Here is a 108,449-nt window from a genome sequence, read left to right on the forward strand (position 1 = left end):
GCGGGCTGGCCGCGCCGGGGCCAGCGCAGATAGAGGCCGGTGATGCAGAGCAGGATCGCCCAGCCCGCGACGACCTCCACCAGCCGGTTGCCCACCGGGCCGGTGAGTGCAAGGCTGTGCAAATCCTTGATGACCTTCATGAAGCCGCCGCCGCGCATCTGACCGAGTATCCGGCCATCGCGCGGATCGACGAAATGGACCGTTGGCGGGCCGCCCTCTACCCTAGTCATCACCCGCCAGCTTTCCGACATGGTGGCGGGACGAACGATTTGCGTTACCTGCGCGCCTGTCGTCCGCTCCACCACAGCGGCAAGGCGCGATGGCGGAAGCAACGCGCCAGACGGCGTCGTCGACATATGGACGGGATAGAGCGTCGCCTCTATCTCCGGCTTGTAGAGATAGAGCGCGCCCGTCACCGCCATGAGTGCCAGCACGGGCAGGACGATCAGGCCGGCATAGAAATGCCAGCGCCACATCGCCCGGTAGAAGCCTGTGTCATCCATCGTCCTGCCCCCCGGTTCAGAAGCGCGCGCGCACGCCGCCATAGATGGCGCGGCGTTCGAGCGGGTAGAAGGCGACGCTGCCTTCGTCCGCTGCCGTCGCCGCGTTGTCGGGCGTGTAGCGGACCAGCGCGCTGATGTCGCCGACTGCGCGCTTCTGCGTCAGGTTGCGCGCATCGAGGAACAGGGTGATGCCTTCGCGCAGTTGCGCCTGTGCGCCCAGATTGAGCAGGGCATAATTGCCGACCCGCTTGCTGTTGACATAGTCGACCCATGCCCCCTGCGGCAGCCATTCGACCGAGGGCGAGATGCTGAGCCTGTCGGTCCCCAATTTGAGTTCGGCGCGGTAGAAATGGCGCGGCACCACCGGCAGGCGATTGTCGCCATAGATGGCGTCGTTGCGGAAGCGGAAATCGCTATATTGATAGACCTGGCGGAGCGATGCCCAGGGGGTGAAAGCGAGTTCCAGACCCGCTTCGACGCCCTGATGGCGGGTCTTGTCCGCGTTGAAGGTGGCGGCGGGGATGACGCCGGGGACGACATTAAATTGCAGCATCTCACCCTTTATGTCGGCGCGGTAAAGGCTGACGTCCCAGGATGCGATGCCGATGCGGCCACGGGTGCCGATTTCCGCGGTCCACGCCTTTTGCGCGCCGACGGGCGTGAAGCCGGGCGCGCCGCCTGCGGGCGTTTGGCTGAGTTCGCTATAGCCGGGCAGTTCGACCGAGCGGTTATAATTGGCGTAGAATTGCAAGGCTTCGTCGGGCTTGTAGAGCAGGCCGATCTTGGGCGAAAAAGCGTCGAAGCTGGCGTCGCCGCTGCGTTGCGGGGCAAAGCGGTTGTCGATCCGCCGTTCGCCATGGGTGTAGAGCCCGCCCGCGATCAGCCACAGGCCGGGCGTGGGGGCGACGCGAACTTCGCCATAGCTGTTGATCGTCTGGGCGCGCTGCTGAACATTGGCGGTGGGCGCGCCGCGCTTGCCCGACAGGTTGATAAACTGACGCGCGGTCACCTTGCCGAAACGCGCCTGCGTGCCAAGCGTCAGTTCGACCGGCAGGCCGCCCAGATCGCCCGCCAGATCGAGGCTGGCGAAAGCGCCGCGATCTTCCGATTTCTGGTCGATCACCTGAAAGATGGGATGGTAGAGATCCTTGGCATTGAGGAACAGGCCGAAGGCCAGTTGGCCGCCGCCAAGCTGGATCGTGGTGCGGTTTTGCAGGCGGATCGAATCAATGTCGCGCGCCTGATCGCCAACGAAATTGCCCTTGGTCGGGTTGGTCAGCACCGATTTTTCGCTGAGCGAGCCGGACAATTTCTGGCGGATGGTCTGGGCGCTGGCGTAGAAGCGGGTTTCGATTGTCTCGCTGATCTTCACGCCGACATTGCCGTTGAAGCGATAGGATTTCCGCTTGCCATGATCGCGGTCGCCATCCGACCGATCGCTGGTGATCGCGGCGAAGGCATCGCCACGGTCATCGGCATAGCCATAGGCCGCCTTGGTACGGATCGTGTCGAAGCTGCCGCCATCGATGCGCAGTTCAACGCCCGGCGCGCTGCGTCCGGTCGGGGTGACGGCATTGATCGCGCCGCCCAGCGTCGATCCGCCCAGACGCAGCGCATTGCCGCCGCGATAGACCTCCAGATGCTGGAAGACCTGCGGGTCGAATTCCTGAAAGTCACCATTATCGTCGGCCAGGTTGATCGGAATGCCATCCTGCAACAGGGTCAGGCCGCGCATGTGGAAGCCGCGCGACAGGCCCGAACCACGGATAGAGATGCGAACCTCCTGCCCGAAGCGCGGCTGGGTATAGACGCCGGGCGAGAAGGTGAGCGCGTCGCGCAGGGAGACGGCCAGCTTATTCTCAAAATCGTCAGCGGCAACGACATCGACGCCGCCGGGTGTGCGCTCGACGCGGGCGGCGGCTTCCTGGGCAAGCGCGCTGGCGGTGACGATGATGCGGCTCTGGTCGGGGGCTTCGTCGGCGAAGGCAGCGGTAGTCGACAGGGCAAAGGCGATGGCGCACAGCGAAACGCTGCGCGTGGCGTGGGTGATACGCATGAATTTTAACCTATTGATAAAATGTAGTTTCCTGACTTTCTTGTCAGGATTGGGGCTGCGCAAATTGCATCCTCCCTACAAGGGGAGGTGGCTGGCCAGAGGCCGGACGGAGGGGTGTCAAGCTATCGAGAGGGTGACACCCCTCCGTCAGCACTTCGTGCTGCCACCTTCCCCTCAGGAGGAGGATGTCGTTAAGCGGTTGGCGGCCCGGATGAAGGCGGTGGGGGCGCGGCGAGGCGCGCGATCAGGCCCGTCTTGAGCGCGAAGGCGATCGGGCCATAGGCCAGTTGCCAGGCAGGCAGCGGCAGGTCTGCGAGCAGCAGCGGCGGCACGGCGGGCTGGACCGAAACGGCGAAGGCGCAGGGCATGTGCCCGGCCATGCCATCGTCGGGCGCATGATCGCCCTTGCCCGGTGCCAAGTCGCGATCGACCAGCACGTTGATTGCGCCCTGCCCGGTGCAGAGACTTATGATGACGCCCCGATCCGTGCGGACAGGCATGAAACCCGACGGCACGAACAACTGGACGGCCAGGACGAGCAGCGCCAATGCGGCAAGCAGGCCGCGCGCGGTGCTGGAATGTCTGATCGCCCCCGTCATGTGGGGGCCGCCATAATGACGAGGCGCTGCCTTGTCACTAGGGCAATAAGTCCATCGCGCGCTGCCCTGAACTCACCTTGACGTAAACGTAAAGCTGCGTTACATCATGCGTCATGGACAAGCGCAGCAGCATCGCCGGCATCGAGCTACCCGACCATCGGGACCAGCAGAGCTACAGCATTTCCGACCTTTCCGAAGAGTTTGGCGTCACGGCGCGCGCCTTGCGATTCTATGAGGATGAGGGGCTGATCGCGCCCGAACGGCAAGGTCTGGCCCGCATCTATTCGCGGCGCGACCGCGCGCGGCTGGCATGGATTTTGCGCGGCAAGCGGGTCGGTTTCAGCCTGACTGAAATTCGCGAGATGATCGACCTGTATGACGCCGATGAAGAACATGAAGAGCAGCGCCGCGTCACGGCCGCCAAATGTCAGGCGCGGATCGAACTGCTGACCCGGCAAAAGGACGATATTGACGCGGCCATTGCCGAACTGGCCAATTTCGTTGCGGCCATCGCCAAAGACTGACGCCCTCCCCTACCCGCCCTTTCCCGATAAGAAAAACGCCCGGAGACGATCATGCCCACTTATACCCCCCCCGTTCGCGACACACGGTTCGTACTGGATCATGTCGTCGGGCTGGAACGCTATGCCAACCTGCCCGGCTTTGAAAATGCGACGCCCGACCTGGTCGAGGCGATCCTGACTGAAGGCGGCAAGATTGCCGCGGAAGTGCTGTTCCCGTTGAACGCGGTGGGCGACAAGGAAGGATGCACCCGTCACCCCGACGGCAGCGTGACCACGCCGACGGGCTTCAAGGATGCGTTCGACCAGTTTGTCGCGGGGGGTTGGACTACGCTGCATTCGCCGGCCGAATTTGGCGGACAGGGCCTGCCGTCCGTACTGGCGACGGCGGTGGACGAATATGTGCTGTCGGCCAATCAGGCGTTTGAAATGTATCATGGCCTGACCGCCGGTGCGGTCGCGGCGCTGATTGCCAAGGGCAGCGATGAGTTGCAGCAGCGCTATATCCCCAAGATGGTGTCGGGCCAGTGGACCGGCACGATGAACCTGACCGAACCGCATTGCGGCACCGATCTGGGCCTGATCAAGACCAAGGCCGTGCCCAATGCCGATGGCAGCTATGCGATCACCGGGACCAAGATTTTCATTTCGGCGGGCGAGCATGACCTGTCGGAAAATATCATCCATCTGGTGCTGGCCAAGACGCCGGGCGCACCCGACAGCAGCAAGGGCATTTCGCTGTTCGTCGTTCCCAAGATCCTGCTGCATGACGACGGGTCGCTGGGCGAGCGCAACGCCGTGTCCTGCGGTTCGATCGAGCATAAGATGGGCATTCATGGCAACGCCACCTGCGTCATGAACTATGACGGGGCGACCGGATGGATGGTCGGCGAGGAGAATAAGGGGCTGGCCGCGATGTTCATCATGATGAACGCGGCGCGACTGGGCGTTGGCCTCCAGGGTCTGGCCCAGGGCGAAATCGCCTTGCAGAACGCGGTTCATTATGCCCGCGACCGGCGGCAGGGCCGCGCGCTGACCGGGCCGAAGGAACCGGAGGAAAAGGCCGATACGCTGTTCGTTCATCCCGATGTGCGCCGGATGTTGATGGAGGGCAAGGCCATCACCGAGGGGTTGCGCGCGCTGATCCTGTGGGGGGCTTTGCAGGTCGATCTGTCGCATTATGCCGCCACGGAAGAAGAGCGCCAGCAAGCCGACGATCTGATCGGTCTGCTGACCCCGGTCATCAAGGGCTATGGCACCGACAAGGGTTTCGATGTCGCGGTATCCAGCCAGCAGGTGTTCGGCGGCCATGGCTATATCTGGGAAAATGGCGTGGAGCAGTATGTCCGCGACGCGCGCATTGCCCAGATTTATGAAGGCACCAACGGCGTGCAGGCGATGGATCTGGTCGGCCGCAAACTGCCGATGAATGGTGGCCGCGCGTTGCAGGCATTGCTGAAGATCATCGCGACCGAAGTGGCCGATGCCAAGGCCGAACCCAAGCTCGCCGCCTTCGCCGAAGCGCTGGAAAAGGCGACCGGCCAGTTGCAGGCCGCGACCATGTGGCTGATGCAGAATGCGATGAAGAACCCCGACAATGCGGGCGCAGGCGCGCATCATTATATGCATATCCTGGGCATCGTCGCGACCGGCCTGATGTGGTTGCGCATGGCCAAGGCCGCGACCGGACTGCTGGCGGCGGGCGAAGGCGACGCGAAGTATCTGGAAGCCAAGCTGGTGACGGCGCGCTTCTTTGCCGAGCGGATCATGCCCGACGCGGGATCGCTGCGCCGCAAGATGGAAGGTGGTGCCGAAGCGCTGATGGCGCTGGACCCGGATATGTTCCTGGCGGCGTAACGCCAATGAAGGCGGGTCTGGCCACATGGGTGGCCAAGGCCCGCCACCCGCGATAGGCTGGCTCCTTTCAAGGGGGACGCCATCCATGACCATCACCGCCAGTCCGGCGCCTGCCCGCACGTTGGGACTTGCCGCCTGCATCGCGCTGGTGATGGGTAATATGATCGGGTCGGGCGTGTTCCTGCTGCCCGCCGCGCTCGCGCCCTTCGGCTGGGATGCGGTGGCAGGCTGGGGGTTTACGATCGCCGGGTCGCTGGTGCTGGCCTTCGTCATTGCGCGGCTGACGGTAGCGTTGCCGGGGACGAGCGCGTCGCAGATGATCGCGCGGGCCTATGGGCCGCTTGCCGGGTTTGCGATTGGCTGGATCTACTGGCTGTCGATCATCATCACCAATGTCACGATTGCGGTCGCGGCGACGGCCAATCTGTCCAGCGTCATGCCGCTGCTGGCGCGGCCCGGTATCGGGGCGATAATGTCGATCGGCTTGCTGTGGGCGATGACGGGCATCAACCTGATCGGCGCGCGGGCGGCGGGCATGACGCAGATCGCCACGACGGTCATCAAGCTGATCCCGATCGCGGTGGTGCTGGTCCTGCTGGTCATGACGGTGGGGAACGGCACGGCGCAGGTCGCGCCCTTCCCGGCGCAGGGGCTGACGGGCGCGGGGATTACCGCATCGGCGGCGCTGACGCTCTGGGCCTTGCTGGGGTTTGAATCGGCCAGCGTGGCGGCGGACAAGGTGCGTGATCCGGCGCGAACGATCCCGCGCGCAACATTGATCGGCACGGCGGTAACGGGGCTGATCTATCTGCTGGTCTGTTCAGGAATAGCGCTGACCCTGCCAGCGGCGGAGACGCAGACCGGATCGCCCTTTGGCGCCTTTGTCAGCCATTATTGGTCGCCCGGCCCGGCGCGCTTCATCGCCTTGTTCGTGGCGATCAGTTGCCTGGGGGCGCTCAATGGCTGGACGCTGCTGATGGGCGAGGTGCCGCTGGCGATGGCGCGGGCGGGCGAATTGCCGCGCTGGCTGGCAGGGACCAATGCCAGGGGAACGCCAGTGCGCGGGCTGATAGTGTCCACGCTGCTCGCCAGCCTGTTGCTGGTCGCCAATAGTTTGCAGGGGCTGGTGGCGCTGTTTACCGCCATGGCGCTGCTCGCGACATCAGCGACGCTGTGGCTCTATGTCGGCTGCGCGCTGGCGAGCATGCGGTTTCGGGTGGTGGTGCCAGCCGCGGTCTTGGGGCTGGGCTACGCGCTGTGGACGCTATGGGGCGCGGGGATTGTGGCGAGCGGGTCGAGCGTGCTGCTGATGGCGGCGGGGTTGCCCTTTTATTGGTGGGCGCGGCGAGAGCGTGCAGCCTGACGTGACGTACTCCCGCGAAGGCGGGAGTCCAGTTCAGAGGGCAGGACTGGGCTCCCGCCTTCGCGGGAGCACCATTATGCCAGCGATCAATCCCCCCACAAATCCTTGATCTTGCCGAAAAAGCCGGTGGACGCCGGGCATTCTTCGCCGGTTTCGGTTTCGCGGAAGGCTTCGAGCAGTTCCTTCTGCTTGGCCGTCAGCTTCGTGGGGGTTTCGACGTCGATCTGGACGACGAGATCGCCCTGCCCGCGTCCGTTGAGGACCGGCATGCCCGCGCCGCGCTGGCGGATCTGCTTGCCCGACTGAATGCCGACCGGGATCTTGATACTGTGGCGCACGCCATCCAGACCCGGCACTTCGATCGTACCGCCGAGCGCGGCCGTCGTGAAGCTGACCGGGCAGCGGCAGAAGAGCGTCGTGCCATCACGCTCGAACAGCGAGTGGCGCTTGACGTGGAGGAAGATGTAGAGGTCGCCCGCAGGAGCGCCACGCGCGCCCGCCTCGCCCTCACCCGACAGGCGGATGCGGGTGCCATCGTCCACGCCAGCGGGAACATTGACCGACAGCGTCTTGGGCTTGTCCACCCGGCCTTCGCCCCGGCAGGAGCGGCATGGGCTTTCAATGACCTTGCCCGCGCCATGGCAGGACGGGCAAGTGCGTTCGACCACGAAAAAGCCCTGCTGCGCGCGGACCTGACCATGGCCCTTGCAAGTCGGGCAGGTCTTGACGCTGGTTCCCGGTTCCGCGCCGGAGCCGTCGCAACTGTCGCAGACGGCCGAAACCTCGATCTGAATCTCGGTCTGCTTGCCATGATAGGCTTCGTCGAGGGTGATTTCGAGATCGTAGCGCAGGTCCGCGCCGCGCCGCTGCTGCTGACGACCGCCACCGCCAAAGCCGCCGCCCTGGCCGAAAATCGTCTCGAATATGTCGCCAAGGTCGGAAAAGCCGCCGGCACCGGCATGGAATCCGCCACCGCCGCCCTGTTGCTGCTGCTTGAAGGCCGCATGACCGAAACGATCATAGGCTGCGCGCTTTTGTGGGTCTTTCAGAACCTCATAGGCTTCCGACACGGCCTTGAACTTGGCTTCGCTGTCGGTGCATCCCCCGGTCTTGTCCGGGTGATATTTCATCGCCATTTTGCGATAGGCGCTTTTCAGCACGCTCGCGTCGGCGGTGCGCTCGACTTCGAGCAATTCATAATAGTCGATTTCGGTCGTCATTCGGACCCCCGCCCGGCTGTCCCGTCACCCCGCCTGGCGGCGGGGTGACGGGTATAGGGCTTCAGCTTCAAGCCTTGTTGTCGTCCACTTCGGAGAATTCGGCGTCGACGACATCGTCGTCCGCCTTGGGTGCTTCAGCGCCCGGCGCAGCAGCCGCAGCCTGCTCCTTCTCGTAAATGGCCTGACCCAGCTTCATCGCGACCGTGGCGAGTTCCTGCGCCTTGGCCTTCATGGCTTCCGCGTCGCCGCTTTCGATCGCAGACTTGGTGTCGGCAATGGCGGTTTCGATCTCGCCCTTCAGGCTCGCATCGACCTTGTCGCCATGTTCGGCCAGCTGCTGCTCGGTCGTGTGGACGAGGCTTTCGGCGTTGTTCTTGGCTTCGGCCGCTTCACGACGCTTCTTGTCCTCTTCGGCGAAGCGTTCGGCGTCCTTGACCATCTGGTCGATGTCGGAGTCCGACAGACCGCCCGAAGCCTGGATGCGGATCTGCTGTTCCTTGCCGGTGCCCTTGTCCTTGGCGGACACATTGACCAGACCGTTGGCGTCGATGTCGAACGTCACCTCGATCTGCGGCACGCCACGCGGCGCCGGGGGGATGCCGACGAGGTCGAACTGGCCGAGGATCTTGTTATCCGCTGCCATTTCGCGTTCGCCCTGGAACACGCGGATCGTCACCGCCTGCTGATTATCGTCGGCGGTCGAATAGACCTGCGACTTTTTCGCCGGGATGGTGGTGTTGCGGTCGATCATGCGGGTGAACACGCCACCCAGCGTTTCGATGCCAAGGCTGAGCGGTGTCACGTCAAGCAGCAGCACGTCCTTGACGTCGCCCTGCAACACGCCCGCCTGGATCGCCGCGCCCATGGCGACGACTTCGTCCGGGTTCACGCCGGTATGCGGTTCCTTGCCGAAAAATTCCTTCACGGCTTCGCGTACCTTGGGCATGCGGGTCATACCGCCGACCAAAACGACTTCGCTGATCTCGCTGGCCGAAACGCCTGCGTCGGCCATCGCCTTCTTGCAGGGTTCCATGGTCCGCTTGATGAGGTCGGCGACCAGACGCTCCAGATCGGCGCGGGTGATCGACTTCACCAGATGCTTGGGACCATTCTGGTCAGCGGTGATGAAGGGAAGGTTGACTTCGGTCGTCTGGGCCGAGGACAGCTCGATCTTGGCCTTTTCAGCCGCTTCCTTCAGACGCTGGAGCGCCAGCTTGTCCTTGGTAAGGTCAATGCCTTCGGACTTCTGGAAGTCGGCGGCCAGGAATTCGACCAGCTTGGCGTCGAAATCTTCGCCGCCCAGGAAAGTGTCGCCATTGGTCGACTTCACTTCGAACACGCCGTCGCCGATTTCCAGAATGGAAATGTCGAAGGTACCGCCGCCAAGGTCATAAACCGCGATCGTCTTGCCGTCCTGCTTGTCGAGACCATAAGCGAGCGCGGCCGCTGTCGGCTCGTTGATGATGCGCAGCACTTCCAGGCCCGCAATCTGGCCGGCATCCTTGGTCGCCTGACGCTGGGCGTCGTTAAAATAGGCAGGCACGGTGATGACCGCCTGGGTGACGGTTTCGCCCAGATAGGATTCGGCGGTTTCCTTCATCTTTTGCAGGATGAAGGCGCTGATCTGCGAGGGGCTGTAATCCTGGCCACCGGCCTTGACCCAGGCGTCGCCATTCGGACCCTTGGCAATCGAATAAGGGACGAGTTCCATGTCCTTCTTGGTCATGGGATCGTCGAAGCGGCGGCCGATCAGGCGCTTGACCGCGAAAATCGTGCTGTCGGGATTGGTGACCGCCTGGCGCTTGGCCGGCTGACCGATCAGGCGCTCGCCATCCTTGGCGAAGGCGACGATGGACGGCGTCGTGCGCGCGCCTTCCGCATTTTCGATTACCTTGGGCTTGCCACCGTCCATGACGGCGACGCAGCTGTTGGTGGTGCCAAGGTCGATACCGATAACTTTTGCCATTGTGTCCTCTTTGAACCCCAAATTCTATTCAGCGGTTGATGGCCCCATACCTCACGAAAGCGCCAAGGCAAGGCCGGTTTGCAAGGGCGATATAGGGGCGCTTTTGCTTGGCACAAGAAGCTGGGGCGATTACCTATGTACGCTGACCGGAAACGAGACAGTCAGGAATGAGTTGATGCGCGCTCCCTTTGCCCTTTTCGCCCTCTTGGCCCCGCTGGCATTAGCCGCGTGCGGCGACCCGGCGCTGACCTATATCGACCAGGCCTGGGTACGGTTGAGCCCCAACAAGGAAACGCCATCGGCCGGCTATTTCGTCGCGCATGGCGGCGATGCGGGCGGGCAGATACGCGGCGTGCTGACCGATTACGCGCTCAAGGTCGAGATGCATGAAAGCGTCGACAAGGACGGCATGATGACGATGGAGCGAATCGACAGTGTCGATATTCCGGCCAAGGGTGAGGTCGCTTTCGCCCCCGGCGGCAAGCATCTGATGCTGTGGGGCGTGAATGATACCGCGATCAGCCGGGGCAAGATGCAGTTGACCTTCCTGATGGCCAATGGCGACCGCTTGCTGGTCGATGCTGTGATCCGCAAGCCGGAGGCGGCGGGTGCAGGCGCAGCGGCAACCAAGCCTGGCGGCGAGCATGAGGGCCATTGAGCAGCCGTAGCCTGACCCCCGATGAAATTGCGCTGGCGCGGGGCGTGTTCGGCGCGGCGATCGATTATGGCCGGGTACGGGTGCATGCGCGCAAATGGTGGCCGTTCCAGCCCAAGGGCGTGACGATGGCGCCCGATGGCGACCTGTGGTTTCACCCGGAGGGCGGGCTGTTCTGCGCGGATTTCTGTGAAAGCCCGCTGCATATTCAGGGGCATTTCATCCATGAGATGACCCATGTGTGGCAGGCGCAGCGGTCGGGGAAGTGGTGGCTACCGCTGATGCGGCATCCCTTCTGCCGCTATGGCTATGCTATCGTGCCAGGCAAGCCGTTCGAGCGCTATGGCATCGAGCAGCAGGCGGAGATCGTGCGGCACACCTTTCTGCTGCGGCGCGGGGTGGCGGTGAAGGGGAAGCCGGGGCTGGAGGCGTATGAGGGGTTGCTGCCCTTTGGTTGAAGCGGTTACCCAAATCGGGTAATATGGCATCATGAGCAAATCCACATCCGTCGCGTTGAGCGACCATTTCCGCGCCTTTGCCGAGCGCAAGGTGGCAGAGGGCCGGTTCGGATCGACCAGCGAGGTCGTCCGCGCGGGCTTGCGACTGCTGGAAATGGAGGAAGAGAAACTGGAAGCCTTACGGGCGGCCCTGATCGAGGGCGAAAAGAGTGGCGTCCTGCATGACTTCGACATGCGTGAATGGATTGATCGCCGGTTTCCTGAGGCGTGACCGCTGCCGTCAGTTTTGCAGTTGCTGCCGAACGTGATCTGGCGGAAATCTCGACCTATACCCAAGCAGAGTGGGGCGCGGCGCAGGCCAAGGCTTATCTGCTGGCGATTGCCGATGCGATCGACCGGATCGCTGCCTATTCGGGCATTGGTAGCCCGATCGACGATGTTCGCGGCGGATACCGCAAGTTTCGCGTGGAAAGGCACAATATCTATTATCGCCAGCGCGGAACGGGGATCGAAATAGTCCGCATCCTGCATCAGCGCGCAGATCTTGCTGCCAAGCTGCAATAAAAAGGGCGGACCTTCCGGCCCGCCCCTTCTGATGTCACGACAACTGATGGCAGGATCAGTACACCCGTGCCTTGGGCTTCACATATTCCGCTTCGTCGGTCATCGTATAGTCGTGGACCGGACGGTAATCGAGCGTCACCTTGCCGCCCGAACCGCCCCAGCCTTCGAACCAGCTGATGGTGTGCTTCATCCAGTTTTCGTCGTCGCGGTTGGGGAAATCCTCATGCGCGTGGGCGCCGCGCGATTCCTTGCGGGCTTCGGCGCCTTCCATCGTGCAGATGGCCTGGCTCATGAGATTGTCGAGTTCGAGCGTTTCGACAAGGTCGGTGTTCCAGATCAGCGAGCGGTCGCTGACCTTGACGTCCTGAAGCCGCTTGTTAACCGCCTGCATCCGGGTGACGCCTTCGGACAGGAGTGCGCTGTCGCGGAACACGGCGGCGTGCTTCTGCATGGTGCGCTGCATGTCGAGGCGAATGTCCGCCGTCGGCGTGCCGCCCTTGGCATTGCGATAATGGTCGAGGCGACCGAGCGCGAGATCGGCGGCGTCCGAGGGCAACGGCTTGTGCGGCGCGTTGGGCTTCAGATTGTCCTTGAGGAACAGGCCGGTAGCGCGACCGAACACGACAAGGTCGATGAGCGAGTTGGAGCCGAGGCGATTCGCGCCATGGACCGACACGCAGGCCGCTTCGCCGACCGCGAACAGGCCAGGCACGACCACTTCGGGATCATCGCCCTTCTTGGTCACGACCTGGCCATGATAGTTACAGGGGATGCCGCCCATATTGTAATGGACGGTCGGGGTCACCGGCAGCGGCTGGCGGGTCAGGTCGACGCCAGCGAAAATCTTGCCGCTTTCGGTGATGCCGGGCAGCCGTTCGGCCAGCACCTTGGGATCGATATGGTCGAGGTGCAGGAAGATATGATCCTTATGCTCGCCAACGCCGCGCCCTTCGCGCATTTCCATTGCCATCGAGCGGGACACGACGTCGCGCGACGCCAGATCCTTGGCCGAGGGCGCATAGCGTTCCATGAAACGCTCGCCTTCGGAGTTGGTGAGATACCCGCCCTCGCCGCGCGCGCCTTCGGTGATCAGCACGCCTGCGCCGTAGATGCCGGTCGGGTGGAACTGCACGAATTCCAGATCCTGAAGCGGAAGCCCTGCGCGCAGCACCATGCCGCCGCCGTCGCCGGTGCAGCTATGCGCCGAGGTCGCGGAGAAATAGGCGCGGCCATAGCCGCCGGTCGCCAGCACGACCGCATGGCTGCGGAAACGATGGATCGAGCCATCTTCCATGCACAGCGCGATCACGCCGCGGCATTCGCCATTTTCCATGATCAGGTCGATGGCGAAATATTCGATGTAGAAGTCAGCGTCATATTTCAGCGATTGCTGATAGAGCGCGTGAAGCATGGCATGGCCGGTACGGTCAGCCGCCGCGCAGGTGCGCTGCACCGGCGGGCCGGCGCCCATATTCTGCATATGGCCGCCAAAGGGACGCTGGTAGATCGTCCCGTCGTCGTTCCGGCTGAACGGCACACCGGCATGTTCCAGTTCGATGACGGCGGCTGGCGCTTCGCGCACCATATATTCGATCGCGTCCTGATCGCCCAGCCAGTCGGACCCCTTGACGGTGTCGTACATGTGCCAGGTCCAGTGATCGGGCGAATTGTTGCCAAGGCTGGCGGCGATGCCGCCCTGCGCCGCAACGGTGTGGCTGCGGGTGGGGAACAGCTTGGTGATGCAGGCGGTCTTGAGGCCCGCTTCGGCGCTGCCCATGGTCGCGCGCAGGCCCGAACCGCCCGCGCCGACAACCACGGTGTCATACACATGGTCGATGATCTTATAGGCTTGCGTCATTATTCGACGACCCCCGTGAAGGCGATCTTGGCGATCGCAAAGACGCCCGCGGCCGCGCCGCCAAAGGCATAGAAATTGAGCAGCAGGATAGAGAAGAAGGCCAGTCCCTTGTCATGGACATAATCTTCCAGCATCACCTGCATCCCAAGGCGCAGGTGCCAGAAAATGCTGACGATCATCAGCATCATCGGCACCGCGACCAGCGGGTTGGCGATCCACAGCACGACGCTTTCATAGTCGAGGCCAGGCAGGGTCAGGAGGCTGAAGATCAGCCACAGCACCAGCAGCAGATTGCCGACGGCGGTGTAGCGCTGCGCCAGCCAGTGATGCGCGCCATGCCGCGCCGACCCAAGGCCACGGACGCGGCCGATACCAGTTCCGTTACCCATCAAAAGGCCTTTCCGAAAATATAGAGCCAGACAAGGGCGGTCACGAGCACCGAAGCGACCACCACCGCGATCGACCAGCTCTTGTTGGTGCGCAGTTCATAGCCCGCGCCCATATCCAGAACGAAATGGCGCAGCCCCGAAAAGAGATGCTGGAAAAAGGCCCAGGTAATGCCGATCATCACCAGATAGCCAAAGGGCGAGGTCGCGCATGTGATGAAGGTCGCATAGGCTTCCGGACCAATCGCGGCAGCCATCAGCCACCAGACGAGGCCCAGCGCGCCAACCGTCGCAAGGCCGTTGCCGGTCACGCGGTGCAGGATGGAAATGGCCATCGCGGGGCCCCATTTCCAGATCGTCAAATGCGGCGAGAGCGGCCGGCTGTTGGTTCGCGCCATGTCTACCCTTGTCCCTGAAATGTCCCTATAAGTGCGATCCCCTTAAGAGCGAACGCGCATGAGGGCAAGCGGTGCAAAGCATGGCTGCCCCAACGATCGTATCCCGCGATCATAAGAAGTGATTAACCAAAGCGCGCTAAGGTCGGCCTGCCAAATACCATTGCACCAACAGGGGCTGTCCCATCATGTCGTCCTTCGCCGCATCACCAGACAATAGCCGGAACGGCACCGTGAGCCCGGAATTGATCTCGAAAATCGACCCGAATGACAAATTTTCCAAGGGCGCACAGGAGATTGGCCTGCTGATCAAGGACAGCCTGGCGAGCGTGGGGGACGCCTTTTTCACGACCTATATGCAAAAGACCGGGCTGCGCGAGAAACTGAGTTCCGCAGCGATCAGTGCGATCGAGAGAGAAACGCACCGCTATGTCGAGCAGAAGTTATTGCACTTCAAGGATGCGCTCTGGGCCCAGTCCGCTGCGGATTGCGTGCGCAACGCCCGCAAACATGGCGTGTCGGTGCGGTCGGTGCTCACCGCCGTTGCCGCGGCGAACGAAAAGATCATCGCCCTGATATGGGAATATAGTCGCGATGACGCGGAGCGAAGCCAGCGCCTGACGCTCGTCATGCTCCACATCGCCATGATGGACGCAGGCTTCATGACCAATGTCCTGTCGAACGATCAGGCCGATGCGCAACGTGCCGAGCGGCAGCGTTTCGGTTCCTTGTTCGAACAGCGAATCGTCGGTGAAATCGACGGCGCGACCCGATTGGGCGAATCGCTGCGCGAACAGGCCAAGGATGCATCGGCTGCAACGCGCGGGATGCTGGGCAAGGCGTCGGAAGTCGCGGCGGCGGCCGAACAATCCGCCCTGGCGATGCGTGAAGCGGCCCGCACGTCGGCCGGGCTGATCCGCGCCATCGAGGACGCCCGTACCGAGGTTGAGGGGGCAGCCGGGGTTGCCAGGCGCGCCGCGAAACAATCGGGCGATGCGGTCACCATGTCCTCCACCCTGTCCGAGCATGCCAAATCGATCGAATCGATCCTGGGCCTGATCCGCGACATTGCCGGGCAGACCAATTTGCTGGCGCTCAACGCCACGATCGAGGCGGCGCGCGCAGGCGATGCCGGACGCGGCTTTGCCGTGGTCGCGCAGGAGGTCAAAAGCCTGGCCAACCAGACGGCGCGCGCGACGGACGAGATTGCGGGCAAGATTGCCGACATCCAGGCATCGACTCGCCTGTCGGTGGAAACCAACGAACGCATCCGCGACACGGTGGGCGAAGTGCAGGCCAGCGCCGAGCGCATCCGTCATGCGATGGACGCGCAGGCGCAGACCGTCACCATGATCACCGCCGCCGTCGATGAAACGGCGTTGGCCGCCGATTCGATGTCGACCACCATTTCGGCCATCCGGCAGGATACCGAGGTCGTCGCGTCGGAAATCGACCAGCTCGAACGCGGCTTCGTCAGCGTCGAAGGCAAGCTTGCCAGCCTGCGTCACGCATCATCCGATTTCGGTCGACAGGTCGCATAAGATCGGGCTGATGCCGGGCTGCAAATAGCGCCTTTCTGCGCTTCCAGTGCTCACGTGCTTTAAGCACGCTGCGCGCTGGTTCTCGAAAGTCACTATTTTCGCTCCGGCCTGAGCCCAATCTGGCAATTGTGAGGTTCTTCCCCTCCCCTTCTCGCTCGGCTAAAGGCGGCGGCATGACCGCTGCCCAAAGTCCTGCACAAAGCTGGAAAGTCACCCTGCCCTGCACCCGTATCGAAGCCGAGGCGCTGGACGGGGAAATTGCCGCCTTTGCCCTGATGGAGCGGCCGCCAGTGCTGATGACCAGCGAGGCGGCGCCAGACGATGACAATGCCTGGCAGCTCGACGCCTATTTCGAGGGCAAGCCCAGCGCCGCCGCGATCAAGTTGCTGCGGTCGATGGTTCCCAGCGCCGCCGGAACCAAACCGCTGGTCGAGGCGCTGCCGGACGAGGATTGGGTGACGTTGAGCCAGCAGGGGCTGGAAGCGGTCACTGCCGGACGCTTCCATGTCCGCAATCTTGCCAGCGATCCGGAACAGCCGGGCCAGGTCAATATTCTGATTGCGGCCAGCCGCGCCTTTGGCACTGGCCAGCACGAAACAACGGCCGGGTGCCTGACCATGCTGGACCGGATGCGCCAGGTGGGCATGCGATTCAACAATATGGCCGACATCGGCACAGGCACGGGCCTGCTCGCCTTTGCGGCGATGAACCTGTGGCCGCGCGCCCATGCGATCGCATCCGACATTGACCCGGTCGCGGTCGAAATCAGCGCGGAAAATGCCGCGACCAACGGCGTGCCGCTAGGGGCCGGGCCTGGACGACTGGCATTGGTGACCGCCGCCGGGGCCAATCATGCAGCGATTATCGGGCGGGCGCCCTATGATCTGTTGATCGCCAACATTTTGGCCGGACCGCTGATCGAACTGGCGCCGTCGCTCTGCGCACTGGTCGAGGATGGCGGCACGATCCTGCTGGCGGGCCTGCTCGACACGCAGGTCGATGCCGTGCTGGCCGCCTATCGCGCGCAGGGCATGCGCCTGGCTGAACGGACCGACCGGGGCGACTGGCCGACGCTGCGGTTGCGCAAGCGCCCCCGCATCGGATGGAAACGGCCCAAGCGCCTGAACCCCGCCGCGCGTGGCGAAGCGCCCGGCTTTGGCAGTATCTAAGAGGAGCCCCATGACCATTACCCGCAACAGCATCGTCCATGAAGGACCGGGCGGCCTGTTCGAAAGCATGGTCGTGACCGATAGCGCCGCCAGCGCGCCGCGACCCGGCGTGCTTCTCTTCCCCAATGTGCTGGGGACCAAGGAAGCCGATTTCGCCTATGCCGAAAAGGTCGCGGCGCTGGGCTATGCCGTGCTGGTCGCCGATGTTTATGGCCAGGGCAAGCGCACCACCCGCGCCGATCCCGATGCCGCGCGCTATATGGCGGAACTGAACGCCGACCGCGCTCTGCTGCGCGACCGCCTTTTGGCCTCCCATGCGCTGCTCAAGGGGCTGGACGCGGTGGACGCAGCCCGCACCGCCACGATCGGCTTCTGCTTTGGCGGCAAATGCGTGCTGGATCTGGCGCGCGCTGGTGCGGACATAGCAGGCGGGGTCAGCTTCCACGGCGTCTATGATGCGCCGCCCTTCCCCAATGCCGCCATCCGCGCGAAACTGCTGATTTGCCACGGCTGGGACGATCCGATCGCACCGCCTGAGGCGACCGTCGCGCTGGCGCAGGAACTCACGGCGGCAGGGTGCGACTGGCAACTCCATGCCTATGGCCGCACCGGCCATGCCTTTACCGACGAGAGCGTCAACATGCCTGAAAAGGGGTTGGCGTACAGCCCCGATGCGGACCGGCGCAGTTTCCGCGCGATGGTGGATTTTCTGGGTGAACTGTTCGGATAGGGTATTGAACGGCGCGAGTGACTAGCCGCTTTCACCGCGTCGGAATCCGCCGCGCGCTGGCAAGATGATGGGCGTGGGTGATGGCGACGGCGAGCGCGTCCGCGGCGTCAGGCCCGACGATCTTCACGCCGGGCAACAGGCGCGACACCATGGCATGGACCTGATCCTTCGACGCATTGCCGACGCCGACCACGGATTTCTTGATCAGCCGCGCGGCATATTCGCCGACCTCCATGCCGGAGCGCGCGGCGTTAAGCAGGATCACGCCGCGCGCCTGTCCCAGTTTCAGGGTCGATTGCGGATTGACGTTGACGAACACCTCCTCGACCGCCGCGCCATCGGGCCGATGTTCGAGGATGAGGTCGGTCAGGGCAAGATCGAGCGCCAGCAGCCGCGTTGCCAGCGGCATCGCGCTATCCGTCTTGATCTGGCCATTGCCCAGATGCGTGAGCCGATTGCCATCGGCGGCGATCAGCCCCCAGCCGGTGGTGCCAAGGCCGGGGTCGAGACCAAGGAGGATCATTGGGATTTCCTCGCCCCTTCAGGGGAGAGGATAGCAAGGCTAGCCGACATGTCGGCTAGCCGCGCTTGGGAAGGGGAGCGATAGTCGCGGATGGCAGCGCCCCCTCTCCCAGCTTCGCCCAGGCGGCAAAGCCGCCAAGGCTGCGCAACCCTCTCCCCAAGGGGAGAGGGAAAACACATCAACCCAGTTTCTCCATGACCGCGTCGGACACTTCATAATTGCCCCAGACGGTCTGGACGTCGTCATCATCTTCCAGCGTGTCGACCAGCTTCATCAGCGTGGCGGCATTGGCCTCATCGACTTCGACGGTGGTCGTGGGTTTCCAGGCGAGCTTCGCGCCATCCGCCGGACCAAGGCTCGCTTCCAGCGCCTTGGCGACTTCGTGGAGCGCGTCCATCGCGGTCCAGATTTCATGCTCGTCCTCGTTGGACGACACGTCCTCCGCCCCCGCTTCGAGCGCGGCCTCGAAGATGGCGTCGGCGTCGCCCGCGCTGGCGGGATAGGTGATCAGGCCGACCCGGTCGAAGCCATGGCTCACCGCGCCCGATGCACCCAGATTGCCGCCATTTTTGGAAAAGGCGGTACGCACATTGGTCGCGGTGCGGTTGCGATTGTCGGTCAGCGCTTCGACGATGATGGCGATGCCTGCGGGGCCATAGCCCTCATAGCGCACTTCTTCATAATTCTCGCCACCTGCGGCATTCGCCTTGTCGACGGCGCGCTGGATATTGTCCTTGGGCATGGACTGCGCCTTGGCTGCGTTGATCGCCAGCCGCAGGCGGGGATTCATGTCCGGGTCGGGCATCCCCATCTTGGCCGCGACAGTGATTTCGCGGCTCAGCTTGGAGAACATCGAGGAGCGCTTCTTGTCCTGCGCGCCCTTGCGATGCATGATATTCTTGAATTTGGAATGGCCGGCCACGGCCTTCTCCTGACATTATCTGATGAAACACGAGCGCGCTCTCTAGCGAGCGAGGCGCGCTCGCGCAATGTTACACAAGGATGGCGGTACCAGAGGCCGACACCATCAGCATCGATCCGTTGGAGCCTATCACTTCATAGTCCAGGTCGACGCCGACGACTGCGTTGCCGCCCAGCGTCGCCGCGCGCATCCGCATTTCGCCGATCGCCTGTTCGCGCGCCCGCTGAAGCACATCTTCATAAGCGCCCGACCGGCCACCCACGATGTCCCGCACACTGGCGAACAGATCGCGGAACAGATTGGCGCCCACGATCACTTCGCCCGTGACGATGCCCAGATATTCCTTGGCGGGGCGCCCTTCCAGACGGCTGGTGGTGCTGACGATGACTTCGGACATTTCACTCTCCCTCTGATCCCGTTCGGGCCGAGCGCTTAGAACATCTGCCCTGAACGCAGTGAAAGCCCCTTGCTACGCCAGGCGCGAACGGCGGTGGAGTCCTATTCCATGCCCAGCGCGGACAGATAGGTCTGGAGGATCGCTTCCATTTCCTGCCGGTCGTGGGGCTGCATTTTCCGCAGGCGGACGATCTGGCGCATGATCTTGGGGTCGTAGCCGGTCGCCTTGGCTTCCAGATAGACGTCCTTGATGTCGTCGCCGATGCCCTTCTTCTCTTCTTCCAGCCGCTCGATCCGTTCGATCAGCAGGCGGAGCTGGTCGGCGGCGACATTGGGTTCGGTCATGGGGGAGTTTCTCCGGTAGATGTGAATCGGTTGGAGGGCGTCCTAGTGGCTGTCGGCGTTCTTCGCCACACTCTCTTTCATTCGTGCGATCTGCTGCGGCGTCGCTTCGCCCTGATAGCGGGATTTCCATTCGGCAAAGGGCATGCCGTGGATGAGTTCGCGCGCCTGATCTTTCGTCAGGCCACCATCCGCCTCCGCCACCCAGTCGGCCAGGCAATTGCGGCAGAAACCCGCCAAACCCATAAGGTCGATATTTTCGACATCGGTGCGGTGCTGCAAATGCGTCACCAGACGGCGGAAGGCGGTTGCGGCGGCGGCGTCTGTGAGTATGGTGTCGCTCATCGGCGGACCCTTTCGCTGATACATCATCCTGTCGTGCAGCACGGATAACCCATAACGACGCGCTGGCAAGACCAAGGGGGGGGGAAGCCCAACGGTCGGGCCAGCGGCGATCACGACGGTCAGGAGAATATATGTCACGACTACCGCCCCGCTCACGCAAGGTCCGTATTCTTGCGACACTTGGGCCTGCGAGCGATACGCCCGAAATGATCCGGGCGCTGTTCATTGCCGGGGCCGACGCCTTTCGCATCAATATGAGCCATGGCGCGCATGAGGATCATGCCGCGCGCATCGCCACGATCCGCGCGCTGGAAAAGGAATTTCAGCGGCCGACCACGATCCTGGGCGACCTTCAGGGGCCAAAGCTGCGCGTCGGCACGTTCGAGAAGGGGCTGGCGCTACTGGAAACCGGCGCGCCCTTCATTCTGGATCGCGACGAGACGCCGGGCGATTCGCGCCGCGTGAACCTGCCCCACCCCGAAATCTATGCCGCCCTGGTGCCGGAAACCCGGCTGTTGCTGGACGATGGCAAGATGGTGCTGCGCGTCAAGGCGATCAGCGAGGATCGCATCGATACGATCGTCGAGGTCGGCGGAACGCTGTCCAACCGCAAGGGCGTGAACGTCCCCGATGTCGTGGTGCCGGTGCCTGCGCTGACCGACAAGGACCGCCGCGACCTTAGCTTCGCGATGCAACAGGGGTGCGACTGGATCGCCTTGAGCTTCGTGCAGCGGCCGGAGGATCTGGCCGAAGCGCGCAAGCTGATGGGCGGATATGGGTCGTTGATGGCCAAGATCGAAAAGCCGTCAGCCGTGCAGCGGCTGGAGGAGATTATCGAGATGGCCGATGGCGTGATGGTCGCACGCGGCGATCTGGGCGTCGAACTGCCGCCTTATGATGTACCGCCGCTGCAAAAGCAGATCGTCGCGACGGCGCGCCGCATGGGTCGCCCGGTGGTGGTCGCGACCCAGATGCTGGAATCGATGATCAAGTCCCCCTCCCCCACGCGCGCGGAAGTGTCGGACGTGGCGACGGCGGTCTATGATGGTGCGGACGCCGTCATGCTGTCCGCCGAAACCGCAGCGGGCGACTGGCCGGTCGAGGCGGTCGCGATGATGGATTCGATCGCCCACAGCGTGGAGCGCGATCCGGGCTATCTGGCGCGACTGCATTTTACCGAGACGCTGCCCGATCCGACCACCGCCGACGCGCTGGCCGAGGCCACCGGCAATATCGTGAATGTCGTGGGCGCGAGCGCGATCACCTGCTTCACATCGTCGGGCAGCACGGTGCGGCGCGTGGCGCGCGAACGCCCGTCCGCGCCGATCCTGGCGCTGACGCCGCGCACCGATACGGCGCGCAAGCTGGGCCTGACCTGGGGCGTCCATGCCATCCGCACCAAGGATATCGGCAATTTCGAGGAGATGATCGGCAAGGCCCGGCGCATGGCGCTGCGTCACGACATGGCCGAAAAGGGCGGAAAGATCGTCGTACTGGCCGGTGTCCCGTTCGGCACGCCGGGATCGACCAATGTGCTGCACGTCGCGGCAGTACGGGGGGACGAACTGAAGGGCCGCGATTATTAAATCGCCACCACCTCCGGCAAGATCGCGTCGAGCAGCAACATGCCGGCGGGCGCGACTTGCAGGCGGGTGCCGGTCAGGCGGATGAGGCCAAGGTCGGTCAACTGGTCGATGGCGCGTTCATCGACCAGATGGCCAAGGCCAACGCCCGACAGCGCCGCAATCCGGGCGAGATCAACCCCCTCGCCCAGCCGCAGCCCCATGAGCAGCGCTTCCCGCGCCCGTTCCTCGCCCGCCAGCGGCTGTTCCAGCTGAAGCCCGTGGCCATTGCGGTTGACGGCGCCGATCCAGTTTTCCGGCTTCTTGTGACGCTGCGTCGCCATGGCGCCGCGCCGCCCATGCGCGCCAGGACCAATGCCGACATAATCGCCGTAGCGCCAGTAAGTGAGGTTATGGCGACTCTCCTGCCCGGCGCGGGCATGATTGCTGATTTCATAGGCGGGAATGCCCGCCGCGCCGGTCATCGCGGCGGTCATTTCATAGAGAGTCGCGCCATGATCCGGGTCGGCGGGCCTCATCCTGCCCTGTGCAACCAAGGTGGCAAAGCGGGTGCCGGGTTCGATCGTCAGTTGATAGAGCGAGAGATGCCCGGTGCCGAACGACAGGGCGCGCGCCAGTTCCGCCTGCCATTGCGCTTCGCTCTGGTCGGGCCGGGCGTAGATCAGGTCGAAGCTCACCCGGTCGAACACCGATTGGGCGGTGTCGAGTGCGGCCAGCCCTTCGGCAACGTCATGGGCGCGGCCCAGAAAATGGAGCGCGTCATTGTCGAGCGCCTGCAGGCCCAGCGAGACGCGGTTGACCCCGGCGGCGGCGAGATCGGCAAAGCGCGCCGCCTCGACCGAGTTGGGATTGGCCTCCAGCGTGATCTCGACTTGCGGGGTAAAGCCCCAATGGCGTCCCGCCGCCGCGATCAGGTCCGCCACCAGCGCTGGCGGCATCAGCGAGGGCGTGCCGCCGCCAAAGAAGATCGAGGAAAGCGGTCGCCCGCCGGTCAACGCAGCCTCATGCCCCATGTCGGCGAGCAGAGCGGCGCGCCAGGCATCCACATCTATGCCTTCGCGGACATGACTGTTAAAATCGCAATAGGGACATTTCGATACGCAAAAGGGCCAATGAATATATAAGGCCAGAGCGTCGGCGGGGGCCGGCGCCGATGGGGATGCAGAGTCGGGGGGAATGAGGGCCATGGCTGGGGGCAGCCCTAATCTGTTTTTGCGTGCCGGGCTATGGGCGGCGTTGCTGATTGCGACGGGTGCGCAGGCAGCGTCCGACAGCGCGCCGGGGAGCAAGGCGGTGATCGCAGCGCCGGTCAATGTGCCGACCGGCGTAGTCATGCCGGCGGCCTATTATGGGATGGAGGAAGCGCCGAGGGGCGAGCCGCTGCTGCGGGCCGTGATGATCGACGCGCATAATGGCGAACGGGCGCTGGTTGGCGTTCCGCCGCTGGAATGGGACGAGGCGCTGGCGGCGGACGCTGCGCGCTATGCCGCCGACATGGCGCAGAGCGGGGCGTTTCGCCACAGCCCGCGGGGTAGCCGGACGATACCGAGCGGCGAAAATCTGTGGATGGGACCACGCCGCCTTTATGGCTATGGCGTCATGGTCGGCGCTTTTCTGGATGAGAAAAAACTGTTCCGGATCGAAGGCAAATTGCCTGACCTGAGCACCAGCGGGCGCTGGCAGGATGTCGGCCATTATACGCAGATGATCTGGCGCGGCACGCGCAAGGTGGGCTGCGCGCTGGGTGAAGGGGCGAATTACGAATATCTGGTGTGCCGCTATTTCCCCGCCGGCAATGCGTTCGGGAAAGGCCCGCTGGACGAGGAAGCAGCCCCGGTGGAACTGGCCAGCGGTGGGCAGTGATCCTCCCCGGCGCGGGGAGGAACCGGGTCAGAACACTGCCGCCACCAGCTGTCTGAATGCGTCGGCGCGATGGCTCATGGCGTGCTTGGCGTCCGGGTCCATTTCGCCGAAGCTGATGTCGAAGCCGAGCGGCTGGAACATGGCGTCATAGCCAAAGCCATTGGCTCCGCGCGGCGGCCAGACCAGCGTGCCGTCGACCCGCCCCTCAAACGCTTCGACATGACCATCGGGCCAGGCAAGGGCCAGGGCGCAGATGAAATGGGCGTCATGGCCGGCTTCCGGGCCTTTGGCCTGCACGCCATCCCATACTTTCTGCATGGCGAGGGCGAAGTCCTTGTCCGGTCCCGCCCAGCGCGCCGAAAATAGCCCCGGATCGCCACCCAGCGCCTCGACGCACAAGCCGCTATCGTCGGCCAGCGCAGGCAGGCCGGACAGGTCGGCGGCCTGCAATGCCTTCAGTTCCGCATTGGCAATGAAGGTCGTGCCGGTTTCTTCCGGTTCGGGCAGGTCGAGCGAGGCGGCCGAGACCGGATCGATACCATAGGGGCCGAGCAGCGCGGCGATTTCACGCACCTTGCCCGCATTGTGACTGGCGATCACCAGCTTGCCGGGGGCGAGCTTGCGGATTGCCTGTTCCTGTCCGAATTGGTCGGTCATTATTCCACCTCTTTCCGTTCGTTTCGAGCGCATTCGATAAACGCAAAAGTCGCGCTATCGGCTTCTCTACTTCGCTCGAAGCGAACGGATAATTGTGATTACCGCCCCGTCGCGGCATCCTGCGCGGCGAAGATCTTGGCGCAGCCGATCCGGGCGAGGCGCAGCAGACGCAGCAACTCTTCCTCGTCATAGGCTGCGCCTTCGGCGGTCGCCTGCACTTCGGCGAATTTGCCGTCGCCGGTCAGGATCAGGTTCGCGTCCGTCTCGGCATTGCTGTCCTCGGCATAGTCGAGGTCGAGGACCGGCGTGCCTTCATAGATGCCGCAGCTGATCGCCGCGACCTTCTGGATAATCGGGTCTTCCTTGAGCGCGCCGGACGCCAGCAGCTTGTCCACCGCAATGCGCAGCGCGACCCACGATCCGGAGATCGCCGCCGTGCGGGTGCCGCCATCGGCCTGGATCACGTCGCAATCGACCACGATCTGGCGTTCGCCCAGCTTCTTCATGTCCACGACGGTGCGCAGCGAGCGACCGATGAGGCGCTGGATTTCCTGCGTGCGGCCCGATTGCTTGCCTTTGGCCGCTTCGCGGCTGCCACGGGTGTGAGTGGCGCGCGGCAACATGCCATATTCGGCCGTGACCCAGCCCGACCCCTTGCCCCGCAGGAAGGGCGGCACTTTTTCTTCCACCGACGCGGTGCACAAGACGCGAGTGTCGCCGAAACTGATGAGGCAGCTTCCTTCGGCATGGATGGTGAAGCCGGGCTCCATGATGATATCGCGCATCTGGTCGGGCGCGCGGCCGGAAGGACGCATATTCTTTCTCCAAATCGATCAGGAGACGGCGCTTAGCGTCCGACAGCGTTTCTTGCCAGTGCCATGCGCGCAATTAGGCGATAAGAGGGGCCATGATGACCAGAATGATAATAGCCGCGACGGTGATGCTGTTGGCGGGATGCGCCACAGCCGACACTGAACTCGACACACCGCGCGCCGCTGGAGACACGATCCGCTTTACCGCCGGGCGCTGCTTTGGTGCCTGCCCCGCCTATAGCGTGCAGGTGACGCCCGATGGATCGGGCCTGCTGGAGCCGGACAAGTTCACGGCCGTGCCGGGGCCGACGCGCTTCACCGTGACCCCGGCGCAATATCGCCAATTGCGCCTGGCGCTGGCCCCGTACAAGCCGCTGGTCGGCACCGAAAGGCGGATCGCCCATGGCGAGAATTGCGCCCGCTTTGCGACCGACATGCCCAGCTATCGCATCGAATGGACGCGCGGCGAGGCCAAGCCGACGCGGCTCGACTATCAGTCGGGATGCCTGGACGCGCGCTATGCGAAGCTGCGCACGACGATTGGCGGCATTCCCAAATTGCTGGGGATCGAACCGATGCTGAAAGCCAAAATTGCCCAATAGGGCTGGCCGCCACGCAGGCGTTGAGCCTGAAGGCAATCCATCCTACATTTTGCCGATGACGCCAACGACACCCATTACCGAATTGAACGAGCGCGCCCGCGACGTTTTTCGCCTGGTGGTGGAAAGCTATCTGGGCACTGGTCTGCCGGTCGCATCGCGCACGCTCAGCAAGATCGCATCGCTCAGCCTGTCCCCTGCATCGATCCGCAACGTGATGCAGGATCTGGAGGAACTGGGGCTGCTGGCCGCGCCGCATACGTCGGCGGGGCGGATGCCGACCGAAACGGGGCTGCGGCTGTTCGTCGACGGGATGATGCAGGCGGCGTTGCCGTCGGCAGAGGAACGGCGCGCGATCGAGGCGGGGCTGGCCGAGGGCGGGCCGATCGAGGAAGCGCTGTCCGCCGCCACCGCTGCGCTGTCGGGCCTGTCGGCCTGTGCGGGCATTGTCATGGTGCCAAAGCGCGAACCGATCTTGCGCCAGTTCGGCTTCGTGCCGCTGAACGACCGGCAGGCGCTGGCCGTGCTGGTCGGGCAGGATGGGTCGGTTGAAAATCGCGTGCTGGACCTGCCGCCCGGCGTGTCCCCCTCCATGCTCAATGAAGCGGCCAATTTCATGTCAGCGCGCTTTGCCGGGCTGACGCTGCGGCAGGCGGGCGACAGGCTGGCGCTGGAAATGGAGAGCGAACGCAGCGCGCTCGACGGCGCGGCGCGGGAACTGGTGGAACGCGGCGTCGCCATCTGGTCGCATGACGCCGATGACAGGCCAGTGCTGATCGTGCGGGGGCAGGCCCATCTGATCGACGACGGCACGGCGGCCGACCTAGAGCGGGTGCGGCAATTGCTGGAGCAGCTGGAAGGCAAGCAGGAAATATCCCGCCTGCTGGAAAGCGCATTGGCGAGCAGCGCGACCAAAATCTTCATCGGATCGGAAAACAAGCTCTTTTCCCTGTCGGGTTCTTCGGTCATAGCCGCCCCCTATCGTGGCGCGGACGGCCGGGTGGTCGGCGTGGTCGGCGTGATCGGCCCCACGCGCTTGAACTATGCACGGGTGATCCCCATGGTGGATTTCACCGCACAAACGCTTTCGAGATTGATGAGATGAGCGAAGATAATCTGAACGTCGAAAATACCGAAGTCGTGGACCAGTTGCCGGAGGATGCACCCGTGGCAGATGCCAATGCAGAGCGTATCGCCGCGCTGGAAGCGGAACTGGCGACTGCGAAGCAGGACATTCTCTATGCCCATGCCGATACGCAGAATGTGCGCCGTCGGCTGGAAAAGGAACTGACCGACACCCGCGCCTATGCCGCGACCAATTTTGCCCGCGACATTTTGTCGGTCGCCGACAATCTGAGCCGCGCCCTTGCCGCCATTCCGGCGGAACTGCGCGAGGATGAGAAGTTCAAGGGGCTGGTCGTCGGGCTGGAAGCCACGGGCCGCGAACTGGAAGCGGTGTTCGGCCGCAACGGCATATCCAAGGTCGAGTCGGTCGGCCAGCCACTCGACCCCAACAAGCATCAGGCGATGATGGAAGTCCCGTCCGCCGATGCCGCGCCCGGCACGATCCTGGTCGAAATGCAGGCGGGCTATATGATCAAGGACAGGCTGTTGCGCCCGGCCATGGTCAGCGTGGCAAAAGCGCCGGACTAAGATATGCACGCCCCTTCCGTTCGCGGGAGGGGCATGAAAAGTGGCCGGGGGGGGGGGCACAGATTAAAGGATACCCCATTGCGCCACGACCTGAACCTCACCACCGATCGTCCCACCTTCGTCACCCATCTGGAATGTTCGCTGACGGGCGAGCGCTACGCAGCGGACCAGTTGCATGGTCTGTCGGCGGCGGGAAAGCCGCTGCTGGTCCGTTATGATCTGGACGGGGTGCGGGCGGCGCTGACCAAGGATGTCCTGGCGCAGCGGCCGATGGATTTGTGGCGCTGGCGCGAATTGCTGCCGGTGCGCAACACCAGCAACATCGTCAGCCTGGGCGAAAATGCCACGCCCCTGGTCGCCCTGCCGCGTACTGCCGCGCGATTGGGTGGCACGCATCTGATCGCCAAGGATGAGGGCCGCCTGCCGACTGCATCGTTCAAGGCCCGCGGGCTGGTGATGGCGGTTTCGATGGCGAAAGAGCTGGGCGTGACCCAGATCGCGATGCCCACCAACGGCAATGCCGGCGCAGCACTGGCTGCCTATGCCGCTGTCGCCGGGATGGAAGCGATCATCTTTTGCCCGGATGACACGCCGGAAATCAACGTGCGCGAAATCGCGGCGCAGGGTGCGCGCGTCTATCGCGTCAACGGGCTGATCGACGATTGCGGCGCGATCGTCGGGCAAGGGGCGAAGGAGCGTGGCTGGTTCGATTTTTCGACGCTGAAGGAGCCCTACCGGATCGAGGGCAAGAAAACGATGGGGCTGGAGCTGGCCGAGCAGCTGGGCTGGGAATTGCCCGACGCAATCTTCTATCCCACTGGCGGCGGCACCGGGCTGATCGGCATGTGGAAGGCGTTTGATGAGCTGGAGCAGATTGGCTTTATCGGGTCTAAACGCCCCAAAATGTTCGCGGTGCAAGCGGAAGGCTGTGCGCCGATGGTCCGCGCTTTCGATGCGGGCGTGGAATTTGCCGAACGGTGGGAGGATGCCCACACCATCGCGATGGGCATTCGCGTGCCGCGCGCGGTCGGCGACTTCCTGATCCTGCGGGCCGTACGGGAAAGCGGTGGCGCGGCGCTGGCGGTGTCGGATGCCGCGATCATGGCAGCGGTGCGCGACGTGGCGCGGGACGATGGCCTGCTGCTTTGCCCGGAAGGCGGGGCGACGCTGGCCGCCTACAGCCGCGCATTGGACGAAGGGCTGATCGGACGCAAGGATCGCGCGGTACTGTTCAATTGCGCCAGCGGGCTTAAATATCCGCTGGAGGATCATTCGCGTCGGCTCGACCGGCATAGGGCCATCGACTTCGCTGCTCTCTGACAGTCATCCACAAAAGATATATCTTAACGCTTGACGCTAGATGTTTTTACGATATATCTCAGTGCATCTTGAAACGCACTGAAAGACAAATGATGCATTTCCATTACACATATGACGGCCGGGGCGGTCGTCACCATGAGCATGGCCAGCGCGGCCATCGGCGCTTTGCCGGCCCTGAAGGCTTTGGTCGGGGCGGTTTCGGGCGGGGCGACGGTCCCCGTGGGAGCGGGCCATTGGGCGGCGGCGGACGCGGCGGTGGTCGGCGACGCTTGTTCGACAATGACGCGCTCAAGCTGATCCTGCTCAAGCTGATCGCTGACATGCCGCGCCATGGCTATGACCTGATCCGGGAGATTGAAAGCCTGTCGGGCGAGGTCTATGCGCCCAGCCCCGGCGTCGTCTATCCCACGCTGACGCTGCTGGCCGACATGGGCCTGATCGCCGAGCAGCCGGGACAGGGCAGCCGCAAGCTGTTTGCGATTACCGACGAAGGCACGGCCTATCTGGACGAGCATAAGGCCGGGCTGACGCTGGTGATGGAGCGAATCGCGTCGCTGGCGCAAAAAGCCGAACGCACCGACAGCGCCCCCGTCCGCCGGGCCATGCACAATCTGCGCATGGCGATACAGGGCCGGCTGGAAAAGGAAGGGGCCGACGCCCAGACCATGTTCGACGTCGCGTCCCTGATCGACGAAGCCGCCACCAAAATCGAAAGGCTCTGACGCGATGACGCTGACCGCCCATATCCCCACGGCCAATGCCAGCCGTTACCTTCAACAATTGTGCAAGCATTGGAGCCACAAGTTCGAGACGGAATTCGACCCGCAATCGGGTATCATCGCCTTCCCGATGGGGCCGATCCGCATGGCCGCGCAGGGCGACGCGCTGGTCGTGACGATTGATCCGACCCCGGACGCAAATGTGGCGGCTTTCAAGAAGGTGGTGGCGGACCATCTTGATCGCTTTGCGTTTCGGGAAGCGCCGCTGACCTTTGACTGGAAATAGGCTGCGTGTTCCCGCGTGCGCGGGAACACGTTATTCCTAGATTTCCCCGATCATCTCCGCCAGCACGGCCAGACAATCCTTGCCCAGTTGCGCGGAACGGGCTGGCGACCAGCCGAAATCGGCGTCGGGCAGGTCGTCATTATCCTTGAACGGCATTTCCAGCGTCATCGCCACCGCGCCAAAGCGTTCGGCAAGCTGGTTGGTGGACATGGACAGGTTCGCCCGCCCCTGCCCCGCCACAGGATAGCCAAGCCGCGTCTGGAAATCCGGCGTGCGCGCCGCCAGCGTGTCGCGATAGCGATGGTAGAGGGTCAGTTGCCGTTCCGTGATGGAAGGGATGCCTTCAAAGCCGGCGATGAACACGGCCGGGATCGCTTCGTCGCCATGCACGTCCAGGGCAAGGTCGACGCCGGTTTCGTCCATCGCCGCGCGGACCAGAAATACCTCCGGGCTACGCTCCATCGACGGTTCGTGCCATTCGCGGTTCAGGTTCACGCCCGCCGCGTTGGTGCGCAAATGGCCGCGGCGGCTGCCGTCCGGGTTCATATTGGGCACTAGATGGATCGTCGCCTGTTGCCTGAGCAAACGCGCGACCGAATCCTCCTCGTCGCACAGGCGTTCCAGCGCGCCTTCCATCCACCATTGCGCCATGGTTTCGCCCGGATGCTGACGGGCATAGAGCCACACCTGTTTGGGACCGTCGCCTATGGTCAGCAGGTCTAGCGGCTGGCCATCCAGCGTCAGCCCCAGTTCGCGGTGGGTGACGCCCGGCTGGCTGGCGGCAAAGGCGATCAGATCATGGTGGCGCTCCATCGAATAGGGCGCGAAATAGGCGACCCACAGCGCATTGCTGTCCGGTTCCAGCCGAATCGTGAGCGTGCCGTCGGCATAGCTGGTATCGGCCTGGGTCCAGCTTTCGCGATCTTCGCTGATCCGCGCCCTGTAGCCGTTCCAGCCATCGGGATAGGCCGACCCGGCACAATTGACGATCGCCAGCTCCACCGATCGCCCGGCAGCGTTGGCGAGCCGAAAATGGAACCATTGATAGAAATCGCTCTGATGGTCGGTCACGATTTCCAGCTCGGCGCGAACATGCTCCGGCGTGTCGGTGATGGAAAGGACGCGGATATTGCCGCTGTCGAATGCGCTGGTGATGGATATGGTCATTTGACGGTTATAGTGCGGCCGGATTCGCCCGGATAGCCCTCGATCAGCGCAGCGTTCAGCTTTTGTGCGGCGAGGCCCGGCTGCGCGGCTGGCGTGCCTTCGCGCGCCTCCGTCAGCGCACGCCCTTCCCAGATCATCGTCGAATCGGCGCGGCGGCGAAGCTGAACGTGCAGTTCGGTCGTCACGATATCCTTCGGCTTGCCCGACAGGTTGATGCCGACGCCCACGCCCATGCCGGAAAAGCCACCGCTGCCGATACCGCCGCCTACGCCGACGCTGACCGGCCTGTCACTGCCACGGTCGACGCCCGACGGGCGAAAGCTGCGGCGGAAAGCGACGCTGGCGACATAGTCGCTGGTCTCCCCTGCCGATACGGGCGTGAAGCCGACACGCTGCCATTCCTGCGCCACGGCGGCGGCATAGGTGCGGAATTCCAGGCTGACGTCGGGATTGCCGCGCATCTCCTCCACCGCGATCGTGCCGCTGCGTGCGGGATTGCCGATATGGAAGCGCGTAACCTCCACCGGGGGAATCGCCGTCGCGCACGCGCTGAGGGACAGGGCAAGGCTGGTGGCGAGGATCAGGCGCTTGGACATGGCATCTACTCCAACGGGGGCATATCCGCTAAACGACGCGAACAGCATAATTCCTTCAACGCTCCAAGCCATCAACTTGCTGCATGAAGGATGAACGGGGGCAAAAGTCTTGCCAGTGGACTTGACTTAAGCCCTCTCCGCCCATAGGGGCAGCGCTTCGATTTTCCGCTAAAGCCAGATTCTAAGAAGGCAGACTTCCATGAAGATCCGCAACTCGCTCAAGTCGCTCAAGGACCGTCATCGCGATAACCGCGTGATCCGCCGTCGCGGCCGTACCTATGTAATCAACAAGACCAACCGCCGCTTCAAGGCCCGCCAGGGCTGAAGCCATGCGGTGAGGCCCGCCACCGTCGATCGCGACGGTGCGGCGGCGCCTTTCCAATGTCGGACCTGCGTGTCCTGTCCGAGCGCCTGATCGATGCCGATCAGGCGCTCGACGCATTTGTGCGCCATCGCGCGGTCGCGCCAACGGCCTGATCTTCCCGCGACGCAAAAAAGCCATCCACGGGCGGACCCATGGATGGCTTTCGCCTGCACAATCCGGGTGACCCGGTCGAACGGGCCGGGTCAGTCCCCCTGCCCGTCAATCTTGGCAATTTCGTCGTCCAGATCGCGCAGCACGTCGGCGCGGACGCGGTCGGTCATGTGCGCGGTCCTTGCGACCTGGGCGCGGGCCGCCACCAGTCCCGCACGCGCCGCGCGATGGGCCTGCGCTTCGATCTGCGCCTGGCAGATGCGTACGCGGATGGTGCGGCGACCGTCACCATCCACGCTTTCACGCTGGCTGACGGTCTGGCTGCCCTCACAGCCGTTACGGACGTCGACCCGCGGCACCATGCGGCGGATTTCGGCGTCGGTCGGGATATGGTGGCGCTCGACCCGGCCATCGGCATGGGTGACGACGATGGCGCCCTTTTCCTCCCGAACGGTTACGGGCGGCACATGGGGAACGGGCGGGACGGGCGCTACCGGCGCGACCATATCTGCGGCAGGGACGATCGGAGCGGGTGGCGCAGGCGGCGGTGCGACGGCCATGTCGGTGTCGATAGTCGCTGCTGTCGGGACAGCTGCAACGTCGGGAACGTCTGGCGTCTGCGGCACGCTGGCGGCGGCGGGTTTGGCGACCAGATCGGACAGGCGCGCAAAGTCTGCGGTTTCCACCGTGTCGCTGATGGCGGCCATCTGCTGCGCGGCGCGGCTGCCCGACGCCGTGAGCGCGAGGCCCGTAGCCGTCACCATCGCGACGGCGGCCATGCCCCAACTGATCCGGTGGAGTGAAATTTCGTGGCGCGAAAGCATGATGAGCCTCCCCTTCAATGTTGTAATACGAGTGAGATGACAGGCGGCGGCGAACTGGCGGCCACCAGCGGCCTTCAGGATCGCGCGACCATAAATATGGGCCTGATCCTGGCCATAAAGCGCCAGTACGCGGGCGTCGCAGGCCGTTTCCTGATCGGCGCGATAGGCGCGATAGGCGATCCAGGCGATGGGATTGCACCAGTGGATGGCGAGCAGCGCGAGCGCAATCATGTTCGCAGCCAGATCACCATGGGCATGATGAGCGCGTTCATGCGCAATCGCCATTTCCTGTTCCAGCGCGTCATAGCGCAGCGCAAAATCGGCGGGCAGCACGATGAAGGGTTTGAGCACGCCGAAGGCAAGCGGACCACTGGCATGCGGGCTGGTGATCAGGCGGACACGGCCTTCCTCGCCAATCGGCGTGGCGCCGGTGAGCATGTGCCGCCGGAACCGCGCATAGCCGACCGCCTGTATGACAAGGAAAGCCAGCATCCCGGCAAACCAGACGCCGATGCCGACCTCCAGCCAGGGAAAGCTCGCCTCCGCCGCCACCTGCGGCGCCGGCGCAACGGCCAGCAGATCGGGCAGGCCAGCCTGATCGACGGCGACATGCAAGGGAGAGGGGCTGGCAACGTCGCCGGGCAGCGCGGGCAGCAGCATTCGCGCAAACGGCACCGCCCAAAGGCAATAGGCGGCCCCCGCCCCCAGCCAGCGCGCCACCGGCCGTCGCAACAGCATGACCAGCGCCATCAGCAGCGTCGTGGCAATCAGCGTTTCAACCATCCAGACGCTCATGATTTCAGCCCTTTCAGGATTGCCTCAAGCTCGGCAATGTCATCGTCACTCAACTGATCCTGGCTCGCCAGCTGCGCCACCAGCGGCGACACCCGCCCGCCGAACAGCCGGTTGACCAGCCGTCCCGATTCGCTGGCGACATAATCCTCCCGCGCGACAAGGGGCCGATAGAGGAAGCGGCGGCCATCCTGATCGGCGGCGATCACATCCTTGGCCATCAGCCGCGACAATAATGTCTTGACCGTCTGGGCGCTCCAGTCGCGCGCGGCGGTGACGCGATCGGCCACGTCATTGGCGGTGAGCGGCGACTGTTCCCACAGCGCCTCCATCACCACCAGTTCGGCTTCGCTGATCTTTTCACCCACTTGCGCCACGCGACTCTCGCTTCCTTTTCCAACTACAGATGTAGTCGCATTGATTACGACTGTAGTCAATAGCGATAAGGCCGCCTCGTCAAAGGCGCTCGACGCAGCGTGAAAATGTCGGAATTTTTGACAGAAGCCTGTCAGCGGTGCGCGCCGTTAACCCTTGTAACCGCGGATTTTCGCGCTTCGATCGTTGTGGCACGGCGGTTGCAGCTTTCATTGCATAACCCACCGTGTAACTACCCTGGGGGTGCTGCCAGGTCTCCGTCGGCACCCCCAACCCGGTGAAACCCCCATAGTCGGCACAAAAAAAGGCGGCCCGATCAACGGACCGCCCTGCATGGCAGCATATTTCTGTCAGGATCAGCTGGCCGCAGCGACCCCCTGGTCCGTCATCAACTGATGCAGTTCGCCAGCTTCATACATTTCCATCATGATGTCGCTGCCGCCGATAAATTCGCCCTTCACATAAAGCTGGGGGATGGTCGGCCAGTCGGAAAAGGCCTTGATCCCCTGCCGCACGGCCTGGTCCTGCAAGACGTCGACCGTTTCATACGCGACGCCGAGATGTTCGAGGATCGCGATGGCGCGGCTGGAAAAGCCGCATTGGGGGAAGAGCGGCGTACCCTTCATGAAGAGCACCACGTCATTGGCGCCCACGATTTCAGCAATCCGCTGATGCACGGCGTCGGTCATGATCGAAAGTCCATTCCTGTCTGGCACCGCTTGTGGGCGCGAATCTGTGATGCGTGTCTAGTTGGGAACCGCGGTGGTCAGTTGCAAGGCGTGCAGTACGCCGCCCATCCGTCCACCAAGCGCCGCGTAAACGGCGCGCTGCTGCGCCACCCGGCTCATCCCGCGGAAACTTTCCGACACCACCCGCGCGGCATAATGGTCGCCATCCCCGGCCAGATCGGTAATTTCGACATCGGCATCGGGAATCGCCGCGCGGATCATAGCGGCAATGTCATCGGCGGCCATTGGCATCGGTCGTGCCTTACTGCGCTTCGATGAACATGCGGCGGGCGACCACCGCTTGTTCTTCCAGCGCGGCGCGCACGCCCGGCTCGTCAATGTCGATACCGGCCGACGTCATGTCGCCCACCAGCTTGCGGATGACGTCTTCGTCACCGGCTTCCTCGAAATCAGCCTGCACCACCGCCTTGGCATAGGCATCGGTTTCTTCCGGCGTCAGCCCCATCTTCGCCGCCGCCCATTCACCCAGCAGGCGGTTGCGGCGCGCCTGGATGCGGAACTGCATTTCCTGATCATGCGCGAACATATTTTCAAAGGCCCGTTCGCGATCGTCGAAAGTCGTCATGCCCAAAAGCCCCACTGAAACCTGATGGTAGAAAAAGAGATAGGAAGAAGCGCGTCATTACGCAACGACGGGGATGGTCCAGGGGCGATCCTGCGCCATTTTTGCTTCATAGACGCCAATGCCATCGGCATCGCCCAGCGTCAGGCCGATTTCATCCAGTCCCCCCATCAGGCAATGTTTGCGGAACGGGTCAATATCGAAGCTGAAACGATCCTGAAACCGGGTCGTGACCGTCTGCTGTTCCAGATCGACATGGATTTCGTCGGGCGTCCCTGCCGGGCCTTGCGCGACTTCCATCAGCCGATCGATCGCCTGCTGCGGCAGAACGACGGTCAATATGCCGTTCTTGAACGCATTGCTGGAGAAAATGTCGGAAAAGCTGGGCGCGATCACCACCCGGATGCCCAGATCGTCCAGCGCCCAGGCGGCATGTTCGCGGCTGGAGCCACAGCCGAAATTGTCGCCTGCAATCAGGATCGGGCTGCCGGCATAGGCCGGATCGTCAAAGACGTTGCCCGGCTCCTTGCGCAGCACTTCAAACGCGCCCTTGCCCATGCCGTTGCGCGAAATCGTCTTGAGCCAGTGCGACGGAATGATGATGTCCGTGTCGACATTCTTCATCCCGAACGGATAGGCCTTGCCCTCAACCGTCGTCAGCTTGTCCATCAGCGCGCCTGCTTTGCTTCCGTGGCGGGAATATCCTCGGCCCGACCCAGCGTCGCGGCCATCGCCGCGCTTGCCAGTGCGCCCAGCGTGAGCAGCCAGAAGATCTTTTTCACAGTGCCATCCCCTCTTCTTTTTTCAACAGTTCGCGCACGTCGGTCAGCCGGCCGGTGATCGCCGCTGCCGCCGCCATTGCAGGCGATACCAGATGCGTGCGCGCGCCCGGTCCCTGACGGCCCATGAAATTGCGGTTGCTGGTCGATGCGCAGCGTTCGCCGGACGGCACCTTGTCCGGGTTCATGCCAAGGCAGGCCGAACAGCCCGGCTCGCGCCATTCAAAGCCCGCCTGGGTGAAGATGCGGTCCAGCCCCTCGGCTTCGGCCTGCCGCTTGACCAGACCCGATCCCGGCACGACCATGGCATGCTTGATGCCGCTCGCGATATGCCGCCCGTCGAGCAAAGCCGCAGCAGCGCGCAGATCCTCGATCCGGCTGTTGGTGCAACTGCCGATAAAGACATGCTCGATCGCCACGTCGGCCAGTTTCTGCCCCGCGGTCAGCCCCATATAGTCGAGCGACTTTTGCGCCGCCGCCCGCTTGGACGCATCCTCGAAACTGTCGGGGTTCGGCACCACGCCCGTCACCGCAACAACATCTTCAGGGCTGGTGCCCCAGGTGACGGTCGGCACGATGTCGGCGGCGTCGATCACCACCGTCTTGTCGAACACAGCCCCTTCATCGGTCGCCAGCGTGCGCCACCAGGCGACGGCAGCATCCCAGTCGGCCCCCTTGGGCGCCATCGGGCGGCCTTTCAGATAGGCGAAAGTCGTTTCGTCAGGCGCGAACAGGCCCGACCGTGCGCCTGCCTCGATCGACATATTGGCGACGGTCAGCCGCCCCTCGATCGACATTTCGCGGAACACCGAGCCGCGATATTCCATGACATAGCCGGTGCCGCCAGCGGTGCCAATATGGCCGCAAATCGCCAGCGCGACATCCTTGGGGGTTACGCCAAAGCCCAGTTCGCCTTCGACCACGACCTGCATCGTCTTCGATTGCTTGAGCAGCAATGTCTGCGTCGCCAGCACATGCTCGACCTCCGACGTACCAATGCCGAAGGCCAGTGCGCCCAGCGCGCCATGCGATGATGTATGACTGTCGCCGCATACCAGGGTCGTGCCCGGCAGGGTGAAGCCCTGTTCCGGCCCCACGACATGGACGATGCCCTGTTCCACATCGGCGTCGCCGATCAGGCGGATGCCGAATTCGGGGGCATTGCGTTCCAGCGCGGCGAGTTGCTGCGCGCTTTCCGGGTCGGCGATCGGGATGCGATTGCCATCGGCGTCGCGGCGCGGCGTGGTGGGCAGATTATGATCCGGCACGGCCAGCGTCAGGTCCGGCCGCCGCACCGATCGCCCAGCCAGGCGAAGCCCCTCAAACGCCTGTGGCGACGTCACCTCATGCACGAGGTGGCGATCAATATAGATCAGGCAGGTGCCATCCGGGCGGCGCTCGACGACATGCGCGTCCCAGATCTTCTCATAGAGGGTGCGGAGCTTAACCATAGTGGTTCCCCCCCTAGACCCGGAAAGATCGGGGGAAAAGGGGGAAGCGGGCAGTAAACGACACTTTTGTCCATCTGGTCGGCAACAATGTTACACAGCGCGATAATCCGCGACGATCCGTCCGGCGGCGCCGATCTCGGCCTCATGGCTGTCTTCACGCCATGTCTCGGCCAATGCGGCCTTTTCCCATGCCTGCATGGCGGGCAATGCGAGCATATGATCGACCCAGGCCTGCCCCACAGGGCCGACATCCAGACCATAGGTGCGTACGCGGAATGCGACCGGGGCGTAGAAGGCATCGACGGCGGTGAAGGCCGAACCGGCCAGGAACGGCCCGCCGAAGCGCGCCAGACCTTCGGACCAAAGCTCCGCCAGACGCGCAATGTCCCGGTTGAGCGCGGGCGAATGCATATGCGGTTCGACCCGTACCCCGACATTCATCGTGCAATCATTGCGCAGGGTCGCAAAGCCGCTGTGCATTTCCGCCGTCGCGCATTGCGCCCAGGCGCGCGCGGCTTCGTCCGTGGGCCAGACGGCCGGATGGCGATCGGCGAGATAGAGGGTGATGCCCAGCGAATCCCAGACCGTGCGGTCGCCATCGATCAGCGCAGGCACCTGTCCCGTCGGCGAAAAACTGCGGAAAGCGGCATAGTTGCTGGCCTGCGCAAAGGGCTCGATCCGGTCGATGAAGGGGATGTCCAGCGCGGTCATCAGCAACCAGGGGCGCAGCGACCAGCTGCTGTAATTGCGGTTGGCGGTGATGAGTGTGTAGGGCATGGCATGGCTCCGCTGATACAGGCAGGTCCAGCCGTATCGCATGGGCATGGGGCCGTATAGCCGCAACCAGCGACGCAAAGCATAAGGCTGGCTTATCTGGTGCAAGACCTAGCCAAGCCCTTGGAAGGGCGGCACAAGGGGGCATCACGGGCGTTACATCATTATCGCCCTTCCCCAGACAGACGGAGTTTCCTGTCGTGAACCGACGCCAATTCCTTGCCACCAGCGGTGCGACCGCGCTGACGGCCGCCACCACCCCCGCCTTTGCCCAACCCGCTACGGCCGATGCCCGGCTGCGCGCCATGCTCGATGGTTTCTTTTACGAACGGCTGGCGGATTCGCCCGAACAGGCCACCCGGCTTGGCCTCGACACCGGGGAACGCGCGGGGCTGCGGGGCAAGCTGAGCGACACGTCCGCCGCCGGGGTCGCGCGCGATCTGGCGCGCAGCAAGGCGCAGGCGCGGCAACTCGCCAGCATCGACCGCGCGGCCTTGAGCGATGCGTCGAAGCTGGACTATGACGTCGTCACTTACCAGCTTGCGCGCTCTATTGGCGGCGAACGCTTCGGCTATGGCGAGACGGCGGGCCGCTATGCGCCCTATGTGCTGAGCCAGCTGACCGGCAGCTATCGCGAGACGCCTGACTTTCTTGATTCGCAACATCGGGTCAGGGATGCAGCGGATGCCGATGCCTATCTGGCCCGGCTGGAAGCCTTCCCAGCGTCCATGGACGGGGAACTTGCGCGGCAGAAGGCGGATGCCGCCAAGGGTGTGTTCGCTCCCGACTATATTCTCGACACGACGCTCAAGATGCAGGCTGCGCTGCGCGATCAGCCGGCCGCGCAGACCGTTCTCGTCGCTTCCTTTGCCAAAAAGCTTGCTGCCGCTGGCCTGCCGCCCGGACGTGCGGCACAGGCTGAAAAGATCGTGGCGGAAAAGATTTTCCCCGCGCTCGACCGGCAGCGCGCGTTGGTGCAGGCATTGCGGGCCAAGGCCAGCCATGACGCGGGCGTATGGCGCCTGCCCGACGGCGAAGCCTTTTACGCCGCCGCTGCCGAAGCGGCGACCACCACCGCGCTGACCGGCGATGAAATCCATCAGATCGGCCTGGATCAGGTGGCGCAGATCAGCGCACGCATCGACACGATCCTGAAGGGCGAGGGGATGAGCCAGGGGAGCGTCGGCGAGCGTCTGGTCGCGCTGAACCAGCGCCCCGACCAGTTGTTTCCCAACACCGATGCGGGCCGAGAGGCGCTGCTGGCGCAACTGAACCTTCAGATCATCGCTATGCAAAAGCGGCTGGGCGAAGCCTTCAACACCGTGCCCAAGGCGCCGGTTGAGGTCCGCCGCGTTCCCGTGACGATCCAGGCCGGGGCACCGGGCGGCTATTATCAGAACGCCTCGCTCGATGGGTCGCGCCCCGCCATCTATTATATCAACCTGCGCGACACGTTCGACCGACCCAAATTCGGGCTGGCGACGCTGACCCATCATGAGGCAGTGCCGGGTCATCATCTGCAAGTGTCGGTCGCGCTGGAATCGGACGCCATTCCGATGATCCGGCGACGCGGCGGCTATAGCGGCTATTCGGAAGGCTGGGCGCTCTATTCCGAGCAGTTGGCGGACGAAATGGGGATGTTCGACGGCGATCCGCTGGGGCAGGTCGGCTATCTCCAGTCGTTGCTGTTCCGCGCGACGCGGCTGGTCGTGGACTCAGGGATGCACGTCAAACGGTGGAGCCGGGAAAAGGCGACCGACTATCTGATCGCCACCACCGGCATCGCAAGGGGTCGCAGCCAGGGCGAGATCGACCGTTACACCGTCTGGCCAGGACAGGCGTGCAGCTACAAGATCGGCCACACGGTCTGGAACGATTTGCGCGCCGAGGTGAAGAAGAAGCAGGGCGCCGCTTTCGACATCAAGGCGTTTCACGACGTGCTGACGCTGGGCGCGATGCCGCTCGACATATTGAAGCAGACGGTGCGGCAGCGGGCAGGCATTGTTTGACGCCAAGAAGCGATTGAATGCAGTGTGTTCCCGCGCAGGCGGGAATCCAGTTCAGACGGCGGGACTGGGTTCCCGCCTGCGCGGGAATACCAACGCCCACTAAAACGGAAAGAACGACCCGGCGGTGCGCCGCCGGGTCGTCAAGTCCTTCCACCCAAATCGCGGAGGAGTGTCGAATACCCCGCGAACTGGCTAGTTCAGCAGCCGTCAGGCCGCAAACTGGTTCATCGTATTGTGGACGCCGCCCGCCTTGAGCGCGGCTTCACCGGCGAAATAATCCTTGTGATCGTCGCCAATGTCGCTGCCGCTCATATTCTGGTGCTTCACGCAGGCGATGCCCTGACGGATTTCCTTGCGCTGGACGCCTTCGACATAGCCGAGCATCCCTTCTTCGCCGAAATAGGTCTTGGCCAGATTGTCGGTGCTAAGCGCCGCGGTGTGATAGGTCGGCAGGGTGATCAGGTGGTGGAAAATCCCCGCCCGCGCCGCTGCATCCTTCTGGAAGGTGCGGATCCTGTCATCCGCTTCCCGGCCCAGATCCGTGTCGTCATAATCGACACTCATCAGGCGCGCCCGGTCATAGGCGCTGACATCCTTGCCCGCTTCGACCCATGCATCATAGACCTGCTGACGGAAGTTCAGCGTCCAGTTGAAGCTGGGCGAATTGTTATAGACCAGCTTGGCGTTGGGGATGACTTCGCGGATGCGGTCGACCATCGAGGCGATCTGCTCGATATGCGGCTTTTCCGTTTCGATCCACAGCAGGTCCGCGCCATTCTGGAGCGAGGTGATGCAGTCGAGGACGCAGCGGTCTGCGCCAGTGCCTTCGCGGAACTGGAACAGGTTGCTGGGCAGGCGCTTGGGCCGCAGCAGCTTGCCATCGCGGTTCAGGATGACGTCGCCATTCTTCGCCGTCGCGGGGTCGATTTCCTCGCAATCCAGGAAGCTGTTATACTGGTCGCCAATGTCGCCCGGTTCCTTGCTGACCGCGATCTGCTCGGTGAGGCCGGCGCCCAGCGAGTCGGTGCGGGTGACGATGATGCCATCGTCGACGCCCAGTTCCAGGAAGGCGTAGCGGCAGGCGCGAACCTTGGCGAGGAAGTCCTCATGCGGCACGGTGACCTTGCCGTCCTGATGACCGCACTGCTTTTCGTCGCTGACCTGATTTTCGATCTGGAGCGCGCAGGCGCCCGCCTCGATCATCTTCTTGGCGAGCAGGTAGGTCGCCTCCGCATTGCCGAAGCCCGCGTCGATATCCGCAATGATCGGAACGACATGGGTTTCATAATTGTCAATCGCGTGGGTCAGGCGCTGCGCCTCGACCGCGTTGCCGCTTTCGCGCGCCTTGTCGAGATCGCGGAACATCAGGCCCAGTTCGCGGGCGTCGGCCTGCTTGAGGAACGTGTATAGTTCCTCGATCAGCGCGGGAACGCTGGTCTTTTCATGCATCGACTGGTCAGGCAGCGGGCCAAAGTCGCTGCGCAGCGCCGCGACCATCCAGCCCGACAGGTACAGATATTTCTGCTTGGTCGTGCCGAAATGCTTTTTGATCGCGATCATCTTCTGCTGACCGATGAAGCCGTGCCAGCAGCCCAGCGACTGGGTGTAGTTGGCCGGGTCCAGATCATAGGCGGCCATGTCGCGGCGCATGACGCCAGCGGTATATTTCGCAATGTCGAGGCCGGTGTTGAAGCGGTTTTGCAGCTTCATGCGCGCGACGGATTCGGCATTGATGCCGTCCCAGGTGCCGGGATGGCTGCCGATGAGCTGCTGCGCCTTTGCGATATTGTCCTGATAGGTCATGAGCCGTCCTTGCGTGGGAAGTGAGCTGTTGCGGCATGCCCTAATCCCCTCTGTTGCAGTGCGGCAGTCGTGCTGAAGTTCAGTTGTCGATCTTTACAAATTTATGGTGTAAACTTGTAAAGTCTGCACAGGAGTCACTGCAATGCGCAAGGATAGCCCGGTTTATATGGGGCCACGATTGCGGCGGTTGCGCCGCGACCTTGGCCTGACCCAGGCGGATATGGCCGCTGATCTGGACATTTCCGCCTCTTATGTCGCGCTGCTGGAGCGCAACCAGCGGCCGCTGACGGCCGATATGCTGCTCCGACTCGCGCGGACCTACAAACTGGATATGGCGGAGGTGGCGGGCGATGGCGGCGCGGAGCAGACCGCGCGACTGCATGCGGTGCTCAAAGACCCGATGTTCGCCGATCTGGACCTGCCAACCCTCGCCACCGGGGATGTCGCGGTCAATTATCCCGGCATTACCGAATCGCTGCTGCGGCTCTACACCAGCTACAGGGAGGAGCATCTGGCGCTCGCCGACCGCGCTGTTGGGCAGGATGCGCCGGAGGAAGTTCCCGATCCGGTGGCCGAATCGCGCCGCTTCCTGGCCGCCCGCCGCAACAGTTTTCCGCTGCTCGACGATGCGACGGAAAAGCTGGCGGCGGAAGCGGAGGCCGAGGGCGGGCTGACGGCATGGTTGCGCGTCAAACACAATCTGCGCGTCCGCCGCCTGCCGTCGGACGTCATGGCCGGATCATTGCGCCGCTATGACCGGCATCGCGATGCGGTGCTGCTGGACGATACGCTCGACACCGCCAGTTCGCAGTTTCAGCTGGCGCTTCAGATCGCCTATCTGGAGATGCGCAAAAGTTTCGACGCGATCCTGAAGGACGGCCAGTTTGCCGGGGAAAGCGGCCGCAGGCTCGCCCGGCGAGCGCTGGCCAGCTATGGGGCGGCGGCGATCCTGATGCCCTATTCCGCCTTCGCCAAGGCGGTCGAAACGCGGCGCTACGATGTCGAGGCGCTGGCGCGGCAGTTCGGCACCAGTTTCGAGCAGACCGCGCATCGGCTGACCACCTTGCAGAAACCGGGACAGGAGCGGGTGCCCTTCTTCTTCCTGCGCGTCGATCCGGCAGGCAATGCATCCAAGCGGCTCGACGGGGCAGGATTTCCCTTTGCCCGCCATGGTGGCTCCTGCCCGCTCTGGTCGGTGCATCGGGTGTTCGAGACGCCGCGGGAAGTCGTCACCCAATGGCTCGAACTGCCGGACGGGCAGCGCTTCTTCTCGATCGCCCGGACCGTCACGGCGGGCGGTGGCGGCTGGGGCGCGCCAAGGGTGGAGCGGGCGATTGCGCTCTGCTGCGCGGCCGAGCACGCCCATCGGCTGATCTATACGCAGGACCAGCCGACGCCAGACCCGACTCCGATCGGCGTCACCTGCCGCCTGTGCCATCGTCCCCAGTGCCTGGCCCGCTCCGCTCCGCCGATCGGGCGGGACATGCTGCCCGACGATTATCGCCGGACCCGCGCGCCCTTCGGCTTTGCCGACGGCTAGGATTCGATCAGGTCGAGATAGGCGACCACGTCATTGTCGGTCGCCAGATACAGGCCGTCCTGCGTTTCCTGCGTCTGCTGTTCGGCCACGCGCAGCGCTTCGCTCAAGGGGCCGTACATCAATGTCGTCGCGCCGCCATCGTCACCCAGATGGTAAAGCCGGACGGTGGCGCTGTCATAGGTGGTTCGCATGATCGCAGTATCCGACGCCCCACTGCTCGACACAACCCCATATCCCGCCCATCCTGAGCTTGTCGAAAAGTCGTCCTCCGGCACGAGAAGGGCTTGGCTTCCGGCAGGCTCAGCCCGGACGAGGGCTGGGACAATCCTCTATCGCCGGTCCTTGACCTTCATGGAGGGGGCAAGGTCATTCGCGCCGATCCGCACCGCGTCGTCGGTGAAGTTGGCGACGAAGGTGGAATTGCGCTCCAGGCCAGGCACGAAACCTGCCTTGTTACCTTCGATCACCAGCCCCGCGCTTCCATGTTCGCGGCCTTCGGGGGCGACGGTAATGAAGGCGGACCAATTATCCTTGTCCTTGCCCTGCACCATCTCATTGCCGCTGATGATGCCGCTCGCGCCGTTAGACAGGTCGATCATGTAGTTGGTGAGCTTGCCGCCGCTATCGTCGAAGCTGTTGCCGGTGATGGTGACGCGGGCGGTACGGGTCTTGAGATAATGGCCGCCATCGCCAAGGTCGAACCGGCTGTTGGTGACGGTCAGTGCCGCCAGACGCCCGATATAGACGCCATGGGCGCAATCCAGGTCGCGGTCGCAACGACCCAGATGACGAAAGGTCGATTTGTCGATGCTGACCTGCCCGCCATCATAATCGCTGGTCAATATGCCTTCCTCGCTATTGCGGAACAGGCTGTTGCGGACGGTCAGGTTGCCGCTTTCCAGGCGGATGCCTGCGCCATTGCCATCGGGCACGCGGATATTCTGAAAGATGATGCCGTCGACCGTGCTCGCCCGCCCCCGCAGCACCAGGGCTGCCTTGCCCTCGCACGGGACGCCGTCGAAAATCACCGTGCCGGGCGTCGCGGCGCGGATGGTGACATCGCCGCCCTGCTGGACGCCACATTGGTGATAGGTGCCCGGCGCGACGACCACCGTGCCGCGCCCATCGCCGATCGCGCCCAGCGCATCGGCCAGCGAGCCAAAGGCGCGGCCCGATTCGGCAAGCGTGAACGGGGCGGGATTGCCCTGCGCCAGCGCAGTCGAGGCGATGGCGGCGGAGACGAGGAGGCTGGTGGACAGGATACGCATGGCGGCAAGGATAGGCGCGCGCGACGCAGCGACCAAGGCAGGAACGGGGTTAACGCCGCCCTGCCCCGCTATGGGACAGAGTAGCGGATAAAGGTTGCGGTCTGCGGTGAGGCCGTAGCGACGTCGGCGAAGGGCGTTATCCCGCCGCGTCCTCGCACAAGGCCTTGAACTGCGCCATCATCTGATCCCAGCCGGGATGGAAGCCCATTGCCTCATGCCGAGCCTTGGCTTCTGCGTCCCAATGACGGGCGGTGGCGGTGAAGCGGGTGGCTTCGCCCTCGTCGGCGAAGGTCCAGATGGCCGTCATGAAGGGGGTTTGCGGAACCCAGCCTGCGGCATAGGCGTCAGTGGTGACAACCCGCTGGCCCGGCACCACCTCCAGAAAGACGCCCTCCATCGGGCCGGTTTCCTCTCCATCCGGCCCGAACATCTGGACCGCGCTGCGACCGCCGGGGCGCAAATCTTCCTCGATGACTTCGGCCCGCCACGGTTTGGGACAGAACCATTCCGCCTTGCGGTCGGTCCACACCGCCCAGCATGTCGCGCGCGGGGCAGCGATGGTGCAGCTGACCGACAGCTCATGCGCGCCCTCGCTCATGCCGCTTCCGCCCCGCGCACGCCCACCAGCGCGAACATCGCGCCCTGCGGGTCGCGCGCCTGGATGATCCAGCTGCCGCCGGGCACTTCGGACGGGCCATTGAGAATGGTGCCGCCGCCTGCGGTGACGCGCTGCGCCGCGGCGTCAATGTCGGCCACGACAAAATAGAAGAGCCAGAGCGGCACGGGCATTTCCTTGGGGAGAGGCATGATGCCGCCTGTCATGCTCGTAAAATCGCCGCCGCCCGTCTGGGAGATGAGTTGATAGACGCCCATGTCGCCCATATCCATGGCGTCGCCTTTGGCCCAGCCGAACTGGCCGGTGTAGAAGGCCATGTCGGCGTCGAAATTGCCGCTGTAAAGTTCGTGCCAGCCAACATGGCCCAGCGCCATGGGCGACGGCGCTTCCACGCCATCAGGGCTGGAGCCTTTGAGCAGCATGAAGGTCGCGCCGCCCGGATCGCCCATCACCGCGAAACGGCCAACGCCCGCAATATCTTCCGCCGGGCGCTTGATCCTGCCCCCGGCTGCGACCAGCCGCGCGGCATCCGCATCGACATCGGCCGAGGCGATATAACCACCCCACCAGGGGGTCATGCCGCAATCCCTGGCCTCATCCGGGATGGCCATCACCCCGCCCAACGGCCCGGCGCTGCCGACGACCAGCGTATAGCCGCCATCCTCGCCGAACGGCATGGTGGTCCAGCCTATGACATCGCTGTAGAAGGCGAGCGCCGCCTGCGGGTCGCTGGTCATCAGCTCGACCCAGAAAAATTGCCCGTTGCGATCAGTCATTGTCCATCTCCCGCCCGGCGGCTCAGGCCGTTTCGTCGACCAGTACCGAAAAGCCGCCATAGATGAGGCGTGCGCCGCTGAACGGCATGTCCTGCTCATCCTCCGGCTTCATCCGCTCGTCGGCCATGACCTTGGCCGATCCGGCGTCGCGGGTTTCCTTGTCGGGCCATTCGATCCAGGAGAAAACCACTTCTTCCCCTTCCTCGGCCATTACGGCTGTGCGGAAGTCGTTGACCTTGCCTGGCTTTATATCGTCACCCCAGCATTCGACAACGCGGATCGCGCCATGTTCAATGAAGATCGGCGCGGCCATGGCGGCCAGATCGCGATAGGCTTGCCTGTTGCCCTTGGGCACCGGGATCACGAAACCGTCCATATAGGCCATCGTCTCTCTCCTCCTTGGCCCCGCGATGCGCAGGCATGCGGGCTAACCGTCAAACGACTCGCCGGTCATGATGCGCCCGCCACTGCTCATGCGCAACGGCGGGGACGCTCATTCGGTATTGGTCGGCAGCGGCTGAACCATCAGCTTTGGGCCCGACGTGGCGGGCTGGGTTGGCGCTGCGGCAGGCGGACGGGCCGGCTGTGCCGCAGGTGCCGCATCGGGCGGTGGCGGCAGGTTTTGCTGGATCGCGCTCGTCACGCTGGGGGCAAAGCCCTGGCGGGGCGCCTCGCCCGGCGGCACGGGCGGCGGGGGCAACGGGCTGGGGACCGCCCATACGGTCACCGTTCCGCCAAAGCGCGATTGCCATTCGGCCAGCCGCCGCAGATAATCCGCATAGGCCGCGTAGAAATCCTGAAACGGTTTTTCGAGTTCGGCCAGTGCGGTCGGGGCATAGTCCAGCAGGGCGCTGGATGGCATCGCCAACAGCTTGGCCCCCACCGCTTCGGCTACCGGGCAAAAGCTTTTCATGACGGGCGGCAGCGAGAAGAAATTATAGACGGTGGTGTTGAGCCGTTCGCGCGCGCCGAACCCGGCGGCGCCATAGGCGACCTTGTAATTGCGATCGACCGCTTCGTTGGCCTGCGTCAATATGGGGCCGTGAACATGCAGCAGGCGATTATATTGCAGCCGCGCAAGATCGCCAGGGCTGCGGCAGGACAGCGCCGCGACGTTGAGCGCCATGCGGACATGCCATAGCGCCGTGTTCGACGTGACCTTGCGATTGGGGGTCAGATATTTGCCATCCTGAATTTCCGGGATGCTCATATTTTCCACCGCGCCCATGGGCGGACGCGGCCTGACCGTTTCGACCAGCGGCGGCGGCGGCGTGGGTGGCGGGGGCGGCGCGACAGGGGTCGAACAGGCCGCCAGCACGGCCAGCGACACAAGCGAAAGACGGCCATAAAAACGGCGCAGGACGATCATCAATTTCTCCGATGGGCTGCGCACCGTCATGCCGGGCATTCCGGCCGGAGGAAATATGCTGGATTAACCGTTCATCGCGCGAATTCAGGCAGCCCGTCGCTCCAGCGCCACTGCCGCCTCCGCCATCAGTTGCGCGATGATGTCGGCTACGGGTTCTTCCTTGGTCACCATCCCGACCGACTGGCCCGCCATCAGCGACCCGCCATCGACATCGCCGTCGATCACCGCCCGGCGCAGTGCGCCAGCCCAGAAATGTTCGATCTGCAACTGTGCTTCGCCCATGTCGACCGCACCGGCATCGAGCAGGTTGGCGACTTCGCGTTGCTTGGCGGTGAAATTGTCCATGCCTGCATTTTTGAGCGCGCGCACGGGGATGATCGGCAGGCGCGGGTCGATCTGGACGCTGGCGACAGCATCGCGGGCCGACGCGCGGAAGAAGGCTTTTTTGAAGGCGGGATGGGCGATGCTTTCGGTGGCGCAGGCAAAGCGGGTGCCCAATTGCACGCCCGCTGCCCCCATTTCCAGATAGGCGGCGATCGCTTCGCCCCGGCCAATGCCGCCCGCGACGAACACCGGCAACTGACCGCTCATTTCGGGCAGGATTTCCTGCGCCAGCACGCTGGTCGCAACCGGGCCGATATGGCCGCCCGCCTCATTGCCCTCCACCACCAGCGCATCGACGCCGGACCGGGCCAGTTTCTTGGCCAGCGCCAGAGCGGGGGCGAAGCAGATCAGCTTCGCGCCCTTGGCCTTGATCGCCTCGATACTGCCCTTGGGCGGCAAGCCGCCCGCCAGCACGACATGGGTAACGTCATGCCGCGCACAGACGTCGATCAGGTCGAACAGTTGCGGGTGCATGGTGATGAGGTTGACGCCGAAAGGCTTGGCGGTCAGCGCCTTGGTCGCGGCGATTTCCGCATCCAGCAGGGCGGGCGTCATCGCGCCGCAGGCAATCACGCCAAACCCCCCGGCATTGGATATGGCCGCCACCAGATGCCGTTCCGACACCCAGCTCATCGCCCCGCACAAAATAGCGGTATCGCAGCCCAGAAACTGCGTGCCGCGGGCCATGAGGGCAGTGAGTTTGGCGTTGGTCATGTGTCGAACCTAAAGAAGCGCAAAAGCCACCGCCAGTCGTGAGGCCGGGAGATGGATCCCCGCCTTCGCGGGGATGACGATGGAAGTAAAGAGCGAAGCGACTAGGCTGCCGGCGCGTCGAGACCATAAGCGGTATGCAGCACGCGGACGGCCAGTTCGGTTTCATCCTCGTCGATCAGCACGCTGACCTTGATCTCGCTGGTGGAGATGGCTTCGATATTGATGCCGCGATCGGCCAGCGTCTTGAACATGGTCGCGGCGACACCGGCGTGGCTGCGCATGCCCACGCCCACGACGCTGATCTTGGCGACTTCGGTGTCGGTGATGATGCGGCGGAAGCCGATGGCGTCCTTGTTGGCTTCAAGGATGTCGACGCTGCGCGCCAGGTCAGCGCGCGGGACGGTGAAGGTGACGTCAGTCTCTTCATTATCCTTGGAGTCATTCTGGATGATCATGTCGACGTTGATCGCCGCGTCCGCCAACGGCGTGAAGATGCTGGCGACCGCACCCGGCTTGTCAGGCACGCGGGTCACGATGATCTTCGCCTCATTCTTGTCATGGGCGATGCCGGTGATGAGCTGACGTTCCATCTTGTTTTCCTTGCGCTTGGCTTCCAGTTCCTCGTCGCTGACGATCAGCGTGCCGGGCAGGTCGGTCTGGGTGGGATCATCGAAGGAGGACAAGACCTGCACGACCACGCCTTCCTTCATGGCGAGGCCGACTGACCGGGTTTGCAGCACCTTCGCGCCGACCGAGGCCAGTTCCAGCATCTCCTCATAGGTGACGAGGTCAAGCTTGCGCGCGCGCGACACGATGCGCGGGTCGGTGGTGTAGACGCCATCGACATCGGTATAGATGTCGCAGCGATCCGCCTTGATCGCGGCGGCGACCGCGACGGCGGAGGTATCCGAGCCGCCCCGGCCCAGCGTCGAGACGCGGCCATCGGCCATCATGCCCTGAAAGCCGGGGATCACGGCCACCTGGCCCGCGCCCATCGCGGCGAGCAGCGCGTCGGTGTCGATGCTGCTGACCCGCGCCTTGGCATGGGCCTCGATCGTCTTGATCGGCAGCTGCCAGCCAAGCCAGCTGCGCGCGTCGACGTCCATGGCTTTCAATGTCATCGCCAGCAGGCCGCTGGTGATCTGTTCACCGGCAGCGACGACGACATCATATTCGGCCGGGTCATAAAGGGCGGATGCTTCCTTGCAGAAGCCGACCAGCCGGTCCGTCTCGCCCGCCATGGCCGACACGACGACGGCGACTTCATGGCCCTGGGCCACGACATGTTTGACCCGCGCGGCCACGTTGCGAATTCGTTCCATCCCCGCCATGGAGGTGCCGCCGAATTTCATCACGATGCGCGCCATTTGCTTGTCGAACCTGCCTGTCAAAAGGAATAGGAGTGAGACAGAAAATGTCCCAGAAGGGCGAAACGGCGCTTCTTTAGCAGCGGATACGGATATGGCAAGCAACGCGACATCGACCATCGACCCCAAAGAGGCCGCCCATTTCGGCACGATGGCGGCCGAGTGGTGGGACCCGCAGGGCAGCAGTGCGATGCTGCACAAGCTGAACCCGGTGCGGCTGGCCTATATTCGCGCCGCGATCGATGCGCATTGGCCCGGCAAAACGCATGATTTCGAGCCGCTTGCCGGCAAGCGCGCGCTGGATGTGGGGTGCGGTGCGGGGCTGCTGGCCGAACCGCTGGCGCGTCTGGGGGCAAGCGTGACCGGGCTGGACGCCGCGCCGGAGAATATCGCGGCAGCGCGCGCCCATGCCGCGCCGCAGGGTCTGGCGATCGATTATCGTGCGACGCCAGTAGAAGCTGTGGTGGACGGGGGATTTGATCTGGTGACGTCGATGGAGGTGATCGAGCATGTCGCCGATCCCGCCGCGTTCGTTCGCGCACTGGCGGACAAGCTGGCGCCCGATGGCCTCATGATCCTGTCCACGCCCAACCGTACCCCCCTGTCCCGCCTGGCCATGATCACGATCGGCGAGAGCATCGGCGGCATTCCCAAGGGAACGCATGACTGGGGCAAGTTCATCACGCCGGACGAACTGACCGCGTTGCTGGAGCAGGCCGGGCTGGAGGTGATCGACAGTAGCGGCCTGAGCTTCGATCCGGCGCGCGGCTTCACTTTGTCAGAGAACAAGGCGATCAACTATCTGTTGACCGTGCGGCACCAAAGATAAAGCTGTTGCAGGGAGAGGCTTGATCCGCGCCACCCGATGAAAAGGGTGGTGGACAGGGTTGGGTTCGAACCAACGTAGGGCGTAGCCCGGCAGATTTACAGTCTGCTGCCTTTAACCACTCGGCCACCTGTCCATACCCGTCGCGATCAGGAAAAAGCTTCTTTCCCGCGCTGGAGGCGGCTCAATGGCGAAAGGAGGCTTGCCTGTCAATGGTCGGATGTGAAAAGAGCGCTTCCATGAAAAGAGGTCATCGTTCCGCCAAGCCCAAGGGCGCGTTCCCGCGCTTCTATGGTCGTCACGCCGTCACCGCGGCGCTGGCCAATCCCAACCGCGTCGTGCGCAAGATATGGGGCACCCGCGAAGCGCTGAGCGCGCTGGATCTGCCCCCGGTGCTGCCAATCGTCTATGCCGATGTGGCCGATATGGGCCGCATGGTCCCGTCCGACGCCCCCCATCAGGGCATCGTCGCGGAAGTCGAGCCGCTGGACGATGTCTGGCTGGGCGACGTGCTGGACGAAGGGCGCGATGACACGCGGCCCATATTGGTGCTGGATCAGGTGACCGACCCGCATAATGTCGGCGCCATCCTGCGCTCCGCCGCTGCGTTCGATGCGCTGTGCATCGTCACGCAGGACCGGCACGCACCGCCCGAATCGGGGGTGCTGGCGCGGGCGGCGTCCGGCGCGCTGGAAATCATGCCATGGGTGCGGGTGGTCAACCTGGCGCGCGCTTTGGATGAAATTGCGGAGGCGGGCTACTGGCGGATCGGGCTGGATGGCGAGGCCGATACCAATCTGGGCGACGCGATCGGCGAATCGCGGGTGGCGCTGATGCTGGGCGCCGAAGGCGAAGGGCTGCGCCACAACAGCATGGCGCATTGCGACATTTTGGCTAAACTGCCGATCAGTCCGCGGATGGAGAGCCTGAACGTATCCAACGCCGCGGCCATCGCCCTGTACGCCGCCGCCAGCCGGTAGGCAGCCGACCGGGCGGCCAAGTCTGGGGGGACGTCGCCATGAATCGTCTGTTGCGTTGGATGCTGGCATTGCCGGGGGTGATGGCGCTTTCGGCGTGTCTGGTGACGCCGGGCAAGTTCGATTCCTCGCTCGATATTCGGGCCGACCGCAGTTTCAGCTTTGCCTATAAGGGCGAGATCATCGCGTCTGACAGCGGCAAGGGGGCGATGGGCATCCCTGAGCCGGCGAGCGAGGATGAAGAGGCCGCGCCAGCGCAGCTGTTGCAAATTGCGGCGGAGAAGTTCGACAGTGAAGCCGACAATAGTGACGATGCGCAAATGCGCGCGATCGCCGACGCACTGACGAAAGAAAAAGGTTTTAAATCAGTACTTTATATGGGAAATCGCATATTTGACATCGATTATGCGATCAGCGGTCGGCTGACCCATGCCTTCCTGTTTCCCTTCAACATCGACGCGCAGATCGTGCTGCCCTTCGTGGCGGTGGAATTGCGCGGGGATGATCGGGTGCGGGTGAAGGCGCCGGGCTTTGCCAACGGATTTGACAAGAGCCAGGGTCCATCGCTGGGCGCTGGCGGGCCGGGCGAAGCAGCGGCCAAGGCGCTGAACGGCAGCTTCACGCTGACCAGCGATGCGGAGATTATCAGCCAGAATCAGGAGGATGGCGCGCAGACGGTGGCCAATGGCAAGCGTATCGTCTGGCGGGTTACCCCGCTGACCAGCGAGGCGCCCGCCGCCACGCTGCGGCTGCAACGGTAAATTTTACGGAACGGAGCCGCACCGGCCCGCACGTCTGCCCGACCTACCGCAATATATACTGAGCGGGAGGCCGGGTGGAGGCGTGGGCCGGTGCGGTCTAAAATCAATCTTCCGGCGCGATGGTGACGCGCAGGCCGTCCAGTGCGTCGGTCAGAACGACCTGGCAGGACAGACGGCTGGTGTCGTTGCGATGGTCCGAACTGTCGAGCAGATCATTTTCATCCTCGCTCATCGCGGGAAGCGAATCGGCAAAGGCGGGGTCGACATAGACATGGCAGGTCGCGCAGGAGCAGCAGCCACCGCACAGGGCCAGCAGTTCATCAAAGCCGTTGTCGCGGATGACTTCCATCACCGACAGGCCATTGTCGCCATCGACAGCCTGTTCTTCGCCCGCACGGTTGACCACAATCAGTTTCGGCATCTATCCAGTCCCCAAGAATTTTCTTCGCCGCTCTGACGGACAGACGTCGGGAAATCAAGGGTGGAAGGAAACAACAGATGGTTACGACAGCAGAGACGTTGCGCGGCAGTCTGGACGCCATCGCCGCGATCGAACCGGGATTTGTCGCGGCGCTGGCGCGGGTTGGCTATCCTGAGCCGCGCCTGCGGGAGCCGGGCTATGAGACGCTGCTGCGCACGATCGTCGGTCAGCAGGTCAGCGTGGCGGCGGCAGCGGCGGTGTGGCGCAAGCTGGAGGCGGACCTTGGCGCAGGCTGCGCGCCCGATGCGCTTCTGGCGCGCGATCATGACGCGCTGCGCGCCTGCGGCCTGTCGCGCCAGAAGCAGGGCTATGCCCGCAGTCTGGCGGAAATGGTGCTGAGCGGGGCGCTGGATCTGAACGCCCTGCCCGCCGACGATGAGGAAGCGATTGCGCAGCTTATCCAGATCAAGGGGATTGGCCGCTGGTCGGCGGAAATCTATCTGCTCTTTGCCGAAGGACGGCCCGACATCTGGCCTGCGGGTGATCTGGCAGTACAGATAGAGGTGGGCCGGATATTGGGCCTGCCCGAACGACCAAGCGAAAAGGCGACCCGCCAGCTTGCCGAAGCCTGGCGTCCGCATCGCGGCGCCGCCGCCATCATGGCGTGGCATCATTATAATACAGAGGTTTTGTAATCCATGTCCCCCACCCTGCCCCATGCCCGCTACATCGTCCTGACCCATGAGGGCGTTTGGAAAATCAACCTGAACAACACCTATTATGGCCCGTTCGACACGCAGGCAGCGGCGGTGGACAGTGCGACGGATACCGCGCGCAAGGCCAGCGAGGGCGGCTATCCTGCCTCGGTCCTGCTGATGAAGGACGCCACCAATTTCGAGACCATCTGGAGCAGTGTGCAGGGGTGATGCTGCCTGTCGGCCCATCGCCAAGGGATTCTTGTCGCCTGGGGGGAACCGCGCGGGCAGCGGAGCATTTCTTGTCCTAAATCATACAGGCCCCAGGAATGAGCAAGAGAGTTTTGATAGTTGAGGACGAGATTTTCGTCGCTTTAGAGATTGAACAGATTGTCGAGGAGACGGGATTCGATGTCAGCGCGATTGCTGCCGATCGTCCGGCTGCGCTGGCCTGCGCGGAATCCTGCGACATAGCTTTGGTCGACCTGAACCTGCGCGATGGGCCGACCGGGCCGATCATCGGCATGGAGCTGGCGAGCCGCTATGGCATTCGTGTTATCTATGTGACCGCCAATCCGTCGCAAATCGGCGAGGCGTCGGTCGCGGCGCTCGGCGTGATCACAAAGCCGTTTCGTTCGCAAAGCATTTCCGCCGCGCTGCAACTGGCCGCGGCGGAAGAGCCCGAATTGCACGCCGCAGAGATTGCAGGCTTTATTCCGTTCCTACAGAGCGGCTCATCGAGCGGGTTGGTATCCAGAGGCTGAGTTTCAGCCCGTCAGCAGACCAGTCCCGCGCAATCCGCCCGCCCAGCTGCCGCTCCACGCTCAAGGTGATGAGGCGGCTGCCAAAACCGTCCGGCTGCATCGACTGAACCGCTGGCCCGCCCAATTCCTGCCAGTCGATACGCACATCCGCCCCTTCACGCGCGATATGCAGGGCTATCCGGCCATCCGGCACCGAAAGCGCGCCATATTTGGCGGCATTGGTCGCCAGTTCGTGGAACAGCAGCGCCAGAGGCGTTGCCGAGCGATCATCAATCGGCACATTGTCGCCCGACAGCGCGATGCGCGAGCGATCCCGCGAATTATAGGGCGCGAAAATCTGGTCCAATATGCCCCAGAGCAGCCCTTGCCCCTGCCCGACCTGCGGCGCGGATTCGGCGCTGTGCGGGCGGACGAAATCATGGGCGCGGCCGAGCGCGAGAATGCGATCGCGCAAATCTTCGGCAACGGCGCCGATTTCCGGGTGCTGGCGCGCCGACAGGCCAATCAGCCCGGCGATCACCGAAAAGATATTCTTGATCCGATGGGATAGCTCATGCGCGATCATCTCGCGCTCTTCCATCATCAACTTCTGTTCGTGGATGTCGGTGCAGGTGCCGATCCAGCGCAATATAGTGCCGGCCCCGTCGCGGATCGGCAGGGCGCGGCCCAGCGTCCAGCGATAGTCGCCGCTATGATGGCGCAGCCGATATTCGATTTCATAAGGCTCGCCGGTTTCCAGCGATTTGCGCCAGCGGCCCCAGGCGCGTTCCTGATCGTCAGGATGGAACATGTCATTCCACCCTTCGCCATCGGTCGATCCGGCCAAGACGCCGGTATATTCATACCAGCGGGCATTATAATAATCGTGATAGCCGTCGGGCAGGGTCGACCAGACCATCTGCGGCATGGTGTCCGCCAAGGTACGGAACATGCGATCGCTGTCGGCAATGGCCGCTGCGTCCTGGCGTTGGCGCGCTATGACATCGCGGTCGCGACGACGCCCCTCCAGTTCGACCATCACCTGCCGCGCCAGCAGGGTCAGCCCCTGCCGCTGGATCGGGGTCAGATCAGCGCGGGGCTGCGTATCGATGACGCACAGGGCGCCCAACGGCACGCCAGCGCTGTCGATCAGCGGCGCACCAGCGTAAAAGCGGATATGCGGTGGGCCGGTAACCAGGGCATTGTCCGCAAAACGCGGATCCTCGCACGCATCGGGCACGACGAAAATATCGTCGCCGAGCATGGCCAGCGCACAGAAGGACACGTCGCGCGGCGTTTCTTCCGCGTCGAGGCCGGTGCGCGCCAGAAAGCGCTGGCGCGCTTCCTCCACGATGCTGACCAGAGCGATGGGCGCATCGCAAAGCGTCGAGGCGAAGGCGGTAATCTCGTCCAGATGACGAAACCCGCCGGCATCCAGATCATAGAGCGCCAGGAGCGCCCCACGATCGGTGCCCAGACCGCTATGGTCAGCCATCGCTGGCGCGTTCGATATCGGCGCCGACGGCGGAGAGCTTTTCCTCCAGCCGCTCATAACCGCGATCGAGATGATAGACGCGATTGACCTGGGTTTCGCCTTCCGCCGCAAGGCCGGCCAGGATGAGGCTCATCGACGCGCGCAGGTCGGTTGCCATCACCGGCGCGCCGACGAGCCTGTCGACACCACGCACGACCGCCGTGCGCCCGTTGACCGCGATGTCCGCACCCATGCGCGCCAGTTCAGGCACATGCATGTAACGATTTTCAAAGATGGTTTCGGTCAGCACCGATGCGCCATCCGCCATGGTCAGCATCGCCATGAACTGCGCCTGCATATCCGTGGGGAAGGCCGGGAACGGCGCGGTCGACAGGGTCAGCGGCTTGAGCTTGCCGTCGGACGATACGCGAATGCCATCCTTGTGGACGTCCACCTGCACGCCTGCGTCGCGCAGCGCGGCGATGATCGCGTGCATATCCTCGCCATTGGCGCCGATCAGGTCGAGCGACCCGCCGGTGATCGCTGCGGCGCAGGCATAGCTGCCCGCCTCGATCCGGTCGGGCATGACGCGGTAGGTCGCGCCATGGAGCCGCTCACGACCATGGATGACGAGCTTGTCGGTGCCGACGCCTTCTATATCCGCGCCCATGGCCAGCAACAGGCGGCACAGATCGACGATTTCAGGCTCTCGCGCCGCATTTTCCAGAATGCAGGTGCCCTTGGCCAAAACTGCGGCCATCAGGGCGTTTTCGGTCGCACCGACCGAGACCACCGGGAAGGTGTAGATGCCGCCGGGCAGGCCGCCGTCGGGCAGGCTGGCGCGGACATAGCCCGCCGCAATCTCGATAATCGCGCCAAAGGCTTCCAAAGCCTTGAGATGCAGGTCGATAGGCCGGTTGCCGATCGCGCAGCCGCCGGGCAGCGATACCCGCGCTTCGCCCGCGCGCGCCAGCAGGGGGCCAAGCACCAGGATCGAGGCGCGCATCTTGCGCACAATGTCATAGGGCGCTTCGGTCGATGTAACGCGCCCGGCCCGCATGGTCATGACCCGGCCGAAATCTTCCGGCCTTGCCCCTTCGATCATGGTCGAAACGCCCAACTGGTTGAGCAGATGACCAAAGCTGTCAACGTCGGCGAGGCGCGGCAGGTTGCGCAGCGTTACCGGCTCGTCAGTCAGCAAGGCGCAAGGCAGCAATGTCAACGCTGCGTTTTTCGCGCCGGAGATGGGAAGGCGGCCGTTGAGCACTTTGCCGCCGCGGATGATGATGCGGTCCATTAGGTCAGGGTTAATAGCGGCAAACGCGCGCCGTGCAAGGTAACCCGGCGCCGAATTATGGGGCCCTGCCGTAAACCGGAAACAATTAATCAGACCTTGATCGAGTTTAGTGCGGTTAACCAAAATGCAGCCAAAAGGCGCTTCGGGCGTTTTGCCATCGTAACGAGAATTTTTAAGAGGTTTATTGGTGGTAACGAGTTGTTTCGCAGAAAGGCTGGCCAAGCATGTGCCGCTGTCCGACGCGGAAAAGGCGGCCCTGGCCCGGCTGGAGGAAAATCCTCGCAAAATGAAGCGAGGCGGCATGATCCAGCGTGTCAATGATACGGTTACCGAATTGTTCGTGCTGCGCGAAGGACGGGTGATGAGTTTTGTCATCCTGCCCGACGGCAGCCGCCAGATATTGCGCGTCTATTTCCCCGGCGATTTCATCGGGTCGGCCAGCACCATTTACAGCAAGGCCCCCGAATCGCTGGTCGCGCTGACCGACGTGGTGGTGTGCCCGTTCGACAAGCATGCGCTGCGCCGGTTGCTGGAGGAATATCCGCGGGTTGCCGCGCTGTTGTTCCTGCTGTCCAATGCGGAGCGGGTGGCGATGACCGATCGGCTGGCGTCACTGGGCCGCACATCGGCCAAGGCGCGGGTCGCCTCCTTCCTGCTCGACATGTTCGACCGGCTGCGGGTGACCGACGACAGCGTCAGCGACAGTTTCGACCTGAAGCTGACGCAGGAGGAGATTGGCGATTCGATCGGCCTGACATCGGTGCATGTGAACCGCATGATCCGCCAGATGGAACAGGAAGGGCTGATCAGCCGCTCCAACGGTCGCATCACGCTGCACCAGATGGGGCGGCTGGAGGAAATCGGCCATTATACCAACCGGCACAAGGATATGGACCTGGACTGGTTGCCGGTCGGATAAAAGCAGGCAGCGCGGCAAATGCCGTGCCGTTACGCCAGCAGTTCGACATCCCAATAGAGCCAGTCGTGCCAGCTTTCGTGCAGATAGCCGGGCGGGAAGGCGCGGCCATGCTCCTGCAAATGCCAGCTGGTCGGGCGGATCGGCTGGACGTGGAGCTGCATCCCCGCCTCTTTGGGTGTGCGCCCGCCCTTTTTGAGGTTGCAGGGCGAACAGGCGGTCGCGACATTTTCCCATGTGGTGCGTCCACCGGCGCGGCGCGGCACGACATGATCGAAGGTCAGATCGCTGGTGCTGCCGCAATATTGGCAGGCGAACTTGTCGCGCAGGAACAGGTTGAAGCGGGTGAAGGCGGGATGCTCGGACGGCTTCACATAATGTTTGAGCGCGATGACCGACGGGATTTTCATGTCCAGACTGGGGCTGTGCACCTGCCGCGCGTAGGAGGCGATGATGTCGACCCGGTCGAGAAAGACCGCCTTGATCGCGGTCTGCCACGGCCACAGGCTCAGCGGATAATAGCTGAGCGGCGTGTAATCTGCGTTCAAAACCAATGCCGGACAGTTTTCCGGATGCCGTATAAGGTCGGGATGGTACATAGAAAGCCTCTACCCCCTTGCCGACGCTGCTGATCCACCAGCAACATGACACCCGCATGACAGCATTAACCAATATCGCCCGTCAAGAGCCTGTATGACATCATCCGTCGCACCACAGCATGTTGTTACCCGCTTCGCGCCAAGCCCCACCGGGCGGTTGCATGTCGGCCATGCCTGGTCGGCGCTGCTGGCGCATGACATGGCACGAGCGGCGGGCGGCACGTTCCGCCTGCGGATCGAGGATATTGATGGCACGCGCAGCCGGGCGGAGCATGTCGCGGGGATCATCGAGGATCTGACCTGGCTGGGAATAGGCTGGGATGGCGAGGTGGTTTTCCAGTCGCGGCGGCTGCCAAGTTATGACGCGGCGCTGGAACAGTTGCGCGACATGGGGCTGCTCTATCCCTGTTTCTGTACGCGGGCGGACATTGCCGCCAGCACGAGCGCGCCGCATGGGCCGGAAGGGCCGGTTTATCCGGGGACGTGCCGGGGATTGAGCGAGGAGGAGCGGGCGCGACGGATTGGCGCGGGGGAGGCGCATGCGTGGCGGATCGATATGCAGGAAGCCGTAGCGCGGGCAGGCACAGTGACATGGCACGCGATGTCCTTTTCTCCGCTGTCATGCCCGCAGATGAAGGCACAGGCGTTGCACCAGGCCGCGCCCCTCATCCATGGCGACGTGGTGCTGGCGCGCAAGGACGCGCCGGCAAGCTATCATCTGTCCTGTACGCTGGACGATGCCGCGATGGGGATCAGCCATGTGCTGCGCGGCGACGACCTGCTGGGGGCGACGGACGTGCATCGCCTGTTGCAGGCGCTGCTTGCCCTGCCCTCTCCAGCCTATATCCATCATCCTTTGCTCGTGGATGCCGATGGCAGGCGCCTGGCCAAGCGAAGCGGGTCGATTGCGCTGGCGGACCTGCGCGCTCAGGGCATGGACGCGGCGGCACTGGTAGCTGACCTTAGGGGTGGACGCTTTCCGGTTGGCATCGGGCCTGCAAGCGCCTAGGTTACAGGCCATGAACACCGTCCTTGTCATCGCCCTCATCCTGGCCATGGGCGCAACGCTGTTTGCGCTGATCCGCGGCATCATCTCCTTCCTTCAGGTCACCAAGGAGGAATTGAACGCGCCCGAAGGCAGCGGGCCAAGCCCGTCGCGGCTCAAACAGAATAAGATGATGTTGAACCGCGTGCTGTTTCAGGCGGCGGCGATCATCATCGTCGCGATCCTGCTCTTGTCCAAGGGCAATTAGCCGATTCCATGGTCAAGCTGAACAAGATCTACACCCGTACCGGCGATGCGGGGACCACCGGGCTTGTCGATGGATCGCGACTGCCCAAGCATGCGCCGCGCATGCAGGCGGTGGGCGATGTCGATGAGGCCAACAGCGCGATCGGGCTGGCAATCATTGCGATGGGCGACAGGCCGGAAGCGGCCTGGCTGACGACGATCCAGAACGACCTGTTCGATCTGGGCGCGGATTTCGCGACGCCTGTCCCCGACGGTGCAGACGAACCATGGGCATTGCGGATCATTGCCAACCAGGTCGAGCGGCTGGAAAACCATATCGACGCGATGAATGCCGATCTGGCCCCGCTCGACAGTTTCATCCTGCCCGGCGGATCGCCTGCCGCCGCCGCCATCCACCTGGCCCGTGCGATCACGCGCCGGGCCGAGCGCAGCGCAACCGCAGCCGCGACGGACGTGGCCTTGAACCCGCAGGCGCTGGCCTATCTCAACCGACTGTCGGACCTGCTGTTCGTGCTGGCGCGCCGCGTGAATGATAATGGCGCTACCGATATCAAATGGGTGCCGGGCGGATCGCGCTGACAATCGCCCCCGTCTGACTCAGCTACTGCACGGCTCGTCCCACCTGGCCAAATTAACCCTGTTTGTTGGGAAAGCATTCAGTCGCCCCCCTGACTTTGCGCACCATTCGCAATTACGGGGCCTTTCATGCATTTCTATCTCGCGACGTCATTCATTTTTCCGCGCTCGCTGCGCCTGCGTCTCTTCACCCTCTGTTTCATCGCCACCCATTTGCCGCTACTGGGCTATTGTGGCTGGGGACTGGCGACCGGACGGATCGCGCTGACCGAATTTGCCGTGCTGACGCTGATGACGCTGTTTGGCACAGCGATCGCGCTGATTGGCATCGGGGCGTTGCTCAACCCCATTCATGCGCTGGCGGAGACGTTCAATGGCAAGGCCGATACCGCGCTGCCGGAAGTCGGCGACGTGATCCAGACGCTCTATGCCGGGGTCCATCGCGCCGCCAGCACGACACGGGCTCAGATCGACGACCTGCATGTAGCCGCGCATGAAGACCCGCTGACGGGGGTTGCCAACCGGCGCGGCTTTCTGGCGCAGCTCGACGCCCTGCCCCACGACCAGCGCCGCGGCTGTGTCGCGATCATCGACATCGATCATTTCAAGCAGGTCAACGACCAGCTGGGCCATGATGAGGGCGACCGGGTGCTGGCCGCCTTTGCCGACCGCCTGTCCGCGCAGTTGCGCCGCGTCGATCGGGTCGCGCGCTGGGGTGGCGAGGAATTTGTGGTTTTCTTTCATGGCGCGGCAGAGGATGAAGCCTGCTGGTCGCTGGCGCGTATCGCCAACCAGATGCGGCTGGACCCGATCGGCCGCATTCATGGCCGCCCGATCAGCTTTTCCGCCGGTCTGTCCCGCTGGGCCGGGGATGCGGTGGACGGCGCATTGAGCGCGGCGGACACGGCGCTCTATGACGCCAAACAGTCCGGGCGCGACCGCATCTGTCGCGCGGGGCCGGTCGTGCAGATGGTGTGACGCCGTCTATTCGACGACGCGCGCGGTCCAGGTCGTGATCCAGTGCCAGGCGCCGCGACATTCGCCCATGCTGGTCGCCTCGATCAGGCGGAAGCGCTGGCCGTCCCAGACATAGGCTTCGCTGCCGCCACAATCGCCCAGGCCACGGCCCTTGGCGAAACTGTCCAGCCGGGACTTTTCCGGGCTCCAGCCGACATTAACCAGCATGGGATGGCCCGCCTCCTCGCTCCAGCCCGGCTTGAAATCGAAAGCGGCAAAGCGAAAGGATCGGCGGCCCGGAACGCCAGTGGCGATGACCGGCACGGACGAGAAATTATAGGCGCCCGATCCGCAGGGGACGAGGATGAGGGTTTCGGTCTTGGAGAGGCGTTGCAGGTCCGGGGTCTGATCGCTGCGCATGTCATCGGTGCAGCCGGTATATTTGCCGAGCGCGGTCAGTTCCTCACGCCACAGGGCGGCGGGCGCTGGGCCGGCCGGGACGAGCGCGCGGCGAATGGCGGGTGCTACGGGCGCGGGCTTTACAGCCGTCGGGCCAAGCGTGCCGGTCGCGACCAACGCGGTCGTGGTCCCTGCCCGGCCCTGTCGCGCGTCCATATAGCGCAGCGCCGCGCCTGATCCGGCGAGCGAGGGACGGCCAAGCAGCCTGGCGCCCGCGCGCACCTCCATGCTCGTGCCCCGCGCCATGGCGATGGCGAGCGCAGATGCCTGCGGCCCGCGGATCGTGCCTTCGCCGTCGCGGGCAATGGCGCTGGCGATCTTGCGGCCATCGACGGACAGGGTGACGTCGGCCTGGCCCTTGCCCTCCCGGCTGATCCAGACTTCGGTCTGGGCATCGGGTCCGGCGGCGCGGACGATACCGATCATCAACGGTATGTCGGGCAGATCGCTGCCTTCGGGCAACAGCGAGACCGCTTCGCATCGGTTGCGATTGTCGCAGCCGATCGTCCAGTCCTTATAGGTTTCCAACCGGCCCGGCTTTGGCGCCTGCGCCAACGCCATTGGCGATCCGAGCGAAACCGCCAGCGCGGCCGCGAAAACTGTCTTTGCCCCCATGGGGTTAACCATAATGGATTTATGCGGGCAGCGATAGAGTCAAACGTTGCGGGTAGATAATGACCGATCAGCGCAGGCTGAGCATCAGTCCCGCCAGCGCGGCGCTCATCAGGTTGGCGAGGCTGCCCGCGACCAGCGCCTTGAGGCCAAGCTTGGCGATCATGGGGCGCTGGTTGGGGGCGAGGTTGCCGGTCACCGCCATCTGGATCGCGATCGAGCTGAAATTGGCAAAGCCGCACAGGGCGAAGGTGACGATGGCGATGCTGGCCGGGGACAGCGCGCCCTGCACCTGGCCCAGATTGATATAGGCGACGAATTCGTTGAGCACGACCTTCGTGCCGAACAGGCCGCCTGCGACCTGCGCTTCCTCCCAAGGGATATTGAGCAGATACATGACCGGCGAAAAGACATAGCCCAGCAGTTGCTGGAAGCTGAGCGTCGGGTAGCCGAACATGCTGCCAATGCCGCCCAATATGCCGTTGGCCAGCGCCACCAGCGCGACGAAGGCCAGCACCATCGCGCCGACCGCGACGGCGAGTTTCACGCCGGTCTGCGCCCCTTGCGCGGCGGCCATGATGATGTTTGCGGGCTTTTCCTCGTCATGGCTGGCAACCGGCATGGGTTCGCCCGGCGTTCCTTCGGGCAGCAAGGCGGCAGGCCCTGCCCCGCTGATCCGGGTTTCGGGCAGATGAATGTCGGGATCGTCACCCAACGGCAATTCGCCCTGCACGGGCAGTCGCACGTCCGGCATCATGATCTTGGCCATCAGCAGCCCGCCGGGCGCGGCCATGAAGCTGGCGGCGAGGAGATAGTCGATCTTGATCCCCATGGAAGCGTAAGCGGCGAGGATCGTGCCGGCAACGCCTGCCATGCCGCTGGTCATCACCGTGAACAATTGCGGCGGGGTGAGGCCCGCCAGATAGGGGCGGATGACGAGCGGGCTTTCGCTTTGCCCCACGAAGATATTGGCGGCGGCGCACAGGCTTTCCACCTTCGACACGCCGGTCACCGCCTCGATCGCGCCGCCGACCCAGCGGACGATGAACTGCATGACCCCCAGATAATAGAGGATCGACACGAGGCTGGCGAAGAAGATGATGACGGGCAGCGCAGCGATGGCGAAGCTGGCCCCGCCGATTTCGGGACTGGCAAGCGGGCCGAAGATGAAATTGGTGCCCGCCTGCGCATAGCCAAGAAGATTGGACACCCCCTTCGACATGCCCGCAATGACCGCGCGCCCGGCAGGAACATAGAGAACCATCAGGGCGATGCCCGCCTGCAACAGAAAGGCCGCGCCGACGACGCGGAGCCGGATGGCGCGACGGTCGGACGACAGGGCAATGGCGATGGCAAGGATGAGCAGTATGCCCGCAAGACCGATGAGAAGATGCATGAAAGGCTTTCGCGGGAAGGATGTTGCGCGCGACTATATGAGCGGAGCGCGGGCATGGCCAGCCTGAGTTGAGGGATAGCTGTTCGTCCCGATCGCCCCGGTGGCAGCGAACATCCTCGCGATGTCGGGCGAATGGCGCCGGTGGGCGCGTCAGCCGTTTGCGTCGAAAGCGAGCGACGACCAGGAGGACATGGCATCTACCGCCAGCGGCGAAAGACGCACGGCGCGGCGTCGGCGGCTGTTGGGCGAGGTTTGATGTTCGTCCAGAAGGCCGCGCCTTTCCAGAACGCCGACTTGCCCGACGATGACGCTCATCGACAGGCGCGATTGTTCGCTCAGTTGCTCCAGTGTCAGCGCGCGCCCGTTCAGCCCGGACTGATAGAGGAGGAGCAGTATGTCCCAGGCGGGATCGCTGAAGAGGTTCGGACCCAGCAGCGTGGCACGCGCGCGCCGTGCTTCGATATAGCGCGAAAGCGCGGCCAGATGGCCCTCCCCAGTGCCATCCAGAACCGCTGCATCCTCCTGCCGGGCATGCACATTGGAGAGACAGCGTTGCAGCGCGACGATCAGGTCGGCCGCCTCCTGGCTGGGGACGATGCTCTCAGGCGGAATATGCGCGGTCATGGAGCGACTTTCGATCAAGTTCGATGCCGATGATGGCAAACAGCATGAGGGGAATGATCCAGACCGTACTCAGCCCTTCATAGATGCGGTCTGAAAAACTTTGCAGCAGCAGGGTCGCGACATGGGACAGCACCGTCATCAATTGACAGGCGGAGACCCATACCGGCCAGTAGCGCTGGCTTTGCAGCATCAACCAGAGCAATGCGACAAAGGCGAAGAGGTCGACCGTCATCAGCCAATATTGCGTCGCCTGCCACGACCCGGCGAGCTGGGCGGGAATGGTGAGCACCACCGCCGTCGCCGAGATGACAACGAAGCGCCGCCCGTCCCGACCCCCAAAGGCCAGTGCGAAAGCGCAGGTTAAAAGCATCAAAAGCCAAAAAGAAGCCGCCAGCATTTGATCACCGTTGAGAGGGGGGAGAAATCAAACGTGTATCCAATGCCGACGGCTCCACCTGGTCAAGCGACCAGGGTCAGGTGGCGCTGCACATCGTCCTGAGCGGGCGCGTCCATTCCCAACGGGCATCCGAAGGCGGTGACTGCATGCTGGCTTTGTTCGATGCAACGGGTCAGCAGGGCCGTCGCGCGGATCATGTCGCTGCGCCCTTCGATAATCTTGGTCGCGCTTTCATGGATGCGCAGGATGATGCGCTGGCTTTCCGCGGCAGTAAGGCCGGAATCCTGAGCGGCAGCGAGAAAAGCGGTCGTGAGGTGCGCGGTATCGACCAGCGCGCCGTCCAGCGAGGCAAAAGCCTGCTTGGTCTGATCGGCGACGGCCTGGGTCTTTGCGGGATCAAGATTGAGCACAAGTCATCTCCTTCGCACGGCGCCATGCGAGGCGGTGCGTTTTCAGCGTGGCGATACAGGAAGGATCAGGCCAGTGCCTTGAAGGCCCCGGCAATGAGCAGCAGCAAAGTGACGACACCAACACCGGTCAGTACGGCGGCGCGGATCATCGCCAATATGCGGCCATCGATACTCAGTTCATTGATCGATCCCCCTAGCGGTGGGCCGAAGGCGAGGATGCGTCGCAGGAACCCTTTTCGTTCCGTCTGCTCATCCGGCCTGTCCGGCTGAGCGATGGATGACGCAGGAGATGCATCGGAAGCAAGCCGCTGCGATTGATGTATCAAAGGCTGATATGTGCCAGTTTGGGGCTGTGGTTGCTCAATCGAAACAAACAGGCGTGCTGCTTCCTTGCGGGAAGGGACGCCGAACTTGCGCAAACTGGTGCGGACGCGCTGATCCACCGTATGTTCCGACACATGCAGCTGTCGCGCGATTTCCTTGGAATTGAAGCCCTGCGACACCAGCCGCAGGCACTGCTTTTCACCCTCGCTCAAGGCTGGCAGGGTTTCGGCCACTCCTTCGTTCCTCCTGCGTGGACGCTTTTGCCCGTCAACAAGCTACAGGCATCACAAGGTCCAGCCAAAGCATATCACACCCGCAAGGTTGCGATTCGGTTTGCGCTAGTGGCTAAAGTGACATGAGAGGGTAGTGATATGCAATCTAGTTACGTACGTAGGTACGTGGTCCCGACGATCAGGCGCGCGGTTTGCCGTCCTGTTTCGCCTTGTGCGCGGCGAGCAGCGCATCGATCTCGACGATTCGCTGACGTTGGGGCGTGTCCTTGGCCAATCCCTTGAGGCGACATTCGGCCCATAGAGCGCGGCGCTCGGACGTCAGGGCTTTAAGATAGAGGTCGGCCATGTTCCGGCTCCTTCAAAAATATGGGGGCGGAGCGTTGCCGCCCGCCCCCGTGCCGGTCTGGCCGGTCGGTCCCCCGCAAAGGGGGAGGCTTGATCAGGCTGCCTTGGACCGGCTCATGCGCTTGCGCTCGTTCGGATCGAGGTAGCGCTTGCGCAGGCGAATGGTCTTGGGCGTGACTTCGACCAGTTCATCGTCGTCGATATAGGCGATGGCCTGTTCCAGCGTCATCTTCCAGGGCGGCGTCAGGCGGACCGCGTCATCCTTGCCGCTGGCGCGGAAATTGGTGAGCGCCTTCGACTTCATCGGATTGACTTCCAGATCTTCGGTCTTGGCGTTCTGGCCGATGATCATGCCTTCATACAGCGCTTCGCCAACGCCCACCATCAGAATGCCGCGTTCTTCGAGCGGGCCCAGGGCGTAGGCATTGGCCTCGCCCGATCCGTTGGAGATCAAGACGCCATTCTTGCGGCCTTCGATCGGTCCCTTGTGCGGACCATATTTTTCGAAGAGCCGGTTCATGATGCCGGTGCCGCGCGTGTCCGACAGAAATTCGCCATGATAGCCGATCAGACCGCGCGACGGGGCGGAGAAGGTGATGCGGGTCTTGCCGCCACCCGACGGGCGCATGTCGGTCATCTCCGCCTTGCGCAGATTCATCTTCTCGACAACCGTGCCGGAAAATTCATCGTCCACGTCGATCATGACGGTTTCATAAGGCTCGGTCCTGTTGCCGTCCTCGTCCGTGTCGAACAGCACGCGTGGGCGGCTGATCGACAGTTCAAACCCTTCGCGGCGCATCGTTTCGATCAGGACGCCAAGCTGAAGTTCGCCGCGGCCAGCCACTTCGAAACTGTCCTTGTCTTCCGATTCCGTCACCTTGATTGCGACGTTGGATTCGGCTTCGCGCTCCAGACGATCGCGGATCATGCGGCTCGTCACCTTGGAGCCTTCGCGGCCGGCCATGGGCGAATCATTGACGGCGAAGCGCATCGACAGGGTCGGCGGATCGATCGGCTGGGCCTGGATCGGTTCGGTCACGGAAACGTCGGCAATCGTGTTCGCCACGGTTGCGACCGCCAGCCCGGCAAGGCTGATAATGTCACCGGCCTGCGCTTCTTCGACAGGCACGCGGTCGAGGCCGCGAAACGCCATGATCTTGGACGCGCGACCGGTTTCGATGATCTTGCCGTCCATGTCGAGCGCGTGGATCGCCTGGTTGGCGCGCACCTTGCCGCTGGTGACGCGGCCGGTCAGCACGCGGCCAAGAAAATTGTCGCGATCGAGCAGGGTCACCAGGAAGGTGAAGGGTGCATCGACGTCGAGCGCTGGCGGCGGCACATGGTCGACGATCTTCTGGAACAGCGGGATCAGCGTACCTGAACGCATCGACGCATCTTCGTTGGCGTAGCCGTTGCGGCCCGACGCATAGAGGACGGGGAAATCAAGCTGTTCATCGGTCGCGTCGAGCGACACGAACAGATCGAACACTTCGTCCAGCACTTCCTGAATCCGTTCGTCGGGGCGATCGACCTTGTTGACGACGACGATCGGCTTCAGGCCCAGCGCCAGCGCCTTGCCGGTGACGAACTTGGTCTGCGGCATCGCGCCTTCCGACGAATCGACCAGCAGGACAACGCCATCGACCATCGAGAGGATGCGTTCGACTTCGCCGCCAAAGTCGGCGTGGCCGGGCGTGTCGACGATGTTGATGCGGGTGCCTTCCCATTCGACCGAGGTCGGCTTGGCCAGGATGGTGATGCCGCGCTCCTTTTCGAGATCGTTGCTGTCCATCGCCCGCTCTTCAACGCGCTGATTGTCGCGGAACGTGCCGGACTGGCGGAAAAGCTGATCGACGAGGGTGGTCTTGCCGTGATCGACGTGCGCGATGATCGCGATATTACGCAGGGACATGTCTTGCCTTTGGGATATGGGCTCCCCTGGCCGACACAAGGTCACACAGAGGCTTCGGGCGCGCCCCTACAGGAAATGATGCGTTGCGGCAAGGGCGCGTGGCAGGCGCGACATATGGCGCGCTTCCCACTGGACGGCACGGCCCCTATGTTTATCCTGTCGATTGCGCCTTGAAGCGCGGGTGTTCTATATCAATATGACACCAAGGGAGATATCATGGCCACGACCGCTACTGCGACAACGACATCCTCCAGCGATCCGTTCAACCTGACGCCGCCCGATCCAGTGCCTGTCGTGAGCGCCGAACGGGCGGCGGGGCTGGTGCCGATCGATGCGGAGAAGAAATCCAAGCTGGACGAGAAGGTTGACGCCTTCATCGACGATCTTGTGGCGCAGGATTCCAATTCGCCCGCGTTCGGCGCGCGGGTCGACCAGTTGACCAATATGGGGCGCAAGGAAATTGCCGAGGCCGCGGGGCATAGCAACCGCTTCCTCGACCGGCCGGTGCGGGCGATGGACAGCGACAGCAAGGTCGGCGCGGACCTGGCCGAACTGCGCCGCACGGTCGAGGATCTGGACCCCGGCAAGCGCGGCAGCCTGACCAGCCGCAAAAAGCTGTTCGGCATCATCCCGTTCGGCAACAAGATGCGCGACTATTTCGATAGTTATAAAAGCGCGCAGAGCCACATCAATTCCATCCTGGGATCGCTGGCCAGCGGCAAGGACACGCTGATCAAGGACAATGCCGCGATCGATGTGGAGCGGCAGAATATGTGGGCGACGATGGGCCGTCTGGAACAGATGATCCATATCAGCAAGACGATGGACGCGCGGCTGGAAGCCAAGGCGCTGGAACTGGATTCGACCGACCCGACCAAGGCGAAGGCGATCCGCGAGAGCGCGCTGTTCTACATTCGCCAGCGCACGCAGGATCTGCTGACCCAGATGGCCGTGACGGTGCAAGGCTATCTGGCGCTCGATCTGGTGAAGAAGAATAATGTCGAGCTGGTCAAGGGCGTCGACCGCGCGTCCACCACGACGGTCGCGGCGCTGCGCACCGCAGTGACGGTGGCACAGGCGCTGGTGGGTCAGCGGCTGGTGCTGGAGCAGATCAGCGCGCTCAACACGACGACTGCGAACATGATCGATTCGACCGGCGAATTGCTCAAGAGTCAGACCGCCCAGATTCACGAGCAGGCCGCATCGAGCACGATCCCGATCGAGACGTTGCAGCGCGCCTTCCAGAATATCTACGACACGATGGACAATATCGACACGTTCAAGCTCAAGGCGCTGGAGAATATGAAAACGACGGTGACGACGCTGTCGAACGAGGTCGAGAAGTCCAAGGGCTATATCGCAAGGGCCGAGGGTCAGGCGCAGGCGTCGAAGGAAGCGCGGTCCGACAATCCCCTGCTGAGTGCGATCGAGGGATGAGGATGCGTATGACGCCCCCTCCCCCGTTCGGTTCGAGCTTGTCGAGAACTGTTGCGTCGGAGTTCTCGACAAGCTCGAACCGAACGGATGTGGGAGTCGCTGCGCAATGAGCCGGTCCGATCGTGTGCTGGCCGATGCCGAAGCGGTGCTGCGGCGTCATAGCGAGCGCGGGCAGAGCCTGACCGCACGGGCGCGGCAGCGGCGCAATGCGGGGCTGATCCGCAAGGTCAAATATGCCTTCTGGGCCGTGCTGGCGGTGATATTGGGCAGCGCGGTCGCGGGCTTTGTCGTGCCACTGGGGACGACCGGCGTGATGATTGCGCTGGGGGTGGTGATCGCTGCATTGTTGCTGATCGGCCTGCTGCCGACGGAAACCCGCGTGCGGACCGAGGCACTGGCGGAAACGCCGCTCACCGCCCTGCCGCTCCAGACCGAGATCTGGCTGGAAAATCAGCGCAAGGCGCTGCCGGCTCCGGCAGTGACACTGGTCGACAGCATCGGCACGAAGCTGGAGATATTGGCGCCACAACTGGAAAAGCTGGGACCGCAAGACCCCGCTGCCCTGGAAGTGCGCAGGCTGCTGGCGGATCATCTGCCCGAACTGGTGACAGGCTATCAGTCGATCCCGCAGCCGTTGCGGCGGGAGGAACGCAATGGCCGGGTGCCCGAAAAGCAGTTGGTCGAGGGGCTGGCGGTGATCGACGCGGAGATCGGGCGGATGAGCGAGAGCCTGGCCAGCGGTGATCTGGACAAGCTGGCGACGCAGAACCGCTTTCTGGAGCTGAAATATCAGGAGGCGAAGGAATTGGGGCAATAGCCCGATCCTTCCCCGAATGATCCATCTCACCCTTATCATCGTCGATTTCCTGACCGGGTTGCTGGCGGCAGGCGCATGGGCGCTGGCGTCCGCAGGGGGTGCCATCGCGGCGGTGGTGGGCAGCGGGATATTGGGGGTTTCGCTATTCCGGCGCTGGCGGCGCAGGGACTAAAGGCCGTTTACAAGGCCGGCCACCATGGCGTCGGACAAGGCGATGTCGAAATGCACGCCGAAACGCTTGGCGCGGACCCAGACGACATGGGCAACGACCATGATCCCTTTCGTCTCTATCATGACGCGATCGCCCGTAGATGGCGGACGATCGCAATGGGCAAGCGCGCCGGTTGTCGAGATATCCAATATATGTGCGCGCAGCGGCATACCGCGCAGGTGCAGCACCACCGGCTCGAACATCTTGTGCCGCGCGGCGATGCGGGGTTTGGTCCCGGAGGGGGCGAGCGATGCATGGTCGGTCATGATTGGAATCTCCCCGACACCGTCATATTGCAGTTGCGAGCAACAGCCAATCACCAGAAAGGATCAGGGCGGCGTTAACCCTAATTTTCGCTGCGATAGGCGCATGTGACGATACTGGACGGGTCGGGCCGAGCCGCGATGCGGCGGAAACGGGCGAAATAGCCCCCTGCGCTCGGCTTGGGGATGACCTCTTCCAGCCGAAAGCCCATTGCCGTCAGTTCGCAGGCAAGCAGGCGCGGCGGCGTGCCATGCTGTTCGGTCGGCCTGTTGGAATCGACGACGATCAGTTCGCCATCCTTTTTCAGCGCGGGGCTGAGGTGCCAGAGAAAGGCATAAGGTTCGGCAATCTCATGATACATATGCACCATCAAGATGCGGTCAAAGCTGTTGACCGGCAGGCGGGGATCTTCGGGCGCGCCCAGCTTCACGCTGACATTGTCCAGCTTTTCGCGCGTGATGCGGCGCGACAGCGCCTCGATCACTTCCGGCATGATATCCTCCGCCAGCACCCGTCCGCTCTTGCCGACGCGGGCGGACAGCCGCACGGTATAATAGCCCTCGCCCGCGCCAATATCCGCGACGGTCATGCCGGGACGGATCCCGGCGCGGTCCATGATATCCTCCGCCTCATTCACCCGGTCGCGGGCCTCCTCGCTCGACCAGCGGGTCGACACGATCGGGGCCACCGGGCGGTCCGCCAGCGGGAAAGGCGCGGCAGCGGGGGAACGCTCCGTTTCGTTACCGGGCGACAGGCGGTCGCAGGCGGCGAGCAAGGCAAGCACGCCCGCCAGAACCGCCCGCATGCTCATGTCAGTCGACATCCTCGACATCGACCTTTTCGCCGGTCACCTTCTGGCTGAGCGCTGCGGCCATGAAGGGATCAAGCGCGCCGTCCAATACGTCGTCGGGCGCGGTCGAGGTGACCCCGGTGCGCAGATCCTTCACCAGCTGATAGGGTTGCAGCACATAGGAACGGATCTGGTGGCCCCAGCCGATCTCCGTCTTGGCGGCATATTCGCCAGCCGTCACGGCTTCGCGCTTGGCCAGTTCCGCTTCGTAGAGACGCGCCTTGAGCATGTTCATCGCGGTTGCGCGGTTCTTGTGCTGCGAACGGTCATTCTGCGACGCGACGATGATGCCGGACGGAATATGGGTGATGCGGACGGCCGAATCGGTCGTGTTAACATGCTGCCCGCCCGCGCCCGACGCGCGATAGGTGTCGATCTTGAGGTCGGATTCCTTGACTTCAATGTCGATATCATCGTCGATCACGGGATAGACCCAGACCGACGAGAAGCTGGTATGGCGGCGCGCGGCGCTGTCATAGGGGCTGATGCGGACCAGGCGATGGACGCCGCTTTCGGTCTTGGCATAGCCATAGGCATTCTCGCCCTTGATCAGGAAGGTCGCGGACTTGATGCCCGCCTGATCGCCCGCCTGATAATCGACCAGTTCGACCTTGTAACCGCGCCGTTCGGCCCAGCGGCGATACATGCGGCTGAGAATTTCGGCCCAATCCTGGCTTTCGGTACCGCCAGCACCGGCATGGATTTCCAGATAGGTGTCGCTGCCATCGGCCTCGCCAGACAGCAGCGCCTTGATCTTGTCCTCGTCCGCGCGGTCGGCCAGCGCCTTCAGCGCCGCGATGGCTTCGGACACCATGTCCTCGTCACCTTCGGCTTCCGCCATTTCAATGAGTTCGGCAGTGTCGGACTTTTCCGATGCAATGGCACGGGTCGCGCCAATGGCGCTGTCCAGCCTGGTCCGCTCCCGCATGACCTCCTGCGCCAGCTTGGCATTATCCCACAAGGTCGGATCCTCGACGCGCGCGTTCAGCTCGTCAAGGCGGCGCAGCGCGCGGTCCCAGTCGAGCGACTGGCGCAGCAGGGCAAGCGCGGCGTCGATGCGGTCAATATATTGCAGCGCTTCGGCGCGCATGGGTGGTCTCCAGATATGCAGATGCGTCGACTGAGGAACGCCTTAAACGCCTGCCCCTATCCGAGGCCTGCCAATTTGGGAAGATCAATCCTCCCCTGACGGGGGAGGTGGCGGACCCAAGGTCCGTCGGAGGGGTAGCTCTCCCCGCGCCTGGGCGATGATGTGGAGCACAACCGCCTCCAGATCACGCAGGACATCGGCGGCGGGGATGCGGACCACCTTGATCCCCTCGCCCACCAACCAAGCATCGCGCACGGCGTCACGTTTGGGCTGGTCGCCGCGCCCATGAATCTCGCCATCGACCTCAATCGCAAACCGGTGTCGTGGGCAGAAGAAGTCCAAAACGTAAATGCCTGCGGGATGCTGACGGCGGAAGCGAAGATTAGCCGGGCGCGCGCGCAGTACCTGCCAGAGCAAGACTTCGGGCAAGGTCATGGTATGGCGAAGCGTTCGGGCGCGGCGTTGCGTGTCTTTCGGGCCGTGGAGCATGGCCGCACCCTACCCCTCCGTCTGGCCTGCGACCAGCCACCTCCCCTGCCAGGGGAGGAATTTCACAGATAGTCCCGAAGCCACATCATGCGGCCATCGCAAAAATATCCGACTTTGGTATCAGTTAGTTCAGCAGAAAGTCGGCCTGTCAAACCTCAATAAATCCCGCCCTGATCGGACAGGAATTCGCTGTCGGTGCGCGCTCTGGTGCGGCTGGCGGCGCGGGTGGCGGCGACCTTGGCTTGCTCTTCGGCCTCTTCCTTGCGGATCGTGCGACGGGGTTCGGATTCGGGTTTGAAGGCTTCCCAGATGACCGCCGCCTTGGGTTCGCTGGTCGGCCAGGCGCCGTACACGCGCTTGCCCGACCGCCGGTCGATCGCGACCATGCGGATGCCAGCGGGGGCGATGAAGGGCGTTTTGGGCATGGTTTCCAGGATCGGGGCCATCGCCGCCTTCCAGATCGGCGCGGCGATGCGGCCACCCTGCGCCCAGCCGCCAAGGCTGCGCGGCTGATCATAGCCGATATAGACGCCAGCGACGAGATCGGGCGATCCGCCGACGAACCAGACATTGGTCGGGCCGTTGGTGGTGCCGGTCTTGCCGAAGAGCGGACGCTTAAGGTCGGCCAGTACGGTGGCGGTACCGCGCTGGACCACGCCTTCGGCGATGTGGACGACCTGATAGGCGGTCATCGGGTTCATCACCTGCTTGCCCTCAAAACCGAAGCGCGGCATCGGCTTGCCGTCCCAATTGGCCATGTTGCAGCCATCGCAGGCGCGCCAGCGTTCGGGCCAGATGACCTTGCCACGTCGGTCCTGCACATAATCCATCACGCGCGAGGGGAATTGCCGCCCCTGATTGGCGAGCGCCGCATAAGCATTGACCATGCGTTCGACCGTGGTTTCACCCGCGCCCAGCGCGAAGGACAGATAGGGCTGATAGTCGCCAATCCCCATGCCCTTGATGGTGCGGACGACCCGCTCCATGCCCGTCTGGCTGGCGGCCCGCACGGTCATCAGGTTGCGCGACTGTTCGACGCCCCAGCGCATCGTCTGCGGTCCAGCGCTGCCGCCGGAGAAGTTGCGAAAGCATTTCTGGCCAAGGCCAGCGCCCTGATAGACGCACAGCGGCCCATCGACGATGATCGAGGCCGGGGTCATGCCGCTGTCGAGCGCGGCGGCATAGACGAAAGGCTTGATGGTCGAACCGGGCTGGCGCAGCGCCTGGGTGGCACGGTTGTAGGAGGACAGGCGCGAATCAAAGCCGCCCTGCATCGCGCGGATGCGGCCCGAATGAACCTCCTCCACCATCATGCCGCCCGACACTTCGGGAATGGAACGCAGCGCCCAGTTCGATCCATTGCGCGCAACAACGATCAGGTCGCCGGGCTTCATTGCAGAGAATGCCGGACCACCTGTCTTGCGATAGGGGCTCTGCGCGGCGCTGGCGGGGAGAGTGCCCGTGCTGCCGTCGGCAAAGCCAAGCTGCGCGTCGGTCGATGTGCGGCTGACGATGACGGCGACGCGCCAATCGGCATAATCGACGTCGATATAGCTGGCGGCCAGTTCCCGCTCCCAGCCATTGTCTATCTTGATATGACCGACCGGGCCGGACCAGCCGCGCCCGGCGTCGAAACGCAACAGCCCGCCGCGCAGCGCATTCTTGGTGCTTTCCTGCACCACCGGATCATAGGGGCTACGCACCCACAGGCCACCGGCATAGACGCTGTTGGGACCATCGCTCGCCTTTTCGCCGAACAGACTGATCAGGCGGCGGCGCACTTCTTCCATATAATAGCCGCCTGCCCGCGCGTCGAAGCCGGAGCCGTGCGCGGCAACGGTGCCGAGCGGCTGGGCCACCGCCGCGTCGCGCTGTGCAGGGGTGATCCAATTATTCTTCACCATTTCGCCCAGCGCCCAGTTGCGCCGTTCGATCGCGCGGGCATGGCCGGTCGGGCTTTCGGGGCGGTAATTGGCCGGCCCCTTGGGCAGGATCGACAGATAGGCCATTTCGTGGAGCTTGAGGTCGGCGACGTCCTTGTCGAAATAGGCGCGCGCGGCAGCCTGTACGCCATAGGCGTTTCGACCCAGAAATATCTGGTTGAGATAGAGTTCGAGGATTTGCTGCTTGGTCAGCACATTTTCCATGCGCCACGCCAGGATCATCTCCTTCACCTTGCGCCTGGGCGAATATTCGTCGCCGATCAGCAGATTCTTGGCCACCTGCTGCGTAATGGTCGATCCGCCGCGAGCGCGCTGGCCGGACCCCAATTTGCTGGCATAATCAAGCACGGCCCCAGCGAAACCGGGGAAGTCGACGCCATGATGGTCAAAGAATGTCTTATCCTCCGCCGCCAGATAGGCGTGGATCAGTTGCGGGGGATAATCGCTGAATTGCAACTGGACGCGCCGTTCGCGGGCATAGCTGTGAACCGGCTGGCCATTAATGTCGCGCACGATGGTAGGCAGCGGCGGCTCATATTCCAGCAGCGTCGCCGCGTCGGGCAAGCCGCGCGCGAAGATCAGCCAGAACAGCGCGCAAAAGAGCAGGAAGCCACCCAGCAGGATCGCGCTCCAGCGAAACAGGCGGCGCTGCCAGAGCGGGCGCAGACGATCCAGCACGCCCCCTGCGTCGCGACGCAGGCGATAGGCAAAGGACGATGCGGGCGGATTGGAACGGGCCTCTTCCATGACGGATCAGGCTCTAAGGTCAAATTGCCGCCAAGGCCAGCGCAGATCGTCGAACCTGCCCCCCTTCCCCGCCAGCGACGCGTTTTGGCGCGATCAGCCCCCCGCTGCGCCGCCGTGCATCGCAAGCTTGCGGGCGAAGTGAACCTCGATCGCGCGGGCGACGCCGCGGGCGATTTTCTGCTGCCCCTCGCGCGAGGCGAGAAAGGCCGCGTCCTCGGCATTGCTGATATAGCCGGTTTCAAACAGGACCGATGGCGTATCGGGCGCTTTTAGCACCATTAAGGAAGCAAAGCGGTGATAGGCGCTGCGGAAGGGCACATAAGGCGACGCTTCGCGCTGGAGCAGGCGCGCGAAATTGGCCGAGATGTTCATCGATTCGCGCTGGGTCAGGTCGATGAGGATCGAGGAGACGTCGCCCGACTGGCCGCCAAGATTCACGCCATTGATGATGTCCGCCTTATTCTCCCGCGCCGCCAGACGCGCCGCTTCGCGATCGGAAGCGGTTTCGGACAATGTATAGACGGTCGCCCCATGCGCGTCGGCATTTTCCGCTGCGTCGGCATGGATCGAAATGAACAGGTCCGCCCCCAGCTTGCGGGCAATGCCATAGCGTTCCTGAAGAACGAGATATTTGTCATCGTCGCGCGTCAGCGCCACGCGCACGCGGCCCGACTTGACCAACTGGTCGCGGATCGCCTGGGCGATGGCAAGCGTCACATCCTTTTCCCGCTTGCCATTGTCCTTGTTGATCGCGCCCGGATCATGGCCGCCATGGCCCGCATCAATCACGATCAGGGGACGGGTGCCGTCACGCGCGCCCTCGATCGGCGGCAGCGCGACGCCGCGCGCCATGGACGGGATCGGCACGGTGATCGAATGGAGTCGCTTTCGCGGTCGGGCGCTCATATTGGCGGGCGCGTCGAAATTGGTGCGGCCCCTGCCCACCGCCGTGCGAAAGACGCTGTCGGTCGCGCCTTTGAGCGAGAAGCTGAGCGATTTGCCGTCGGGCGCGATCTGCGCATCGCCCAGCGTCGCCGGGCTGGCGAGATCGAGAACGACGCGGGCAGTGCTTTCGCTCAACTGGCCCTGACGCACTGCGGCGATCGTGCCATTGCCAGGCGCGAACTGGCCGCGACTGATCTGCGCGCCGCTGATGTCGAGCGCGATACGGCGCGGCGTATCAAGCAAAAAGGCAGACGCGCCATCGACCCGATCGTCGAAGCGGACAATGACGCGATCGTCGCGTACATCGACGGCATAGATGCCGCCGGCGCTGCCGGGCGCCGCCATCGTCAGAGTGCTTGCAAGGGCAAGGCTTTGTAACATGCGCCGCTTGTGCATCGCATGGATGCGGGCCGTCCAGCCAAATGTCATGCGCTTATCCGTTCAGCGTCCCCACGCTAAACACCGGATTAAGCAAAGCCTGTTGTGGCTCCGTAAAATGAGAGGGTTAACGAGATTTTCAGCACGAGCGGCGATACGGGTGCTGGTTTGGAACGGGCTTTGCTCCGCCCATTTTTGAACGGACGCGAACACGACATAATATTTCAGGCAGCCGTTGCCCCGTGGGTCTTTGACTGCTACCCATTCATATTCCCGCAAGACTAGCCTGTTTCACGGTGGCGATGCGGGGAAACAAGAGCGGCATCGGCGCGCACCCTGCGCGCCACAGGATGCCAGTAACAGGTTGACGCTGCATGAGGCATGAATTCCATTCCACGCTTGCCCCGGTAACGGGCGATGCGGCGTGGATGGTCCGGCCCGGCGAATTGTCCGGCCCTGCCGACGCAGCAGACGCGCAATATTTCCTTCAAACCTGGACGATGTCGCAACCTGCGCCCCTTTCGGCGCGCACGCGGCCGTCCCTTCACTATCGCGTGGCGGCGCGGCCAAGTGCCGCAGCCCGTCCACGCCGGAGACTATTACATGACAATGCGTATGCTGATCGATGCGCGCCACCGGGAAGAAACCCGTGTCGCGGTCGTCAAGGGTAACCGGATCGAGGAATTCGACTTCGAGTCCGCTGAGCACAAGCAGCTCAAGGGCAATATCTATCTGGCCAAGGTAACGCGGGTCGAGCCTTCGTTGCAGGCCGCCTTCGTCGATTATGGCGGCAACCGCCACGGCTTCCTCGCTTTCAGCGAAATTCATCCCGACTATTATCAGATTCCGCGTGAGGATCGCGAAGCGCTGTTGCGCGAAGAACGCGCCCATGCCGAGGAAGAGGCTGCGCTGCGCGCCGATCTGGACGATGAGGATGACGAGGACGGCGAAGGCGGCAGCGTCGAAACCGTCGAGGCGACCCATCATCATGATGATGACGATGCGCATGACGAGCAGGAGAGCGGCGAACAGGCCGAAGGCGGGCGCGGCAATGGTCGCGGGCGTGGCCGTAGCCGGGGTGGCGACGATGCCGCCGACGAACTGCGCCGCAAGCGAATGGCGCTGCGCCGCCGCTACAAGATTCAGGACGTCATCAAGCGCCGCCAGGTGCTGCTGGTCCAGGTCGTCAAGGAAGAGCGCGGCAACAAGGGCGCGGCGCTGACCAGCTATTTGTCGCTGGCCGGTCGTTACTGCGTGCTGATGCCCAACACGTCGCACGGCGGCGGCATTTCGCGCAAGATCAGCAATGCAGCGGACCGCAAGCGGTTGAAGTCGATCATCGCCGACATGGCGCTGCCTTCGTCGATGGGCTGCATCGTGCGGACTGCCGGCCTTCAGCGCACCAAGGTCGAGATCAAGCGCGACTTCGACTATCTCGCCCGGCTGTGGGACGAAATTCGCGAAAATACGATGAAGTCGGCCGCTCCGGCGCTGATCCACAATGACAGCGACCTGATCAAGCGGGCGATCCGCGATATCTACAACAAGGATATTGAGGAAGTCATTGTCGAGGGCGAGCATGGTTACAAGGCCGCCAAGGACTTCATGCGCTTGCTGATGCCCAGCCATGCGCGCAAGGTGAAGGGCTATGCCGACCCGGTATCGCTGTTCCAGCGCGCCGGTGTCGAGGATCAGCTGGCCGCCATGTACAACCCGGTGGTGCAGCTGAAATCGGGCGGCTATCTGGTCATCAATCCGACCGAGGCTCTGGTGTCGATCGACATCAACTCCGGCCGGTCGACCCGCGAGCATGGCATCGAGCAGACCGCCGTTGCGACCAATCTGGAAGCGGCGCGCGAGATTGCGCGTCAGTTGCGCCTGCGCGACATGGCGGGTCTGGTCGTCATCGACTTCATCGACATGGAGGTGAACTCCAACATCCGCAAGGTCGAGAAGGCGATGAAGGAAGCGCTGAAGGACGATCGCGCGCGCATTCAGGTCGGCCGGATTTCGGGCTTTGGCCTAATGGAAATGAGCCGCCAGCGCCTGCGCACCGGCGTGCTGGAAGCATCGACCCGCCAGTGCCCGCATTGCGAAGGCACCGGCCTGGTCCGCACCGCATCGTCGGCAGGCCTGTCCGCGCTGCGCATGCTGGAAGAGGAAGCGGCGCGGGGTCGCGGCAGCATCATCACGCTGCGCGCCAGCCAGGAAGCGGCCTTCTACGTCCTCAATAACAAGCGTCGCGAACTGGACGAGATCGAGCAGCGCTACGGCGTCAGCATCATCGTCCTGCCCGATGGCGAGGTGGAGGGCGCACGCATGTCGGTCGAGCCGAGCGGCCCGCGCCCCGAACGCGTCGTGACCTATGCACCGATGGATCAGGATGACGACGAACTCGACCTGATCGAGGAAGAAGAGGAAGAAGAAGAGCCGCAACCCGAGGAAGAGGAAGAGGCCGCCTCTGAGCGCGACCGTTCCGAACGGGGCGACCGGGGCGAGGATCGCGATGGCAACCGCCGTCGCCGTCGCCGCCGTCGCCGTCGTGGCGGCCAGCGCGATGAAAATCGCGTCGAGGGCGAAGCTGCGGATGACGCCGGTGAGGCACAGGAAGCGGGCGCCGATGAAGCGGACGAGGACAGTGATGGCGAGGCGGAAGCCACCGTCACTCCCGTCGAAGCCGAGGAAGAAGGCGCTGCCCGTCGTCGTGGCCGCCGTGGTCGCCGTGGCGGTCGCCGTCGTCGTGAAGGCGGTGAAGCGGCAACCGATGCGAACGCGGAAACCGCCGAGGCGGTGACCGAGGACGCACCTGTCGCCGAAGACGCCGTGGCCCAAGAGGCTGCGGTCGAGGAAGCGCCCGCCGAGGAAGCGCCCAAGACCCGTCGTCGCCCCCGCGCCCGCAAGCCCAAGGCCGACAGCGCGCCCGCAACCGAAGCCGTCGACGAGGACGCGCCCGCCGAGGTTGCAGCCGAAGCCCCGGTAGAGGTCGTTGCCGAAAAGGCGCCAGCCAAGCCCCGCCGTGGTCGTCGCACCAAGGCGCAGATCGAGGCTGATGCCGCTGCGGCGGAAGCGGCCGCGGCCCAGGCGCCGGTTGCCGAAGAAGCCCCTGCCAAGCCCAAGCGCACCCGTCGCAAGAAGGCCGATGTCGCAGCGGAAGCCGAAACGGCTGCGCCTGCCGTCGAAGCACCCGCTCCGGCCGAGGAAGCGCCTGCCGCCGAGCCTGTCGCGGCGGAGAGCGAATCCGAAGGCGTCAATGACGATGGCACGCCGCGTCGCGGCTGGTGGCAGCGTACGTTCGGCCAATAAAAGCCGGATCGCTCGCCCATGAACAAGCGCCGCTGCTTATCCGGTCATGCCCGGTCGGCAGCGGCGTTTTTCGTTTGGCGCGCCGCTTCACCGGGGGTTCATGGCCTGCATGGCATGGGCGGCGCGTGATGGTCCGATTGATCCGATGGCTTGCCCTTCTGCTGGGCGTGTTCATGCTGATGGCACGCCCGGCGCTGGCGCAGAGCATCTTGCGCGATGCCGAGACCGAGGCGTTCATGGCCGATATGTCCGCGCCGCTCGTCAAGGCGGCGGGCATGGCCCCGCGCAATGTCGAGGTGCTGGTCATCAACGATCCCGAAATCAACGCCTTCGTCGCTGGTGGCCAATATGTGTGGGTGCATAGCGGGCTGATCGCGCAGGCCGACAATGTGAACCAGTTGCAGGGCGTGGTGGCGCATGAACTGGGCCATATAGAGGGCGGCCATATCGTCCGCTTTGGCGAAGGGATTCGCGAAGCGACCGGCGTGACGTTGCTCAGCCTGGTGCTGGGGGCCGCCGCCATCGCAGCGGGCGGCGCGGAAGCGGGCATGGGGATTATGGGCCTCGGCCAGCAGGCGGCGATGTCCAAATTCCTGGCTTTTTCGCGCGGTCAGGAAAGCTCCGCCGATCTGGCGGGCGCGCGCTATCTGAGCACGGCGGGCATCAGCGGCCGGGGAAGCCTGGAATTCTTCAAGAAGCTGCAAAATCAGGAATATCGCCTCGCGATACCGCAGGACAACAGCTATGGCCGCACCCATCCCCTGTCGGGGGAACGCATCAATGTGCTGCGCGAGGTCTATACGGTCGATCCGGCGTGGGACAAGCCGGTCGACAAGGCGCTGGAGGCGCGGTTCGAGCGGATCAAGGCCAAGCTGGTTGGCTTCGTGTCGGAACCCACCCAGACCCTGATCAAATATCCCGAAAGCGACCAGTCGATCCCGGCGCATTATGCCAGGGCCTATGCCTGGCACAAAAGCGCCTATCCGCAACGCGCGCTCCATGAAGCCGACGCATTGCTGGCGGCGATGCCGGACGATCCCTATTTTCTGGAGCTCAAAGGCCAGATATTGCTGGAAAGCGGCCGCCCCAAGGACGCGATTGCACCGCTGCGCGAAGCGGTGCGGCTGACCAACCAGCCGCTGATTTCCGTGCTGCTGGCCCATGCGCTGATCGCGACCGAGGATGAGGCGAATTTTGCCGAGGCCGAGCAGGTTTTGCGCCTGGCAGTGGCGCGCGACCGGGAAAATCCCTTCGCCTGGTATCAATTGGGCGTCGTCTATGAACGGCGGGGCGATACGCCACGCGCGGCGCTGGCGACGGCGGAGCGATACGCGATGATGGGCCAGCATCCGATGGCGCTGCGCAGTGCGGATGCGGCGATGCAGGGGTTGAAGCCGGGCACGGTTGACTATCTGCGGGCGCAGGATATCGCGATGGTATCGCGCGCCGCGATCGAGCAGCAGCGGAAGAAACGATAAAATGACGCAGCACAACCGGCCGACATTCCGCACGGCCCTTTCCAACAGGATGATCCAGATGACCCTTGGCGCTTTCGCCTTTATCGCGGCAGCCGCCGGGACCGCTCTGGCCGTGCAGGCCCCCGCCGCCGTTACCGCCACGGACAAGAGCGCGATCGAAAAGATCGTTCATGACTATATATTGGAGCATCCCGAAATCATCCCGCAGGCAATCGAAAGATTGCAGGCGAAACGCATGTCCAGCACGATTGCGGACAATCGCATGGCGCTGGAAAAACCCTATGCCGGGGCGTGGGAAGGCGCGGCCAATGCCGATGTCACCGTGGTCGAATTTTTCGACTATGCCTGCGGCTATTGCCGCGCATCGCTGCCGGATCTTGCCAAGCTGGTGGGGTCGGACGCCAAGGTGAAGATCGTCTATCGCGAACTGCCGATCCTGTCGGAAGAAAGCAGCGACGCGGCCAAAGTATCGCTTCTGGCGGCCGAGCGCGGCCAATATATGGCCTATCACAAGGCGCTCTATGGCGCTGGCAAAGTGACGCGCGACACGATCGTCGCGGCGGCGGCGAAGGCCGGCATCAGCAAGGCGGACGCGGAAGCAGCGATGGCGTCGAGCAAATATGACGCCGAAATCCAGTCCAACATCGCGCTCGCGCAGAAATTGCAGGCGAGCGGCACGCCGACCTTCGTCATCGGCGATCAGGTGTTGAATGGCGCGGTCGGTTTCGACGCGCTGAAGAGCGGCGTGGCGGCAGCGCGGGGGAAGTAGAAAGCATAATGTTCCTGCGAAGGCAGGAACCCAGTTCCGCCCTCGCGGTCATGCGGCAAGGCCGGACTGGGCTCCTGCCTTCGCAGGAGCACGAAGTGCATGATGCAGGCGCATCCTGCCATTGACTTCCCACCCCCATTTGCCTATCGGACGCCCCCTGACCATGCGGCCGCTGCTTTGGCGGCCGTTTTTTGTCACGCCCGATTCTCTAGTTGTTTTTTGAGGAATGAACGATGAAGCGCACTTTTCAGCCGAGCAATCTGGTTCGGAAGCGCCGTCACGGTTATCGCGCCCGCATGGCGACCCCCGGCGGCCGCAACATCATCCGTGCCCGTCGTGCGCGCGGCCGCAAGAGCCTGAGCGCCTGATCGAAGGGCCGCCTTCGGCTGCGCCTGCCATCATGGGCAAGCGGGCCGATTTCCTGGCGGCCAATCGCGGCAAGCGCGCACCCATGCCGGGATTCGTCCTGCTGGTGCGTGACCGCGACGATGGCGATCCGGCGATGCGATTCGGCATCACGGTCACGAAAAAGATTGGCGGCGCCGTCATCCGTAACCGGATGAAGCGCCGCTTTCGCGTTCTCGCACGGGAATTGCTGCCGCTGCATGGCTATGCCGGTGCCGACCATGTGCTGATTGGCCGCGATGGTGGCAAGGAACGCGATTTCGCCTTGCTGCGCACCGAGCTGGAAAAGGCGCTGCGCAAGATTGCGCGCGCGCCGCAGGCCGGTGATGCGCCGCCGCGCCATGGCGCGCGGGCCGGTCATGGCCGGGGGAAAGGCAAGGTCGGCGCATGATGGCCCGCCTGCTCATCCTGATCGCGCGCTTCTGGCAGATCGGCCCTTCGCGCATCCTGCCCCCTTCCTGCCGCTATGCCCCTTCCTGTTCGGAATATGCGATCCAGGCCGTGCGCAAATATGGCGCGATCAAGGGTAGCTGGCTGGCAGGGAAGCGGCTAATGCGATGCCACCCATGGGGCGGTTCGGGCTACGACCCGGTCCCCTGACACAGATATAAGACGGCGGAGCCGAACAACGTGGACGACAAGAAGAATATCATTCTGGCGGTGCTGCTGACCGCTGCGATCCTGTTCGGCTGGCCTTATGTGTCCACCTATTTCTTTCCAGCGGCCAATCCACCCGCGACGAAGATCGAAGGTGGCAAGACGACGCCGGTCGCCAACCCTGCGGCCGACCCCGCCGCCGACAGCGTCGCGGCGATTCGCGATCGCGCCGTGGTGCTGAAGGAAAGCCCGCGCATCCCCATCCGCACGCCCAAGCTGGACGGGTCGATCAACCTGAAAGGTGTGCGCATCGATGACATCGTGCTGCCGACCTACAAGGAAACCATCGCCAAGGATTCGCCCGACGTCCGCCTCTATTCGCCCGCCGGTACGCAGGACGCCTATTTCGCCGGTTTCGGATGGCAGGGCGAAGGGCTGAAAACGCCGAACAAGGATACGGTCTGGACCGCGCAGGGCAGCGAACTGACCCCGACCAGTCCCGTTACCCTGACCTGGAATAATGGCGTCGGCCAGACGTTCGAGATCCGCCTGAGCGTCGATGAAAATTACATGATCACCGCCGCGCAGAAAGTGTCGAACAGCGGCGCCGGTACGGTCGGCGTAAAGCCCTATGGCTATATCAGCCGCAGCAGCATCCCCAAGGACCCCGATACCTGGACCATCCATATCGGCCCGATGGGCGTGTTCAACGACGCGGCCAATTATGACGTGAATTACAAGGATCTCGACAAAGGTCCGTCCACCCGCGATTTCCAGTCCAAGGGCGGCTGGATCGGCTTTACCGACAAATATTGGCTGTCTGCGCTGGTGCCTGGCAAGGATGCCGATGTCGCCGCCCAGTTCCGCAAGGGTGCTGGCACCCAATATCAGGCCGACGTCGCGCTTGATTCGACCATGCTGGTGCCCGGCAAGTCGGTCACGCAGACGCTGCGCCTGTTCGTCGGGGCCAAGGAGGTCAAGACGCTACAGGCCTATGAGCGTGGTGGCGTCAAGCTGTTCGACCGCGCGATCGACTGGGGCTGGTTCTATTGGTTCGAGCAGCCGATTTTTGCCCTGCTGCACTGGCTGTTCGAGACGCTGGGCAATTTCGGCGTGGCGATCATCTGCCTGACCTTCGTGGTCCGCGGCCTGATGTTCCCGGTCGCCCAGCGCCAGTTCGCCAGCATGGCGGCGATGCGCGCGGTGCAGCCCAAGATGAAGGCGCTGCAGGAGAAGTATAAGGACGACAAGCCGCGTCTCCAGCAGGAGATGATGGCGCTGTACAAGACGGAGAAGGTCAACCCGCTGGCCGGGTGCCTGCCCATCTTCATCCAGATTCCGATCTTCTTCGCGCTCTACAAGGTGTTGATGCTGACAATCGAAATGCGGCATCAGCCGTTCGTGCTGTGGATCAAGGATTTGTCCGCGCCCGATCCGCTGCATATCCTGAACCTGTTCGGCCTGCTGCCCTTCACCCCGCCATCCTTCCTGGGGATCGGCGTGCTGGCGCTGCTGCTGGGCATCAGCATGTATTTCCAGTTCAAGCTGAACCCCGCGCAGATGGACCCGATGCAGCAGCAGATCTTTTCGATCATGCCGTGGATGATGATGTTCATCATGGCCCCGTTCGCGGCTGGCCTGCTGGTGTACTGGATCACCAACAACTGCCTGTCGATGGCCCAGCAATGGTGGCTGTACCGCCGCCACCCCGTGCTGAGCACGGCAGTCGCGAAGTAAGGCACGATATTCCACGCCCGTTCGGTTCGAGCTTGTCGAGAACGGCGTTCCTGAGTTCGCGACAAGCTCGAACCGAACGGATGTGATGTGATTGACGAAACGGAACGGGCCGAACTGATCGAAGAAGCGCGCAAGGTCTTTTCCGGGCCGATCACCTTCCTGAAGTCCGCGCCGACGCTGGAATTTCTGCCCGATATGACGGTCAATGAGGTCGCCTTTGCCGGTCGGTCCAATGTCGGCAAGTCATCGCTGCTCAACGCCCTCACTAACCGCAACAATCTGGCGCGGACATCCAATACGCCGGGGCGGACGCAGGAACTGAACTTCTTTGACGTGGGCGATCCGCTGCGCTTCCGCCTGGTCGACATGCCCGGCTATGGCTATGCGAAGGCACCCAAGGATGTGGTGCGCAAATGGAAGTTCCTGGTGAACGACTATCTGCGCGGGCGGGCCGCGCTCAAGCGCGCGCTGGTGCTGATCGACAGCCGCCATGGCATCAAGGAGGTCGATACCGACATGCTGGACATGCTGGACGGCGCAGCGGTGAGCTATCGCATCATCCTGACCAAGGCGGACAAGATCAAGGCGAGCGAACTGGCCGCCGTGACCGAGCAGACCGCGCAAGCGATCCGCAAGCGTCCCGCCGCCCATCCCGACATCATCGCTACGTCCAGCGAGAAGGGCATGGGCATTCCCGAACTGCGCGCGGCGGTGCTGGAAGCCGTGACGATCGGCTGATCGCTGGCGCTTGATGGCGCGAGCGCCTATGGACGGCGCAACGAACAGGAGCGCATGACCATGGCCGACGATGAATATGTCTATGACGAGGCGACCGGCGAATGGATCAGCGCCGCCAATGTGAAGCAGGCCGACAGTGAGCCGAACAGTGTCGAAGTGCGCGATTCGGTCGGCAATCTGCTGGCCGACGGCGATCAGGTGACGCTGATCAAGGATCTGACGGTCAAGGGCGCTGGCCAGACGCTGAAGCGCGGCACGCTGATCAAGTCGATCCGGCTGACGGGCGATGCGCAGGAAATCGACTGCAAGTTTGACGGGATCAAGGGCCTGGTGCTGCGCGCCGAATTTGTCCGCAAGCGGTGAGTGAAAGCCGCCCCCGGCGGATCGCGCGATGGGTGCTGGCGCTGGCCTATCTGGTCGCGGGGATCGCGCATCTGCGGTCGCCCGGCGGCTTCATAGCGATCACGCCAAGCTGGGTGCCCTTCCCCGCCACGGTGATTTTCCTGACGGGACTGGCTGAACTGGCAGGAGCCGCCGGATTGATGGTGCCGGCGTTGCGCAAGGCGGCGGGGATCGGCCTGGCGCTCTATGCGCTGTGCGTCTGGCCTGCCAATATCAACCATGCCGTCCATGATATAGCCATTGGCGGCGTGCATCTGGGCTGGGCCTATCATGGCCCGCGCCTGGCGTTGCAGCCGGTCATCATCTGGTGGGCGCTGTGGGCGGCCCATGTCATCGACTGGCCCTTTGCCCGGCGGCATTAGCGAAAGATTGTCTTTCCGGTCCAGCGCCCTACTGTCCTCTTTTCCTGCAGACGAGCGTGAGAGAGCATGATGACCCGGCATCTTCCCTGGATAGCGATGGCCGTGATCGGCGCGGTGGCGCTGAGCGTCGTCGCGGTGTCGCGGGGCGAAGCCGTCAATGCGCTGTGGATCGTCGTCGCGGCGGTCAGCTGCTTTCTGGTCGCCTATCGCTATTATGCGCTGTTCATCGCCAGCAAGGTGATGCGGCTCGATCCTTCGCGCCCTACCCCGGCGCTGCGCCGCGCCGACGGGCTGGACTATGTCGCGACGGATCGCACGGTCCTGTTCGGTCATCATTTCGCAGCGATTGCGGGCGCGGGACCGCTGGTCGGGCCAGTGCTCGCGGCGCAGATGGGCTATCTGCCCGGCACATTATGGATCATCGTCGGCGTCGTGCTGGCAGGGGCTGTGCAGGATTTCATGATCCTGTTCGTGTCGATGCGCCGCGACGGCAAATCGCTGGGCGAATTGATCCGCATGGAAATGGGGCAATGGGCCGGGACGATCGCGCTGTTCGGCGCGTTCATGATCATGGTCATCATCCTGGCGGTGCTGGCGCTGATCGTGGTCAAGGCGCTGGCGGAAAGTCCCTGGGGCATGTTCACGGTCGCGGCGACCGTGCCGCTGGCCATGATGATGGGCGCCTATACGCGCTGGATCAGGCCGGGGCGGATCGGTGAAGTGTCGCTGCTGGGGCTGGTCGGGCTGCTGGCGGCGATCGTCTATGGCCAGTCGGTGGCGGCGTCGCCCTTCTGGGGGCCGATCTTTACCTTCACGCCGCTCGCGCTCTGCTGGATATTGATCGGCTATGGCGCGGTCGCTTCCATATTGCCGGTGTGGCTGTTGCTGGCGCCGCGCGACTATCTTTCGACCTTCCTCAAGATCGGCGCGATCGCGGCGCTGGCGGTCGGCATCGTCATCATGGCGCCACCGCTCAAGATGCCGGCGCTGACGCAGTTTGTGGAGGGCGGCGGGCCGGTCTGGTCAGGCGGCCTTTTCCCCTTCCTGTTCATCACCATCGCCTGCGGCGCGGTATCGGGTTTCCATGCGCTGATTTCCAGTGGCACGACGCCCAAGCTGATCGCCAGCGAAGGGCATGCGCCGATGATCGGCTATGGCGCGATGCTGATGGAAGCCTTTGTGGCGATCATGGCGCTGGTGGGCGCGTCGATCCTGGACCCCGGCATCTATTTCACGATGAACAGCCCGGCAGCGCTGATCGGCACCGACGCCGCCAGCGCGTCCGCCGCCGTGACAGCGATGGGTTTTCCGATCTCGCCCGACCTGATCACCCAGACGGCAAAGGATGTCGGCGAACATAGCATCATCAGCCGCGCGGGCGGCGCGCCGACGCTGGCCGTCGCCATGGCGGAGATATTCAGCCATGTCGTCGGCGGTCCGGCGATGAAGGCCTTTTGGTATCATTTCGCGATATTGTTCGAGGCGCTGTTCATCCTGACCGCCGTGGACGCAGGCACCCGCGCCGGGCGCTTCATGTTGCAGGATCTGATCGCGCTGGCTGCGCCGAGCTTCAAGGAAAGCAAGAGCATGGTCCCCGGGATCGTCGCCACCGCGCTGACGGTCGCTGCCTGGGGCTTCTTCCTGTATCAGGGGGTCACCGATCCGCTGGGCGGGGTGAATACGCTCTGGCCGGTGTTCGGCATTTCCAATCAGATGCTGGCCGCCATCGCGCTGATGCTGGGGACGGTGGTGCTGTTCCGCATGAAGCGCGACCGGTTCGCCTGGGTCACGATGATCCCGACCGCCTGGCTGCTGGTCTGCACCCTGTCGGCGGGATGGCTGAAGCTATTTTCCGCTGACGCCAAGGTCGGCTTTCTGGCCCATGCCGCCAAGTTCAGCGCAGCGGCGCAGGCGGGCGAAGTGCTGGCCCCGGCCAAATCGATGCCGGAAATGCAGCGAATCATCTTCAATGACCGGGTCGATGCGGCGCTGGTCGCGCTGTTCCTGGCGGTGGTGCTGGCGCTGCTGTTCTTCACCATTCGCACCTGCATCGCCGCGCGGCGAATCGCGGCGCCGACGGCGCGCGAAATTCCGGCGCAACTGGTGCCTGCGGAATGAGCGGGTTTCTGAGCCTGTTGCGGCAGACCGCGCGGCTGATGGTCGGCATGCCCGACTATGACGCCTATCTGCGCCATATGCTGACCCACCATCCCGACCAGCCGGTGATGGACCGGACGCAGTTTTTTCGCGATCGGCAGGAAGCGCGATATGGCGGCAAAAATGGCGGAAAATGCTGCTAGGGCGAGTAATAATACTATTGTAAAATTTCAATATGGGACATAAAGTTACCGATTGATTATATATTATGATTGATCTGTACGGTCAGCTTGCTAGGGCGCGACGTCCTTTGTGCCCGACAGCTTGAGGGATATGCCCCCTGCCCCATCCCTTGCGGCAGGGGGCATTCTGTTTCAGCGGCGCGCGTTGAAGCCCGCGACCATGCCAGCGGTAATCGACAGCGCGATTTCCGCCGCGCCGACGGCACCGATATCCAGCCCCGCCGGACCGTCAATGCGCGCCAGATCGCCTGCATCAAACCCCTGCGCCGCCAACCGTTCCAGCCGCGCGGCGTGGCTCTTGCGCGATCCGAGCGCCGCGACATAGCCGGTCGGTGCGCGGAGCGCCGCTTCCAGCGCCGGATCGTCAATCTTGATGTCGTGGCTGAGTGTCACAACGGCAGTCGATTCGCCGGGGAAGCGCGCGGTGATGGCTTCGTCGGGCCAGCGATCGTCCAGTTCGACGCCGGGGAAACGCTCGGCCGTCAGGAACCGCCCGCGCGGGTCGATCACCACCGGCGTCACACCGATCGCCTGCGCCAGCGGGACCAGCGACTGGGCGATCTGGACTGCGCCGACGATCAGCAGGCGGCGGGGCGGGTCATAGCGGTTGAGGAAATCGCCCTCGCTTGCCTGTTCGCGGGTGACCCCGGTCGCAAGGTCGGTCGCCAAAGTCAGCGCCCGGCCCCGCGCGCTGGCGGCCTCGATCCGGTCGAACAGGTCGGGCGCAAAACCGTCTGCGCCCACCGGCTGGATCAGGACAGCGATTTCGCCGCCGCAGGGCAATCCGACGTCCCAGGCATCGCCATCGGCCACGCCATAGGTGGCGACATGGGCGGCGCGCCCGGCAATCACTTCGGCAGCGCGGTGCAGCACATCGCTTTCGACGCAGCCGCCGGAAATGCTGCCTTCAAAGCGGCCATCCTGATGCACGATCATGTGGCTGCCGCGCGGGCGCGGCGCGGACCCCCAGGTCGATACCACCGTCGCCAGCGCCAGCTTTGCACCGCGCCATTCGACGCCCTTGCGGATCACCGCGCCATTGTCGTTCAAATCGGGACTCCTTTGGCGCCAAGATAGGTAGGCTGCCCGCGCTAGACCAGACGCCTGCCAGTCCAGACGACGCGACCGACAATGTCCACCAGCGCCGGATCAATGTCAGTCCAGTCGGGATAATGGAGATTGTCGCTGACCACGCTGAAGCGGCCACGCAACGGCCCCATCGCGATCCGTTTGACCATCAGCACGCCGTCGAGCCGCAAGACATAGACGCCATCGCGCAACCGGGTGGCGTCATCGTCATGATCGACCATGATGTCATCGCCATCGCTAAGCGTGGGCGCCATCGATTCGCCATCGACCCGGATGATCGAAACGCGCTGCGGCCGCACCCCCAGATGACGCAGCCAATGCGCGTCGAACGCCATCACACCGGCTGTGCGCTCATCTTCGTCCAGCGTGCCGACGCCTGCCGACGCGCCCAGCGCCAGGCGCGGCACGGCCACGACGGCGGGCATGCCGCGCGTGCGGGCGGGGACCGGCACCGGCGCGGCGTTGCCACCCAACATCTGTTCAGCGACGCCGAAATAGCGGGCCAGCACATGCCGGTCCGCTTCATCCAGTTTACGCGGCGTGCCACGTTTGATGAACTGCTGGATATAGGCGGGGTTGCGACCGATCAGCCGGGACAGATCGGCATAATTTTCCCCCCGTTCGGCAATCAGCCGATCCAGCGCAATCCGGGCGTTCTGCGATTCATCCATATCCAATCCATAAAGATAGGAATTTTCCTAGACAAGTAGGAAAATGGCTTAGAGATAGGAATATACCTATCGACTTGCAGCGGGTGAGTCGGACCGAAAGAGGAGAAAGAAGCCGATGCTGTTGCACGCGATCGAACGATTCCTTCGCCAACATGACATGCCGCCAACCACCTTTGGCCGCGCCAGCACGCGCGATCCACGGCTGGTTTTCGACCTGCGCCATGGGCGCGAGCCGGGCGACCGCGTAAGGAGACGAGTAGAACATTTCATGAACACATATCGCAGGAGCATCAGCCAATGACAAGCGTGCATCATGGATTTGGCATCAAGAATCTGGTCCAAAACAAACCGATAGGAAAATCCCATCGCGATCCCCTGCCCCGGCTGCTGGAGCAGCTGCTCCAGCGGGCGGGCGTGCCGACGATGATCGAGCGTGCGGTGAGTCGCCCCTGGGCGAGCGCTCTGTTCGAAGGACGCCGCCACATCGTCACTCTACGCCTGTCCGGCGCCAGAGCGGCGACGCGCTTCCGCGCCTTTGCCGAGGGGATAGAGAGCGCGGAATGGCAAGTACCGGGCCATTTCGTCGCCGACATCATAATCGACGATTCGCGACAGGAAGCCGATGAATGGTGGGTGGAACTGTCGGCGCTGACGATCGAGGACTGGTAGGGCTTAACGCCCCTGGCCAGCCATGCTGCGCAACGCGCCCAGGGCCGCGCGCAGGGCATCGTCGGCATCCTGCGCAACCACGTCCCGCACCGGCACGGCGGGCGCAACCGGCATGTCGGCGATAACCCGCACCGTGCCTGCATCCGCCGTCGGCGCGCGGCTGCGCAGGGCAAGGCCGCGCTCCAGCCGCTGGGTCAATTCGGTGATCGACAAGCCCTGGGTCGGGATGGGATCAAGCCGCGCGGGCATGACCGGCGCGGTATCCTGCGATGCATCCTTGGCGACATCCTGCTCGACGGCAGGGGCGGCCAGGCGCTGAAAGGTCGGCTGGGGCAGGTCTTCATCGGCCATCGGCAAGGGCGCGCTGGGCATGACCAGACCCTCGGACGGGACGACAGCATCCTGTTCAGGTTCGGCGCGCGTCGCCAACGGCCTGCGCAATGCATCGGTACGGCCGAAAATGTCGAGGCCGTTGAAATCGCGACTCGCAAAAATGGGCGCGCGGGCGGGTGCATCGGGATGGGCATCGGCGCGACGCAGCGATGGCGTGGCGTCATCGACAGGGGCAATACGTCCCCGCGCCAGCGCGGTCAGTTTTGAAAAAGCGAAACCCATTTTTCTTGCTCCCTGGACGCGCACCATGCGTCCTTCCTGTTCAGCCTGCCGGTCCTGCCGACGCATCATTCCCACAAAGCCCACGGCCATCAGCGCGGTAAAACCGGCCAGCAGCAGCCGGGCTTTGAGCCCCAGCGGCGGGGCGGCAGCGGGCAAGCTTTCCGACAGGCCGCTCGACGCCACGATCATTTCGATCAGCCCGACCGGAATCCACAACACCAGCAGCGCTGCGGCCAAGCCGACCAGCGCCATGATGGCGATCCCTCTTGTCCGTGCTGCCCTGATGGCCACTTCGATTGTCCAACCTTGCCTCAGGCGGCCGCGCGCGTCCGGGCGGGACGCGCCAGCAGCCGCTGGTAAACAGGTTCGTAACGCAAAATGTTTGACGACCAGTTACGCTCACGCTCGACAAAGGCGCGGGCAACCGCGCGCCGTTCTTCCCAGATGCCGCGATCGGCAAACAGGCCCGCCAGCGCGGCGGCCATGCCTGCCGGATCGTCGGGCGGGAACAAGGTTCCGGTGACGCCATCCTCTATCAGTTCACGATGGCCGCCAACGCTGGAGGCGGCGACCAGTTGACCTTGCGCCATGGCTTCGAGCGGCTTCAATGGCGTTACAAGATCCGTCAGCCGCATCGCCTTGCGCGGATAGGCCAATATGTCGATCTGAGCGTAATAATGTTCGACCTGATCGTGCGGCACTCGGCCCACAAAGACGATATGGTCGGCAAAGGGCGAGGCGAGCGCCTGATCGCGCAGCGCCTGTTCGCGCGGGCCGCCGCCGACCAGCAGCAGCTTGGCCCTGGGCCGGGCGCGGACGAGTCGCGGCATGGCTGCGATCAGATCGTCCAGCCCTTCATAATCGTAGAAGCTGCCGATAAAGCCGACGACATCGGCCCCTTCAAGACCGAGTTGCGCCGTGAGAGCGGGGTCGCGTGGCACGGGTGTACCGAACTGGTCCATATCGACGCCATTGGGCGACACGATGATCTTGGCCGGGTCGATGCCGCGCGTGGCCAGATCGGCGCGCAGACCTTCGCAGATGACCGCGACCGCATCGGCATTGCGCACGGCGTGGGTTTCGAGCTGGCGGGTGAGCCAGTAACGCGGACTGCCCTCCGTCCCGGTGCCGTTGCCGACCGCTGCGTCTTCCCAGAAAGCCCGGATTTCATAGACCAAGGGAATGGCGTGGCGCTTGGCCACGCGCTGCGCGGCGATGGCGTTGAGCACCGGCGAATGGGCGTGGATGATGTCCGGCCGCCACTGCTGCACCAGCGCCTCGATCGCGTCGGCATGGGCGGCAATGTCGCGCCACTCGCGCAGCACCGGATTGCCTGTGGCGGGCTTGCCGGGGGTGCGGTGGAAGTGAAGGCCGTCGACCAGTTCCTCCAGCGGACCCGATGCGCTGTGGCGATGCCCGGTTATGCCGCGCACCTCCCAACCCCTGGCCATCTGCGCGCGCAGGATGGCGCGCGTGCGGAAGGTGTAGCCACTGTGCAGCGGCAGGCTGTGATCCAGCACATGAAGAATATGGGTCATAGCCCATATACTTAGGCGCAAAAGGTTTAACGGCCCGTCAACTGTGTCGCGTTAGGGAGGAGCGGTAGCCAGTGGAACCACCAAGACCCAATGATCGACACCCTGTCCCTGCTGATCAGCCATGGCGTGATCCTGCTCGCCGCGTGGCGGCTGTTGACGCGCGCGGATCTGGATCGCGATCCGCCAGCAGAGGAAGGCGGGCGCGATGCGTGACCTGTTCTTCGTCGCCTTTCTGGGCGTCTTTTTCCTGATGGGGCTGAAGCGCCCGTTTCTGCTGGTCGCCGTCTACGCCTATATCGACATCGTCTCGCCCCAGCGCCTGTCCTATTTCCTGCTCAATTCGATCCCGATCTCCGCCATTGCCTTCGCCGCGATGGTGGGCGCCTGGCTGGTCGTCGACGACAAGAAGGATTGCCGCTTTTCCGCGCGGCAGGCGCTGCTGCTGATCCTGCTGCTCTGGTGCGGTTATACCACCGCAACCGCCGATTTCCCGGTCGAGGCGATGACCAAATGGAATTGGGTGTGGAAGGCGATCATTGCGGGGGTTTTTCTGCCGCTCACGCTGCGCACGCGCCTGCGAATCGAGGCGATGACCGTTTTCATGATCCTGTGCGCCAGCACCATCATCATCAATGGCGGCATGAAAACCGCGCTGTCGGGCGGTGGCTATGGCGTGCTGAACCTGATGGTCGAGAATAACAGCGGTCTGTATGAAGGATCGATCATCAGCTGCGTCGCCATTTCGCTGATCCCGTTGATCCTGTGGCTGTCCAGGCATGGCACCATATTCGCGCCGGACGACTGGCGGGTGAAAGCCTTTTGCTACTGCCTGTGCCTGGCCTGCATGCTGATGCCGATCGGCACCGAAGCGCGTACGGGCCTGGTCTGCATCGTCATCCTGGCGGGATTGATGCTGGTGCGTTCGCCGCGCCGCTTCGTCTATGGGCCGCTGATGCTGCTGGCGGCGCTCATATCCATCCCCTTCCTGCCCGCCAGTTTCACCCAGCGGATGCAGACGATCGAGAATCATCAGGGCGACGAGAGCGCATCGACCCGCGTGGCGGTGTGGATGTGGACGCTCGACTATGTGAAAACCCATCCGGGCGGCGGCGGCTTCGACAATTATCTGCAGAACAGCTTTACCTATTTCGCCCAGAGCGAAGTGGGTGACGGCGATACGAAGCGGATCGAGCGGCGATTGGTGACCGACAAGGGCCGCGCCTATCACAGCGCCTATTTCGAGATGCTGGGCGAGCAGGGCTATTTCGGCTTCCTGCTCTGGGCGTTGATCCACGGCATCTGTTTCATCCGCACCGAAATGATCCGCCGTTTGTATCGCAAACGGACGGGACCGGACGAAGCCTGGATCGCGCCGTTCGCGCTGGCGCTGCAACAAGGGCATATCGTCTACATGGTCGGATCGCTGTTCGTGGGCATCGCCTATCAACCCTTCATCTTCATGATGCTGGCGCTCCAGATCGGCCTCGACACCTATCTGAGCCGGAGGCGCAAGGCCGCAGCGCGAGCGGACCTGAACGCGGCGATGAACCGGCCGCGCGGGGCGCTGGCATGAGCGGCGAGCTGCGCGCATTGGGGCTGGTCCATGGGTTGTTGCTGGGCCTGCTGCTGGCGTCGCCACTGATTGCCCCCAGCCTTATGCCATGGGGGGTCGAAGCCCTGTTCATCATCGGCGGTTTTCAGCTGAGGCTGGCAGACCGGCGATGGTCCATGCGCAACGGCTGGAGCAACTGGATAAGCCATATCCGCATGGCGCCGGCGCGGCTGATCCCATGGGCAGCGGCGGCGACGGTGGCTCTGATCGCAGGCGATGGCACGCGGGCGCAGGCGATCCTGATCGCCGCATCGCTGTGCGAATTGCTGATATATCCGGTCTGCACCCACATATTGGCGGGGCTGTCGCGGCGCTCGGCTGGCGCGGTGCTTGTGCTGCTGGTGATGGTCGGCCTTGGCGCTGCGGGGGAGGCGATCCGTTACATGATCGGCTTCATGACCGGCATCAGCGCGTGTCTATTCTGGTTGCGCGGTCCCGATGGGGAGGCGCATGCGTTGGGACTGGCACTGACCGGACTGGTCGCAGCGGCTGTCACGGCTGTCATGTTACCTGCCGCTATGCCGGTAGCCTTGCCCGCCGCCATCGTCTGCGCGACGCTGGCGCTGGCGCACATTTCAACGCTGCGCCGCCGCCCGATCCCGTGGCGGGTGGGCGGCGGCTTGCGGGTCAGGCCGTAACGGCTTCGGTTTCGACAACGGCCTTGATCAAGGCTTCAACAAAGGCGGGAATGTCGTCGGGCTTACGGCTGGTGATGATATTGCCGTCCACCACGACCGCATGATCGACGACCTCGGCACCCGCGTTGCGCAGGTCCGTACGTACCGACGGCCAGGACGTGACCGTCCGTCCGTTGACGACGTCAGCCTCCACGAGCAGCCATGGGCCGTGACAGATGGCCGCGACCGGCTTTCCCGCGGTCACGAAGGCGCGCACCGCCGACACCGCCGTCGCATTGGTGCGCAGCGTGTCGGGATTGGCGACGCCGCCGGGCAGTAGCAGAGCGTCATATTCCTCCATCCTGACGGCATCGAGGCGGATGTCGGGGGTTATGGTGTCGCCCTTTTCATCATGCTTCATGCCCTGGATCGGATCGAGACCGGGCGAAGCGAGGGTCACGCTGGCTCCCGCCTCGATCAGGGCGTCGCGGGGGTCGAACAATTCGGACTGCTCGAACCCGTCGGTCGCGATGATGAGGATGCGGCTGTTATTAATGGCGGGCATGGGGCTTCTCCTTGCACCTGTATGGAAACAGGCAAACGGACCACGACCCCACACGTTGCGGAACGAAGCGATGAAAGGTGGGTTTTTGGCCATGAGAAGGAAAATATGGCCAGCCAACCCCTCATCCATGTGGATGACAGCATCCCCGGCATTTCGCGACGCGCTCTCAAAAATGGCTGGGGCTATTATCAGCCCGACGGATGCCGCATTGCCGATCGCGAAGAGATTGATCGGCTGAATGCCATCGCCCTGCCCCCCGCCTATCGCGACTGCTGGTTCTGCCCGATGCCCCATGGCCATATATTGGCGACGGGACATGACGAACGAGGCCGCAAGCAATATCGCTATCACCCGGAATTCCGCGCCGGTCGGGACGCACAAAAATATGAAGGCTGCGCCGCGTTCGGTCGCGCCCTGCCCAAACTGCGGGCGCAAATGGAGGCGGACCTGTCGCGGCGCGGATTGCGCAAGGAGCGGACCATCGCCGCGGTCGTGCGGCTGCTGGATCTGGGCCGGTTGCGCGTGGGTAATGAATATTATGCCACTACTAACAAGAGTTTCGGCGCGACGACGCTGCGCCGCCGTCATGTCGACCTGACCGGCAAGGCGCTGACGCTGCGCTATCGCGCCAAGTCGGGCAAGCAGCATCTGGTGACGCTGACCGACAGGCGGCTGGTGCGCTTCGTGCGGAATGTGCATGATTTGCCCGGCCAGCATCTCTTCCAATATCTGGATGAGGATGGCGATGCCCGCCCGATCACGTCGAGCGATGTGAACGCCTATATTGCGCAGGCCATGGGCGGTGCCTTCACCGCCAAGCATTTCCGCACCTGGGGGGCATCGACCATTGCCTTTGCCACTTTGGCCGCTGGGCCGGTGTCGATGAAGGCCCTGTTGGAGCCAGTGGCCGCCGCGCTCGGCAATACGCCAGCGATCAGCCGCAAAAGCTATGTCCACCCTGCGCTGCTGGAATTGTGCAAGGATGGACAGGATGAATGGCGCGCCGGGCTTCGCCTGCCGCGCCGTACACGCTATCTGTCTCGCGAAGAGCGCGGACTCATCGCATTTCTCGACACGCTTGCCGGATAAAGGCTAACAGGACCGACATGGCCAACACGACTGAACCCGCCGCCGTAAAAGTGCATACCCCCGATCTTGTCGAGATGTGGCGATCGACCAGCGAATGGCTGTCGGTCCATTATGTCCAGATCGCCATCGCCATTGGCGCAGGCATTCTCATCTATCTCGCGCTGACCGCCCTGCGCCAGTTCGGCAAAAGGTGGCGCGGCGACCTTGGCGACCCGCTTGGCTATACCAATGTGCTGGGCCGTGCTGTGGCGCGCACCACCCATTTCTTCATGCTGATGGTCGCGGCCAAGCTGGTCGCTGGCTATGCCGATCCGCCCGCCGCGCTGTTCAAGACCATCGCCTTCCTGTTCACCATCGCGGCCGTGTTGCAGGGCGCGATCTGGGCGCGGGAAATCATATTGGGGCTGATCGAGCGCAAGACGCTGGCGGAGGATGGTCAGGGCGAAACGCTGGCCAATGCGATGGGCCTGATCCGCGTTCTGGTGACATTCGCCCTGTTCGCGATCGCCACCATCGTCGTGCTGGACAATCTGGGTGTCAATGTGACCGGCCTGGTCGCGGGCCTTGGCATTGGCGGCATCGCCATTGGTCTGGCCGCGCAGGGGATTTTTTCCGACCTGTTCGCCGCACTGTCGATCATTTTCGACAAGCCGTTCCGCCGGGGCGAGACCATCACCTATGACACCACAACCGCAACGGTCGAAAAGATCGGCCTGAAATCCACGCGGATGCGCGCCATCACGGGCGAAAAGAAAGTGATGTCCAACGCCAATCTGTTGCAGAAGGAAATCACCAGCTATTTCACGCTGGATCACCGCCGCATCAAATTTGCCATCGGCGTCATCTACCAGACCCCGCCTCAACTCGCCGCGCAGATCCCCGACATTCTCAAGGAGATCATCGAAGCCCATGGTGGCAATTTCGTCCGATCCGGCTTTGTCAATTTCGGCGCATCCAGCCTGGATTTCGAAGTAGATTTCGATGTGTATCTGCCGGACTGGGATTCGATCTATCAGGTGCGGCACAAGGTCGGCCTCGCCATATTGCAGCGGTTCAACGACGCCGGGCTGGAATTTGCCTATCCGACCCAGACGACCTTCACCGCCGCGCCGGACGGGCAGATGATCATGCCCTATGCGGAGGTGCAGCCGGTACGTGGTGTCTGAACTGCGGCGTCAGCCCGCGCCCCACAGGCTGCCGGGCTGAAGCAGGCCATCGGCCAGCGTCAGCGCCCCGTCGCGATCCCGCGCCAGAAGCAGCGCGCCATCAAGGTCGATCCAGTCCGCCCCCTGCGCCACCAGCGCGGCGGGCGCGATGCCAAGCGAGGTGCCAAGCATACAGCCTACCATGACGCGAAACCCCCGGTCCCGCGCCGCCTGACGCAGCGCCAGCGCTTCGGTCAGGCCACCGGCCTTGTCCAGCTTGATGTTCACCGCGTCAAAGTCGCCAAGCCGCTCAAGGTCCGCGCTGGTATGGCAGCTTTCATCCGCGCACAGCGGCAAGGGCGCACGGACCCCGGCCAGCGCCACCTCTTGACCATGGATCACGGGCTGTTCGACCATTTCGACGCCAAGGTCGGCCAGCGCCTGCGCCTCTGCCGCAATATCCAGATCATGCCAGCTTTCATTGGCATCGACGATCAGTCGCGCGTCCGGTGCGCCCGCCCGCACGGCGGCGATGCGCGCCCGGTCGCCCTCGCCCGTCAGCTTGCATTTGAGCAGGGCAAAACCGCGCCCGGCCGCCGTCCTGGCGGCAGCCTCCATCGTTGCCGGATCGCCCAGGCTGATGGTGAAAGCGGTCGGCAGCGGCGCGGGCTGGCAAAGGCCGGCAAGTTGCCAGACCGGCGCACCCGCACGCTTTGCCTCCAGATCCCATAGCGCGCAATCGAGCGCGTTGCGCGCCGCCCCGCGTGGCATATGCTTCAGCAACGCCTGCCGGTCGAGCGGCCCGGCATAGGCGCGGATCGCCGCCGCACACCCTTCCGCCGTTTCGCCCTCATAATAGATTGCCGTTCCTTCGCCCCGGCCGACATAGGTGCCATCGCCAACGGTGCAGACGACCACGTCCACATCGGTCTTGGCCCCGCGGCTGATGATGAACGCGCCTGCGACCGGCCAGCGTTCGACGGTCGCGGACAATAGGTGGATCATTGGCGGCTCCAATGCGTGAACGGATCGCCCGCCTATGCGCGAAAGTCGCGCGCGCCACCAGCCCCGCCCCATTGAGGCATTGCGGGCAGCCTGCTAAGCGCCGCGCATGGAGGACACACCCACCCCGTCGCCGCGCACCAGCGCCCGTCCCGCGCTCGGCAGCCTGACAATGCTGTGGGGTTTCGCGAAGCGCTATCCGGGGCGTATTGCAGGCGCGTTGATCGCGCTGATCGTGTCGTCGGCGGCGACGCTGGGCATCCCCAGCGGCTTCCGGCTGGTGATCGACCGGGGCTTCATGGGGGGCGGCGACATCAGCCGCTGGTTTGAATATCTGCTGCTGATCGTCATCATATTGGCGGTGGCGAGCGCGCTGCGCTTTTACTTCGTGTCCTGGCTGGGCGAGCGGGTGGTCGCGGATATTCGCAGCGCGACACAGGCCAATCTGCTGCGACAGGCGCCGCGCTTCTTCGAGGAAAACCGCCCTTCCGAAATCGCATCGCGCATGACCGCCGATACGGCTGTCGTCGAACAGGTGGTCGGATCGACCGTGTCGATCGCGCTGCGCAACATGGTCACCGGCGTTGGCGGCCTTATCTATCTGTTCGCGCTTGCGCCCAAGCTGGCGGCGATGCTGCTGCTGGGCATCCCCGTCATCCTGCTGGTGCTGCTGAGCCTGGGCCGCAAGGTGCGGGCTTTGTCCCGCGCCAGCCAGGACCGGCTCGCCGACGTCGGCAGCGTGACCAATGAAGTGCTGGCGGCGATGAAAATCGTCCAGGCATTCGGGCAGGAAAAGCGCGAGGCGGCGCGGTTCGACGCGACGGTCGAAAAGGGGTTCGACACTGCGCGCCGGCGCATCCGGTTGCGGGCGATCATGACGGCGGTGGTGATATCGCTGGTGTTCGGATCGATCACGGCGGTCATGTGGCAGGGCGCGCTGGATGTCGCGGCGGGCAAGCTATCGGGGGGCAGCATCGCTGCGTTCGTCCTGACTGGCGGGCTGGTGGCGGGTGCGTTCGGCTCCTTGTCGGAAAGCTGGGGCGATCTGCTGCGGGGTGCTGGCGCGGCCAGCCGCTTGCATGAGCTGATGACGGCGACGCCCGACATATTGCCGCCCGAAAGCCCGACGATCATTCCGGCCGCCGTGTCCGGCGCGCGGCTGACATTTGATGATGTGCGTTTCCATTACCCCACCCGGCCCGATCAGGCGGCACTGAATGGCGTGTCGATCGATGTTGCGCCCGGCGAGACGGTAGCGGTGGTCGGGCCTTCTGGCGCCGGCAAATCGACGCTGATCCAGCTGGCTTTGCGATTCTACGATCCCACGTCCGGTACTGTCCGGCTGAACGATGTCCCCTTGCCGCAGGCCGACCCGGCTGCATTGCGCGCGATGATGGCGATGGTGCCGCAAGACAGCGTGATTTTTGCGGCATCGGCCCGCGACAATCTGCGTTACGGGCGGTGGGACGCGACCGACGATCAGATCTGGGACGCGGCGCGCGCCGCCAATGCAGAGGGATTCCTGCGCGCGCTGCCACAGGGACTGGACAGTCCGATGGGGGAAGCGGGTACGCGCCTGTCGGGCGGGCAGCGGCAACGACTGTCGATCGCGCGTGCGCTGCTGCGCGACGCGCCGATCCTGCTGCTGGACGAAGCCACGTCTGCGCTGGACGCCGAATCGGAACGGTTGGTGCAGGATGCGCTCGGTCGGTTGATGGAGGGGCGCACGACTATCGTTATCGCCCATCGGCTGGCGACCGTGCGCGCCGCCGACCGGATCATCGTACTGGACGAAGGACGGATCGTGGAACAGGGCGATCATGCCGCGCTGGTGGCGCAGGGCGGCCTATATGCGCGTCTGGCGAGCTTGCAGTTTCAGGATGCGCCCTCGGCCTGATCCGGGGCGCCCTGCTCAGGCGAGGGCGGAACCGCTGCTCAGCTTGACGATATGATCAAGGATTGCGGGATGCAGCGGGCGTTCGAAGGCGCAACCCGCTTCATGGCCGCGCGTCCACAAGACGCGGGCACGACGACCTTCGAAGCCCGGCAACATGACCCATAATTCACTGCCACAGGTGAGTTTCATGAAGCTTTGAAGGCGAAAGCCAATGACGGATACGTCGGCTATGCGGCTGCTGAACCAGGTTTCGCCAGGACGACGAATACGCACACCGATCTGCACATAGCTGCGCTCTGCCAGCCGTGCCTTTCGGTCCACATCAGTCTGTCTGTCGGCGCTCATTGTTCGCTATCGCCTGCCCTTCCACCGCCATTATCGACGATCGGCGTAAGCAAAGCGTTAATAAGTCTGCCCTGAAGCGGGCGTGCTCGCGGGTCGGCCGGGCGGGGCCGAGCGCATAAAAAAGGGGCCACCCGAAGGCGACCCCTGAAACATCGGCAATATCAAAACCCGGATGCCGCCCTGCCCGCCCGGAAAAACGGGAAGTCTTAGTGCAGGCTGACAGACGCAGGCAATCAGCGTTTAGAAGTTGCCATATTGTTCGTTGCCGACAAAGCCCAGCTTCGTCACGCCCGCACGCTTGATCTCCGCCAGCACCTCATCAACGGTGACATAGCGGGTCTGCGCGTTCGGCTGGAACTGAAGTTCCGGCTCGACCGGCAGGCGCAGCGACTGCTGCAGATATTGACGCAGGGTCAGCAGATCGATCGCCGAACCGTTCCAGGTGATGACCCCGGCAGAATCGATGGCGACCTTGTTCTTTACCGGATCGATCGGGGTGTTCGTCGGCGGTGCGTTCTGCGGCAGGTCGATCTTGACTGCGTGGGTCTGGATCGGAATCGTGATGATGAACATGATGAGGAGAACGAGCATGACGTCGATCAACGGCGTCGTGTTCATTTCCATCATCGGTTCGCCTTCATCGGAACCCATGCTCATGGCCATAGCGAAATCTCCTTAATCAGCCGGTCAGAGGCGGGTCGTCGTCGTGCCGGGTTCCGGCTCGGAGATGAAGCCCACCTTGGGGAAACCGGCGCGCTGCATCGTATAGATCGTACCGCCGATGCACCGGTAGGGGGTGTTGATGTCGCCACGGATATGCACTTCGGGCATGTCTTCGGGCGTCATATTTTCGACGCCGCCTGCCTTCTTGATGTCCGCTTCGAGCTTCGCCACCGCGCGGTTGAGCAGATCGCTGGAATCAACCTTGGTCAAATTCCAATAAACTGCGCAGCTGCCGTCCGAACCGGTCGTGACCGAGAGGGAGACATTTTCCGGCTTCGTCGTGGTCGGCTCGAACGCCACCTTGGGAAGTTGCAGTTCGACCGTCTGAACGACGACCGGAACCGCGATAAGAAAGATGATGAGCAACACCAGCATGACGTCGACGAGCGGCGTCGTGTTGATGTCGGACAACGGTTTGTCGTCACCGCCGCCGGGGCCAACACTCATTGCCATTGATAATATCCTAACATTGGTGTCGATGGCGCCTCACCATCGCGAGGGCCATGGTCGGCGGGGAACCGGGTAGTCGCAGCGGCCACCCGGTTCCCACGCCGGCATCTCAAGACAATCAGGCCTTGGTCGGCGCAGCAACCGGCTTGGCAGCAGGTGCGGCGGGAGCCGGAGCAACGCTGGGCTTAACCGCGCCGTTCGACACCAGATAGGCCAGCAGATCGACCGTGAAGCCGTTCAGCTGTTCGGCGATCGACTTGTTGCGGCGCTGCAGGAAGTTGTAGGCGAGCACCGCAGGAACGGCCACGGCCAGACCCAGGGCGGTCATGATGAGCGCTTCACCGACGGGACCGGCGACCGCGTCGATCGACGCCTGACCGGCTGCACCGATCTTGATCAGCGCGCGATAGATGCCGATAACCGTACCGAACAGACCGATGAACGGCGAGGTCGAACCAACGGTTGCGAGGAAGGCGAGACCGCCGCCCAGCGACGAGTTGATCGCGGCTTCCGAACGACCGAGCGAACCGTGCAGCCAGTCATGGGCTTCGACCGGATCGGTCAGCTTGGTATGTTCTTCCTGCGCCTTGATGCCGTCATCGACGATCTGCTTGTAGGCAGAGTTCTTTTCCAGCTTGGCCGAACCTTCCTTGATGTTGGCGGCGCGCCAGAAGGTCGCGCGGACCTTCTTGCCCTGGTTGATCACCTTCTGCTGTTCGATCAGCTTGGTGAACAGAATGTAGAAAGTGCCGACCGACATGCCGCACAGAATGATGAACACGGTCCAGGCGATGGTACCGCCCTGTTCCAGAGCTTCCATCAGGCCATAGGGGTTTTCCGGCTTCGGCGCCGCAGCTGCGAGATACATCAACATGTTCAAGACTTCCCTCTCAATGAGATCAAGCTAGAGCGAGGCGGCGCCGGGCGCACGCCTTGCCCGTTTGGATTATTCCGGCAGACGCCAGGTGATACGGCCATTGTACGTATCGGGCATTTCCGCACCATCAGACCCCTTGGCCGGCTTGAACCGCGCACGACGCGGCAGCAGGCGGCAGGTCGCCTCATCGAGATCCGGGTGACCGGTCGAGGAGGTGATGGTGCAGTCGGTTACCCGACCGTCCGCACCGATTTGCAGGCGGAACCCGGCCGTACCCGAGCGTTCTTCGCGCTGGGCGCGGCTCGGATAGTCCGCATCGCTGAGCCAGCTGCCGGGCGAACTGCGCGGCGTTGCGCGGGTTGCGGCGACAGGCGGCGGCGGTGGGGCCGGCGGCGGGGGCGGGGCTGCGACCGGGACGGGGTTGAACACCGGAGGCGGCGTCCTAACTACAGTCATGGTCGGCGCAGGCGCCGGGGTCTGCACGATCGGCGGCGGGGCCACGACCGGCGGCGGCTCGACCGGCTGGTCTGGCGGCGGCGGTGGCGGCTCCTCGTCCGGTGGTGGCGGCTCTTCCTTCACGTCGATCACGTTCAGCTGTTCTGCCGCCTTTTTGACATATTTCATGCCAAGACCGGTGACGAAGGCATAGCCAAGAACAGCGTGAATCAGGGCGACGATGATGATCGAGACGGTCCGACTCGATCCTTGCGAGTGGTCAGCATAGGCCATTCGGCAACGACACTCCTTAACTCATCTTACCAGTGGTTTATACAAATCAGCCAAAAACGACCCAAGCCGACCGGGCTATCCCGGCCACCTTCGGCCCCTGTCCGTCCAATTGCTACCGCACAAACTCCTATCGCGGCACATCGTGGCACGCAAACGCTTTATCGATATGTTCATTTGCGGTTACCATTTCATAGCGGAATGACTTGCCTGTGATATCCTTGCCACGAGCCAAAAATATAGGACGAAGCTGATCATGAAATCCTCCACCCTGCTTTACCGGCTCGCGCTGCCATGCCTCATTTCAGCCGTAAATCTCCCGGTTTTCCCTGTTTTAGCGCAACATCTTCCGATGACAACGCGCTCAGCGCCCGCCGCCACCGGCTTGTCCTACGCCGACATTGTCGACCTGGCGGACACCGCGCCGCTAGTGGCCCATGTGCGAATCCGCAACATCATTCCGTTGAAGCCCGAACAGGCCGGGGACGTCCCCGCGGGCCATAAACGGCTGTTTGTGGAAGGCGACGTCATGGGTTTGATTCGCGGCGAGGCGGGAATCGCCCCCCTTGTAAGCTGGCTCTACGATGCGCCTGTCGACGCCCGCGGCAAATTGCCGAAACTGAAAAAGGCGCAGGTCATCCTGTTCGCGCGGCCCGGCGGGCGGCCCGGCCAGATCCAGTTGGTTGCCCGCGACGCGCAGATCCCGGCTACGCCCGCAGAAATCGAGCGGGTGAAAACCATATTGTCCGCGCTGGTCGCACGCGATGCGCCGCCCCGCATCCTGGGATTGGGTGATGCTTTCCATGTTGCCGGCACGGTGGCTGGCGAGGGCGAGACCCAGATTTTCCTGCGTACCGAAAATGGCGACCCCGTCTCGCTCTCGATCCTCCGTCGGCCCGGCGAGCAGCCCCGCTGGGCAGTGGCGCTGGGCGAGATTGTCGATGAAGCGGCGAAGGCGCCGGCGCCGGGCAGCCTGCTCTGGTATCGCCTGGCCTGCACGCTGCCCCCTGCCCTGCCCGCCCGCGCGGTGCGGACCCTGTCCGTGCAGGACGCCGAAGCGGCCCGCGCAGACTATCGCGTGGTGATCGATGCACTGGGCCCGTGCGGACGGACGCGGACGCCCGCCTGATACAGCTTTTGCTTGGACCCACGCGCACCTGTCGCTATCAGCGCGGGCTTCATCATCCGCGCTGATTATAGAGAAAGACGCCCCTATGACCAATCTGCACCGCCATGCCCCGCTGCGCGTTGCGCTCGTCGGCCTAGGCACGGTGGGCGGAGGCGTCATCCGGCTGCTCAACACCAATGCGGCTCTGATTGCCCGGCGCGCGGGTTGCCCGGTTCAGGTCGTCGCGATTTCGGCGCGTGACCGGAACAAGGATCGCGGTGTCGATCTGTCCCCCTATGAATGGGTGGACGATATGAACAGCCTGGCGACGCGCGACGATATTGACGTCGTGGTCGAACTGATCGGCGGGTCGGATGGTCCGGCGCTGACGCTGGCGCGCCACTGCCTGAATGCGGGCAAGCCGTTCGTCACCGCGAACAAGGCGATGCTGGCCCATCATGGGCTGGACCTTGCCCGGCTGGCCGAAAAGGGTGGCATTGCGCTCAAATATGAAGCTGCGGTTGCTGGCGGCATCCCGGTGATCAAGGGCATGCGCGAAGGCGCTGCCGCGAACGAAATATCGCGCGTCTACGGCATTCTCAACGGCACCTGCAATTACATCCTGACCACGATGGAAAAGGAAGGCCGGGGCTTTGACGAGGTACTGAAGGAAGCGCAGGAACTGGGCTATGCCGAGGCCGACCCCAGTTTCGACATTGATGGCGTGGATGCCGCGCACAAGCTGACCATCCTCGCCAGCCTGGCCTTTGGCACCGAACTGGATTTCGCCGCCGTCGCCACGACCGGCATTCGTCATGTCATCGCCGCCGACATTGCCGAGGCCGCTGCGCTGGGTTTCCGCATCCGGCTGGTCGGCATGGCCCAAAACGGCGCGGACGGGCTGTTCCAGCGAGTCCACCCGATGCTCGTGCCGCTCGACCATCCGCTGGCCCATGTCGATGGATCGTTGAACGCGGTGGTGGCGGAGGGCAATTTTGTCGGTCGCCTCTTCTTCCAGGGCCGTGGCGCGGGCGATGGGCCGACGGCATCAGCCGTGGTCGCTGACCTCATCGATGTCGCGCGCGACGAATATGGCGATGCCTTCGCCATGCCCGTCGCCGCACTGACGCCGCAAAATACCGCCGATGCAGGCGCACGGGTGGGACGCACCTATTTGCGCTTCATGGTGCAGGACCGTCCCGGCGTGCTGGCGGAAATCGCAGCCGCCACCCGCGACGCAGGCGTGTCTATCGAAAGCATGATCCAGCGCGGCGCGCATCAGGATGACGGCGTGCTGGTCGCCATCGTCACCCATGCGGGCGAGGAACGCTGCATCCGCGACACGCTCGATCGCCTGGCCGGATCGGACAGCCTGATCGGCACGCCGATGGTGATGCATATTCTGGATTGAACGACGCTAATGCTGCCCGGCGCCCTCAAAGCGATCGGGCAGCGGCGGTGGCGGCGCGAGATCCGCGTCGGGATCGATGATGGCGGTGCCAGTCCTGGCCATGACATCCGCCACCTTGAACACCGACAGGCCGCCGACGCACCCTGTCCCCTGCCCGCCGACCACGCCGCAACTGCCCTGCCGCACGGCCGCCGCCGAAGCCCGCGGCGCATCCCCCCGCACGATGCCGCCATTTTGCGCCGGCTCGCGCGGCAAGGGCAGGCGTTCGCGGGCATTACGCTCGGCCCGGTTGCCGCACACGACGATCGCATCGCCGCTGCGGTCACAGGGTTTTATCACTTGGGTCTTGCTGCGATACGCGGCCATCAATTCTTCATCCGCCGCATGGGCGGTTACCGGTGCGGCGAGAATGAGGATGCTGGCCAGAGCTTTCATCGCCCTGCCTGTTCATCATGCAATCATGGCCACATGATGACCGGCCTCCTTCGTCGCTCGACAAGGACGGGGCAACGGCCTATCCGCTCTGGCCATAAGAATAGGCA

At 63.6% G+C, this 108,449-nt stretch carries 122 protein-coding genes and 1 tRNA gene (1 of these 123 only partly in view); 57 read left to right on the forward strand and 66 right to left on the reverse strand.

Features of this window, described 5'->3' with window-relative positions; all coding sequences use genetic code 11:
• The 3 genes from IWY39_RS06705 to IWY39_RS06715 form a co-directional block, all read right to left on the reverse strand.
• Positions 1-503, reverse strand: the 5' end (the start) of a protein-coding gene (locus IWY39_RS06705) for a PepSY-associated TM helix domain-containing protein (RefSeq protein WP_229380598.1). The gene continues 766 nt to the left of window position 1, outside the view; the window shows 503 of its 1,269 coding nt (coding positions 1-503); its start codon is at positions 501-503; the stop codon falls past the left edge of the window.
• Positions 504-519: 16 nt separating this feature from the next.
• Positions 520-2,559: a TonB-dependent receptor family protein gene (locus tag IWY39_RS06710; protein WP_107124185.1), complete on the reverse strand. Its 2,040-nt coding sequence runs from the start codon at positions 2,557-2,559 to the stop codon at positions 520-522.
• A 191-nt stretch (positions 2,560-2,750) separates the two neighbouring features.
• Entirely contained in the window at positions 2,751-3,158 is a 408-nt protein-coding gene (locus tag IWY39_RS06715; RefSeq protein WP_107124186.1) for a hypothetical protein, read from the reverse strand.
• A gap of 113 nt (positions 3,159-3,271) precedes the next feature.
• Between IWY39_RS06715 and IWY39_RS06720 the strand changes: the two genes are divergently transcribed.
• The 3 genes from IWY39_RS06720 (at position 3,272) to IWY39_RS06730 (ending at position 6,899) form a co-directional block, all read left to right on the forward strand.
• Complete coding sequence (locus IWY39_RS06720) at positions 3,272-3,682, forward strand: MerR family transcriptional regulator (RefSeq protein ID WP_017180887.1); 411 nt, start codon at positions 3,272-3,274, stop codon at positions 3,680-3,682.
• A 51-nt stretch (positions 3,683-3,733) separates the two neighbouring features.
• The gene (locus IWY39_RS06725; protein WP_019051628.1) at positions 3,734-5,536 is read left to right on the forward strand and encodes an acyl-CoA dehydrogenase C-terminal domain-containing protein; all 1,803 of its coding nucleotides are present in this window, start codon (positions 3,734-3,736) and stop codon (positions 5,534-5,536) included.
• A gap of 85 nt (positions 5,537-5,621) precedes the next feature.
• Positions 5,622-6,899 (forward strand): amino acid permease, encoded by a 1,278-nt coding sequence (locus IWY39_RS06730; RefSeq protein WP_107124187.1) that lies wholly within the window; start codon positions 5,622-5,624, stop codon positions 6,897-6,899.
• 86 nt (positions 6,900-6,985) lie between these two features.
• Here IWY39_RS06730 and dnaJ read toward each other — a convergent pair whose 3' ends face one another.
• Together dnaJ and dnaK are read right to left on the reverse strand one after the other, a co-directional pair.
• Positions 6,986-8,119: a molecular chaperone DnaJ gene (gene dnaJ, locus IWY39_RS06735; RefSeq protein ID WP_019051626.1), complete on the reverse strand. Its 1,134-nt coding sequence runs from the start codon at positions 8,117-8,119 to the stop codon at positions 6,986-6,988.
• Between the two features lie 67 nt (positions 8,120-8,186).
• Positions 8,187-10,085: a molecular chaperone DnaK gene (gene dnaK / locus IWY39_RS06740; protein ID WP_017180891.1), complete on the reverse strand. Its 1,899-nt coding sequence runs from the start codon at positions 10,083-10,085 to the stop codon at positions 8,187-8,189.
• 175 nt (positions 10,086-10,260) lie between these two features.
• On the opposite strand from dnaK, the gene IWY39_RS06745 reads away from it, so the two are divergent.
• The 4 genes from IWY39_RS06745 to IWY39_RS06760 are packed head-to-tail and all read left to right on the forward strand — an operon-like array spanning position 10,261 to position 11,762.
• On the forward strand, positions 10,261-10,743 hold the full coding sequence (locus tag IWY39_RS06745) for a copper chaperone PCu(A)C (RefSeq protein WP_107124287.1): 483 nt from the start codon (positions 10,261-10,263) through the stop codon (positions 10,741-10,743).
• The gene (locus IWY39_RS06750) at positions 10,740-11,198 is read left to right on the forward strand and encodes a vgr related protein (RefSeq protein ID WP_107124188.1); all 459 of its coding nucleotides are present in this window, start codon (positions 10,740-10,742) and stop codon (positions 11,196-11,198) included. The genes IWY39_RS06745 and IWY39_RS06750 overlap by 4 nt, the downstream gene beginning before the upstream one ends.
• A 31-nt stretch (positions 11,199-11,229) precedes the next feature.
• On the forward strand, positions 11,230-11,469 hold the full coding sequence (locus IWY39_RS06755) for a type II toxin-antitoxin system ParD family antitoxin (RefSeq protein ID WP_019051623.1): 240 nt from the start codon (positions 11,230-11,232) through the stop codon (positions 11,467-11,469).
• The gene (locus IWY39_RS06760) at positions 11,466-11,762 is read left to right on the forward strand and encodes a type II toxin-antitoxin system RelE/ParE family toxin (protein ID WP_107124189.1); all 297 of its coding nucleotides are present in this window, start codon (positions 11,466-11,468) and stop codon (positions 11,760-11,762) included. The genes IWY39_RS06755 and IWY39_RS06760 overlap by 4 nt, the downstream gene beginning before the upstream one ends.
• 55 nt (positions 11,763-11,817) lie before the next feature.
• Here IWY39_RS06760 and sdhA read toward each other — a convergent pair whose 3' ends face one another.
• The 3 genes from sdhA to sdhC are packed head-to-tail and all read right to left on the reverse strand — an operon-like array spanning position 11,818 to position 14,404.
• On the reverse strand, positions 11,818-13,620 hold the full coding sequence (gene sdhA / locus IWY39_RS06765) for a succinate dehydrogenase flavoprotein subunit (protein WP_017180895.1): 1,803 nt from the start codon (positions 13,618-13,620) through the stop codon (positions 11,818-11,820).
• Entirely contained in the window at positions 13,620-14,009 is a 390-nt protein-coding gene (gene sdhD, locus IWY39_RS06770; protein ID WP_017180896.1) for a succinate dehydrogenase, hydrophobic membrane anchor protein, read from the reverse strand. The genes sdhA and sdhD overlap by 1 nt, the downstream gene beginning before the upstream one ends.
• Positions 14,009-14,404 carry a succinate dehydrogenase, cytochrome b556 subunit gene (gene sdhC / locus IWY39_RS06775; RefSeq protein WP_017180897.1) on the reverse strand — a complete coding sequence of 132 codons (396 nt, stop codon included), beginning with the start codon at positions 14,402-14,404 and terminating at the stop codon, positions 14,009-14,011. The genes sdhD and sdhC overlap by 1 nt, the downstream gene beginning before the upstream one ends.
• A gap of 185 nt (positions 14,405-14,589) precedes the next feature.
• On the opposite strand from sdhC, the gene IWY39_RS06780 reads away from it, so the two are divergent.
• The 3 genes from IWY39_RS06780 to IWY39_RS06790 all read left to right on the forward strand — a co-directional run bounded on the left by IWY39_RS06780 (position 14,590) and on the right by IWY39_RS06790 (position 17,841).
• Positions 14,590-15,942, forward strand: coding sequence for a methyl-accepting chemotaxis protein (locus IWY39_RS06780; RefSeq protein ID WP_107124190.1), 1,353 nt, complete (start codon positions 14,590-14,592; stop codon positions 15,940-15,942).
• 173 nt (positions 15,943-16,115) lie between these two features.
• Entirely contained in the window at positions 16,116-17,111 is a 996-nt protein-coding gene (locus IWY39_RS06785; RefSeq protein WP_017181381.1) for a 50S ribosomal protein L11 methyltransferase, read from the forward strand.
• A 10-nt stretch (positions 17,112-17,121) separates the two neighbouring features.
• Positions 17,122-17,841 carry a dienelactone hydrolase family protein gene (locus IWY39_RS06790; RefSeq protein ID WP_107124191.1) on the forward strand — a complete coding sequence of 240 codons (720 nt, stop codon included), beginning with the start codon at positions 17,122-17,124 and terminating at the stop codon, positions 17,839-17,841.
• A 31-nt stretch (positions 17,842-17,872) separates the two neighbouring features.
• Here IWY39_RS06790 and ruvC read toward each other — a convergent pair whose 3' ends face one another.
• The 5 genes from ruvC to IWY39_RS06815 all read right to left on the reverse strand — a co-directional run bounded on the left by ruvC (position 17,873) and on the right by IWY39_RS06815 (position 20,369).
• Positions 17,873-18,364 (reverse strand): crossover junction endodeoxyribonuclease RuvC, encoded by a 492-nt coding sequence (gene ruvC / locus IWY39_RS06795; RefSeq protein WP_017181383.1) that lies wholly within the window; start codon positions 18,362-18,364, stop codon positions 17,873-17,875.
• 178 nt (positions 18,365-18,542) lie between these two features.
• Positions 18,543-19,286: a YebC/PmpR family DNA-binding transcriptional regulator gene (locus IWY39_RS06800; protein WP_107124192.1), complete on the reverse strand. Its 744-nt coding sequence runs from the start codon at positions 19,284-19,286 to the stop codon at positions 18,543-18,545.
• 70 nt (positions 19,287-19,356) lie between these two features.
• Positions 19,357-19,683 (reverse strand): heavy metal-binding domain-containing protein, encoded by a 327-nt coding sequence (locus IWY39_RS06805; protein WP_017181385.1) that lies wholly within the window; start codon positions 19,681-19,683, stop codon positions 19,357-19,359.
• Between the two features lie 101 nt (positions 19,684-19,784).
• Positions 19,785-20,027 carry a DUF2312 domain-containing protein gene (locus tag IWY39_RS06810; protein ID WP_006956223.1) on the reverse strand — a complete coding sequence of 81 codons (243 nt, stop codon included), beginning with the start codon at positions 20,025-20,027 and terminating at the stop codon, positions 19,785-19,787.
• Positions 20,028-20,069: 42 nt separating this feature from the next.
• Positions 20,070-20,369, reverse strand: coding sequence for a DUF1244 domain-containing protein (locus tag IWY39_RS06815; protein WP_026149399.1), 300 nt, complete (start codon positions 20,367-20,369; stop codon positions 20,070-20,072).
• Positions 20,370-20,500: 131 nt separating this feature from the next.
• On the opposite strand from IWY39_RS06815, the gene pyk reads away from it, so the two are divergent.
• On the forward strand, positions 20,501-21,955 hold the full coding sequence (gene pyk / locus IWY39_RS06820; RefSeq protein ID WP_026002091.1) for a pyruvate kinase: 1,455 nt from the start codon (positions 20,501-20,503) through the stop codon (positions 21,953-21,955).
• On the opposite strand, the gene hemW is transcribed toward pyk, so the two are convergent.
• On the reverse strand, positions 21,952-23,139 hold the full coding sequence (gene hemW / locus IWY39_RS06825) for a radical SAM family heme chaperone HemW (RefSeq protein ID WP_107124193.1): 1,188 nt from the start codon (positions 23,137-23,139) through the stop codon (positions 21,952-21,954). The genes pyk and hemW overlap by 4 nt on opposite strands.
• Between hemW and IWY39_RS06830 the strand changes: the two genes are divergently transcribed.
• Positions 23,138-23,815, forward strand: coding sequence for a CAP domain-containing protein (locus IWY39_RS06830; protein ID WP_107124194.1), 678 nt, complete (start codon positions 23,138-23,140; stop codon positions 23,813-23,815). The two genes, hemW and IWY39_RS06830, sit on opposite strands and share 2 nt — an antisense overlap.
• Positions 23,816-23,842: 27 nt before the next feature.
• Here the strand turns inward: IWY39_RS06830 and rdgB are convergent, their stop codons facing one another.
• Both rdgB and rph read right to left on the reverse strand, forming a co-directional pair.
• Entirely contained in the window at positions 23,843-24,472 is a 630-nt protein-coding gene (gene rdgB / locus IWY39_RS06835) for an RdgB/HAM1 family non-canonical purine NTP pyrophosphatase (RefSeq protein WP_107124195.1), read from the reverse strand.
• Between the two features lie 98 nt (positions 24,473-24,570).
• Positions 24,571-25,287, reverse strand: coding sequence for a ribonuclease PH (rph, locus tag IWY39_RS06840; RefSeq protein WP_017181391.1), 717 nt, complete (start codon positions 25,285-25,287; stop codon positions 24,571-24,573).
• 92 nt (positions 25,288-25,379) lie between these two features.
• Here rph and IWY39_RS06845 point away from each other — a divergent pair, with 92 nt between their 5' ends.
• The 6 genes from IWY39_RS06845 (at position 25,380) to IWY39_RS06870 (ending at position 29,861) form a co-directional block, all read left to right on the forward strand.
• Entirely contained in the window at positions 25,380-25,886 is a 507-nt protein-coding gene (locus tag IWY39_RS06845; protein WP_107124196.1) for a DUF6438 domain-containing protein, read from the forward strand.
• Between the two features lie 55 nt (positions 25,887-25,941).
• Positions 25,942-26,988: a heat-inducible transcriptional repressor HrcA gene (hrcA, locus tag IWY39_RS06850; protein WP_019051609.1), complete on the forward strand. Its 1,047-nt coding sequence runs from the start codon at positions 25,942-25,944 to the stop codon at positions 26,986-26,988.
• The gene (grpE, locus tag IWY39_RS06855) at positions 26,985-27,536 is read left to right on the forward strand and encodes a nucleotide exchange factor GrpE (protein WP_017181394.1); all 552 of its coding nucleotides are present in this window, start codon (positions 26,985-26,987) and stop codon (positions 27,534-27,536) included. Before hrcA ends, grpE begins: the two co-directional genes overlap by 4 nt.
• Positions 27,537-27,614: 78 nt before the next feature.
• Positions 27,615-28,856, forward strand: coding sequence for a threonine synthase (locus tag IWY39_RS06860; RefSeq protein WP_107124197.1), 1,242 nt, complete (start codon positions 27,615-27,617; stop codon positions 28,854-28,856).
• Positions 28,857-28,945: 89 nt separating this feature from the next.
• The gene (locus IWY39_RS06865) at positions 28,946-29,578 is read left to right on the forward strand and encodes a PadR family transcriptional regulator (RefSeq protein ID WP_017181396.1); all 633 of its coding nucleotides are present in this window, start codon (positions 28,946-28,948) and stop codon (positions 29,576-29,578) included.
• 4 nt (positions 29,579-29,582) lie between these two features.
• Positions 29,583-29,861, forward strand: coding sequence for a DUF2218 domain-containing protein (locus IWY39_RS06870; protein ID WP_107124198.1), 279 nt, complete (start codon positions 29,583-29,585; stop codon positions 29,859-29,861).
• A gap of 36 nt (positions 29,862-29,897) precedes the next feature.
• On the opposite strand, the gene IWY39_RS06875 is transcribed toward IWY39_RS06870, so the two are convergent.
• The gene (locus IWY39_RS06875; protein WP_107124199.1) at positions 29,898-31,028 is read right to left on the reverse strand and encodes a M14 family metallopeptidase; all 1,131 of its coding nucleotides are present in this window, start codon (positions 31,026-31,028) and stop codon (positions 29,898-29,900) included.
• Positions 31,025-31,624, reverse strand: a complete 600-nt coding sequence (locus IWY39_RS06880; RefSeq protein WP_107124200.1) for a hypothetical protein — start codon at positions 31,622-31,624, stop codon at positions 31,025-31,027. The genes IWY39_RS06875 and IWY39_RS06880 overlap by 4 nt, the downstream gene beginning before the upstream one ends.
• A 199-nt stretch (positions 31,625-31,823) precedes the next feature.
• Between IWY39_RS06880 and ykgO the strand changes: the two genes are divergently transcribed.
• Complete coding sequence (gene ykgO / locus IWY39_RS06885) at positions 31,824-31,949, forward strand: type B 50S ribosomal protein L36 (RefSeq protein ID WP_003046794.1); 126 nt, start codon at positions 31,824-31,826, stop codon at positions 31,947-31,949.
• Positions 31,950-32,191: 242 nt separating this feature from the next.
• Here ykgO and IWY39_RS06890 read toward each other — a convergent pair whose 3' ends face one another.
• The 8 genes from IWY39_RS06890 to IWY39_RS06925 all read right to left on the reverse strand — a co-directional run bounded on the left by IWY39_RS06890 (position 32,192) and on the right by IWY39_RS06925 (position 38,408).
• Positions 32,192-33,718, reverse strand: a complete 1,527-nt coding sequence (locus IWY39_RS06890) for a M56 family metallopeptidase (protein WP_107124201.1) — start codon at positions 33,716-33,718, stop codon at positions 32,192-32,194.
• Positions 33,715-34,083 carry a BlaI/MecI/CopY family transcriptional regulator gene (locus tag IWY39_RS06895; protein ID WP_026002094.1) on the reverse strand — a complete coding sequence of 123 codons (369 nt, stop codon included), beginning with the start codon at positions 34,081-34,083 and terminating at the stop codon, positions 33,715-33,717. The genes IWY39_RS06890 and IWY39_RS06895 overlap by 4 nt, the downstream gene beginning before the upstream one ends.
• A 363-nt stretch (positions 34,084-34,446) precedes the next feature.
• Positions 34,447-34,779, reverse strand: a complete 333-nt coding sequence (gene grxD, locus IWY39_RS06900; protein ID WP_017181403.1) for a Grx4 family monothiol glutaredoxin — start codon at positions 34,777-34,779, stop codon at positions 34,447-34,449.
• 57 nt (positions 34,780-34,836) lie between these two features.
• Positions 34,837-35,070 (reverse strand): BolA family protein, encoded by a 234-nt coding sequence (locus IWY39_RS06905; RefSeq protein ID WP_026002095.1) that lies wholly within the window; start codon positions 35,068-35,070, stop codon positions 34,837-34,839.
• A gap of 10 nt (positions 35,071-35,080) precedes the next feature.
• A complete protein-coding gene (locus IWY39_RS06910; protein WP_017181405.1) occupies positions 35,081-35,404 on the reverse strand; it encodes a DUF1476 domain-containing protein in 324 nt (107 codons plus the stop codon).
• A gap of 57 nt (positions 35,405-35,461) precedes the next feature.
• Positions 35,462-36,070, reverse strand: a complete 609-nt coding sequence (leuD, locus tag IWY39_RS06915) for a 3-isopropylmalate dehydratase small subunit (RefSeq protein WP_017181406.1) — start codon at positions 36,068-36,070, stop codon at positions 35,462-35,464.
• A 109-nt stretch (positions 36,071-36,179) separates the two neighbouring features.
• Entirely contained in the window at positions 36,180-37,631 is a 1,452-nt protein-coding gene (gene leuC, locus IWY39_RS06920; RefSeq protein WP_107124202.1) for a 3-isopropylmalate dehydratase large subunit, read from the reverse strand.
• Between the two features lie 90 nt (positions 37,632-37,721).
• On the reverse strand, positions 37,722-38,408 hold the full coding sequence (locus IWY39_RS06925) for a glutathione S-transferase family protein (protein WP_107124288.1): 687 nt from the start codon (positions 38,406-38,408) through the stop codon (positions 37,722-37,724).
• Between the two features lie 197 nt (positions 38,409-38,605).
• Between IWY39_RS06925 and IWY39_RS06930 the strand changes: the two genes are divergently transcribed.
• Positions 38,606-40,414 (forward strand): DUF885 domain-containing protein, encoded by a 1,809-nt coding sequence (locus tag IWY39_RS06930; protein ID WP_107124203.1) that lies wholly within the window; start codon positions 38,606-38,608, stop codon positions 40,412-40,414.
• A 207-nt stretch (positions 40,415-40,621) separates the two neighbouring features.
• Here the strand turns inward: IWY39_RS06930 and IWY39_RS06935 are convergent, their stop codons facing one another.
• Entirely contained in the window at positions 40,622-42,217 is a 1,596-nt protein-coding gene (locus tag IWY39_RS06935; RefSeq protein WP_107124204.1) for an isocitrate lyase, read from the reverse strand.
• A 142-nt stretch (positions 42,218-42,359) separates the two neighbouring features.
• Between IWY39_RS06935 and IWY39_RS06940 the strand changes: the two genes are divergently transcribed.
• Entirely contained in the window at positions 42,360-43,757 is a 1,398-nt protein-coding gene (locus IWY39_RS06940; RefSeq protein WP_107124205.1) for a helix-turn-helix domain-containing protein, read from the forward strand.
• Here IWY39_RS06940 and IWY39_RS06945 read toward each other — a convergent pair.
• From IWY39_RS06945 to IWY39_RS06980, 8 genes are all read right to left on the reverse strand, one after another.
• A complete protein-coding gene (locus IWY39_RS06945) occupies positions 43,754-43,948 on the reverse strand; it encodes a hypothetical protein (protein ID WP_107124289.1) in 195 nt (64 codons plus the stop codon). The two genes, IWY39_RS06940 and IWY39_RS06945, sit on opposite strands and share 4 nt — an antisense overlap.
• 138 nt (positions 43,949-44,086) lie before the next feature.
• Positions 44,087-45,025, reverse strand: a complete 939-nt coding sequence (locus tag IWY39_RS06950; protein ID WP_107124206.1) for a NosD domain-containing protein — start codon at positions 45,023-45,025, stop codon at positions 44,087-44,089.
• A gap of 136 nt (positions 45,026-45,161) precedes the next feature.
• Positions 45,162-45,623, reverse strand: a complete 462-nt coding sequence (locus tag IWY39_RS06955; protein WP_107124207.1) for an SRPBCC domain-containing protein — start codon at positions 45,621-45,623, stop codon at positions 45,162-45,164.
• Positions 45,620-46,417, reverse strand: a complete 798-nt coding sequence (locus IWY39_RS06960) for a VOC family protein (protein WP_107124208.1) — start codon at positions 46,415-46,417, stop codon at positions 45,620-45,622. The genes IWY39_RS06955 and IWY39_RS06960 overlap by 4 nt, the downstream gene beginning before the upstream one ends.
• Positions 46,418-46,439: 22 nt before the next feature.
• Positions 46,440-46,802 carry a DUF1428 domain-containing protein gene (locus tag IWY39_RS06965; protein ID WP_107124209.1) on the reverse strand — a complete coding sequence of 121 codons (363 nt, stop codon included), beginning with the start codon at positions 46,800-46,802 and terminating at the stop codon, positions 46,440-46,442.
• A gap of 108 nt (positions 46,803-46,910) precedes the next feature.
• Entirely contained in the window at positions 46,911-47,825 is a 915-nt protein-coding gene (locus IWY39_RS06970; RefSeq protein WP_107124210.1) for a hypothetical protein, read from the reverse strand.
• 45 nt (positions 47,826-47,870) lie between these two features.
• The gene (locus IWY39_RS06975; RefSeq protein WP_107124211.1) at positions 47,871-48,884 is read right to left on the reverse strand and encodes an NAD(P)H-dependent flavin oxidoreductase; all 1,014 of its coding nucleotides are present in this window, start codon (positions 48,882-48,884) and stop codon (positions 47,871-47,873) included.
• Positions 48,885-48,985: 101 nt separating this feature from the next.
• Complete coding sequence (locus tag IWY39_RS06980) at positions 48,986-50,251, reverse strand: aspartate kinase (protein WP_019053502.1); 1,266 nt, start codon at positions 50,249-50,251, stop codon at positions 48,986-48,988.
• Positions 50,252-50,345: 94 nt separating this feature from the next.
• Here IWY39_RS06980 and ubiG point away from each other — a divergent pair, with 94 nt between their 5' ends.
• A complete protein-coding gene (gene ubiG, locus IWY39_RS06985) occupies positions 50,346-51,080 on the forward strand; it encodes a bifunctional 2-polyprenyl-6-hydroxyphenol methylase/3-demethylubiquinol 3-O-methyltransferase UbiG (RefSeq protein WP_107124212.1) in 735 nt (244 codons plus the stop codon).
• A 46-nt stretch (positions 51,081-51,126) separates the two neighbouring features.
• Here ubiG and IWY39_RS06990 read toward each other — a convergent pair.
• Positions 51,127-51,213, reverse strand: a tRNA-Tyr gene (locus tag IWY39_RS06990).
• 103 nt (positions 51,214-51,316) lie between these two features.
• Here IWY39_RS06990 and IWY39_RS06995 point away from each other — a divergent pair.
• Both IWY39_RS06995 and IWY39_RS07000 read left to right on the forward strand, forming a co-directional pair.
• Positions 51,317-52,057 (forward strand): TrmH family RNA methyltransferase, encoded by a 741-nt coding sequence (locus IWY39_RS06995; protein ID WP_181316671.1) that lies wholly within the window; start codon positions 51,317-51,319, stop codon positions 52,055-52,057.
• Positions 52,058-52,095: 38 nt separating this feature from the next.
• Complete coding sequence (locus IWY39_RS07000) at positions 52,096-52,815, forward strand: hypothetical protein (RefSeq protein ID WP_107124214.1); 720 nt, start codon at positions 52,096-52,098, stop codon at positions 52,813-52,815.
• A gap of 103 nt (positions 52,816-52,918) precedes the next feature.
• Here the strand turns inward: IWY39_RS07000 and IWY39_RS07005 are convergent, their stop codons facing one another.
• Positions 52,919-53,236 (reverse strand): 2Fe-2S iron-sulfur cluster-binding protein, encoded by a 318-nt coding sequence (locus IWY39_RS07005; protein WP_017181425.1) that lies wholly within the window; start codon positions 53,234-53,236, stop codon positions 52,919-52,921.
• Positions 53,237-53,313: 77 nt separating this feature from the next.
• On the opposite strand from IWY39_RS07005, the gene IWY39_RS07010 reads away from it, so the two are divergent.
• The 3 genes from IWY39_RS07010 (at position 53,314) to IWY39_RS07020 (ending at position 54,695) form a co-directional block, all read left to right on the forward strand.
• Entirely contained in the window at positions 53,314-53,931 is a 618-nt protein-coding gene (locus tag IWY39_RS07010; protein WP_019053505.1) for a DNA-3-methyladenine glycosylase family protein, read from the forward strand.
• Positions 53,932-53,934: 3 nt separating this feature from the next.
• Positions 53,935-54,162: a DUF2188 domain-containing protein gene (locus IWY39_RS07015; protein WP_107124215.1), complete on the forward strand. Its 228-nt coding sequence runs from the start codon at positions 53,935-53,937 to the stop codon at positions 54,160-54,162.
• A gap of 98 nt (positions 54,163-54,260) precedes the next feature.
• Complete coding sequence (locus IWY39_RS07020) at positions 54,261-54,695, forward strand: response regulator (protein WP_019053507.1); 435 nt, start codon at positions 54,261-54,263, stop codon at positions 54,693-54,695.
• Here IWY39_RS07020 and IWY39_RS07025 read toward each other — a convergent pair.
• Entirely contained in the window at positions 54,643-56,169 is a 1,527-nt protein-coding gene (locus IWY39_RS07025) for a PAS domain-containing protein (protein ID WP_107124216.1), read from the reverse strand. The two genes, IWY39_RS07020 and IWY39_RS07025, sit on opposite strands and share 53 nt — an antisense overlap.
• Positions 56,162-57,445 (reverse strand): UDP-N-acetylglucosamine 1-carboxyvinyltransferase, encoded by a 1,284-nt coding sequence (murA, locus tag IWY39_RS07030; protein ID WP_017181430.1) that lies wholly within the window; start codon positions 57,443-57,445, stop codon positions 56,162-56,164. The genes IWY39_RS07025 and murA overlap by 8 nt, the downstream gene beginning before the upstream one ends.
• A 184-nt stretch (positions 57,446-57,629) precedes the next feature.
• Between murA and IWY39_RS07035 the strand changes: the two genes are divergently transcribed.
• Positions 57,630-58,364 (forward strand): Crp/Fnr family transcriptional regulator, encoded by a 735-nt coding sequence (locus IWY39_RS07035; RefSeq protein WP_019053509.1) that lies wholly within the window; start codon positions 57,630-57,632, stop codon positions 58,362-58,364.
• A 29-nt stretch (positions 58,365-58,393) separates the two neighbouring features.
• On the opposite strand, the gene IWY39_RS07040 is transcribed toward IWY39_RS07035, so the two are convergent.
• Entirely contained in the window at positions 58,394-58,960 is a 567-nt protein-coding gene (locus IWY39_RS07040) for an HNH endonuclease (protein WP_017181432.1), read from the reverse strand.
• A gap of 94 nt (positions 58,961-59,054) precedes the next feature.
• On the opposite strand from IWY39_RS07040, the gene gluQRS reads away from it, so the two are divergent.
• The 4 genes from gluQRS (at position 59,055) to IWY39_RS07060 (ending at position 61,766) form a co-directional block, all read left to right on the forward strand.
• Positions 59,055-59,969, forward strand: a complete 915-nt coding sequence (gluQRS, locus tag IWY39_RS07045) for a tRNA glutamyl-Q(34) synthetase GluQRS (protein WP_107124217.1) — start codon at positions 59,055-59,057, stop codon at positions 59,967-59,969.
• 10 nt (positions 59,970-59,979) lie between these two features.
• Positions 59,980-60,213, forward strand: coding sequence for a twin transmembrane helix small protein (locus IWY39_RS07050; RefSeq protein ID WP_017181434.1), 234 nt, complete (start codon positions 59,980-59,982; stop codon positions 60,211-60,213).
• A gap of 8 nt (positions 60,214-60,221) precedes the next feature.
• Positions 60,222-60,791: a cob(I)yrinic acid a,c-diamide adenosyltransferase gene (locus IWY39_RS07055; protein WP_107124218.1), complete on the forward strand. Its 570-nt coding sequence runs from the start codon at positions 60,222-60,224 to the stop codon at positions 60,789-60,791.
• A gap of 126 nt (positions 60,792-60,917) precedes the next feature.
• Entirely contained in the window at positions 60,918-61,766 is an 849-nt protein-coding gene (locus tag IWY39_RS07060) for a GGDEF domain-containing protein (protein WP_107124219.1), read from the forward strand.
• 6 nt (positions 61,767-61,772) lie between these two features.
• Here the strand turns inward: IWY39_RS07060 and IWY39_RS07065 are convergent, their stop codons facing one another.
• The 8 genes from IWY39_RS07065 to typA form a co-directional block, all read right to left on the reverse strand.
• Positions 61,773-62,819 (reverse strand): DUF1176 domain-containing protein, encoded by a 1,047-nt coding sequence (locus tag IWY39_RS07065; protein ID WP_107124220.1) that lies wholly within the window; start codon positions 62,817-62,819, stop codon positions 61,773-61,775.
• A gap of 67 nt (positions 62,820-62,886) precedes the next feature.
• Entirely contained in the window at positions 62,887-64,212 is a 1,326-nt protein-coding gene (locus IWY39_RS07070) for a NupC/NupG family nucleoside CNT transporter (RefSeq protein ID WP_017181438.1), read from the reverse strand.
• Positions 64,213-64,362: 150 nt separating this feature from the next.
• Positions 64,363-64,836: a transcriptional regulator gene (locus IWY39_RS07075; RefSeq protein ID WP_107124221.1), complete on the reverse strand. Its 474-nt coding sequence runs from the start codon at positions 64,834-64,836 to the stop codon at positions 64,363-64,365.
• Positions 64,814-65,233, reverse strand: a complete 420-nt coding sequence (locus tag IWY39_RS07080) for a hypothetical protein (protein WP_229380599.1) — start codon at positions 65,231-65,233, stop codon at positions 64,814-64,816. Before IWY39_RS07080 ends, IWY39_RS07075 begins: the two co-directional genes overlap by 23 nt.
• 62 nt (positions 65,234-65,295) lie before the next feature.
• Positions 65,296-65,643, reverse strand: a complete 348-nt coding sequence (locus IWY39_RS07085; RefSeq protein WP_017181441.1) for a hypothetical protein — start codon at positions 65,641-65,643, stop codon at positions 65,296-65,298.
• A gap of 65 nt (positions 65,644-65,708) precedes the next feature.
• A complete protein-coding gene (locus IWY39_RS07090) occupies positions 65,709-66,200 on the reverse strand; it encodes a response regulator transcription factor (RefSeq protein WP_017181442.1) in 492 nt (163 codons plus the stop codon).
• Between the two features lie 178 nt (positions 66,201-66,378).
• Positions 66,379-66,546 (reverse strand): hypothetical protein, encoded by a 168-nt coding sequence (locus IWY39_RS07095; RefSeq protein ID WP_019053516.1) that lies wholly within the window; start codon positions 66,544-66,546, stop codon positions 66,379-66,381.
• A gap of 93 nt (positions 66,547-66,639) precedes the next feature.
• Positions 66,640-68,457: a translational GTPase TypA gene (gene typA, locus IWY39_RS07100; RefSeq protein WP_107124222.1), complete on the reverse strand. Its 1,818-nt coding sequence runs from the start codon at positions 68,455-68,457 to the stop codon at positions 66,640-66,642.
• Positions 68,458-68,673: 216 nt separating this feature from the next.
• On the opposite strand from typA, the gene IWY39_RS07105 reads away from it, so the two are divergent.
• From IWY39_RS07105 to IWY39_RS07115, 3 genes are all read left to right on the forward strand, one after another.
• Complete coding sequence (locus tag IWY39_RS07105) at positions 68,674-69,894, forward strand: toxic anion resistance protein (protein ID WP_107124223.1); 1,221 nt, start codon at positions 68,674-68,676, stop codon at positions 69,892-69,894.
• A gap of 106 nt (positions 69,895-70,000) precedes the next feature.
• Complete coding sequence (locus tag IWY39_RS07110; protein ID WP_107124224.1) at positions 70,001-70,711, forward strand: hypothetical protein; 711 nt, start codon at positions 70,001-70,003, stop codon at positions 70,709-70,711.
• 16 nt (positions 70,712-70,727) lie between these two features.
• Positions 70,728-70,883, forward strand: a complete 156-nt coding sequence (locus tag IWY39_RS07115; RefSeq protein ID WP_017181447.1) for a hypothetical protein — start codon at positions 70,728-70,730, stop codon at positions 70,881-70,883.
• Here IWY39_RS07115 and IWY39_RS07120 read toward each other — a convergent pair.
• From IWY39_RS07120 to IWY39_RS07145, 6 genes are all read right to left on the reverse strand, one after another.
• Positions 70,880-71,188, reverse strand: a complete 309-nt coding sequence (locus tag IWY39_RS07120; RefSeq protein ID WP_107124225.1) for a PilZ domain-containing protein — start codon at positions 71,186-71,188, stop codon at positions 70,880-70,882. The genes IWY39_RS07115 and IWY39_RS07120 overlap by 4 nt on opposite strands.
• Before the next feature lie 80 nt (positions 71,189-71,268).
• Positions 71,269-71,997: a class I SAM-dependent methyltransferase gene (locus IWY39_RS07125; protein WP_107124226.1), complete on the reverse strand. Its 729-nt coding sequence runs from the start codon at positions 71,995-71,997 to the stop codon at positions 71,269-71,271.
• A 1-nt stretch (position 71,998) separates the two neighbouring features.
• A complete protein-coding gene (gene prfB, locus IWY39_RS07130) occupies positions 71,999-73,126 on the reverse strand; it encodes a peptide chain release factor 2 (protein WP_017181450.1) in 1,128 nt (375 codons plus the stop codon).
• 84 nt (positions 73,127-73,210) lie between these two features.
• A complete protein-coding gene (locus IWY39_RS07135; RefSeq protein WP_107124227.1) occupies positions 73,211-73,615 on the reverse strand; it encodes an endonuclease domain-containing protein in 405 nt (134 codons plus the stop codon).
• Positions 73,616-73,770: 155 nt separating this feature from the next.
• A complete protein-coding gene (locus tag IWY39_RS07140; protein WP_107124228.1) occupies positions 73,771-76,305 on the reverse strand; it encodes a penicillin-binding protein 1A in 2,535 nt (844 codons plus the stop codon).
• Between the two features lie 93 nt (positions 76,306-76,398).
• Entirely contained in the window at positions 76,399-77,679 is a 1,281-nt protein-coding gene (locus IWY39_RS07145; RefSeq protein ID WP_107124229.1) for an N-acetylmuramoyl-L-alanine amidase, read from the reverse strand.
• 552 nt (positions 77,680-78,231) lie between these two features.
• On the opposite strand from IWY39_RS07145, the gene IWY39_RS07150 reads away from it, so the two are divergent.
• The 12 genes from IWY39_RS07150 to IWY39_RS07205 all read left to right on the forward strand — a co-directional run bounded on the left by IWY39_RS07150 (position 78,232) and on the right by IWY39_RS07205 (position 89,719).
• Positions 78,232-80,931, forward strand: a complete 2,700-nt coding sequence (locus tag IWY39_RS07150; protein ID WP_409994359.1) for an Rne/Rng family ribonuclease — start codon at positions 78,232-78,234, stop codon at positions 80,929-80,931.
• A gap of 128 nt (positions 80,932-81,059) precedes the next feature.
• A complete protein-coding gene (locus IWY39_RS07155; protein WP_107124231.1) occupies positions 81,060-82,409 on the forward strand; it encodes a M48 family metalloprotease in 1,350 nt (449 codons plus the stop codon).
• A gap of 1 nt (position 82,410) precedes the next feature.
• Positions 82,411-83,178, forward strand: a complete 768-nt coding sequence (locus IWY39_RS07160) for a DsbA family protein (protein ID WP_107124232.1) — start codon at positions 82,411-82,413, stop codon at positions 83,176-83,178.
• Positions 83,179-83,411: 233 nt separating this feature from the next.
• Positions 83,412-83,546 (forward strand): 50S ribosomal protein L34, encoded by a 135-nt coding sequence (gene rpmH, locus IWY39_RS07165; protein WP_006959075.1) that lies wholly within the window; start codon positions 83,412-83,414, stop codon positions 83,544-83,546.
• A 32-nt stretch (positions 83,547-83,578) separates the two neighbouring features.
• Positions 83,579-83,974, forward strand: a complete 396-nt coding sequence (rnpA, locus tag IWY39_RS07170; RefSeq protein WP_026149781.1) for a ribonuclease P protein component — start codon at positions 83,579-83,581, stop codon at positions 83,972-83,974.
• A complete protein-coding gene (yidD, locus tag IWY39_RS07175) occupies positions 83,971-84,183 on the forward strand; it encodes a membrane protein insertion efficiency factor YidD (RefSeq protein WP_017181459.1) in 213 nt (70 codons plus the stop codon). Before rnpA ends, yidD begins: the two co-directional genes overlap by 4 nt.
• 30 nt (positions 84,184-84,213) lie before the next feature.
• Complete coding sequence (yidC, locus tag IWY39_RS07180; RefSeq protein WP_107124233.1) at positions 84,214-85,917, forward strand: membrane protein insertase YidC; 1,704 nt, start codon at positions 84,214-84,216, stop codon at positions 85,915-85,917.
• A gap of 90 nt (positions 85,918-86,007) precedes the next feature.
• On the forward strand, positions 86,008-86,655 hold the full coding sequence (gene yihA / locus IWY39_RS07185; protein ID WP_107124291.1) for a ribosome biogenesis GTP-binding protein YihA/YsxC: 648 nt from the start codon (positions 86,008-86,010) through the stop codon (positions 86,653-86,655).
• Between the two features lie 60 nt (positions 86,656-86,715).
• Positions 86,716-87,018 (forward strand): alkylphosphonate utilization protein, encoded by a 303-nt coding sequence (locus IWY39_RS07190; protein WP_107124292.1) that lies wholly within the window; start codon positions 86,716-86,718, stop codon positions 87,016-87,018.
• Positions 87,015-87,419 (forward strand): DoxX family protein, encoded by a 405-nt coding sequence (locus IWY39_RS07195; RefSeq protein WP_229380600.1) that lies wholly within the window; start codon positions 87,015-87,017, stop codon positions 87,417-87,419. The genes IWY39_RS07190 and IWY39_RS07195 overlap by 4 nt, the downstream gene beginning before the upstream one ends.
• Positions 87,420-87,488: 69 nt before the next feature.
• On the forward strand, positions 87,489-89,537 hold the full coding sequence (locus IWY39_RS07200; protein WP_107124294.1) for a carbon starvation CstA family protein: 2,049 nt from the start codon (positions 87,489-87,491) through the stop codon (positions 89,535-89,537).
• Positions 89,534-89,719: a YbdD/YjiX family protein gene (locus IWY39_RS07205; protein ID WP_019053532.1), complete on the forward strand. Its 186-nt coding sequence runs from the start codon at positions 89,534-89,536 to the stop codon at positions 89,717-89,719. Before IWY39_RS07200 ends, IWY39_RS07205 begins: the two co-directional genes overlap by 4 nt.
• A 171-nt stretch (positions 89,720-89,890) precedes the next feature.
• Here the strand turns inward: IWY39_RS07205 and IWY39_RS07210 are convergent, their stop codons facing one another.
• Both IWY39_RS07210 and IWY39_RS07215 read right to left on the reverse strand, forming a co-directional pair.
• Complete coding sequence (locus IWY39_RS07210) at positions 89,891-90,808, reverse strand: XdhC family protein (RefSeq protein ID WP_107124234.1); 918 nt, start codon at positions 90,806-90,808, stop codon at positions 89,891-89,893.
• A gap of 41 nt (positions 90,809-90,849) precedes the next feature.
• Positions 90,850-91,518: a S24 family peptidase gene (locus IWY39_RS07215; RefSeq protein WP_107124235.1), complete on the reverse strand. Its 669-nt coding sequence runs from the start codon at positions 91,516-91,518 to the stop codon at positions 90,850-90,852.
• A gap of 115 nt (positions 91,519-91,633) precedes the next feature.
• Here IWY39_RS07215 and IWY39_RS07220 point away from each other — a divergent pair, with 115 nt between their 5' ends.
• Entirely contained in the window at positions 91,634-91,819 is a 186-nt protein-coding gene (locus IWY39_RS07220) for a hypothetical protein (RefSeq protein WP_107124236.1), read from the forward strand.
• Positions 91,816-92,187 carry a hypothetical protein gene (locus IWY39_RS07225; RefSeq protein WP_107124237.1) on the forward strand — a complete coding sequence of 124 codons (372 nt, stop codon included), beginning with the start codon at positions 91,816-91,818 and terminating at the stop codon, positions 92,185-92,187. Before IWY39_RS07220 ends, IWY39_RS07225 begins: the two co-directional genes overlap by 4 nt.
• A gap of 3 nt (positions 92,188-92,190) precedes the next feature.
• Here the strand turns inward: IWY39_RS07225 and IWY39_RS07230 are convergent, their stop codons facing one another.
• Both IWY39_RS07230 and IWY39_RS07235 read right to left on the reverse strand, forming a co-directional pair.
• The gene (locus IWY39_RS07230; protein ID WP_107124238.1) at positions 92,191-93,054 is read right to left on the reverse strand and encodes a hypothetical protein; all 864 of its coding nucleotides are present in this window, start codon (positions 93,052-93,054) and stop codon (positions 92,191-92,193) included.
• A gap of 59 nt (positions 93,055-93,113) precedes the next feature.
• Positions 93,114-94,340, reverse strand: a complete 1,227-nt coding sequence (locus IWY39_RS07235; RefSeq protein ID WP_019053537.1) for a TIGR04063 family PEP-CTERM/XrtA system glycosyltransferase — start codon at positions 94,338-94,340, stop codon at positions 93,114-93,116.
• Positions 94,341-94,430: 90 nt separating this feature from the next.
• Here IWY39_RS07235 and IWY39_RS24315 point away from each other — a divergent pair, with 90 nt between their 5' ends.
• Genes IWY39_RS24315 through IWY39_RS07245 form a run of 3 tightly spaced genes read left to right on the forward strand, consistent with a single transcriptional unit; the run spans position 94,431 to position 96,590 of the window.
• Positions 94,431-94,553, forward strand: a complete 123-nt coding sequence (locus tag IWY39_RS24315; RefSeq protein WP_261375988.1) for a hypothetical protein — start codon at positions 94,431-94,433, stop codon at positions 94,551-94,553.
• The gene (locus IWY39_RS07240; protein WP_107124239.1) at positions 94,546-95,913 is read left to right on the forward strand and encodes a putative O-glycosylation ligase, exosortase A system-associated; all 1,368 of its coding nucleotides are present in this window, start codon (positions 94,546-94,548) and stop codon (positions 95,911-95,913) included. The genes IWY39_RS24315 and IWY39_RS07240 overlap by 8 nt, the downstream gene beginning before the upstream one ends.
• Complete coding sequence (locus IWY39_RS07245; protein ID WP_107124240.1) at positions 95,910-96,590, forward strand: hypothetical protein; 681 nt, start codon at positions 95,910-95,912, stop codon at positions 96,588-96,590. The genes IWY39_RS07240 and IWY39_RS07245 overlap by 4 nt, the downstream gene beginning before the upstream one ends.
• Here IWY39_RS07245 and IWY39_RS07250 read toward each other — a convergent pair.
• Complete coding sequence (locus tag IWY39_RS07250; RefSeq protein WP_107124241.1) at positions 96,580-97,134, reverse strand: type 1 glutamine amidotransferase domain-containing protein; 555 nt, start codon at positions 97,132-97,134, stop codon at positions 96,580-96,582. The two genes, IWY39_RS07245 and IWY39_RS07250, sit on opposite strands and share 11 nt — an antisense overlap.
• A 105-nt stretch (positions 97,135-97,239) precedes the next feature.
• Between IWY39_RS07250 and IWY39_RS07255 the strand changes: the two genes are divergently transcribed.
• Positions 97,240-98,223, forward strand: a complete 984-nt coding sequence (locus tag IWY39_RS07255) for a DNA topoisomerase IB (RefSeq protein ID WP_181316673.1) — start codon at positions 97,240-97,242, stop codon at positions 98,221-98,223.
• A gap of 17 nt (positions 98,224-98,240) precedes the next feature.
• A complete protein-coding gene (locus IWY39_RS07260; protein WP_107124243.1) occupies positions 98,241-99,389 on the forward strand; it encodes a mechanosensitive ion channel family protein in 1,149 nt (382 codons plus the stop codon).
• A gap of 9 nt (positions 99,390-99,398) precedes the next feature.
• Here IWY39_RS07260 and dgcA read toward each other — a convergent pair whose 3' ends face one another.
• Positions 99,399-100,373, reverse strand: a complete 975-nt coding sequence (gene dgcA, locus IWY39_RS07265) for an N-acetyl-D-Glu racemase DgcA (RefSeq protein ID WP_107124244.1) — start codon at positions 100,371-100,373, stop codon at positions 99,399-99,401.
• Between the two features lie 106 nt (positions 100,374-100,479).
• On the opposite strand from dgcA, the gene IWY39_RS07270 reads away from it, so the two are divergent.
• The gene (locus tag IWY39_RS07270; RefSeq protein ID WP_107124245.1) at positions 100,480-102,267 is read left to right on the forward strand and encodes an ABC transporter transmembrane domain-containing protein; all 1,788 of its coding nucleotides are present in this window, start codon (positions 100,480-100,482) and stop codon (positions 102,265-102,267) included.
• A 15-nt stretch (positions 102,268-102,282) separates the two neighbouring features.
• Here the strand turns inward: IWY39_RS07270 and IWY39_RS07275 are convergent, their stop codons facing one another.
• The 5 genes from IWY39_RS07275 to IWY39_RS07295 all read right to left on the reverse strand — a co-directional run bounded on the left by IWY39_RS07275 (position 102,283) and on the right by IWY39_RS07295 (position 105,391).
• A complete protein-coding gene (locus IWY39_RS07275) occupies positions 102,283-102,612 on the reverse strand; it encodes a PilZ domain-containing protein (RefSeq protein WP_107124246.1) in 330 nt (109 codons plus the stop codon).
• A 240-nt stretch (positions 102,613-102,852) separates the two neighbouring features.
• Positions 102,853-103,275, reverse strand: a complete 423-nt coding sequence (locus IWY39_RS07280) for an ExbD/TolR family protein (protein WP_017181480.1) — start codon at positions 103,273-103,275, stop codon at positions 102,853-102,855.
• A 24-nt stretch (positions 103,276-103,299) separates the two neighbouring features.
• Positions 103,300-103,788 (reverse strand): ExbD/TolR family protein, encoded by a 489-nt coding sequence (locus IWY39_RS07285; protein ID WP_026002105.1) that lies wholly within the window; start codon positions 103,786-103,788, stop codon positions 103,300-103,302.
• 115 nt (positions 103,789-103,903) lie between these two features.
• On the reverse strand, positions 103,904-104,659 hold the full coding sequence (locus IWY39_RS07290) for a MotA/TolQ/ExbB proton channel family protein (protein WP_174302239.1): 756 nt from the start codon (positions 104,657-104,659) through the stop codon (positions 103,904-103,906).
• Positions 104,660-104,731: 72 nt separating this feature from the next.
• Entirely contained in the window at positions 104,732-105,391 is a 660-nt protein-coding gene (locus tag IWY39_RS07295) for an energy transducer TonB (RefSeq protein WP_107124247.1), read from the reverse strand.
• A 349-nt stretch (positions 105,392-105,740) separates the two neighbouring features.
• Between IWY39_RS07295 and IWY39_RS07300 the strand changes: the two genes are divergently transcribed.
• Both IWY39_RS07300 and IWY39_RS07305 read left to right on the forward strand, forming a co-directional pair.
• Positions 105,741-106,517 carry a hypothetical protein gene (locus tag IWY39_RS07300; RefSeq protein ID WP_017181484.1) on the forward strand — a complete coding sequence of 259 codons (777 nt, stop codon included), beginning with the start codon at positions 105,741-105,743 and terminating at the stop codon, positions 106,515-106,517.
• Positions 106,518-106,602: 85 nt separating this feature from the next.
• The gene (locus IWY39_RS07305) at positions 106,603-107,907 is read left to right on the forward strand and encodes a homoserine dehydrogenase (RefSeq protein WP_017181485.1); all 1,305 of its coding nucleotides are present in this window, start codon (positions 106,603-106,605) and stop codon (positions 107,905-107,907) included.
• A gap of 6 nt (positions 107,908-107,913) precedes the next feature.
• On the opposite strand, the gene IWY39_RS07310 is transcribed toward IWY39_RS07305, so the two are convergent.
• Positions 107,914-108,342 carry a hypothetical protein gene (locus tag IWY39_RS07310; RefSeq protein ID WP_107124248.1) on the reverse strand — a complete coding sequence of 143 codons (429 nt, stop codon included), beginning with the start codon at positions 108,340-108,342 and terminating at the stop codon, positions 107,914-107,916.
• Positions 108,343-108,449 lie beyond the last annotated feature (107 nt).

Source organism: Sphingobium sp. JAI105, from assembly GCF_015752145.1.
Lineage (GTDB): Bacteria > Pseudomonadota > Alphaproteobacteria > Sphingomonadales > Sphingomonadaceae > Sphingobium > Sphingobium xenophagum.

Bases quoted from the DNA above. Each gene is read 5' to 3' on its own strand.
- IWY39_RS06710 (WP_107124185.1), bottom strand. From the start codon at position 2,559: ATGCGTATCACCCACGCCACGCGCAGCGTTTCGCTGTGCGCCATCGCC.
- IWY39_RS06715 (WP_107124186.1), bottom strand. From the start codon at position 3,158: ATGACGGGGGCGATCAGACATTCCAGCACCGCGCGCGGCCTGCTTGCC.
- IWY39_RS06720 (WP_017180887.1), top strand. From the start codon at position 3,272: ATGGACAAGCGCAGCAGCATCGCCGGCATCGAGCTACCCGACCATCGG.
- IWY39_RS06725 (WP_019051628.1), top strand. From the start codon at position 3,734: ATGCCCACTTATACCCCCCCCGTTCGCGACACACGGTTCGTACTGGAT.
- IWY39_RS06730 (WP_107124187.1), top strand. From the start codon at position 5,622: ATGACCATCACCGCCAGTCCGGCGCCTGCCCGCACGTTGGGACTTGCC.
- dnaJ (WP_019051626.1), bottom strand. From the start codon at position 8,119: ATGACGACCGAAATCGACTATTATGAATTGCTCGAAGTCGAGCGCACC.
- dnaK (WP_017180891.1), bottom strand. From the start codon at position 10,085: ATGGCAAAAGTTATCGGTATCGACCTTGGCACCACCAACAGCTGCGTC.
- IWY39_RS06745 (WP_107124287.1), top strand. From the start codon at position 10,261: ATGCGCGCTCCCTTTGCCCTTTTCGCCCTCTTGGCCCCGCTGGCATTA.
- IWY39_RS06755 (WP_019051623.1), top strand. From the start codon at position 11,230: ATGAGCAAATCCACATCCGTCGCGTTGAGCGACCATTTCCGCGCCTTT.
- sdhA (WP_017180895.1), bottom strand. From the start codon at position 13,620: ATGACGCAAGCCTATAAGATCATCGACCATGTGTATGACACCGTGGTT.
- sdhD (WP_017180896.1), bottom strand. From the start codon at position 14,009: ATGGGTAACGGAACTGGTATCGGCCGCGTCCGTGGCCTTGGGTCGGCG.
- sdhC (WP_017180897.1), bottom strand. From the start codon at position 14,404: ATGGCGCGAACCAACAGCCGGCCGCTCTCGCCGCATTTGACGATCTGG.
- IWY39_RS06780 (WP_107124190.1), top strand. From the start codon at position 14,590: ATGTCGTCCTTCGCCGCATCACCAGACAATAGCCGGAACGGCACCGTG.
- IWY39_RS06785 (WP_017181381.1), top strand. From the start codon at position 16,116: ATGACCGCTGCCCAAAGTCCTGCACAAAGCTGGAAAGTCACCCTGCCC.
- IWY39_RS06790 (WP_107124191.1), top strand. From the start codon at position 17,122: ATGACCATTACCCGCAACAGCATCGTCCATGAAGGACCGGGCGGCCTG.
- ruvC (WP_017181383.1), bottom strand. From the start codon at position 18,364: ATGATCCTCCTTGGTCTCGACCCCGGCCTTGGCACCACCGGCTGGGGG.
- IWY39_RS06805 (WP_017181385.1), bottom strand. From the start codon at position 19,683: ATGTCCGAAGTCATCGTCAGCACCACCAGCCGTCTGGAAGGGCGCCCC.
- IWY39_RS06810 (WP_006956223.1), bottom strand. From the start codon at position 20,027: ATGACCGAACCCAATGTCGCCGCCGACCAGCTCCGCCTGCTGATCGAA.
- IWY39_RS06815 (WP_026149399.1), bottom strand. From the start codon at position 20,369: ATGAGCGACACCATACTCACAGACGCCGCCGCCGCAACCGCCTTCCGC.
- pyk (WP_026002091.1), top strand. From the start codon at position 20,501: ATGTCACGACTACCGCCCCGCTCACGCAAGGTCCGTATTCTTGCGACA.
- IWY39_RS06830 (WP_107124194.1), top strand. From the start codon at position 23,138: ATGGCTGGGGGCAGCCCTAATCTGTTTTTGCGTGCCGGGCTATGGGCG.
- hemW (WP_107124193.1), bottom strand. From the start codon at position 23,139: ATGGCCCTCATTCCCCCCGACTCTGCATCCCCATCGGCGCCGGCCCCC.
- rdgB (WP_107124195.1), bottom strand. From the start codon at position 24,472: ATGACCGACCAATTCGGACAGGAACAGGCAATCCGCAAGCTCGCCCCC.
- rph (WP_017181391.1), bottom strand. From the start codon at position 25,287: ATGCGTCCTTCCGGCCGCGCGCCCGACCAGATGCGCGATATCATCATG.
- IWY39_RS06845 (WP_107124196.1), top strand. From the start codon at position 25,380: ATGATGACCAGAATGATAATAGCCGCGACGGTGATGCTGTTGGCGGGA.
- hrcA (WP_019051609.1), top strand. From the start codon at position 25,942: ATGACGCCAACGACACCCATTACCGAATTGAACGAGCGCGCCCGCGAC.
- grpE (WP_017181394.1), top strand. From the start codon at position 26,985: ATGAGCGAAGATAATCTGAACGTCGAAAATACCGAAGTCGTGGACCAG.
- IWY39_RS06865 (WP_017181396.1), top strand. From the start codon at position 28,946: ATGATGCATTTCCATTACACATATGACGGCCGGGGCGGTCGTCACCAT.
- IWY39_RS06870 (WP_107124198.1), top strand. From the start codon at position 29,583: ATGACGCTGACCGCCCATATCCCCACGGCCAATGCCAGCCGTTACCTT.
- IWY39_RS06875 (WP_107124199.1), bottom strand. From the start codon at position 31,028: ATGACCATATCCATCACCAGCGCATTCGACAGCGGCAATATCCGCGTC.
- IWY39_RS06880 (WP_107124200.1), bottom strand. From the start codon at position 31,624: ATGTCCAAGCGCCTGATCCTCGCCACCAGCCTTGCCCTGTCCCTCAGC.
- ykgO (WP_003046794.1), top strand. From the start codon at position 31,824: ATGAAGATCCGCAACTCGCTCAAGTCGCTCAAGGACCGTCATCGCGAT.
- IWY39_RS06890 (WP_107124201.1), bottom strand. From the start codon at position 33,718: ATGAGCGTCTGGATGGTTGAAACGCTGATTGCCACGACGCTGCTGATG.
- grxD (WP_017181403.1), bottom strand. From the start codon at position 34,779: ATGACCGACGCCGTGCATCAGCGGATTGCTGAAATCGTGGGCGCCAAT.
- IWY39_RS06905 (WP_026002095.1), bottom strand. From the start codon at position 35,070: ATGCCAATGGCCGCCGATGACATTGCCGCTATGATCCGCGCGGCGATT.
- IWY39_RS06910 (WP_017181405.1), bottom strand. From the start codon at position 35,404: ATGACGACTTTCGACGATCGCGAACGGGCCTTTGAAAATATGTTCGCG.
- leuD (WP_017181406.1), bottom strand. From the start codon at position 36,070: ATGGACAAGCTGACGACGGTTGAGGGCAAGGCCTATCCGTTCGGGATG.
- leuC (WP_107124202.1), bottom strand. From the start codon at position 37,631: ATGGTTAAGCTCCGCACCCTCTATGAGAAGATCTGGGACGCGCATGTC.
- IWY39_RS06925 (WP_107124288.1), bottom strand. From the start codon at position 38,408: ATGCCCTACACACTCATCACCGCCAACCGCAATTACAGCAGCTGGTCG.
- IWY39_RS06935 (WP_107124204.1), bottom strand. From the start codon at position 42,217: ATGACCTATCAGGACAATATCGCAAAGGCGCAGCAGCTCATCGGCAGC.
- IWY39_RS06940 (WP_107124205.1), top strand. From the start codon at position 42,360: ATGCGCAAGGATAGCCCGGTTTATATGGGGCCACGATTGCGGCGGTTG.
- IWY39_RS06945 (WP_107124289.1), bottom strand. From the start codon at position 43,948: ATGCGAACCACCTATGACAGCGCCACCGTCCGGCTTTACCATCTGGGT.
- IWY39_RS06950 (WP_107124206.1), bottom strand. From the start codon at position 45,025: ATGCGTATCCTGTCCACCAGCCTCCTCGTCTCCGCCGCCATCGCCTCG.
- IWY39_RS06955 (WP_107124207.1), bottom strand. From the start codon at position 45,623: ATGAGCGAGGGCGCGCATGAGCTGTCGGTCAGCTGCACCATCGCTGCC.
- IWY39_RS06960 (WP_107124208.1), bottom strand. From the start codon at position 46,417: ATGACTGATCGCAACGGGCAATTTTTCTGGGTCGAGCTGATGACCAGC.
- IWY39_RS06965 (WP_107124209.1), bottom strand. From the start codon at position 46,802: ATGGCCTATATGGACGGTTTCGTGATCCCGGTGCCCAAGGGCAACAGG.
- IWY39_RS06970 (WP_107124210.1), bottom strand. From the start codon at position 47,825: ATGCCCGGCATGACGGTGCGCAGCCCATCGGAGAAATTGATGATCGTC.
- IWY39_RS06975 (WP_107124211.1), bottom strand. From the start codon at position 48,884: ATGACCAACGCCAAACTCACTGCCCTCATGGCCCGCGGCACGCAGTTT.
- IWY39_RS06980 (WP_019053502.1), bottom strand. From the start codon at position 50,251: ATGGCGCGCATCGTGATGAAATTCGGCGGCACCTCCATGGCGGGGATG.
- ubiG (WP_107124212.1), top strand. From the start codon at position 50,346: ATGGCAAGCAACGCGACATCGACCATCGACCCCAAAGAGGCCGCCCAT.
- IWY39_RS06995 (WP_181316671.1), top strand. From the start codon at position 51,317: ATGAAAAGAGGTCATCGTTCCGCCAAGCCCAAGGGCGCGTTCCCGCGC.
- IWY39_RS07000 (WP_107124214.1), top strand. From the start codon at position 52,096: ATGAATCGTCTGTTGCGTTGGATGCTGGCATTGCCGGGGGTGATGGCG.
- IWY39_RS07005 (WP_017181425.1), bottom strand. From the start codon at position 53,236: ATGCCGAAACTGATTGTGGTCAACCGTGCGGGCGAAGAACAGGCTGTC.
- IWY39_RS07010 (WP_019053505.1), top strand. From the start codon at position 53,314: ATGGTTACGACAGCAGAGACGTTGCGCGGCAGTCTGGACGCCATCGCC.
- IWY39_RS07015 (WP_107124215.1), top strand. From the start codon at position 53,935: ATGTCCCCCACCCTGCCCCATGCCCGCTACATCGTCCTGACCCATGAG.
- IWY39_RS07020 (WP_019053507.1), top strand. From the start codon at position 54,261: ATGAGCAAGAGAGTTTTGATAGTTGAGGACGAGATTTTCGTCGCTTTA.
- IWY39_RS07025 (WP_107124216.1), bottom strand. From the start codon at position 56,169: ATGGCTGACCATAGCGGTCTGGGCACCGATCGTGGGGCGCTCCTGGCG.
- murA (WP_017181430.1), bottom strand. From the start codon at position 57,445: ATGGACCGCATCATCATCCGCGGCGGCAAAGTGCTCAACGGCCGCCTT.
- IWY39_RS07040 (WP_017181432.1), bottom strand. From the start codon at position 58,960: ATGTACCATCCCGACCTTATACGGCATCCGGAAAACTGTCCGGCATTG.
- gluQRS (WP_107124217.1), top strand. From the start codon at position 59,055: ATGACATCATCCGTCGCACCACAGCATGTTGTTACCCGCTTCGCGCCA.
- IWY39_RS07050 (WP_017181434.1), top strand. From the start codon at position 59,980: ATGAACACCGTCCTTGTCATCGCCCTCATCCTGGCCATGGGCGCAACG.
- IWY39_RS07055 (WP_107124218.1), top strand. From the start codon at position 60,222: ATGGTCAAGCTGAACAAGATCTACACCCGTACCGGCGATGCGGGGACC.
- IWY39_RS07060 (WP_107124219.1), top strand. From the start codon at position 60,918: ATGCATTTCTATCTCGCGACGTCATTCATTTTTCCGCGCTCGCTGCGC.
- IWY39_RS07065 (WP_107124220.1), bottom strand. From the start codon at position 62,819: ATGGGGGCAAAGACAGTTTTCGCGGCCGCGCTGGCGGTTTCGCTCGGA.
- IWY39_RS07070 (WP_017181438.1), bottom strand. From the start codon at position 64,212: ATGCATCTTCTCATCGGTCTTGCGGGCATACTGCTCATCCTTGCCATC.
- IWY39_RS07075 (WP_107124221.1), bottom strand. From the start codon at position 64,836: ATGACCGCGCATATTCCGCCTGAGAGCATCGTCCCCAGCCAGGAGGCG.
- IWY39_RS07080 (WP_229380599.1), bottom strand. From the start codon at position 65,233: ATGCTGGCGGCTTCTTTTTGGCTTTTGATGCTTTTAACCTGCGCTTTC.
- IWY39_RS07095 (WP_019053516.1), bottom strand. From the start codon at position 66,546: ATGGCCGACCTCTATCTTAAAGCCCTGACGTCCGAGCGCCGCGCTCTA.
- typA (WP_107124222.1), bottom strand. From the start codon at position 68,457: ATGTCCCTGCGTAATATCGCGATCATCGCGCACGTCGATCACGGCAAG.
- IWY39_RS07105 (WP_107124223.1), top strand. From the start codon at position 68,674: ATGGCCACGACCGCTACTGCGACAACGACATCCTCCAGCGATCCGTTC.
- IWY39_RS07110 (WP_107124224.1), top strand. From the start codon at position 70,001: ATGAGCCGGTCCGATCGTGTGCTGGCCGATGCCGAAGCGGTGCTGCGG.
- IWY39_RS07115 (WP_017181447.1), top strand. From the start codon at position 70,728: ATGATCCATCTCACCCTTATCATCGTCGATTTCCTGACCGGGTTGCTG.
- IWY39_RS07120 (WP_107124225.1), bottom strand. From the start codon at position 71,188: ATGACCGACCATGCATCGCTCGCCCCCTCCGGGACCAAACCCCGCATC.
- IWY39_RS07125 (WP_107124226.1), bottom strand. From the start codon at position 71,997: ATGAGCATGCGGGCGGTTCTGGCGGGCGTGCTTGCCTTGCTCGCCGCC.
- prfB (WP_017181450.1), bottom strand. From the start codon at position 73,126: ATGCGCGCCGAAGCGCTGCAATATATTGACCGCATCGACGCCGCGCTT.
- IWY39_RS07135 (WP_107124227.1), bottom strand. From the start codon at position 73,615: ATGCTCCACGGCCCGAAAGACACGCAACGCCGCGCCCGAACGCTTCGC.
- IWY39_RS07140 (WP_107124228.1), bottom strand. From the start codon at position 76,305: ATGGAAGAGGCCCGTTCCAATCCGCCCGCATCGTCCTTTGCCTATCGC.
- IWY39_RS07145 (WP_107124229.1), bottom strand. From the start codon at position 77,679: ATGACATTTGGCTGGACGGCCCGCATCCATGCGATGCACAAGCGGCGC.
- IWY39_RS07150 (WP_409994359.1), top strand. From the start codon at position 78,232: ATGACAATGCGTATGCTGATCGATGCGCGCCACCGGGAAGAAACCCGT.
- IWY39_RS07155 (WP_107124231.1), top strand. From the start codon at position 81,060: ATGGTCCGATTGATCCGATGGCTTGCCCTTCTGCTGGGCGTGTTCATG.
- IWY39_RS07160 (WP_107124232.1), top strand. From the start codon at position 82,411: ATGACGCAGCACAACCGGCCGACATTCCGCACGGCCCTTTCCAACAGG.
- rpmH (WP_006959075.1), top strand. From the start codon at position 83,412: ATGAAGCGCACTTTTCAGCCGAGCAATCTGGTTCGGAAGCGCCGTCAC.
- rnpA (WP_026149781.1), top strand. From the start codon at position 83,579: ATGGGCAAGCGGGCCGATTTCCTGGCGGCCAATCGCGGCAAGCGCGCA.
- yidD (WP_017181459.1), top strand. From the start codon at position 83,971: ATGATGGCCCGCCTGCTCATCCTGATCGCGCGCTTCTGGCAGATCGGC.
- IWY39_RS07190 (WP_107124292.1), top strand. From the start codon at position 86,716: ATGGCCGACGATGAATATGTCTATGACGAGGCGACCGGCGAATGGATC.
- IWY39_RS07200 (WP_107124294.1), top strand. From the start codon at position 87,489: ATGACCCGGCATCTTCCCTGGATAGCGATGGCCGTGATCGGCGCGGTG.
- IWY39_RS07205 (WP_019053532.1), top strand. From the start codon at position 89,534: ATGAGCGGGTTTCTGAGCCTGTTGCGGCAGACCGCGCGGCTGATGGTC.
- IWY39_RS07215 (WP_107124235.1), bottom strand. From the start codon at position 91,518: ATGGATGAATCGCAGAACGCCCGGATTGCGCTGGATCGGCTGATTGCC.
- IWY39_RS07220 (WP_107124236.1), top strand. From the start codon at position 91,634: ATGCTGTTGCACGCGATCGAACGATTCCTTCGCCAACATGACATGCCG.
- IWY39_RS07225 (WP_107124237.1), top strand. From the start codon at position 91,816: ATGACAAGCGTGCATCATGGATTTGGCATCAAGAATCTGGTCCAAAAC.
- IWY39_RS07230 (WP_107124238.1), bottom strand. From the start codon at position 93,054: ATGGCGCTGGTCGGCTTGGCCGCAGCGCTGCTGGTGTTGTGGATTCCG.
- IWY39_RS07235 (WP_019053537.1), bottom strand. From the start codon at position 94,340: ATGACCCATATTCTTCATGTGCTGGATCACAGCCTGCCGCTGCACAGT.
- IWY39_RS24315 (WP_261375988.1), top strand. From the start codon at position 94,431: ATGATCGACACCCTGTCCCTGCTGATCAGCCATGGCGTGATCCTGCTC.
- IWY39_RS07240 (WP_107124239.1), top strand. From the start codon at position 94,546: ATGCGTGACCTGTTCTTCGTCGCCTTTCTGGGCGTCTTTTTCCTGATG.
- IWY39_RS07245 (WP_107124240.1), top strand. From the start codon at position 95,910: ATGAGCGGCGAGCTGCGCGCATTGGGGCTGGTCCATGGGTTGTTGCTG.
- IWY39_RS07250 (WP_107124241.1), bottom strand. From the start codon at position 97,134: ATGCCCGCCATTAATAACAGCCGCATCCTCATCATCGCGACCGACGGG.
- IWY39_RS07255 (WP_181316673.1), top strand. From the start codon at position 97,240: ATGGCCAGCCAACCCCTCATCCATGTGGATGACAGCATCCCCGGCATT.
- IWY39_RS07260 (WP_107124243.1), top strand. From the start codon at position 98,241: ATGGCCAACACGACTGAACCCGCCGCCGTAAAAGTGCATACCCCCGAT.
- dgcA (WP_107124244.1), bottom strand. From the start codon at position 100,373: ATGATCCACCTATTGTCCGCGACCGTCGAACGCTGGCCGGTCGCAGGC.
- IWY39_RS07270 (WP_107124245.1), top strand. From the start codon at position 100,480: ATGGAGGACACACCCACCCCGTCGCCGCGCACCAGCGCCCGTCCCGCG.
- IWY39_RS07275 (WP_107124246.1), bottom strand. From the start codon at position 102,612: ATGAGCGCCGACAGACAGACTGATGTGGACCGAAAGGCACGGCTGGCA.
- IWY39_RS07280 (WP_017181480.1), bottom strand. From the start codon at position 103,275: ATGGCCATGAGCATGGGTTCCGATGAAGGCGAACCGATGATGGAAATG.
- IWY39_RS07285 (WP_026002105.1), bottom strand. From the start codon at position 103,788: ATGGCAATGAGTGTTGGCCCCGGCGGCGGTGACGACAAACCGTTGTCC.
- IWY39_RS07290 (WP_174302239.1), bottom strand. From the start codon at position 104,659: ATGTTGATGTATCTCGCAGCTGCGGCGCCGAAGCCGGAAAACCCCTAT.
- IWY39_RS07295 (WP_107124247.1), bottom strand. From the start codon at position 105,391: ATGGCCTATGCTGACCACTCGCAAGGATCGAGTCGGACCGTCTCGATC.
- IWY39_RS07300 (WP_017181484.1), top strand. From the start codon at position 105,741: ATGACAACGCGCTCAGCGCCCGCCGCCACCGGCTTGTCCTACGCCGAC.
- IWY39_RS07305 (WP_017181485.1), top strand. From the start codon at position 106,603: ATGACCAATCTGCACCGCCATGCCCCGCTGCGCGTTGCGCTCGTCGGC.
- IWY39_RS07310 (WP_107124248.1), bottom strand. From the start codon at position 108,342: ATGAAAGCTCTGGCCAGCATCCTCATTCTCGCCGCACCGGTAACCGCC.